Here is a 115,343-nt window from a genome sequence, read left to right on the forward strand (position 1 = left end):
ACATCATTCAAGCCTATTTTTAGAATAGGAAAACACCCGGAGGGGTTCCCGAGTGGCCAAAGGGAGCAGACTGTAAATCTGCCGGCTCCGCCTTCGATGGTTCGAATCCGTCCCCCTCCACCATATTCTCTCGCAAGAGAAACCTTGACTGATACGTTGGGAAAACATCATTCAAGCCTATTTTTAGAATAGGAAAACACCCGGAGGGGTTCCCGAGTGGCCAAAGGGAGCAGACTGTAAATCTGCCGGCTCCGCCTTCGATGGTTCGAATCCGTCCCCCTCCACCATATTTTCTCGATTGAGAACGATAAAAAGCCAGCTTTCGAGCTGGCTTTTTCGTTTCTTTACATCATAGCTCTATAAACTGACGTCACTAAGTAGTCTAGTTAACCCTCAATATACTGAAGTAGAGCGGTAACACAGCTTTGTGCATCACTGCAATTGATACTCTCTGGCAGTTCAGTCTGCAATAAAAACCCTTGTTCCAAAGAGTGGCAAGATGAACTTTCACTTAAACAAATCGGAACTCCTTGAGCAGAAAGGGCATTTAATAACAACAAAGCCGTTTGTATATTTCCCCCAGCATTGGCGGCAAAATGTAGCTCAAACTCAGCAGCGCTATTGAGTGAAGTCAGCGCATGCTCTAATTGAGTGTCCACTTCGCTTAAAGAAACCGAATCTAAATCACTAAAGCTCAGCATGCCTTGGTTCCTATCAGCATACCGCCAAGCAACGATATCAACCTGCTGCATATAGGCTCGCTGCATGCTTTGCGCGGCCGCCTGAATGATCACCTGCATTTGGTCACTGTTGCTTCTTCCACCACTGTCTTTGACTGATAATTCAAAAATATACGTGCCAGCAATCGTAGGATAAAACGCCGTTGCTTTCAGAGAATCTGCATTGATTAAGGTAAGCGATTGAGGCCCAGAAACTTGACGCCAAGACTTCGTTTTAATTTCATATATTGATAACTCAGATTTCGCCGTTCCGCTCAACGTAATACTATTTACTGGCAGTATTAACATCTGATCAGCACCAGCATTAACCGTAGGCTTAGTCAGCTTATCCGCATCTTTCAAATCATCGGCTTTACATCCCACGATAAGTGCGAGCACACTCAGGATCACGAACAACTGGTTTAACTTAAACATAATATTTTCCTGTGATTAAGCATTAGAAGAGGTAACTGGTACTGATGGAAAGAAAGGCGACTTCACTACCGTCCAAATACAATGCAGCATCTTGTTGCGAGTAATCCATCATCACATTCGATTGCGTATTGGTTTGGCTGAGCTGGTCATTTAAGCGGACCCCATCGCTGAAGGCTGAGATCCATTCCATCGGTTTAGTGGCACTGGTGGATGAGAAAAATACGCCGCTTAAAAACAGCGCTAATAATTTGGTATTCATGCTTACTCCTTGTGAGCGGTCTGATTCACCGACCCATTCAAGGTAGCATTCTCAATACAAATAAATCGTCAGCAGTTTATTGACCATTTGTATCCAGTTTGGTCACATTAGGTAAAGAAATCTGTTTCGGCCATTGCAGTTCAAAACATGCGCCCCCTAATGCTGAACCATTTACTTTTACTCTAACCTTGCCTTGATGCCAACGAGTGATCTGTTTAACAATCGCCAGCCCAAGACCATGACCTTTTTCACTATTACGCTCTTGATTATTCACTTGAGTAAAGGGCTCAAAAATACGTTCAATATCATCTGGCGCAATACCGGGGCCATCGTCTTCGACCACCAAAAAAAGTTGCCCATCAGATTCGTTCAACGATAGATGGATCTCTTGCTGCGCAAATCGCGCGGCATTACTCAGCAAGTTTTTAACGGCCCGTAATAAAGCTCGATTATCGACAAATATCGTTTGCTGTCGCAACGAATCCAACACGCTGACACGCAATGTGAGTTGCGGGTTTTCAAGCTGGAAATGCTCCGCTTCTGCAACCAAATTGTCGGCAAAGTGGCAATAAGAAAAATGGCGAATATCTGTGATACGGTTATAGCGCGACAAAACAAGTGTCTGGTTAATCAAATGATCGAGATCTTCAATACTGGAGTGAATTACTTGGCGGTATTTTTCTTTCTGGCTTAAGGCAATGTCTTCATCCTCAAGCATTTCAAATGCAAAGCGTAAACGGTAGAGCGGTGTTCGTAAATCATGCGCCACGGCGTTGGTTAAGGTTCTTTGGCTGGCAATCAGCTTTTCGATGTTATTTGCCATGTTATTAAAAGAATGACTGAGCTGAGAGACCACGGACAGCCGGGATGTCGTCGCTCTACGAGATAATACTCCTTGGCCAAATTCATTCGCCGTTTTTACCAGACGTTTCAGATCTCGCCATAAAGGATAAATCCACATAACTAAGGCCACAGAAATGGCTAAAAAAAAGAAACCGCCGATAGCCGTAGTGAGCTTTAATTGGGTTTGGTAGGAAATATTGTCCTCGACGCGTAACCACGTATTCTCATCCACCGCAGCCAATAAGATCATGCTGCCTTGTTGATTGATATAACTGGTCATCTGCTCTTCATCAGCCAACAATTTACTTCGCTCGATGGGTGACAAATCTTGCTCTTGCAATAGACTCAACTCTAAAGGTATTCGGCTATTTTGCTCAGCAATACTGGTTTGCCATTGAGTACGAGGTTGGCTACGGAGATTTTCTACCGCGAGGTATAATGTACCTCTGGACTGGTTAAGCGCAGCGAGTTCTCTCGGTTCATTGATCGCGAAATAGAGCACTTTGTCACTGTTCAGCACTCTTTGCAAAAGTGCCATAGGATCACCATCTTGGAAAATGATCTCGCCTTTTTGCAACGCTTGATAAACTTCTGGGGAGGAGTGGTAGCTGTCTAATGCCTCTAATCGAAGTGGGTAACTGAAATGCTTAGCATAGCCGTCAATAATCGTTGTCCACTCAGCTTGAGGCGCTTGACGCAATTTTTCAGATAGAAACGTAAAGTTACTCTGATAGACAGGCTTATAAAACTCTTCAGAGATACTGCGGCTAAGATATGGGATCGGATTAAATTGCGTGGGAATACTGAGTAATAAGATCGGCAGAAACACAGCTACCCAGAGTACCCAAAAAGATCGAATCATGACCACTTCCCTTCCGATACAGCGCAGAGCTGATATCCTTTACCTCGAACCGTTTTTATCAACTTAGGTTCATTAGGATCATCTCCGAGCGCACGCCGCAAGCGTGATATACGACGATCAATTGAGCGATCTAAACCATCATATTCAAAACCACGCACATGCTGAGCGATATCATCTCTCGTGACAATGGTGCCGACATGTTGGGCGAGTAGATACAAAAGCTCAAACTCGCTGGTCGTGAGTTTTATGGGCTGCTGCTCAAGTAATACCGCTCGATGCTGTAAATTCATCCACAAGTTACCTATGCACAATTCGTATTTGTCACTTTGACTTCCTCTTGCTTGCCTCCGAAGTAAAGCTCGAATACGTGACAGCAACAAACGAGGTTTAACCTGCTTAACGACATAGTCATCGGCACCCAGTTCCAGCCCCATCACCTGATCAATATCGTCGTCCAACGCCGTTTGCATTAAGATCATACCGTGGTATTGATCTCGGACAGCGCGGCAGACATCCATACCACTTTGCCCTGGTAGCATAATATCCAGAATGACTAAATCAGGTTGCTCATCCAAAATCCGATCAACGGCTTGAATCCCATCCGCAACCGTTGAGACACAAAACTCATAGTGGTTGAGAAAGTCTTTGATCAGTTCCGAGAGTTCTAAATCGTCTTCAACGAGAACCACTCGATAAGAGGGGGAGAGAGTACTGTTCATTGTGTTTCACATCCGTTTGCTAAGAACGCAAACTATAGCGGATTGTGTTTCATCTTTGTGTGACTAATTGTGACCAAGCAACAAAGTTGTGGTGTTGTTAAAACATTAAACAAACCATCAACAGCCGAACCTACTGCGTTGAATCAATAAGAGTACGAAGAAAGTACCATTGGGCCGTGACTCATAAACAGAGTAGATAAAAAAGCCCCGAAAATTCGGGGCTGAAAAATGACTGAACCTATAGGGGTAGGACTCAATCAGGATACTAAATCGAACAAAATTACGCGTGTTTCATACGGACGAAGCACTTGATGTTCCAAAACTTTGAGTGGTTTTATATCTGTATAGTTGCCTAACAGGTATTTTGCTTTCTTAATCGGTAACTCTTTTGGCAGCACGCATTCGGTGTCAACGCCATAATAGTTATTGATACAGATCAGCACCTGTTTCGCGTTGCGTCGCTGGTAGGCAAAAATCTCTTTATGATCGGGTAGTAAATCGGTGTAATCACCATCGGTAATTACACCGATTTTTTTGCGCAGCGCTATCAACTCTCGATAGAAATAGAACACCGATTGCTCATCAGCTAACGCCCGTTGCGCATTCAATTCTTGATAGTTTTCTGCGATATCTAACCAAGGCTTACCTTGGCTAAAACCAGCAAAGCGCTCTGCATTCCACTGCATTGGCGTGCGAGAATTGTCACGGGATTTTTGTGCAAGAATGGCCATCATGGCTTCATGACTTACCCCTTGCTGGTTCACCATGATGTCGTAAATGTTAGTACTTTCCACATCTCGGTACTGTTCAATAGCGGTGTAGCCGGGATTGGTCATGCCAATTTCTTCGCCTTGATAAACATAAGGCGTGCCTTGCATCATATGAATCGATGCTGCCAACATTTTTGCCGACTCAACACGATAACGTTGATCATCCCCTAAACGACTCACAATACGTGGTTGGTCGTGGTTACACCAAAAAAGCGCTCCCCACCCTTTACCATTTAAGCCCGTTTGCCAATGGTTGAAAATCTGCTTCAATTGCAAGAAGTCAAATGGCGCTTTCGTCCATTTTTCACCGTTCGGATAATCCACTTTTAAATGGTGGAAGTTAAACACCATCGACAACTCTTTGCCGTCCAAGCGTGAATATTGTTGGCAATGTTCAAGCGTTGTTGAGGACATTTCCCCCACGGTGACACTGCCGTACTGTTGGAAAACCGCTTGGCTGATCTCTTGTAAAAATTCATGCACGCGCGGGCCATCGGTATAAAAACGGCGGCCATCACCTTGGTGATCATCACTGAAATCCTGTGCTTTTGAGATTAAATTGATCACATCGAGACGAAAGCCATCCACCCCTTTTTCAGCCCAGAAACGAATCACCTGCTTCACTTCTTCACGAACTTGAGAATTTTCCCAATTTAGATCCGCCTGCTCTTTGGCAAATAGGTGCAGATAATATTGCCCTGTTGCGTCATCTAACGCCCATGCACTACCACCAAACTTTGACTGCCAATTATTTGGAGCCTGACCATTAACAGGGTCTTGCCAAATATAATAGTCACGATACGGGCTTGATTTATCACCCAACGCCGACTGAAACCAAGCGTGCTCGGTTGAGGTGTGGTTAACCACAATATCCATAATAATGCGGATACCTCTTTGATGAGCTTGAGCCAGCAGTTCATCAAAATCTTGCATGCTACCAAATTGAGGGTTTACGCCGTAATAATCTGAGATGTCATAACCGTTATCGATCATCGGAGACGAGTAAATCGGCGTCAGCCAAATGGCATCAATTCCCAAGCGGTGCAAGTAATCCAGTTTGGAGATGATCCCTTTGATATCTCCCGTTCCTTTAGCGCCGCTATCACAAAAACTTTTGGGATAAATCTGATAGATGGTGGCCGTTTTCCACCACTGACTATCGCTCTTGGTTATAACCATATTGACAACTCACTTACCAAAATAAAAATGAGTGGTGAAAACTCACCACTCGAATGAAAGGTTATGCACTTGCTGGCTCTAGTTCGCCTTTAGCTTGAGCTCGTTTGTATAAAAACAGAGTAAGCAGAATTGGGACGGCCATCGCCACCAGCATCGCGATGCCATAAATACCCCAGTATTGTGGTTGAATCGAAAGAATACCGGGTAAACCACCCACACCGATGCCATTCGCCATCACCCCGGCACTACCACAAATTGCGGCTGCAACAGCACTACCAATCATGGCGCTTAGCATTGGGAACTTATACTTTAAGTTGACACCATACATCGCTGGCTCTGTTACACCCAAGTAAGCCGAAATAGCCGCAGGAACAGAGATATCACGCTCACCCTGTTTTTTACTGATAATGATAATCCCAACAACGGCCGAAGCTTGTGCAATATTTGACAGTGCAATCAGTGGCCAAATTGGCGTACCACCCATTTCTTGCATCAACTGTAGATCCACTGCGTTGGTGGTGTGGTGAATCCCGGTAATGACCAGTGGCGCATACAATAAACCGAACACCATTGAGCCGATAACCGCAAAATCGCCAGTCATTGCAGCTTTAGCGGCAAACGCGACGCCATCACCCAATACGCGGCCAAATGGACCAATTAAAGCGTGAGCCAAAATAACGGACAATATGATAGAGATAAACGGCACAACAACGAGATAAAGATAAGAAGGGATGATGCGCTTTAAGTTTGTCTCAATAAACGCTAGAGCAACACCCGCCAACATGGCAGGAATTACCTGAGCTTGATAACCAACTTTTTCTATCACAAACAAGCCAAAATCCCAAACTTCAGGTACCTGCTTACCGATTAAATAAGCATTCATTAATTGAGGCGAAACCAAAGTCACACCCAAAGTAATACCCAGTATCGGTGTCCCACCCAACTTTTTCACCGTTGACCAACAAACGCCAACCGGTAGGAAGAAGAAAATAGCCTCACCAATTAACCATAAGAATGAATGGACGGTGGACCAAAATTGGCTAATTTCAACCAAGGTTTTGCCATCGAACATACGAATGTCGCCAATGACATTACGAAAACCGAGGATTAAACCGCCGGTGATGATCGCTGGCAGCAAAGGAACAAAGATTTCCGCAAGATGCGAAATGCCACGTTCTAAAAAGTTCATGTTTTGGCGAGCGGCTTTCTTCGCTTCATCTTTAGAAACGGCTTCTTTGCCTGAAAGCCCGATTAAGATGGCGTAAACTTCGTCCACCTCAGTACCAATCACAACTTGAAACTGCCCAGCATTGGTAAAACACCCTTTAACCATGCTCAGCTGTTCTAGTCCTTTTTTATCCGCCTTGTCGGTATCATTTAAAACAAAGCGTAAACGAGTCAAACAGTGACTCACACTGGCGATGTTCTCTTTACCACCTACCAGCTCGATAAGACGTATCACGTCTTGCTTCGCTATCTTGGCCATACTTTTGCCCACCCTATATTGGAATACTGTCTATTTTTTCTTTTTAATGGGAACATTCCCACCTACAAGTGCAATATTGACATAAATAATAAAAGGTAAAAATGGGAACAATCCCATTAATTGAATAAGATCACAGACTAATTGTAATTCACTTTAAGAAATAAGGAGTTAGCTTGTTAGCGGTTGTTGAGTGATGTGTGCAGGGTTCATTTCATTATTAAGCTGTAAAATCAATAAATTAGCTGCTTTTTCTCCCGCTTGAGCATAGCCAGGATCAATACTGTAAATATTAGGAAAAAGAAAAGAGAGCAGCTCATTACCACCTACACCAGTGACGGCGATATCATCTCGGCCCAATTCTTGGAGACGTTTAATCACGCCAAGTGCCAGAGTGTCACTGGCGCACACGATAGCTTGAGTCTGATCATTCAGCACTTCATCAACCAGTTGGTAGGCACTTTCATGATGCAAACGTCCAGTACGATAGTTAGGAATGCACCCGCTTTGCTTACACCAATCTAAGTACGAATCTAAACGTAATTTACCTGTCGTTTTATCGCTAGGATCAACTCCAATGTAGGCTATATTGGTTCGATTTTGCTCAGTTAAATGAGCAAGCGCGCCTTGAATAACACCATAATTGTCATAATTAATCGATGAGACCTTCTCGGCATCCATCGCAATCACAACCGCTCGCGATGCCCATAGGTTGAGTTGTGTGATATCGAGGTCGGTAAAACCAAACACAATCACACCATCCACATGGCGCTTATGTAAAACCTCAAGGTGCTCGTTCGTTTTAGTGCGATCAAACTGGCTTTCCATAATCACCACATCGTACCCATTTTGATACAACACCTGTAGCATTCGCCCCACGGCACGGTTTTCAGACGGTGACTCAAGGCGTGAGATAATCACGCCAATCACTTTCTCACTGCCACCACGCATTAACTGAGCGGATTTCAGCGGCACATACCCAGAATCTTGGATAACGCGTTCCACTTTTGCTCGTGTTTCAGGCTTCACTTTTGGGTCGTTCGTCAATACACGAGAAACCGTCGATTTACCAACACCCGACAGTTTTGCAATATCCAAGATAGTCAGTTTTCTGCTCATGCGAACCTATAGCGTAAATAAAAATGGAAGATAGCATGCGCTTATCTTAAATGAATTATTGAGTGGTACAGCCTTGATAAGTCGTTGATCCCACTTCGAGCAAAGCCTCATCGCCTTTCGTATGTAAAAGCACGGTTTGAGGCTGAGTTTGCTCGCTATCGTCGAGCCTATATTTTACGCCAGAGGCCGCTGGAATTTGTATTAATGGATATTCGCGACCAGCAATACGGAGCACGGCTGACTGTTGCTCAATATACGCAACATCAAAATGCTCACCAGAGCGACATTGATAATGCTGGAATTGGTTCTCACTTTCAACGCGCGAATCGTTCGCGTAATGTGGTGAGCATGCCGCTAAAAAAGCAACACTGAATCCAATAAAAAGAAATGATTTATTCATATTGCCTTCCACAAAGGGGGAATTTTTACGGTGCAAGAAAAGCAGGGACATCGCGAATACTATCAAGTACCACGGTGGCGAGTAATTCACCTTGCTCAGTAACGGGTTTACCGGTACGCACTAACACACGAGTACCAACACCTGCGGCTTGTGCAGCCATCATATCTTCAGCTTTATCGCCTATCATCACGGATTTTTCCATATCGATATCAAGAAAGTCCCGTGCGGAGATAAACATACCAGGCTTGGGTTTGCGGCAATCACACTCTTCTTTATACTTACCTTCACCGTGCTCAGCATGGTGCGGGCAGTAATAAATACCATCAAACTCGACACCGTGATCGGCAAAATTCCAGTCCATCCATTGCGTTAAAGATAAAAAGCGCTCTTCACTAAATTTCCCACGAGCGATACCTGATTGGTTGGTCACCAAAACCAGCAAATACCCCATGTCTTGAAACTTCTTAGTGGCTTCAAATACACCATCAATAAACTCAAAATCATGCTCATCATGAACATAGCCATGGTCAACGTTGATCACGCCATCGCGATCTAAAAACACTGCAGGTTTAGCCAAAATAACTCTCTCATATCACGCCAGATATGATGATTATTACACGCTTTATTTTTTTCATCACTACCTAATTCACCAAAGCGTTTAGACGTCTAGACGTAAAAATATCTATTGACTTAAATCAAGTTAAGCCATAGCATCGTCCAACAAGTGAGAGAGAGTTCAACATTTTATTCTGTTATCCCTGCACAGGTTTTCCGATGATTCAAATTAATCAAGTAAATAAAGTTTTCTATCAAGGCAATAAGGAAATTCATGCTTTGAAAGAGATTAATCTTCACATTAAGCAAGGCACTATTTTTGGTGTAATTGGCTCGTCAGGTGCAGGGAAAAGTACGCTGATTCGCTGTGTCAACATGCTAGAAGCTCCAACAACAGGTTCGGTTGTGGTTGATGGCGTTGATTTAACTCAACTGAGCAAATCAGAACTCAGCCAAGCTCGTCGCAACATTGGCATGATCTTTCAACACTTCAATTTGCTTTCATCACGTACAGTATTTGGCAACATTGCTCTGCCACTTGAACTGGCTGGTGTCGAAAAAAATAACATTGAAAAGAAAGTGTCAGAGCTGTTGCAACTGGTCGGCCTGACGGATAAGCGCGAAACGTATCCTGCCAATCTGAGTGGTGGTCAAAAGCAACGTGTTGCAATAGCGCGAGCACTCGCCTCTGATCCCAAAGTATTGCTGTGTGACGAAGCCACCAGTGCGCTTGATCCTGCGACGACTCAATCGATTTTAGAGCTATTGAAAGAGATCAACCGCACACTCAATATCACCATTTTGCTAATTACTCACGAAATGGATGTGGTAAAAAGTATTTGCCACGAAGTGGCCATTATTGGCGACGGTGAACTGGTTGAAAAAGGCACAGTTGGGGAGATTTTTGCTCACCCTAAAACCGCCTTGGCTCATCAATTTATTCGCTCAACGCTCGATTTATCAATTCCGGAAGATTACCAAGCTCGCCTGCAAGCCACTCGCGTAAAAGGTAGCTACCCGCTGGTGCGATTAGAGTTTACAGGAGCAACGGTTGATGCTCCCTTGATGACACAAATTGCCCGTAAATTTAATATTGATGTCAGTATATTAAGTTCTGACCTTGATTACGCTGGTGGCGTTAAATTCGGCATGATGGTCGCTGAACTGTTTGGTAATGAGTCGGACGATACGGCCGCTCTTGAATTTCTTCGCGAAAACAACGTAAAAGTAGAGGTACTTGGTTATGTCCTTTAACACCATCACCGCTTGGTTAAACCTGAATGGCGATCTTCTACTGATGGCAACCTGGCAAACACTCTACATGGTCGCTGTCGCGGGCATCGTCGGTTTCGTGGTTGGTATTCCACTGGGGGTTATTTTACATACCACCAAAAAAGGCGGCCTTCTCGAAAACACTCAGCTGAACCGTATTCTTGGTGCCATCGTCAACATTGGTCGCTCTGTGCCATTTTTGGTGCTTATGGTGGCCATTATTCCGGTGACAAAACTGCTTGTCGGTACGTTTATTGGTACCACTGCGGCTATTGTGCCGCTGACGATTGGCGCAATTCCATTTGTCGCTCGTTTAATTGAAAGTGCATTGCTGGAAGTGCCCACTGGTTTGGTCGAAGCTGCGCAGTCAATGGGGGCTACGCCGATCCAAATTATTCGTAAAGTGTTGCTTCCTGAAGCGCTACCAACGATTGTCAACTCAGTCACCATCACGATGGTCACTCTAGTAAGTTACTCTGCCATGGCCGGAACCGTTGGCGGCGGTGGCTTGGGCGATGTCGCTATTCGTTACGGCTTTCATCGCTACGACTTAGGCATCATGACGGTCACCGTGGTGATGTTGATTGTCTTAGTACAAATTATTCAATCGATTGGCGATAAGTTTGTCCGCCGTGTCGACCACCGTTAAATCACAATAAAGTTAAAACACAGATTCGTTTTATAACAAGGAGTTAATCATGAAATTTAGCCTTAAAGCTCTACTTACCCTCGCCGTTAGCGCTTCAGCACTCGTGCTGGCAGGCTGTGGTGAAAAAGCGGTCGACAACAATAAAATCAAAGTGGGTGTCATTGCCGGTGCTGAAGCACAAGTTGCTGAAGTTGCAGCAAAAATTGCAAAAGAAAAATACAACCTAGATGTAGAACTCGTAACGTTTACCGACTATGTTACCCCTAATGCGGCACTGGATGATGGTTCGATTGATATCAATGCATTCCAACACAAGCCATACCTTGATCAACAGATCGCTGACCGCGGTTACAAATTAGCGATTGCAGGTAACACCTTTGTTTACCCGATTGCTGGCTATTCAAAACAAGTGAAATCGGTTGATGAGATTCAAGATGGCTCTCGTATTGCGGTACCTAACGATCCAACCAACCTTGGTCGCTCTTTACTGCTGCTAGAACAGCAAGGCCTTATTACTCTACGTGACGGTGCAGGCCTACTGGCAACGGTACGTGATGTGGTCGCCAACCCAAAAAACATCACTATTGTTGAGTTAGATGCCGCGCAACTGCCTCGTTCACTTGACGACGTCACGCTCTCTATCATCAACACGACCTACGCCAGCTCAATCAATCTAACGCCTGAAAAAGATGGTGTGTTCGTTGAAGATAAAGAGTCACCTTATGTCAATATCATTGTTTCTCGTGCAGAAAATCTGAATGCTGAAAACGTGACTAACTTTGTTAAAGCCTACCAAACAGAAGAAGTGTACCAAGCCGCTTCGAAAATTTTTGACGGTGGCGCAGTAAAAGGCTGGTAATTAATAAACCTATTACCTGTGCAAAAAGCCTATAAAAATAGAAAAGCCGATACGCGATGTATCGGCTTTTTCGTATCAACAACACGCACCTGTTTACTTAATATGATCCCAAGACATATTGGACACAATACGACACTCATCGCATTTAAAATGGAAGATATCGTGCAGTGGCTCTTTCAGTAACCACTCTCCCTCACATTTCGGACATTTTCTGGCTTGCTCTTCCGCTAAACTCTGGCCGCCAACTCGATACTGGTAGTAATAAGTAGGGACGTGGGTCAAAAACTCAATTCGTCCTCGTAAATCCCATCCTCTAATAAACAGCACACTGTCCACATCGCAAATCTCGTGCAGTGCAGCGTGTTCTGCTCGGCAACCACCCGCCATCTGAAGTTCATCACACGCCTGCCACTCTGTTTGCCATTTGATCACTGCTTTATGATCGCCATTTAAGGTCGCAGAATTACGATATAAAGGGATCGGCAGCAATGTGTCACCACTGCGCAGCGGAGAACAAGTGTGTACATAAGTGGTGTAAAGTATCTGCCAGCTAGGCAAAACATCATCAGCGGCTTGCTCGGAATTAAGATCGCGCCCCAACAAACGGACTTTCGGAGCCAGCAAACTAGCCTCCGTCAAGCGACTCAGGCACACCCTAACAAAATCAGAATGATACTTAGGGTGTAAGCTTTCTTGCTCTGGGCAAACCACCCGCACAAAGAACTCGCCCTCTCCCATCACGATGGGGAATTCACGCCCAAGCACTTGACCGTTATAGCGTAAAGCATCCATTAGGCCATTAATCGCTTTATCTACCGCCGAGATAGTCGTGTTATCAAAACACTCAAACTGCAATTCAACCACGTACATCGTTACACCACAGGTTCTAAATTAGCGAAAAACTCGGCCACACTTTCGGCCAGCACGTCGCGTTTATCGGTACCTAAACGTTCTAAAATCACATGTCCAGAAAGGTTACAGATCGAAATTACATCCATCTCCGCATCGGTTGCACCAATAAACACGGTTGGTTTGAGTTTTAGTCGGCGCTGAGTCACCAAATGACCGAGGATATTTTCCTGCAAACGAACAAAATCATCCTCACTCCACACTTGCAATAGAGCGAGCTCGTTGCCTTGCCATTTAGCTGGCATGTCCGCACAAAACTGCACGCCATAAAAGGCTTTAATATCAGAATGTAGAGTCAATTCAATCGCTGCTTCCACGTTAGAAAAATCAGCTGCAACCGATCTGACGACGGGCTTCCATATCACACCGTCTTGGTCGTTCATCACTGCGCAAGGGGAATCCAACTCAGCCAACTCATCATTACGAGGAGACTCGCCATGTTTTGTTTGGTAAGCGTCAAGATAACGTTGAGTAAATGAAAGTAAGGCTTGCTCGGCAGTTTGTGCCATGAAGTGCTCCAAAATTGATGAGTCGCTGCCTTGTGTGATGACAGCAACCCTAGGATTGCGTAAAATTCTGCTTATTCTAATCGAATTGACGTGAAATTATGAGCAAATATTCCGATGCCAAAGCGCTGGCAGGGTTAACCCTTGGCAAAAAAACCGACTACGCCAAACAGTACGATCCAAGCTTACTGCAACCTGTCCCTCGTAGCTTAAACCGTGATGATCTGCATTTGGGGGATAGCTTACCGTTTAAAGGCTGTGACATTTGGACTTTGTACGAGCTCTCTTGGCTCAATGAAAAAGGGTTACCACAAGTGGCAATTGGCGAGGTTTCTATCCCTGCGACAAGTGCTAGTTTGATTGAATCTAAATCCTTTAAGCTCTACCTCAATAGCTATAACCAAAGCAAAATAGCCAGTTGGGATGAAGTAACGCAGCGCTTAACCAACGATTTATCGGCCTGTGCCGGAGCGCAAGTCAGTGTCACTCTCAACCCGGTGAGCGATTACACTGGCCAAGCAATTGTGACTATGCAAGGTGAATGCATTGATGGACAAGATATTGAGATTGAAAGTTACCAATTTGATGCCAGCTTACTGAAAAGTGCCGCGCGTGGTGAGCAAGTCAATGAAACACTGCACAGCCATTTACTGAAATCGAACTGTTTAATCACCAATCAACCCGACTGGGGCAGCGTCGAAATTCATTATCAAGGTCAACAAATTGATCGAGAAGCACTGTTACGTTATCTCGTCTCATTTCGTGAACATAATGAGTTCCACGAACAGTGTGTAGAGCGCATCTTCACCGACATTATGCAATACTGCCAACCGACAAAGTTAACGGTATACGCTCGATACACTCGCCGCGGCGGTTTGGATATCAACCCATTTCGCTCAACCGAACAAGAACGGCCAACACATAACCAACGTATGGCCCGTCAATAAGGATTAGCATTAGGATGATCAACGTGCGCTGGACACTTTTGCTCAGTTTAACTCTGGCTCTGTTTTCATTGGCTTCACAAGCCACTATCTACTCGTCGCCAATGTTAAATGAAGCCAATGGGTTGATTGATATCTCACCGAATCAAGCCAAAACCCTAGCCACTGAGTATCTGACTCAGCGCAAGTTGGCCGAAAAATCAGAAAAATCATCATCAGTGATGGCGCGCGATGAAAGCGACAGTCGGATTCGAACTCCGGGCAGCAGCGTTGATGCGTTAAAGATTTTAGCCAAAGCAGAGTTCCAGTTGCACAATATGGATGCCGCACTGGCCGCGTTAAAACTTGCTGAAGAGCTCACGCAACACTATCAATTGCCTTATTTAGCCACGGATGTACAAATACTCAAAACTCGTCTAATTTGGCTCAATAATAATGATGCAAGCGCCGCTCGGCAGGCGCTACGCGCGATCAGCATTCAATATGATGCCATCAAAAATGCGGATCAAGTGGCAAAAGGTCTCGATTATAAAATTACCCTGCTCAAAGCAGAAATTGCCTCAAAAGCCAATGATATCGAACTGGCCAATAAGCTTTTTGCTGACCTAAAGCCTTACATTGATTCGATCTCCTCACCGAAAACCGTGATTGAATATCAGATTGTTATTGGTCAACATTTTCTCACTCATGGCTTTTACAATCGCGCTTTATCTGAGTTGCTAGTTGCCTATTGGGGCGCGATTGAAAACAACTCAAGCGCCCTACTCGCTAAAACTAATACCTTACTGGCTCAGCTTTTTTTTGAAAGAAAAGTGCTCGATAAGGCTTTAGAGCATTTGTCTCAAGCCGCCGATTTTTATGACGGCTATAACAAGTCGCCAGCCTTGGCTGATGTATTGCAACGTATGGGCGATGTCTATTACCAGCAAGGTAAATACAATCTAGCGCTCGTTCACTACTTCAACGTGATCGATCACGAAACGAGCCGCAATGATCTGGAAAAAGTCATTGAAGTGCGTATTAGTTTGGCGGCGACCTACCTTAGTCTCTATAACTACCCATTAACTGACCAGTATCTCACTCGCGCTGAAGACTTGCTTGAGCTGAAAGATTATCCTCGTTTAAAGGCACAGGCTTACTTACTGCATTCAGGATTGGCCTTTCACCAAAAACAAGCCGATGTGGTCATCAGCAACGCTCAACACGCCTTAAGCGTTGCTAAAACGATGCAAGATGAAGAGATTGAAGAGCATGCCTATCGGTTACTGGCCTTGGGTTATGAGCAAAACGGTCAGTACGCACAGGCCTTAGAGAACATAAAACGCAGCAATGCACTATCGCAAATACGCCAAGAAAAACTCAACCAAATCAGTGAAGATGCTTTTCGTCAACAAAAAGAGTTTGTAGAACAAACCTTACATCTGGTCGGGCAAGAAAAAGCGCTGCTCAAAACTCAAGAAGAGTATAATAAGTTCAAAAAGATCGCCTTTATTCTGTTTATCATCTCCATTATTTTATTTTTACTGCTACTGCGTAGAGGCTACCTTATCCAGTTGCAAAATGAAGAAATCGATGAACTCAACAGCACGCTCTTTACCCATTCTCGCTCTCGCTTACGTAACCTGCGCATGCTCAATGCTAAGCTTCCTTCAGCGATGCAAAAAAGCAGCCGTCATTTTGAGCCGTGGTATATTGGTGAACTCATCCACGAGCCACTGAGTGATCGCCTCCGCTTTGTGATGATTGATATTCCCTTTCTGCGCAACATGTACTTAGAACATGGCTATTCAGCTGGCTTAGAATTGGAGCATCAATTTGGTCAGTTTTTAAAATCGAAAATCAAAGAACCGAATCGGATTTATCACTTTTCAGATTCCAATCTGCTCTATATCGAACCGAATGCCGATCGCAATACACCGCCTGAAATCGCATTCGATCAAATTCAACAATGGATAGATGAATTTCAACCTGAACGTCGCTTAAACCGTACAATACGGATGGGCATCGCCGACTACCCATTTTTGCCAAGAGCTTATATGGCGATTAATGATAAAGAGCTGCTCGATATTCTGCTGATGGCAACCAACACGGCTCGTGAGCTAAGTATGAGAGAAGGAGCAAGCCATTGGGTCTACTTAAAAGCGATTGATAACGCTCCAGCCGCTAGTTTTGCCTCCAACAATATTCGCAAATCATGCAAGCACGCCATCAATCAAGGGTTGATAAAAGTGCATTCTTCTTATAAGAATGAGGAGAGCATCAAAAAACTCCTAAAAGATGGGTAATTACTCGGCATTCAATGTGTTAAAGCAGTGACGTGGGCAATTAATTTGTTATTATCGATAAATCAATTAATAGGATCCTAACGATCCTCGCAGTTTAGTTTAGTTGTACATGGGCGCTCTCGAACAGGATATTCAAACACAGTTACAGCAGCTGAAAACTCAGTTGGAACAGGTTCGTTTGACACACAGGGACACTTCGTTCAAATTTAAACGAGAACATACTGTCCTAAAACGGATCGTCGCATCATTAAGCTTGGCGTGTCAGGGCAATGATCATCAGCTAAATATTAATTTATCAGATCTTCGTGAAGCTCTAGAGCAACAAAAAGATGTAAGCACGCTCATACCTCGCTTAGCCGTATTGGAGCGCATGTTGAAGCAACAAACTTTAGTTATGGAAAAAGAAAACTCTCATTTGGACTCTCAAATCAAACATTGTGGGGAAACATTACTTCGCGTTGCTGGCCTACCCGCCAAACTTAAGCGTGATTTGCGTGATCTGCTCAGTTTTTCAGAAGCTCAGCCTAAAGCCGAACAAGCGATTCAACTGCTTGGGATTTATGAACGTTCAATCAAAATAATAACAGCGAACCCAAACACGGCCATCAGCGAGCTGCATGTCGCGGATAGAGAGCTATTGACCAAGCTATCCGATGAACTGCAACACCTGATCACTGAATTAGATTTTGAAGGTGAATCAGGGGAACTACTGGTAGATATTCGTGCCAAGCTGTTGATTGGCGTATCGACATCAACGCTCTTAGAGTTGACGTTAGAGATTCTAAAACTGGTGATTGATGGCACCAACAGTGAGCGCAAAACATCTGAGAAGTTTTTAGAACAGGTCAACTCATCACTCACAAAACACATTAAAAGTAGCACTCACAACGCAGACCAAAGCCAGAGTTACTTTGAACATCGCCAAGAGATGAATGCTGAACTCGCCGCTTTGATTACCCAAAGCCAAACTCTAATCAAAGATTCTGTGGCGATTGACGATCTTAAGCTCTCCGTTTCACCTATATTATGCGAAATGGCGTCACTTTCTGAACGCTTAAGTCATGCAGAGCAACGCGAGCAGGCACTAATTGAACGCTTAAATTATGGCAAAAATCAAATGGAAGCTCTGTTTGAGCTCACCCAAGATTATCGCCGTCGATTGGAAGATCAGTCTCAGCGCTTGCTGCTTGATCCACTGACAAAAGTCTATAATCGCACGGCCTTTAATGACCACCTTGAGCTGGAATATCGGCGCTGGATAAGAGCTCAACACACTTTCCGAATCGTAATCTTTGATATTGATAAGTTCAAAACTATCAACGATAGCTTTGGCTATACGGCAGGTGATAAAGCCCTTAAAATTATTGCCCGCACCATATCCAAAGAAGCATCCGATACGGATACCGTGGCACGTTTCTCTGGTGAAGAATTTATTATTTTACTTCCCGATCAAGAAGATAATCACTGTTTCAAGCTAGTACAAAATATTCAACGTAATGTGTCTAAACTGCCTTTCAAGTTCAGAGACAAGAGTATTACGATTACACTTTCAGCCGCGAGTACCTGTTTTAAAGACTCCGATACGCCAGAGGAAGTACTTGAACGTTTACGCCGCTCGTTACTAGAAGCCAAGAGTTTCGGCCCTAACCAAGTGGTTTGGAAATAAACACAAGTCCAGATCGGATGTAGACAAAAGAAACCCATTCAAATCGCGGCCTTAACTGGTCGCTATTTGAACAAAACCAAACTAAAGCGTGCTTAACATCACACTCTGCTTGCATAAACATTTCCTAACAATCGAGAAAAGAACTAGATTGATACTGTAATTTCAATCAGTTATGTCGTCCTATCGCACATCCGTCACTAAACGAACCATGACCTATACTCCATACTAAGCGGGTATATATAAAAACCAACTTTAGTCGTAGCGTGGACATTTTCCTTACTTCTCAACTAAGGAGGCCAGTATGATTACTCATATCAGCCCTACAGGCAGCATGGATCTGCTTTCTCAACTTGAAGTTGAGCGTCTAAAAAAGACCGCGTCGAGCGATCTATATCAACTGTACCGCAACTGCACTTTGGCGGTACTTAACTCTGGTAGCCATACGGATAACTCAAAAGAACTTCTTGAAAAATATAAATCTTTTGATGTCACTGTCATGCGCCGTGAACGCGGTATCAAGCTAGAGCTGACGAATCCACCAGAACATGCCTTTGTTGATGGGCAGATCATTAAAGGAATTCAAGAACATCTGTTTTCGGTCCTGCGCGATATCGTTTATGTCAACATGCATCTGGCGGATAATCAGCGCCTAAATCTCACCAATGCCATTCACATCACCAACTTAGTATTTGGTATTTTGCGTAATGCCGGTGCCTTGGTTCCCGGTCTTGAACCTAACTTAGTGGTTTGTTGGGGTGGACACTCGATCAACCCTACTGAGTACCAATATACGCGGGAAGTGGGCCATGAACTGGGCTTGCGTGAACTGAACATTTGTACAGGCTGCGGACCAGGTGCTATGGAGGGGCCAATGAAAGGGGCCGCCATTGGACACGCTAAACAGCGCTATACCGCACAACGCTATCTTGGCTTAACCGAACCGTCGATCATTGCCGCCGAGCCACCAAATCCGATTGTGAACGAACTGGTGATTATGCCGGATATTGAAAAACGACTAGAAGCTTTTGTGCGAATGGCGCACGGCATCATTATTTTCCCCGGTGGAGCAGGAACAGCGGAAGAACTGCTGTACATTTTGGGTATCATGATGCACCCAGATAACGCAAGCCAACCAATGCCAATTGTACTGACTGGGCCAAAAGAGAGCGAAGCCTACTTCCGTTCAATCGACACATTCATTGCCGAAACATTAGGTGAAAAAGCACGCCAGCATTATCAAATCGTCATTGATGATCCAGAAAAAGCGGCGCGTATCATGAGCCAAGCGATGCCGCTGGTTCGTCAGCATCGTAAAGATAGTGGTGATGCTTATAGTTTCAACTGGTCCCTCAAAATCGAGCCTGAGTTCCAACTGCCTTTTGAACCGACTCACGACAGTATGTCCAACTTGGATTTACACCTAAACCAAAAACCAGAAGTACTCGCTGCTAACTTGCGTCGCGCCTTCTCTGGCATTGTCGCTGGTAATGTGAAAGCGGAAGGCATTCGAGAAATTGAACGTCACGGCCCATTCATCATTGATGGCGATGCCCAATTGATGAAAAAAATGGATCTATTACTAAAAGACTTCGTTGCACAACACCGAATGAAGCTGCCCGGCGGCAGTGCTTATGAACCTTGCTATAAAATTGCAACCATTAACCATTAACCATTAAAGGCAAAAATAACTTATGCCGGGGATGAGTGGCAATATTAAGTGAGATCATTACAATAAGGGCTTATTAAGCCCTTATTTTTTGGTCGTTATGTCTTTACACCTTGTCATCATTGATGCTTTGAATTTGATCCGTCGGGTGCACTCCGCACAACCCGATCCTAACGATATGGCAAGAACCATAGAGACAACCTCGCGCACCTTGCACCGTATCATCAATGAAGCTCAACCGACCCACATCATCGCCGTGTTTGATCATCACTTACAAGACCGGGGCTGGAGAGCACAACTTCTACCGACTTATAAGCAGAACCGGAAGCCGATGCCAGAAGCACTGCAACTTGGCTTAGACGCCATTCAGCAAGCATGGTGGGAATTAGGGATTGATTCACTGCTCTCGGAAGGTGATGAAGCCGATGATTTGGTGGCCACCTTAGCCACGAAAGTGGCAAGCCACGGTGAAAAAGTAACGATCGTTTCAACCGATAAAGGCTATTGCCAACTGCTCTCCCCCACTTTACAAATTCGTGACTACTTTCAACATCGTTGGTTAGATCAACCCTTTATTGAACAGGAATTTGGCGTAAAGCCGAGCCAATTAACCGATTTTTGGGGATTAACGGGCATCAGTTCAAGCCAAGTTCCCGGCATTGCCGGCATTGGTCCCAAAGCAGCAAAAGAGATATTAACGCAATTTTCCGACATAGAAGCGGCCTACGCCAGTGCTGATTTGGCCAAGAAATACCGTAAAAAATTTGATGAGCAGATCGATATGGCGCGAGTCTGCAAACACATTGCCACACTAAAGACCGATATAGAGCTCGGTTTTAATTTGCAAGACATTCGCTTTTCAGCGCAAGTATCCCATCCAGAATAGCAAAACGCTCCTAGAAAGGAGCGTTAAATTAACCTATTGGAGCATTAGTGCGGAGAGATGTTCGACAAGCATTGAACATGCACTGTGATCTCTTCACGATCATGATACAAATGCTTTGCCTGCATGCGGAACTTTACATCATTTTTAATCAGAAAAACTTTTAGGTTTTCAATATCTTGTAAAACTTCATCATAGCGCCCTTTCATTGGCAGCTTTAAGTTGAAGATGGCTTCTTTCGCCCAACCCTTGAGGATCCACTGCCCCATTAAATGCGCAACACGAGCTGGCTTTTCAATCATGTCACACACAATCCAAGTCACGTTCTTGCGTGGCGGCTCAAATTTAAAACCATCCTCGGCATGGTGTTTCACTTGTCCTGTGTCCATCAAACTTTCAGCCATTAGACCGTTGTCGATAGCATGAACAAACATCGAACGCTTCACCAGTTGGTAAGTCCAGCCCCCTGGGCATGCGCCCAAGTCTACCGCCCACATTCCCGGAGCCAAACGTTCATCCCACTCTTCACGAGGAATAAACACATGGAAAGCCTCTTCCAACTTCAGTGTGGAACGACTTGGCGCATCGGCTGGGAATTTCAAACGAGGAATACCCATGAAAAAAGGCGAGTTATTGTTGGTGTACGAATACCCGACGAAGCAGTGGCCGGGTTGAATAAAACAGACATGTAGCACAGGTCTCTTCGCCGACTCTTTGTTAGATAGAATCCCCTTGCCACGTAACGCTTGACGCAATGGCACGGTAAACTTACGACAAAATTTGAGCAACTCTTTCGCTTCATTGGTATCTGGCGTTTCAATGCGAATGTCACCACAACGCGGAAAACCCTCAAGTTCGGCGAGTTCAGATAAGATAGGCGAAATACGATCATCTTTAGGTAAATCGCTAAATTCCGCCGCTACCGCAAACATCTGACGAGCAAAAATAAGCGATTGGAAATCGATCTCTTTAATCAGCTTATCAGCATCACCGGCCTGATAGCACTCAAACAAAACGTAACCCGTATTGTTTTTCAAACGAGGAAAACCAAAAACCTCTAGCTTAGTCGCTTTATCTTGGATCTCTCCGGCACACTCTTTTTCAAAGCCTGCACGACAATAGAGCATTACGTGTTTCACTGGTCCACCTCTTGAATATTAAGTGCTGCATAGCCAAACACTCCCCACCCTAGCATAAAGAACACGCCACCAAATGGCGTGATCGGGCCAAACCACTTGATGCCCGTGAGTGCTAAAGCGTAAAGACTGCCGCTAAAACAAAGGACGCCGATGATAAAGCAAATTGCCGCAATGAAAAAATATTTTTGTGCTTTCGATCCCAAACGACAACGCAGCAAAATACCACACGCTAATATGGCTAAAGCGTGAATCGATTGGTACTGCACTCCCGTTTCAAACACCGAAAGCAAGTAAGGGGTTAAATACGCTTTTAGGCCGTGCGCCGCAAAAGCTCCTAGAGCGACACCAACGCCCGCCATAAAAGCCGCGATAGTGAGCAATAGCTTACTCTTCATCTAGCAATACCTCTTGTTCCCTTCTGGCTTTTTTGAGCATCCAATCACGGAAAGTGGCGATGCGCCCCATATCGGCCTGCTTCTCGTGACAGACCACATAGAAAGCATTTTTAGTCATCAGCACTTCGTCAAAAGGCGCAATCAAGCGACCCGCTTCCAGCTCTGGCTGAGCTAACACGTTATTCCCCAGTGCGATACCTTGCCCATGCGCCGCCGCTTGCAGCACCATGGTCGAATGGCTAAAGATGGGGCCGTGGTTGACATTCACCCCTTCAAGATCGTTCTCTTTGGCAAACTGTTTCCAATCTTTACGTGAAGTATCGTGTAGCAGAGTATGGCGTGTTAGATCGTCCAGTGTTTCTAAAGGTTTAGGGCCTAGCAGCAGTGAAGGAGAACAAAGCGGGATCAAAAACTCTTGATACAACTTATCCGCGCGTAAACCAGGCCAGTTACCTCGTCCATAATAAATCGCCACATCCACATCATCGGTTAACGAACCTTCATCCATATCAACCGCTTTGATACGCACATCAATATCCGGCTCTTGCTGGTTAAAATCGGCCAGACGCGGCACGAGCCACTGAATTGCAAAACTCGGCGGTAAACTAATGGTTAATGCCCCTTTCTCACTTCGCTCTAGTACCTTATCGGTGGCTTCAGAGAGTGCGGTGAAGATATCTTTAATGTCGAGAAAGTAACTTTGCCCTTCTTCTGTCAATAGCAGAGAACGATTACGACGGCGAAATAGCTTTAACCCTAAAAATTCCTCTAACGCTTTGATTTGATGACTGACTGCGGCTTGTGTCACAAATAGCTCTTCCGCAGCGCGAGTAAAACTCAGCTGGCGAGCTGCCGCTTCAAACACTTTCAGCGAGTTTAATGGTGGCAATCTTCTGGACATAGGTACACTCAAAAATTAGATTAGTTTTTTTAATCTGAAACATTATAAATTGTCCATTGCCGAGCGGCTAGAGAAATTCTATATTTCACCCCGCAACAAGGCCTGAACGGCTTGATTCAGTTATGAATCAATTGGCTTTTGTTGCGATGTTGTGTTTGCAAACTCGTATTTCGAGTGAGGTAGAATTCTACCATCCTGTTTTGTGCAGTTATCCCCTGCACCAAAACATATACTTCCTGTATTTATTGTTTGACCTGTCTGTCAAATTCTTTAGCACCGCCTTTGGGCGGTGTTTTTTTATGTCTGTGATTAAGTCGGAGCCATAAAAAAACCGCTCACGAAAACGTGAGCGGTCGATTCTGTATCGAGATAACGATTAAGGTCGATATACCTTGATGTTGTTAAAGCCTTGCTCTTTCAAATACAGAGCTTGAAGCCGGCTCATCACACCGCGCGCACAATATAAGAGATATGTTTTCGATTGATCCAAATCGCCAAACTGAGTCGATAGCTTGTAGAAAGGTAAATGTTTTACTTCCACTCCTTCAATCAGCAGTGGCTTATCATCTTCTTCATCTGGGCTACGAATATCGAGCACCACCGCATCTTTTTCGATTGCGGCAACTTGTTCAACTTCAGGCGCTTGCTCTTGGCTCTCTTTCTCAATATCACGAATATCCATTTGACGAGCGTTGTAAACTACGTGCTCCAGGATTGAGAAATCAAACTTCGCTTCTTCGGCTTCTAATTTCGCTTTCACCGCTTTAACTGTTGGGCTTTTTGAAATAACCCCACAGTATTCTGGCATCGTTTTGGCGAAATCTTCTGTTCCAATCTCGCGCGCCACTTTAATAATCTCTTCTTTGTCCCAGTTGATGAGAGGACGTAAAATTAAAGTATCTGTCACACCATCAATATGACGAAGATTAGTTAGAGTTTGGCTCGAAACTTGACCCAACGCTTCTCCGGTCACTAAAGCTTCAATATTTAACTTATGAGCTATCATGCCTGCGGCGCGCATAAACATACGTTTTAGCACCACACCCATTTGGCCATCGTCTACTTTTTCTAAGATTTCAGCCACCACAGGCTCAAAATCGACCGAGATAAAACGCACTTTGGCTGAAGAACCGTATTTATTCCACAAATAATGGGCCACTTGCTTTACACCAATTTCATGCGCAGGGCCGCCTAAATTGAAGAAGCAATAATGCACTTTTGAGCCACGTTTGATGTGTAAATAGCTTGATACACCCGAGTCAAAACCACCAGAAATCAAACTCAATAAATCTTCTTGAGTGCCAAGAGGGAAACCACCTAAACCTTTATAACGGGCAATCACTTGATTGAGCAATTCATCGGCTATTTCAATGTTGATGGTAACGTCTGGGTTTTTTAGTTGAACTTTTGCACTCTCAACTGCTTGGTTTAAACCACCACCAACATAACGCTCAACATCGATTGAGGTAAAATCATGCTTTCCTCGACGCTTAGCACGCACGACAAAAGTTTTTCCTTCGATGTTATTACGGCTGAGCGCTAACACTTGCTCGTAAATGTCATGCATATCCTTAAACTCAGATTGCTGCACTTCGAGCACTTGCTGGATGCCTGGAGTATGAGTCAGAATTTCAAGGACTTCTTGATAGTATTGGTCACTTTGCGCAGCCACTTCAATGTGATCGCGACGGTTAAATACCGCGACTGACTCTGTTCTTCGTTTGATGATATTACGAATATTGGACTCTAAAATTTTTGTGAAGCGCTTGCGTACTGAGTCACTTTTAACAAAAATTTCCGGATGGGGCTTAACAATAAATTTCATAGTTCTATTCGCAATCTGATTGGGCAACGTGGTGAATCAATGGGTCGCATTCTGCTTGCTACTGATACACCGCTAAGGGCGCAGGATTATACACGAGGTCATAACCATAAAAAAGACGAGCCTTAGCGCTCGTCTATGTGTTTTTACATAATCCAACGTAACTTACTGAACGGATGGAACTTCATCACTGTACAGCGGTTCACCTTGCATGATACTGATTTCTACTCGGCGGTTGCGTGAACGTTCACTTTCCGTATCGTTAGAGCCGACTGGGTCGGTATCGGCCATACCACGCACCCTGAGTCGTTGATGAGAAAACCCACGAACCTTTTCCATCTCTTGCGCCACAGAAACCGCTCGTTGAGCCGAAAGATCCCAGTTTGAGCGATACAATTCAGAATCGACACTTTGATTATCGGTATGGCCAGAAATACGCACAATGCCCGGCACATCTTTAACCAGATCGGCAATTTGACGAACCAATGGACGAAACTTAGGTTGTAGAAATGCAGAACCTTCGGGAAACGCACCTTTTTCACGAATACGGATCACCAATTGCTGACCTAAGTTTTCAACTTCAATAGCGCCTTGTTCGATTTCTCTTGCTAACGCCTTTTTGATGTCCTGCTCAACAATTTCCATCTCTTGCGACATAGATTCCGCTTGCTGTTGTTGCATTTCCGATTGAGTATTTTGGTTATTCTGCGTTGAAGTTTCAGGGGATTGCCCCCCCGTCAATTGACCTTCTTCACGCTGAACACCACCCGCTCGATCTGAATCCCCTTCTTGAAACTCAAGTGTCTGCTGCGTGATATCAATGGTTTGTTGCATGATGACATCAATCGGTGTCGGCTCGGGGCGGCCTGGGCGAAACTCTTGTGCAATGATGCTTGTCCCTTTAGGAATGTCTTTCACTTCCAAACGATTTTGCACACCAAAAGCAAACTTCATCGAGCCTGCTATCTGTTTAAACTTCAGTACGTCCATCTCGGAAAAAGAGAGCAGCAGTACGAAGAAACACATCAACAGCGACATTAAATCGGCAAAGGTTCCCATCCACAACGGCAAGCCGGGAGGTGGGCATTTACAACCTTCTTCATCATCCATTACAGGCTCCGTTATTCGCTATCAACATCTAAAACACGCTTGCCTTCATTGAGGTAGTTTTTCAGATAACTATCAATGACCCGTGGGTTTTGTCCATCCTGAATGGCCAGAACGCCATCCATGATTAAACGGCGGTTAAGCTTTTCTTGATCTCGGCGCAAAGCGAGTTTGTCTGCAATCGGGAAAAAAATCATGTTCGAGAGAACAGCGCCGTACAAGGTAGTTAATAAGGCAACGGCCATGGCAGGACCAATTGATTTAGGGTCATCCATGTTAGACAGCATGGCAACCAAGCCCACCAAAGTACCGATCATGCCCATCGCTGGCGCTACGTCACCAAAAGCACGAAATACGCCAGTTCCCTGTGAATGACGCTCATCAGTCAATACAATGTCTTTTTGCAACGCAGAACGCACCACGTCAGCATCATGGCCATCCACCAGCAAATCAATCCCCTTTTGCATGAAGCTATTGGTAATTTCCATCTCTTCTAATGCAAGAAAACCACCTTTCCGCGCCGCATCAGCCATTTCTACAATTTTCGCGATCAAATCTTCAGGTTCATCGGATTTGAACATAAATGCCTTACCTGCCACCTTGGCTGCACCGAAGAATTGTCCCATCGTGAACTTCATCAATACAACAAACATTGACCCACCCACTACGATCAAGATGGATGTGACGTCGAAGAACATCATTAGGCTTCCGCCTAAAATCATCGCCATGATAACGAAAGCGAGGCCTCCGATCAGGCCTATCAGCGTTGCTAAATCCACAAAGCACTCCTCATGCTGCTTACACGCGATAATGAGTTTAAACTCGTTATCGGCAATAGATTCAAATCTTTAAGTAAATTATTGGATCATACCGAAATTCTCTCTATTCAGTTTATACCTAAACTGAGCAAAGATGCACTGTTGCCAGCACACTGATATGGCCAAGATTCTGAGTCACCGTCACTATTTCAGTAAATATCGGTCTGGTTGCTAAGTATCGTATTATTATTTTTATTATTTGTGATAGTGACAGTTCCAAAAGAGGGACTTTTCAGACAAAAATCGTTGGTTAAATTTGACCATCACTACGCCCTAAGGTAACTTTCGTGCATATTTACCAAGATAAAAAGATTATGGCGAGCAAGAAACCTGAAAATATGTCCTTCGAAGCGACAATCGAAGAACTTGATAGCTTAGTGGAACAGCTAGAAAATGGCGATTTAGCCTTAGATGATGCGCTAAAAAAATTCGAGCGCGGAATATCCCTTGCTCGTGCTGGACAAAGTAAGTTAAGTGAAGCGGAACAGCGAGTCAGTATTTTGCTCAGTGCGAGCGATGACGCGCCACTCTCTGACTTTACTGAACTACCTGAGTAATAGGCACGTATTACTGATACATACTTATTACTGACTCATATTTATCGATCTCATCGCTCGCTATGTGACATGAACCTGTCAATTAAGTCACAGGGAAACGGTCGATCGTAACCTAGTAGATACCACAACTTAGTAGAAAGAGTGCCCTATGATTGAGGCTCTGAGCTCCTATCAGCAAAGAAATATTGACCAATTAAACCTTTGGTTAGGCCGTTTACCGCACCAAAAACAACCGTTGATTGACGCGATGCGCTACGGTTTGTTACTTGGCGGCAAAAGAGCTCGACCTTATTTGGTGTATATCACAGGGCAAATGCTTGGTTGTACGCCAGATGAACTCGATACCCCAGCCTGCGCAATAGAATGTATTCATGCTTACTCATTGATCCACGATGACCTTCCCGCGATGGACGACGATGAATTGCGTCGCGGTAAAGCCACTTGTCACATCGAATTTGACGAAGCCATCGCGATTTTAGCGGGCGATGCCCTGCAAACACTGGCCTTTACTATTTTGGCAGAAGGTCAACTCGCCGAACATGCGCAAGTCAACCGCATTAAGATGGTCCAAATGTTGGCTCAAGCTTCCGGTGCTCAAGGTATGTGTATAGGGCAAGCGTTGGATCTGCAAGCAGAAAATCGTCTGGTCTCAGTGCAGGAATTAGAAGAGATCCATCGCAATAAAACGGGAGCCTTGATGCGTTGTGCAATCCGTTTAGGTGCGCTTGCGGCTGGTGAAAAAGGGCTTGCGGTACTACCACAATTGGATCGCTATGCCGATGCCGTTGGTCTCGCATTCCAAGTTCAAGATGATATTTTGGATATCGTTAGCGATACCGATACATTAGGTAAACCTCAAGGCTCGGATCAACAACTCAATAAAAGTACCTACCCAGCGCTGCTAGGGTTACAAGGTGCTATTGATAAAGCACAAAGTCTGTTACAGGAAGCTCTTCAAGCCTTGGAAGCAATACCCTACAATACAGAATCACTCGAAGAGTTCGCCCGATACGTCGTCGAGCGCAAGAACTAAACTATAAGCGCGCAAAATTATGACTCTTGATATTTCAAAATACCCAACACTGGCTTTAGCAAATACACCCGATGAACTGCGCAGTCTGCCGAAAGAGGTTCTGCCAACGTTGTGTGATGAATTAAGAAACTACCTTCTTAATTCCGTCAGTCAGTCGAGTGGCCACCTTGCGTCAGGCTTAGGCACGGTTGAATTAACGGTTGCCCTACACTACGTCTATAACACCCCTTTCGATCAGCTGATTTGGGATGTAGGCCACCAAGCTTACCCGCACAAAATATTAACTGGTCGCCGCGAGAAAATGTCGACCATTCGTCAAAAAGATGGTCTTCACCCTTTTCCTTGGCGCGAAGAAAGTGAATATGACACGCTCTCTGTTGGTCACTCGTCCACCTCAATCAGTGCCGCCTTAGGGATGGCGATCAGTGCAGGTAAAGAAGGGAAAAATCGCAAAGTGGTGGGCGTGATTGGTGATGGTGCTATCACCGCAGGCATGGCCTTTGAAGCAATGAACCATGCTGGCGACGTTCATCCGGATATGTTAGTCGTGCTCAACGACAACGAAATGTCGATCTCTGAAAACGTGGGCGCACTGAATAACCATTTAGCGCAACTGCTTTCCGGTAGCCTTTATACCTCGATCCGTGAAGGGGGCAAAAAAGTGCTCTCTGGCATACCGCCTATTAAAGAGCTGGTACGCCGCACAGAAGAGCACTTGAAAGGTATGGTCGTACCCGGCACCTTGTTTGAAGAGCTTGGATTTAACTATATCGGCCCAGTCGATGGCCATGATGTGATTGAACTTATCAAGACATTACGCAACATGCGCGAGCTCAAAGGCCCGCAGTTTTTGCACATCATGACCAAAAAAGGCAAAGGTTATGAGCCCGCCGAAAAAGATCCGATTGGTTACCATGGCGTTCCTAAATTTGACCCGAGCCACACTAGCCTGCCAAAAAGCAGCAATGCTAAACCTACTTTTTCTAAAATCTTTGGCGATTTTTTATGCGACATGGCCGCGCAAGATCCAAAATTAATGGCGATTACACCCGCGATGCGTGAAGGCTCTGGCATGGTTCGCTTTTCAAAAGAGTTCCCACAACAATATTTTGATGTGGCGATTGCTGAGCAACATGCCGTCACCCTTGCGACAGGTATGGCGATTGCGGGAGATCATCCGATAGTGGCGATCTACTCAACCTTTTTACAACGGGGTTATGATCAACTGATCCACGATGTTGCCATCATGAATTTACCGGTTATGTTTGCCATTGACCGTGCAGGGTTAGTCGGAGCTGATGGCCAAACTCATCAAGGTGCGTTTGATTTAAGCTTCATGCGCTGCATTCCCAACATGGTGATCATGGCACCCGCCGATGAAAATGAGTGCCGACAAATGCTCTATACTGGCCATAAACACACAGGGCCAAGCGCAGTGCGTTATCCTCGTGGCAATGGCATGGGAGTCGAAATCCAAACCCAATTTAGTGCGTTAGAGATTGGCAAAGGACGCATTATGCGCCAATGTGACACGGCTATCGCGAATGAAAAAATCGCGATCCTCAACTTTGGCACTTTCCTACCAAACGCGCTTGAAGCAGCCGATAAGCTAAATGCAACAGTGGCTGACATGCGATTTGTTAAGCCCCTTGATGAAACACTCATTCGCCAACTGGCTGCGCAACATGATGTGCTAGTGACCTTGGAAGAGAATGCGATTGCAGGTGGTGCGGGTGCTGGTGTCATTGAATTGATGATGAAAGAGAAAATCCTAAAACCGGTACTCAATCTAGGTTTGCCTGATCAATTCATCGCTCAAGGCACACAAGAAGAGCTGCATGCAGAATTAGGTTTAGATGCCAAAGGCATCGAGCGTTCCATTCAAGAATATTTAGCAAAGTAGCGAGAGTTTTATAAGCTGTCGGTTTTATGAACTGAAGGTTTTTATGAACCACATCACTTTCAGTTACATCCCAATACTCAAAACCCTCGCATCGCGAGGGTTTTGTTTTTATATCGGCTGGCTCCACTCAAACTGAGTAAACAGCCGTTGCCATACCTCATCAAAACCAGCTTTAAGCACTAATGTTTGGCCAGTAAACGGATGAGTAAAACGTAATTCAGAGGCATGGAGCATCAGACGCTGCGCGTCATAATGATCGCGAAATAGGCGGTTGTGCTTGCCATCACCATGAGTGGTATCACCAATAATCGGGTGACTCAAATGGTGCATATGACGACGCAACTGATGTTTACGGCCCGTTTGCGGTTTCATTTCCACCAAACAGTAGCGGCTGGTTGGGAAACGCCCGGTTGAATACGGCACTTCTACTGTCGCTAATGGTTGATAAGCTGTGATCGCTTCTTGGGCTTCTTTATCTTGTTTGGCAAACTTATCGGCAATTTTATCTAGCTCGATTTTGAGTGGGTAATCAAGCACATCCCCTTGTTCAATCCAACCACGCACAATCGCATGGTACGTTTTTTCCATTTGATGGTTGGCAAACATCGGCATCATTTGCGCCGCCACTTCACTGGAGAGCGCAAACACAAGCACGCCAGAAGTTGGCCTATCTAATCGATGTAGGGGAAACACATGCTGGCCAATTTGATCGCGCAGCGTTTGCATCACAAATTGCGTTTCGTGTTTATCTAGCCATGATCGATGCACCAGCATTCCTGCGGGTTTATTCACGGCGACCAAATCATCGTCCTGATACAGAATCTCTAACATGGTTGGCTTACCTCATCAATCAAACGTAGCAGCGCAATCACCTCAACCAATTCCGCTTGATGTTGCCATGCCTCTTCAAAATAGGGAGTGAGCGAAAACCCTTGAGGAAGCTCTGCTTGTTGCTCAATTGCCAATAACATTTTGGGGATGAAAATCCACTGCAGCCACTGCTCCGGAGTGAGGGTATCGATGGAGAAAGGCTCTGTGCTCATCAATGCGCTTTCGCTTGGCGGCTGGTATTGCCAGCGCTGAGAATTGCGTAACTGAGTTTCTAGTTGCTTCAACAGGTGGGTAAGTTCTGTGCTTACTGTCATTATTCACCAAGTTAATTTGCTAAGTGACCTTGAAAATGAGCTATAGAGTACCATTTATTGTTCAAAGAGAGTTATTGATCAAAAATAGTTATTCAAGAACACAAGTTAAGGTCACTTTATCCATGGATACCATTCATACGCTTAGCCAATTGCTCACCAATAGTGGTAGCCAATATCGGATCTTTGATTTAGGAAGGCGCATCTGCCCGATTGAAAATACACACTTTTCTCAAGTAGAAAAAGGTCAGCAACCGTATCCCTATCCATTGCAGCGTCATGCTCATCTTGCCATCGCCTATTGGAACCAAACCCAGCAACCTTGGATCTGGTTTCTTAAATTCTCTTTGGATGAACGTGGCCTACTCAAACAAGCTGAGATAGGTAACTTCATCAAGTTTGTACTTGAAGCGATGGGATCACGTTTGCATCAAGACCTCAGCGATGAGCAGCAGCAAAAGCTTGCCAATAACCCTTATACCTTTAAACCGAGCGACGACAAAATGGCGGTATTCCACAGCCAAATACGCGCCCAGTTGAACCTACCATCAAGCCAATATTATGAGCATGCGCAACACTATTTTAGTGGGGATTTAGGCTGGGAAAACTGGCAGACGGTCGGCTTACAAGGCATTACTGATATTTGTGCTCGTTTAAGCAAAGAACAAAATAGCGTGTTATTAAGGAAAGCATTAAACCACCTCCCCGCTCAGCCTTTGTATGCCCTGCTGGGTGCACTCGAACATAGTGCACAGTTGAATGATAAGTTGGCGCTGCGTTTGCAAGAGATGGCGATGTTGCACATCGAAAGCCACGAACCTGATCTGTTCTTACTCTCTGCTTTAATACGAGCCTTATCAGGTGCGGATAATGCACTCACCGCGACCTTGGTTGAACGTATTCTGCAAAGCCCACGCTTGAGCCATCAAGAGATATTAATTGCTATTGCAGGGCGCTCGTGGCATGTATTGTCTAACCCATCACTTGCCGAAACGTTTTTATTACGCTTGGCGCAAACAGGCAATCAAGCCCTCTTTAACCAGCTCTTTGCTGATTTAGTGATGCTGCCAGAACTGCGAATGGTACTGCTGCCACTGCTGCATTCTAGCCCTTCGATCGAATTAGCCGATGCCTTAATTCGCTTACAGAAAGCGACCAAAACTCAATAACTGGAATGTTTATGCTAGGCGATCTATTGGCTATTTTATTACTCAGCTTGGGCTGCTTTCTTTTCTGGCAACAGCGTCGCCAAGCCGAATTGGCAAAAGCGGCGATCAGTCGAAAATGCGAACAACTCGACTTACAGCTGATCAGCGTTGCTTTTGGACGCCACAAATTCAAAACGCCAGAAGGACTCTGGCGTTGGCATACCGTTTATTGGTTTGAGTTTTCTGCACTAGGTGACGACTGCTACCAAGGTGAATTACAAATGATAGGCTTTAGGCCATCTGCTTTTCATTTGCCGCCTCATCGTATGTAAACTCAAATTCCCAATAAGGGCCAAAAACATCTTCTTTCTCACCCAACAGCTCAAAGCCGAGTTTTTTGAGTACCGCAATAGAGGCATGGTGGCCAATATTAGCAGTGGCTGTAATTTTTTGTCGTTGCAATTGGTAGGCCGCTTTAGGTAAAAAAGCCTTCAATGCCTCTGTTGCAATGCCTTTGCCCCAATACAATTTATCAAAAAGAAAACCGAGTTCTGCTCGCTCTTCGTCAAGTTCAATGAACAAATGCCCCATGTATTCGCGGTTATAATTATCTAACACCGCCATTGCGTACAAATGAGGATCATGAAGCACTCGTTGAAAAAGCTGTTTTGCTGAAGCGACCGTTTTAGGGCCATTCATCTGTGCCCGATTTTTGGCGCAACAATTAAGCATCAAAAAATCAGACTCTAACGAATCGGTGTAAGGGAGAAGAAGCGTTCTTCTTGTTACGGTTGTCACGTACAATCCTTGTTAGCCGCAAAATAATACCGAAAGACTCAACTAGGCTCAGGGCAATACGCCTTAGCCCAGATAAAATCTGGTACTCTATTTTTGCAAAGAAGCCGAAAATTAAACCAACCGAACGATGAGGTAATTGATCTAGATTGTTTTTTTGTTGTTATTATTTTGCTGCACTTATCATATGAACTTTTTTTGAAGCAACAACACGCTAAAGCCAGAATGCAAGTAATAAGAAAAGCCTCAACACGCATGTGTCGAGGCTTAAAGTCTTACTCGCAGCAGTCCAGCTACTAAATTGTGTGCTCCATGCATCATCCATAATAGTGGCCAATTCTTCGGCTCATCCTGCATCGCCATCCTAGCGGTGTCCAAACTTTCCATGGTACTAACACTCCGGTCAATACTCATCACTTGTTCCTTGAGCGGTGTCCATAACATCATCCTGATGTTGTCCTGCCTTATCCACAAGGTGTCCATCGCCAATCCATGCAGCTCGCATCCTGCCAACTGTTGTATCCTTACGCTGTCCTAGCATCCTGCGTGGTTATTCTTCGTGAACAACCTTGTCTTCTTCCTGAAGAGACCAAACCTTGGTGCTTTGTAATTCCTTGTCAGAATCCTTCCGACAGGGTTCAATTTACTCGTTTGGCTTTAAGAAACAATCACCTAAAAATATCATTTTTAAAAAAACAACCTAAAGAAATAGATATATTAATTAAAAACAAATAGTTATAAAAAAATCACCACCAAACACTGCGTTAAACACTGTGATTTCTTACAAACAATGTGCGAGATCTCTTACAACACTTCGCCACTTTTGCTCTTGGTAAATAAAAGGTAAGATCACAGCAACTCACAAAAAGGACAACCTATGCTCACAAAAGATGTCACTCAAGAACTAGAAAGCATCTTGACTCTCTTACAACAACAGGGAAAGGAACCGAGTGTGGCCTTAGTAAAGTCACGTCTTAGCACCTCAGTGCCAATGCCAGCCTTGATTGCAACCATCAAAAGTTGGAAAAATGCACACCGAGTTCCCAAAGTAGAAGTGAGCGTTAGTACGGAAAATAGCGCGAACAAGGTAGCCGAACTTGAAACGCAACTAGCCGCTTTGTCAGCCCGAGTAGCAGCCCTAGAGGCACAACTAACCGAGAAGTAATTGAATGATGAAAATTTGGGTGGACGCCGATGCATGTCCGAAAGTAATTCGTGAAACCATTGTCCGCGCAGCCGAAAGGACGGGCGTTGAATGTACTTTTGTGGCCAATCATGTCGTTCCGATTCCGCAACGATCCAACATTCGTTCACTGCAAGTCCCCAGTGGTTTTGATGTTGCCGATAACGAAATCGTCAAACGGGTAGAAGTGGGCGATTTGGTAATTACTTCCGATATTCCGCTGGCCGATGAAGTGATAACCAAAGGTGGCTTGGCGCTCAATTCTCGTGGCGAGCTGTATACCAAAGAGACCATCAAGGCACGCCTCAATATTCGAGATTTTATGGATACGATGCGATCAAGCGGTATCCAAACTGGCGGACCAAGTGCGCTTTCTCAAACAGAACGACGCGAATTTGCCAACCATTTGGATCGCATTTTGGCTAAAGCGAACAAATAACCACATTTTGACGGTTGGACAATCACTAGCCTGTCCAACCGTTCCTCTTCATTAGCGCTGAACCGCCTTAAATCTTGGATTGGTTTTACAAATTACATATAAACGACCGCGTCTTTTGACGATTTGACAATCTGGATGACGTGATTTTGCGCTTTTTAATGAACTTAATACTTTCATAGTTTACTCCTTACCAAACTGAGCAAAGCGACGATTGAAATTCGCCACTCGTCCTTCTTTTTGAACAACTCGCTGCTTACCGGTGTAATACGGATGCGATTCAGACGACACATCTAAGGTGAAATAAGGATAGGTGTTGCCATCTTCCCACTCGATTGTCCGATCAGTTTTTAGCGTTGAACCCACAATAAAATACTTATCCACACTGGTGTCGTGGAAAACCACTTTTTGGTATGGCGGATGAATTCCGTCTTTCATCAATTTCCCTTCACTTAAATTGTTATGTTATAACATGACAATTAATAATCATTACCAAGAAGAAAAGCAAGCTTAAATATGATATTTTTCTCAACCAACGTGAAAAAAGACGGATACGGATATGCACACCATTGCTCCGATTGGCACTATTGAAACGCCTTATAAAGAAAAATTTGCCGTTCCTCGCCAACCTCGCTTAGTGGCGAGCGCAAGCGCGAGAGTCAAGCTCATCGGTCACGCTAATTGCTTAGAGTCGGTGCGAGGCATCGAACAATTTAGCCATGTCTGGTTACTTTTTCTGTTTGACCAAAACCTCGATGCCGGTTGGAAACCGACGGTGCGCCCACCGCGCTTAGGCGGAAATGAGCGGATCGGCGTATTTGCTTCACGGGCCACGTTTCGACCTAACGGTATCGGTATGTCTGCCGTTGAATTGAAAGGCGTCACTCAACAAGGTGATCAGGTTTATTTGGAACTAGGCAGCGTAGATTTAGTCGATAACACACCGATCATTGACATCAAACCCTATATTCCCTATTCCGATTCGATAGCCACAGCCAGCGGTGGCTATGCCGAGAGCGAGCCCGACAAGATCGCAGTGACCTTTAGCCAAGCGGCGTTAACAGCACTGAATGCGCGTGCAGATCACGACATGGTTAAAGCCGTCATAGAGCAAGTTCTGGCTCAAGACCCTCGCCCAGCCTATAAGAAACACAAAATCGATCATAAAGAATATGCGGTAAATCTGTTCGATCTGAACGTAAAATTCACTATCGCAAACAACTTAGTCTCAGTAACCGCAATAGAACGCTTTTGACAAAGCCGATTGGCTGATATTATTAGCGGCTTAATTCTAGCCTCTCATTGGAGAGCGCTTTTAACTATCATGAAACGGATACCATAGAATGCGTACCAGTAAATATCTTCTTTCTACTTTGAAGGAGACTCCAAACGACGCAGAAGTCGTGAGCCATCAGCTCATGTTACGTGCAGGTATGATCCGTAAGCTGGCTTCAGGTCTTTATACCTGGCTGCCTACTGGTCTACGTGTGCTGCGTAAAGTCGAAAACATCGTTCGTCAAGAGATCGACAATGCCGGTGCAATCGAAACCTTGATGCCCGTTGTGCAACCGTTTGAACTGTGGGAAGAGACAGGCCGCTCTGAGAAAATGGGCCCTGAGCTACTTCGCTTTACTGACCGCCATACTCGTCCGTTTGTGCTTAGCCCAACTGCTGAAGAAGTGATCACCAGCTTGGTACGCAACGAAGTCAGCTCTTACAAGCAATTGCCGCTGAACCTGTACCAGATTCAAACCAAATTCCGTGATGAGAGACGTCCTCGTTTTGGTGTGATGCGTGCTCGTGAATTCTGCATGATGGATGCCTATAGCTTTGATATTGATAAAGCAGGCTTAGAGAAATCTTACCAAGCGATGCACGAAGCTTACTGTAAAGCCTTCGATCGCATGGGGCTTGATTACCGCCCAGTATTAGCCGACACCGGCGCTATCGGTGGTAACGGCTCTCATGAGTTCCATGTATTGGCTGAAAGTGGTGAAGACATCATCGCCTTCTCAACTGAATCGGATTACGCCGCCAACATCGAAAAAGCAGAAGCCATTGCGCCAGCCGTTGAGCGCGCCGCGCCAACTCAAGAGATGACGCAGGTTGATACGCCAAACGCCAAAACCATCGCTGAATTGGTTGAGCAGCATGGCCTACCGATTGAGAAAACAGTTAAAACACTGTTTGTAAAAGCATCTGATGAGATCGATGCCTCTATCGTGGCACTGATTATCCGTGGTGATCATGAACTCAATGAAATCAAAGCCGAGAAACTCGCTGAAGTTGCCGCTCCGCTAGAAATGGCTAGCGAAGAAGAGATTCGCGCGCTGATTGGCGCAGGCCCTGGCTCTCTTGGCCCTGTTGGTCTTGAATTGCCGTTTATCGTTGATCACAGCGTAGCCGTCATGAGCGATTTTGGCGCAGGAGCCAACATCGATGGCAAACACTACTTTGGCATCAACTGGGGCCGTGACGTTGAGCTAGCGAAAGTGGAAGACCTCCGTAACGTCGTTGAAGGCGACCCAAGCCCATGTGGCAAAGGGACACTAATGCTCAAACGCGGTATCGAAGTGGGTCATATTTTCCAATTGGGTACTAACTACTCTGAGAAAATGAACTGTGGCGTTCTTGATTCCAATGGTAAAAACACCATTTTAGAGATGGGTTGTTACGGCATTGGTGTATCACGCGTTGTAGCATCAGCCATCGAACAAAACAACGATAAATACGGCATCATCTGGCCTGACGCGATCGCACCTTTCCAAGTGGCGATTGTCCCCATGAACATGCACAAATCAGAGCGCGTCCAACAAGCTGCTGAAAAACTGTATGCGGAACTGACTGCAGCTGGTATTGAAGTGCTATTTGATGATCGTAAAGAGCGCCCGGGTGTAATGTTCTCAGATATGGAACTGATCGGTGTACCACATACCATCATTATTGGCGATCGCAGTATGGATGAGGGCAACTTCGAATATAAACATCGCCGCAGTGGTGAGAAGTCGGCCGTCGCTATGAATGAAATAGTCTCCTTTATTAATGCTCAAATCGCCTAATAAAGTATGCTCTTGAAAAGGTTGCCTAAATGGCAACCTTTTTTATTTTGTCACCAGCCACAAAAGCTTTTTCAAGTATATTAATCTTCGATTCATCTACGGTGATCTATTCTTTAATCCATTATTAATGGAGGTGACCTATGGATCTAAAAAGTTTGCTTAACCAAGCATTGAATTCAGACATCGTAAAACAAGGTTCAAGCCAACTCGGCGCTATCACACAAGATTCAAGTAAACTCAAAACCTTAGGAGCTGGTGCACTCGGTGGTGGCCTAATCGGTTTGTTGATGGGCTCGAAGAAAGCAAAAAAAATAGGCACTAAAGTGATAGGGATTGGTGGAGCAGCGGCGCTCGGCGCACTAGCCTATAAAGCGTATAATGACTGGCAAGCAAAACAAACGACCACTCAACCGCAGTCTAGCTTTGACCCTAATGATGCTAGCCACAGCACGCTGATCCTAAAAGCGATGATTGCCGCCGCAAAAGCTGATGGTCATGTGGATGAACAAGAAATGGCGAAAATTGAGCAAGCCATCTCTGAAATGGGCGCAGATAACCAATTGCAGCAGCTGGTAAAAAATGAGCTGCATAAACCGCTCGATCCCGCAGCTATTGCACAGTTAGCCACAACGCCCGCACAAGCGAGTGAGCTTTATCTGGCCTCTTTACTTATCGCCGATGAACAAAATTTCATGGAAAAAGCGTATTTGAACGAGCTCGCTAAGCAACTACAGCTAGCCGACGATCTGGTCATGGCGCTAGAGCAGCAAGTGAACGCTTAAAGTTTCATCACATGCAATCAGAGCTTGCGCAAACGCAAGTTCTGATTTTGTCTTTGCCAAACGTAATGTGTATATTGAGAGCCATTATCATTAGTTAGGATTTAATCTATGCAAGTTTACGGTTGTTGTGAATTAGTGCGCGAGCTTTATGCGCAGATAGGCAGTGGTGATCAAGCTTATATTCCTCAAGCAATCTCCTGCGCCATCAAAACCTTGAATGATGTCGCAGCAGACGAATCGCTGCCAAAAGCGGTTCGAGAGCAAGCAGCCTTTGCGGCAGCTAACTTGCTGATTTCTGATTTCGAGGATAAGTGATGAATTTAGCCAATTTTGCCTCGATGGATCCAATCATGCTGATGAGCATCATCAATATGAAGCTACGTGATGATTTTAATGGCGATCTTGATAGGCTGGCGGACGACTTTGATATCGATCGGGCGGCATTAGAGGCTCGCTTAGCCAGTGCAGGTTTTGAGTTTTTACCGCAAATCGGTCAATTTCGTTAAGGCATAAAAAACCCGCTAATTTAAAGCGGGTTTTCGTTCAAATAACAGTTCTTAAAGCACAGTACTCAGATTTTTTGTACTAAGCTTTTTTCTCTTTTCTTGCCAGAGCCTTACGCTCATTGCGTTTCGCTTGGTTCTCAATAAAGCCACTGAGCTCTTTTTCCGCCCAAGCTTGTGCTTGTGCTTCGCTTTCAAAACCCATTTCGCGCTTTGAAACAACACTTCTGCGAGAGGTCACTTGACGTACGATTTCCGCCGCCCAACCATTGCGCTTTTCAGTCACTTTGATGGTAAATTTTTTACTTTCTGACATTTTCGTTTTCCTAAGGGAATAATAAGGGATTACTCATCAACGTTTGTCGCGCGCCATTATATTAATGGCGGCGGATGTTGAACACCATCCCTTGGTAAGCGCGGCATTAGAGCACAAATCACAATTTTTTTCTGCATTTTTTACAAAAAATTCATCCTCAAAGTAAACAAAAAAGCCGCTGAGTTGCAGCGGCTGGAATAACAAGACTAAGTCGTTTCTCTCACTGGCGACAAGGTGAGTTACCCTAAGTTCTTACGTGCATTTTGGAACATACGCATCCATGGGCTGTTTTCACCCCAAGAATCAGGATGCCAAGAGTTCGCTACCGTACGGAACACGCGCTCTGGGTGCGGCATCATGATCGTCACACGGCCATCTTGAGTCGTTAAGCCTGTAATGGCATTTGGTGAACCATTTGGGTTGTTCGGATATTGCTGTGTGGCATGGCCGTTGTTATCCACAAAACGCAGCGCAACGGTGCCTGATTGTTCAATCGCCGTTAAATGTGCCGTATCACGAACTTCAACGCGCCCTTCGCCATGCGAAACCGCAATCGGCATGCGCGAGCCAGCCATCTCATTAAAAAACAGTGAATCAGATTGCTGCACTTCCACTAAGCTAAAGCGCGCTTCAAAACGCTCTGATTCATTGCGCACAAAACGCGGCCATAAATCCGCACCAGGGATTAACTCTTTCAAATTCGACAGCATTTGACAGCCGTTACACACTCCTAGCGAGAAAGTATCTTCACGTTGGAAGAAACGTTGGAACTGTTCACGAGCTTGTACATTAAACAGCACTGATTTCGCCCAGCCTTCGCCCGCGCCCAATACGTCACCATAAGAGAACCCACCACATGCGACGAGGCCTTGGTACTCTTCAAGCACTGTTTGCCCCGTTAAGATGTCGCTCATGTGTATATCGGTTGTTTCAAAGCCTGCGCGATCAAACGCTGCCGCCATTTCAACGTGTGAGTTAACCCCTTGCTCGCGCAAAATAGCCATTTTTGGCTTCACGCCTTTAGCAATATACGGTGCTGCAACATCTTGTTGCACGTCAAAGCTCAAACTGACGTTAAGGCCTTTATCACTGTTATCTTGTTTTGCTGCAAACTCTTGGTCCGCGCACTGCGGGTTATCGCGCAGCGCTTGCATCTTATGCGTGGTTTCAGCCCAAATGGTGCGAAGTTCGGTGCGGTTACGCACAACAATAGGTTGTTCACCAGCGGTAATGGCTAGCTCATCAGAAGCGTCAACACGACCGATAACGTGTGAACACGCTTGTAAACCATGCGCCGTTAGCGTCGAGATCACCGTATCTAAATCGTGGTGACGAACTTGAATGACTGCGCCCAGCTCTTCATTAAATAACGCGGCCAACGCATCATCACCTAGCGCGGCGATATCGGCTTTCACGCCACAATGACCAGCAAAGGCCATTTCAGCTAGAGTAACGAATAGACCACCGTCACCTTTATCGTGATAGGCAATAATCTGCTGATTCGCGACCAAGGTTTGGATCGCTTCATAGAAGGCTTTAAGCTGCGCCGCATTATCTACGTCTGCGGGTTTATCACCCAACTGTTTGTAGACTTGTGCTAACGCCGTTGCGCCCAAGCGATTCTTACCATTACCTAAATCAATCAAAACCAGTGAGGTTTCGCCCTTATCGGTTCTTAACTGAGGGGTGATGGTGTTACGTACATCTTCAACACGAGCAAATGCCGTGATCACCAATGATAGCGGAGAGGTCACTTCTTTTTGTTCGCCATTTTCATCCCATTTGGTCTTCATCGACATCGAATCTTTACCCACTGGGATAGTCAGGCCGAGCGCAGGACAAAGCTCTTCACCGACCGCTTTTACTGCCTCATACAAACCAGCATCTTCACCTGGGTGACCCGCTGGTGACATCCAGTTCGCCGACAACTTAATGTGTTTGATATCACCGATATGGGTAGCGGCAATATTGGTGATCGCTTCGCCCACGGCTAAACGTGCCGATGCCCCAAAATCCAGCAAGGCAACTGGCGTGCGCTCACCCATCGACATCGCTTCGCCATGGTAAGTATCATAACTTGCCGCAGTGACCGCGCAGTTTGCTACTGGCACTTGCCACGGACCAACCATTTGATCACGAGCGACCAAGCCAGTGACGGTTCGGTCACCAATGGTGATGAGGAAGGTTTTTTCTGCAACCGCAGGGAGACGCAGTATACGATCAATCGCTTCGTTCAATTCGATATCACGGCGATCAAGTGCTGGATTATTAACTTTCAGCGTCTTCACATCACGATACATTTTAGGTGTTTTGCCAAGCAATACGTCCATCGGCATATCAATTGGCGTATTGTCGAAATGTGAATCTTCCAATTTCAGTTCACGCTCTTCAGTGGCAATGCCCACAACAGCATAAGGCGCGCGCTCACGTTGGCAAATGGCGTCAAAGCGCGCCATGTTTTCTGGCGCTACAGCCAGTACGTAACGCTCTTGTGATTCATTACACCAAATTTCAAGCGGGCTCATTCCCGGCTCATCGTTAGGTACATCACGCAGTTGGAAAATACCGCCACGTTCACCATCATCAACAAGCTCAGGCAATGCGTTTGAGATACCACCAGCGCCCACATCATGGATAAAGGCGATCGGATTCGCCTCACCGAGTTGCCAGCAGCGATCAATCACCTCTTGGCAGCGGCGTTCCATCTCTGGGTTTTCACGCTGTACCGACGCAAAATCAAGATCTTCCGCAGATTGACCAGATGCCATAGAAGAAGCGGCGCCCCCACCAAGGCCAATGTTCATTGCCGGACCACCAAGCACAATTAAGCTCGCGCCAACAGGGATCTCTTTTTTCTGCACATGCTCGTCGCGGATATTCCCCATCCCACCAGCAATCATGATTGGTTTGTGATAACCACGCACTTCTTCACCTGCGTGAGAGTTAACTTTCTCTTCGTAAGTACGGAAGTAACCTAACAAGTTTGGACGACCAAATTCGTTGTTAAAAGCCGCGCCACCGAGCGGGCCTTCCAGCATAATATCGAGTGCCGTGACAATGCGCCCCGGTTTACCAAAATCCGTTTCCCAAGGCTGCACAAAATTAGGAATACGCAAGTTTGAAGTAGTAAAACCGACTAACCCGGCTTTAGGTTTTCCACCAATACCCGTTGCACCTTCGTCACGAATTTCACCACCGGAACCCGTTGAAGCGCCCGGCCAAGGAGCAATCGCCGTCGGGTGGTTGTGTGTTTCCACCTTCATTAAAATATGCGCTTTTTCATGGTGATAACCATATTGGCGTGTCTCTGGATCAGGGAAAAAACGCCCAACGTCTGAACCCACCATGACGGCGGCATTATCTTTATAGGCAGACAGCACGTGATCAGGAGTCACTTCATAAGTGTTTTTGATCATCTTAAACAGCGATTTATCTTGCTTAACGCCATCAATAGTCCAATCGGCATTGAAGATTTTATGGCGACAATGCTCAGAGTTTGCTTGAGCAAACATCATTAATTCGATATCGGTTGGATTACGCTCAAGCTTAGTGACGAAGCTTTCGAACAAATAATCAATTTCATCGTCAGCCAATGCAAGCCCAAGGGTAACGTTTGCTTTTTCAAGCGCTGAGCGGCCGCCATTCAGCAAGTCGACGTACGCTACGGGAGCAGGTTCAGCGACTTTAAACAGTGAGGTTGCTGATTCGAAATCAGTAAACACGACTTCCATCATTCGGTCGTACAGCAGGGAATAAAGTGTAACAAGTTGCGGTTGAGAAAGTTCGCGATCTAATTCGATGTAGTAAGCCGTGCCTCGCTCTAAGCGCTTCACCTCATTCAAACCACAGTTATGCGCAATATCCGTCGCTTTGGAAGACCAAGGCGAGATGGTTCCAGGGCGAGGAGTGACCAGTAAAAGAAGACCTTGTGGCTCATGTTCTTGAATCGTTGGGCCATAAGTGAGTAGTTTCTCTAATTTTTCAAGGGATTGAGCGTCTAAATCCGCAGAGAGATCAGCAAAATGCATGAACTCCGCGTAAATACCCGATACAGGCAGTTGCTGTTCACGACAAAGTTCAACGAGTTTGTTAACACGAAACTCAGAAAGTGCTGGGGAGCCACGCAAAATTCTCATGTGCTTAGGTCTCTTATACAGTGGGTTGAGGTGTAATTGGAATGAATTCAAAATCATTAAAATACAATAAGTTAATAAAATAAAACTGAATGCATACCAATTTCACCTCGTGATTTCGAACGCATTATAAAGGAATTCTTTTTGTGACGTAACACCAAAAGCAACCGTTTGCGTCATTTTTTTTGTCAAATTTGAAATACAGCCACATTAGCGTGGTCGCCGACACTTTTTCATCCGTTTTTGATCTGAAACTTTGCCAATATGGCCGCCTTTGATATAAAGGCAGTAATTGATGTAAGAGATCGCTCATAAATGCCAAAGTATTATCTGATTCAGCTTCATCGCTCATTGTCCATTTTCCTACTCACTCTTTTTGTCGTCGGTTGCCAAATCGATTCAGATCCTAAAAGCGAGCTTGACCATATTCGTGAACGTGGCGTATTGCGAGTGGGTACGTTGAACAATCAACTCTCCTACTACATTGGCCCAGATGGCCCTGCAGGGCTGGACTACGAACTAGCACGCGAATTTGCCAATCAGCTTGGGGTTAAACTAGAGATGAAACCCGCTTATCGGTTGTCTAGTCTCTTTCCTGCACTGAAAAATGGGGAAATCGACGTTGTTGCAGCAGGGTTAAGTCAATCGAATCAACGCTTGAATGAGTACAGAACAGGGCCCGCTTATTACTATGTCAGCCAACAAGTCGTCTATAAGAAAGGCAACTGGCGTCCAAGAAATTTAAAACAATTACTGGAAAAACAACCGGAACTGATTGCTGGGCATGAAGGTGACAGCGTTTTTTCTATCGTGAATGAATCCCACTTTGAAAATACGCTCAGCGACATTAAACAGATCTACCCAGAGTTTCAGTACAATGTGAATAATAACGCCGACGTTAACGACCTTTTAAAACAGGTTTCGAATGGCGAACTGCTATTTACCATGGCTGATTCGGTCGAAGTCTCGTTGTCGCAGCGAATCTACCCTGACTTAGCCGTCGCCTTTGAATTAACTGAAGATCAGCCTATCGCTTGGTATATGCGTCGTTCTGAAGATGAAAGCTTATACGCCTTGATGATTGAGTTTTTTGGCAACCTTAAACAATCTGGTCAATTAGCGGCCTTGGAAGAGAAATATATTGGTCACGTGGGCACGTTTGATTATGTCGATACGCGCGCCTTTATTAGAGCACTCGATGTCCGCTTACCAAAATGGGCCCCTCTTTTCCAACAATATTCTGACGAGTTTGATTGGCGATTGATTGCCGCCTTAGCTTATCAAGAGTCTCACTGGAATCCGTTAGCTAAATCCCCCACTGGGGTCCGCGGTATGATGATGTTGACTCTCCCTACGGCAAGAAGTGTTGGTGTCGCCAATCGACTCGATCCGGAACAATCGATTCGTGGTGGTGTCGAATACCTGCGTCGGATGGTACAGCGTATACCAGACTCCATCCCAGAACATGAGAAAATTTGGTTTGCTCTCGCTTCCTATAACGTCGGCTATGGGCATATGATGGATGCAAGACGCTTAACCAAGCAACAAGGTGCGAACCCTGATTCATGGACTGAAGTCAAAGAACGCCTCCCTCAACTGAGACAAAAGAAATACTTCAGCCAGACTCGATATGGCTACGCGCGAGGTGACGAAGCCAAGGCCTACGTTGAAAATATTCGTCGCTATTATCAAAGCATTATTGGCCATGTTGATCAACAAAAGCAGATAGACAATAGTTCAGGTACTGATGATTTGGTTGTGATCAGTATTGAGGAGGAGGAAGCCGCGTTAGAAGCTATGGAATCGGCCGATGAGGCGCAGGATAATCAGTATCTCGACCCCATAGCTCAATAAGCATAACAATAGCTAAATCTTCCACGTTGAACAAAAATTGCACACTTGATTTCCAAGTGTGCAGCCCATACATCAAAACGTGAAAAAGATCGTTCCCTAAGTTTCATATTATGGTAACAATCCTGCACTATAAAGGCAGATTAAGATTGTCATAAGGCACCCTAAACCATTAGGGATCATTGTCAAAACTCAGCAGTAGGAGGTTGTTTATGCTTAAACGTAAAAAGCTATCAAAACACCTTAATAAAACGGTGGCAGCGAACCGTCGTAAACGTATGTTATCCAATAATAAAAAGAAAATTATCTGGCGTAACCGTGCATTTATGCAATTAATCTCTGCTTAACCTTCAGCGGCAAACATCTACTCAAAGTGGATGTTTGCTAAAGCCCATCACTCTGTTGCTTATTCCGCTGTTTTTCCGCCTGTATCTCTGCGCGTCTTCGTCTAAAAAAAGATTGCAGTTGCTCCCGACACTCCTCTTCTAACAATCCTTTATCGACCGTCGCGTAATGATAGGAGGCTTGGCTTTCAAATAAATTCAGCACCGTACCGGCCGCCCCAGCTTTGAGATCTGGAGCGCCAAAGACAATCCTTTTGACTCGGCTATGCAGCAGTGCGCCTGCGCACATTGGACAGGGCTCTAAAGTGACGTATAAGGTAGTATCTAGCAAACGATAATTTTGTAACCGTTGACCTGCTTGACGCAAAGCCTGAATTTCAGCGTGCGCTGTCGCATCATGTTGACCAATAGAGGCATTCCAACCTTCAGCAATGATTTCGCCATCTTTAACAAGCACAGCGCCCACAGGCACTTCACCTGCTTGTTCTGCAAGATTGGCAAGCGCGATGGCTCGGCGCATAAACTTTTGATCTTGAACGGTAAACTGTGTATTCATATATCCTATTTTCTCTTTCACTAGCCTTTGCCGTTAGCGGACGATAGCCGTTCTGCCAGAAAATCCACCAGCAGCCTAACTTTTGAGGACAAATGGCGATTTTGTGGGTATAAGGCCCATACACCTTCACGATCATCTCGGTACTGATGCAACACTTCTTGCAACTCACCCGAGAGCAAATACGGCTCTACATAATAGTCGGGCAATTGTACGATTCCAATCCCTTGCAACGCGGCATTCAATAACGCCACACCGCTGTTGCATTTAATTTTTCCTTTAACACCGATTTCACGAGAGCGTTGCTGATCCTTAAATCGCCAATAGTTCATAGTACCTTGTAAACATTGGTGATGAACCAACTCTGACAATGAATAGGGGGTGCCATATTTCACCAAATAGTCAGGGCTAGCGCAGACAAACAGTTGTCGGTTGGATAACTTTTTGCCAATAAAACTCGAATCATCCAACTGCCCTAATCGTACGGCGACATCAATTCCTTCAGCAATCAGATCCAATTTTTGGTTAGTGAGTATCAGTTCCAACTCCAATTGAGGATGTAACTGTAAAAACTCATGCAGCAAAGGCGCGACTTTCTGCTCACCATAAGTCACCGGAGCGGTCACTTTCAGTAAACCTGACGGCGTTTGCTGCATCTGCGTGACAGCAAGATCAGCCTGCGCTAAGCCTTCAACCAATTGCCGACACTGATGATAATAGAGTTGACCCGCTTCGGTCAGGGAGACTCGCCGCGTGGTACGTTGCAACAACTTTACCGCCAAACGCTCTTCTAATAGCGCAATACGTCGGCTGACATTCGCTACTGATGTCGATAGTTTATGCGCTGCTGCGGTAAAACTTCCAGTTTCAGCCACCGCAACAAATTCATGAATGCCTTCCCAACTCGCCATCTTAATTATTACTGATAAGTAAAAGTGATTCTTATTTTAGACCGATTATTAAATTTCAAGAAGGGAATATACTGTCACTCTCCCCAACTCACTTGAAACTTCAAGTAATGTGCAAAGGAAAATCTTATGTCATCACATCAATTCATTAAATCTCGCGCGGCGATTGCGTGGGGGCCAAATCAACCACTAAAAGTCGAGGAGGTTGACGTTATGTTGCCCCAAAAAGGCGAAGTGTTGGTGCGTATTATTGCGAGCGGCGTTTGTCATACCGATGCCTTTACGCTATCTGGTGAAGACCCTGAAGGGATTTTCCCGGTTATCCTCGGCCACGAAGGCGGCGGTATCGTTGAGAGGATTGGTGAAGGGGTAACCAGCGTCGAGGTAGGAGATCATGTCATTCCCTTGTACACCGCAGAGTGTGGTGAATGCAAATTCTGTAAATCAGGTAAAACTAACCTGTGCCAAGCAGTACGTGAAACGCAAGGAAAAGGATTAATGCCTGATGGCACTACACGTTTCTATAAAGACGGCCAACCCATTTTCCACTATATGGGTTGCTCCACCTTTTCTGAGTATACCGTGTTGCCAGAAATTTCCTTGGCTAAGGTCAATAAAGCGGCGCCATTAGAAGAGGTCTGCTTGCTCGGTTGTGGTGTCACAACGGGCATGGGCGCGGTGCTCAATACAGCCAAAGTTAAACAAGGTGATACTGTGGCCATCTTTGGCCTAGGCGGCATCGGGCTTTCCGCCATTATTGGCGCAAGAATGGCCGGTGCCAGCCGTATTATTGGCATTGATATCAATGAGAGTAAGTTTGAGCTTGCTACTCAGCTTGGTGCAACGGACTGCCTGAACCCGAAAACTCTGACTAAGCCAATCCAAGAAGTGATTATTGAGATGACTGATGGCGGTGTTGATTTTTCTTTTGAGTGCATCGGTAACGTCAATGTAATGCGCCAAGCGTTAGAATGCTGCCATAAAGGCTGGGGAGAATCGGTCATTATTGGTGTGGCTGGCGCGGGCCAAGAAATATCAACTCGCCCTTTCCAATTGGTGACGGGCCGAGTATGGCGTGGTAGTGCATTTGGCGGCGTAAAAGGCCGCTCGGAACTGCCACACATTGTCGAGCGCTATCTGGCGGGCGAATTTGGTTTGCAAGAGTTTATTACCCATACCATGGGTTTAGAGGATATAAACCAAGCCTTTGATTTAATGCATAAAGGTGAAAGTATTCGTTCTGTGATTCATTTTGACCAATAAGCTTTAATAACCAGCCCTTTTTTCTTAAAGGGCTGGGTGGGGGAAACTTGCTATGCACATTGAAAACATTAGCCAAGCCAAAGTATTTGAAGGCTGGCATAAACAGTACACGCACTCATCACAAGTACTAGGGTGCAGTATGCGTTTTGCTATTTATCTTCCACCTCAAGCGGCCTATCAATCGGTTCCGGTGTTGTATTGGTTATCCGGCTTAACATGCAGCGATGAAAACTTCATGCAAAAAGCTGGCGCATTTCAAAGCGCGGCTAAGCTCGGTATCGCGATTGTTGCCGCCGATACCAGCCCAAGAGGTGAAGGTGTTCCTGACGACCCGCAAGGAGCGTATGATTTTGGCCTTGGCGCAGGATTTTACCTCAACGCAACTCAAGCGCCTTGGGATAAGCACTACCAAATGTACAGCTACATTGTGCAAGAACTTCCAGCCTTAATAGAGCAACATTTTCCCGTAAACCAACAGCGAGCGATTGCAGGACACAGTATGGGTGGCCATGGTGCGTTAACCATCGGATTGAAAAACCCTCAACGCTATCGCTCGATTTCAGCCTTTAGCCCGATAAGCAACCCAATACACTGCCCTTGGGGGCAAAAAGCATTTCGCCACTACCTTGGTAATAACCAGCAAGATTGGAAACAATACGATGCGGTTGAATTGCTCACTACTCACTCATCATCCTTACCCATTTTGGTTGACCAAGGAGAGGAAGACCCGTTTTTACACGAACAGCTTAAACCTGAACGCTTACTCGCCGCTGCACAAGCGAGCAATAGCCCACTCTCGTTAAGAATGCATAAAGGTTACGATCACAGTTATTTTTTCATTCAAAGTTTCATTGATGATCACTTAGCATTTCACGCGCAACATCTGCACAAATGAGATTGAAAAAGCCCGCGATACACTCGCGGGCTTTTAATTCAGACTCGATAAATAACGTTAACGCTACAAGCTGTATGTGTAAGGCGCTTGCACCCCTAGCGGAATACCAAAAGCCCAGTAAGCGAGCAGGAACAGCGTCCAACCAATCAGCATCGCAATGGAGAAAGGCATCATCATTGAAGCCAAGGTGCCAATGCCCGTCGATTTTACATAACGTTGGCAATACACCACGACTAATGGGAAGAAGACCATCAGTGGAGAGATAATGTTAGAAACCGAATCGCCCACGCGGTAAGCCGCTTGCGATAGCTCGGGAGAAATCCCTACCGCCATCAGCATAGGTACCAGAATTGGACCAATCAATGCCCATTTTGCCGAGGCCGAACCCACCAGCAAATTAACGCTAGCCGTGAGTAAAATCATCCCCACAATCGTTGCTTGGCCGGGTAAGTCCATCGCTTTTAAGCCTTCAGCGCCATACAATGCCAACATAGTACCAATATTAGACTGACCAAACGCTGATAGGAACTGAGCACAGAAGAACGACATCACTATGTATGCGCCCATCGTAGCCATGGTGCCAGACATCGCTTTTATCACGTCATTACTGTTTTTAAAGGTGCCAGCCACTCGGCCATACACAATTCCCGGAATAATAAACAAGATAAAAATCAAAGGAACGATCGACTTCATCACTGGCGCAGAAAAGGCCGTTAGCTCACCATCAGGCGAACGCAGTGCTGAGTTTTCTGGGATCAAAGCCGCTACTAGTAATGCAATACCTACCACCATTGCCCAGCCAGCAAAACGAAATGCTCTCGATTCCGTTGCGCTGAATGTTCCTAGATCAGGCGCTATTTCCGCATCTTCATCGACAGGCATATTCGCTAGACGAGGTTCAATAATTTTCTCAGTCACATACCAACCAATCGCGACGATGATCACCGAAGATAAACCCGTGAAGAAAATGTTCGCCAGCGGATTCACTATGTATTGAGGATCCAAAATTTGTGCGGCGGTTTGTGTAAAACCAGCGAGCAAAGGATCAATACCAGAAGGGATAAAGTTCGCTGAAAAGCCACCAGAAACACCAGCAAATGCGGCTGCAATACCGGCCAGTGGATGACGCCCTGCCGCATGGAAAATAATCCCACCCAGAGGAATAACCAATACATAACCAGCATCAGCAGCCGTATGCGACACTATCGCCACCAAAATCAGCATCGGTGTTAGTAGTTTCGCTGGCGTGAAATTTAGCATTTTCTTAAGGCCTGTAGTGATAAACCCTGAAGAATCAGCCACTCCCACACCGAGCATGGCAACCAGCACGATACCTAGCGGCGCAAAGCTGGTGAATGTGGTCACCATATTGGCTAGAAAACTCGCGAGCGCTTTACCTGTCAGTAGGTTATTAACTTGCAGTGCTTCACCCGTTCGAGGGTTGGTCAAATCAAATGTCACATTCGATAACAGTGCCGATGAAACCCAAACAATAATCAGTGCCCAGAAAAACAAAATCGCAGGGTCAGGAATTTTATTTCCTGCACGTTCAATAAAATTTAAAAAGCGATCCATACCGCTCGGCTTCGGAAATGGTGCTTGTTTTACGACTTGGTTACTCATTCGTAACTCCATATGTGATGTTGCTGCTGTAGGCCTATATCAATTTATTTAGCCGACCTATTAATCGTCGGTTATTCTATAAAAAAGCCTCAACCAAAGCACAAGCTTCTACAGTTTTTTACAAAAACGGGGACATATTTTGCAAAAATAGCATTCCACCACAACAATCCAAACACATTCTTATGCTCTTTTTTCCTACAAATCAGTAACCAATTTGCAAAATCAAATATTTCATTTTTGTATAAGCATCGAGACGCTAATCAAACTCACTGAACTGCGAAATCATGGTTTTCAGCTCAACCGACTGCTTATTTCCCTGACGATCATGCCAATAGGACTCAATATAAATGGTTTTCAGTGAGCCCGATAAAGAGACCGTTGGTACTGACCAACTGAGTGTATAAAAGGGATGTGAGTTATCTTGTCCGTTGACAATATCACTATCAAAATTCGCTGGCGTGAGAGTAGAAATCGCGGCAGAAGCGCCACGGCTACGAAACCATTCCAACTTTTGTTCGGCCAAATGTAGTGCTTCGATACTATGAACGGCAAAATCCGCCTTTTGCTCAACCAACACTTGTAATTTGACCAAACCCAGTGCCCCAACACCAATTAGAACAAACGATATCATCACTTCTATTAGGTTAAATCCTTGCTGTTTAGAGATCATTCCATGAACCTTTTTGCCATCTAGGTGGAACCGAAAAGGAAAAGCTGTTTTCAATATCACTGTTATATTGCAAACGTAGCGAGTTATAAAATAGTGCTATCTGACCTTGGGTATCAAAGGCCATTCCTCCGGTAAATTGAAAAGATCCCGACTGTAAGTAGGTAGCGTGCTTTGGCGTCAAGGTGGTAGCGCTGCCGTACAATGTTTTTATCGGTGCATCAAAATTAGCATTGAGATCCGCGATGAGTTCAGTATCAAATCCATTCCAATTTGCCGTATCAGCGGCAAATCCACTGTTAAAATGAAAGAGCACCCCTTGAATGCTGCCACTCCCTCGAATCCCTAACACGCCATTATGCACCAGCAAAAAAAGGTAAGTCCCAGGATGAGCATTTTGTATGGTTGACATTGTATCAATCGATGCTTGGTTCAGTTGACAACTGCCATCAATCCATACTTGATTCGGCTGACCAAGAACCAAAGCACCTTTAAATTTCGAAACACAATCAACATCACCACTGGTCATTGTGTAACTCAAGAACTTAAATTCAGTATCGTCGCGTGCTTTTTCCCATTCTCCCCGTTCGTAACCAAAGAGATCTTTAAATGGGTTTAGCGTTTCATCTCGGTAAATATCATTTTTGACATCGACTGCTTCATAAAGACCGCTACTATTTTTCCAAATACCGCTTTGTGAACTACTGTTCGTTTTATGCGTCGGCGCGCAATCGGCACTATTGTCAAAAACAGCACTTGGTTTTTGAATAGCACTCCCAACACCATTATTTGTCACTCCCGCCGTAGCAATAACATATTTAGCAACGGCGATAGCCGCGCATTCATATTTCCCATCACTATTTTTGGGCCCGGGATCTGGTGGAGAAATAAGTGTAGAGCCAAACACTATTAAGTCTGAAGTAGAACGAATGGCTCCTGGACTTCTCCCACGTTGAAACAGAATGTTCTTTTTCAACGTCATCATTTGATACTGGGACATAAGTGTACTGGCGTTAGTAGGGTCTGCAGAGAGGTACGTTAACTCTAAATCGACACACAAGGTATTGAGGTTATTAGGAATGGAACTATTTTTATTGTTCACAATATGGCTATAACCACACTCAAGCCCCCCTTCTGCTCGCCAATGCTGTTGCCTCGCTTGCACCTCATTTTGTGCTCGTTTGATCTGAAAAAAGAGCGAACGGTAGGAGCCTAATGCCACCACTAAAGCGAGCACCAACAAAAGCGTGGTGATCAATAACGTTACAGCGCCTTGCTGAGCTTGCTTCATTACTGCCAATTCCTTTGTTTTATTGCCACTCCAAATGATGTTGATACACGGCTATCCCCCACCAACTCTGCTGCCATAGAGATCGTCATGTAGGCTGAGCTCACACCATTCGCCGCTAATGATGCTCGCTGGGCTTGAAAATGAGTCACATTAATCTGGTTAGTGTCGAAAATAGCAGTGCAACCAGCCGTCGCTTGGGAAACGGTTTTGGCCCCTGAAATCACAGACGTCGGCCTGTCACAGACACCCAACGCGCCAGAAGTCATGACAAACCCAACATTTCTGATCTGTTTCGTTGCCCCCGTATCATCAAGGTAGGCATACGCGAGCGTTGATTGGTCGGCCGAAACAAAAACGATATCATCGCTATCCAATAACGTGAGTGAGTTACCATGACCGCCATCATAACCTGCACGTTGAATATCTTGTTTGAGGTATTGCAGCGCGCCCGTCACTTGTTGCAGTAGCAGTAGCTCCTTGCCTCTTTCGGTCGCTACCTTCTGCCCAGTGATGAATACAGAGCCGATAATGGCTATCGCAATCAAGCCAAGCATGGATGCCACCATGAACTCAATTAACGTTGCCCCCATCTGCTTGGTTTCAGCGATATGAGCTTTATAGGCATGCTTTTTTGCTCTCGGTATGTTAGCTGCACTGCTTAAAACCAAAATAGTCTCCTCCATTACCACATAGGCGCATTCGTCCTGAAGGTCTATAGGTCGTGAATTTGAGTGCACCTTGGTGTGTTGAAAAATCAAGGCTCCCATTTACAGCTCGGCCATTAATGGCTTCAAAATGGATCTGATTTGACGGGTAATTCACCCCCAATTCAATATTGCGATAAGGTTGCCCCGATAGCGATGAAATCACTTGCCCCCCGGGATAGGTTCCTGAATTAGTCAGCACGATTTGCCATTCACCTTGGCTATTAACCGAACCCGACATGACAATATGCGCCCATAGCGGCTGCTTTCTCATTACTGCTTCCGAACGGGCGCTCATCATCAAACCATTAATCTCACCCGCTAAACGTTGCATCTTTTGCGTATCACTGACTTGTTTGAAATTGGGAGCCGCTATCGTGAGTAAAATAGACAAAACGGAAACCGTGATAAGCAGCTCAAGTAAAGTAAACCCGCGAGCCATTTCCCAAATTCCTATGTAATTAAAATATGAAACAAAATTCACCTTGCGCGAATGCTATCACCTAATAAAAATAGCGGGTAAATCAACAAGGAACTCCACGTGATGATTCGAAATTCTAAATGCAACAACCACAACCGGCGGTCGTTCGGGATGACATTGATCGAATTATTGATTGCGGTTGTGATTATTGGCGTACTGTCTGCAATCGCTTATCCAAGTTATACCAAGCACGTTTTAAAAGGACACCGAACCACCGCTCTCGCCGATATGGGGAGAATTCAACTGGAACTGGAGCATCACTACGATAAGGGTTATGACTGGAGCAGGATCATTTCAGGGGGAAATTGCGTCATCTGTGAAAGCGATGCTGAACGCTATCAGTTTTCAGTCGCCAGCTCCGCAACCAGTAGCTACACCATCACCGCGACGGCGCAGAGCACCAGAGGCCAAGACCAGGATGAATGTCTAACCAGCGATAAGGTCATGACATTGAAATCAACCAACGAATCCGCACCAAGCGCATGCTGGAAATAGAACACCACAAAGGTTCAGTTTGTGAGGGGAGGAGAAAGTCATCCTGTATCAGGAACGAATAAGGCCTGCATTGCAGGCCTTATTGGATAGATAATAATTCAACAGTGAATTAGCTGGTTAAATCATCGAAGAACTTTTTCACGCCATTAAAGAAACCTTCCGATTTAGGCTTATGCTTATTTGCCGCTTCACCACCGCAAGTTTCTTCAAATTCACGTAATAGTTCTTTTTGACGCGCGCTCAGTTTCACTGGTGTTTCAACCACGAGTTTGACAACCAAATCACCGATCGCCCCACCGCGTACGCCTTTCACACCTTTACCACGCATACGGAACATGCGCCCTGTTTGCGTCTCTTCTGGCACTTTCAAGTTTACACGACCATCGAGTGTTGGAACTTCAACTTCACCGCCAAGTGCCGCCATAGCAAAACTTACAGGGACTTCACAGTATAAGTTGTTGCCATCACGTTCAAAAATGTGGTGCTCTTTGACGTGAACTTGTACGTACAAATCCCCCGCTGGAGCGCTCATTTCTCCTGCTTCACCTTCGCCAGATAAACGAATGCGATCGCCCGTATCCACACCGGCTGGAATTTTAACATTAAGCGTTTTGGTTTTTTGCTTACGCCCCTGTCCGTGACACACGTTGCATGGGTCTTTAATGATCTTACCTTTACCATGGCAAGTCGGACAGGTTTGCTGTACAGCAAAAAATCCTTGGCGCATCTGTACTTGGCCGTGACCATGACAGGTTCCACACGTTTGCGCAGACGAGCCTTTCTTCGCGCCAGTACCTTCACAAGAATCACAATGGACCAGTGTTGGCACTTCAATCTCTTTTGAACAACCACGAACGGCCTCTTCTAAAGACAGTTCCATGTTGTAACGTAAGTCAGCACCACGTTGTGCACGCGCTTGACCACCACCCCGACGACCACCACCGAAAATGTCACCAAAGACATCACCGAAGATATCGCCAAAATCAGCACTGCCGCCACCAAAGCCGCCACCGCCCATTCCGCCTTGTTCAAAAGCAGCATGACCGTACTGATCATAAGCCGCTTTCTTTTGCGAATCGGTTAAAATTTCATACGCTTCTTTTACTTCTTTAAACTTGTCCGAAGCGCTGTCATCCCCTTGGTTTCTATCAGGGTGAAACTTCATTGCTAGGCGCTTGTACGCCTTTTTAATATCGCGCTCAGAGGCATCTCGGCCTACGCCTAATACTTCGTAAAAATCACGTTTTGACATCTTCTTCGTCACCAATTTGTTACCGCAAACGACACGCTGCCGCTTGGTGTTTATATCGACCTAACTAATGGCTCTAGATTCTAGTGAATTCACACTAAAAAGACACTGTTAGTTAGATGGACACCAATGAGTTTTCATTAATTACAGACATACGGGCGTAAGAGTTACCCCAAACGCCCGCATCATACCGTTGATTTCATTCTTCTCTTAGAGAAGTTAGGGTGGGTTAAACTCGCGAGCCACCCAACCCTAGCCCTCCCCGCTTAAAAGGAGGGAACTCAATCAATTACTTTTTGTCTTCTTTGACTTCTTCAAACTCAGCGTCAACGACATCGTCTTCTGCAGACTGTTGTTGGCCTTCACCCGCTTGTTGTGCTTGAGCTTTTTGCTGAGCGATCTCCATCAGTTTTTGAGCAGCAGCCATAAGCGCTTGAACTTTAGCGTCGATCGCTTCTTTGTCTTCACCTTTCTTCGCTTCTTCAAGCTCAGTAATGGCCGCTTCAATCTTCACTTTATCGTCAGCAGGAAGAGCATCACCCGCTTCTTCAATTTGCTTACGAGTACCGTGAATCATTTGGTCCGCTTGGTTACGTGCTGTCGCTAACTCTTCGAACTTTTTGTCCGCTTCTTTGTTTGCTTCAGCTTCTTGGACCATTTTCTCGATTTCAGCATCGCTCAAACCGCCAGACGCTTGGATAGTGATCTTCTGCTCTTTGCCTGTTTGTTTATCTTTCGCAGACACGTGCAAGATACCATCCGCATCCAAGTCAAACACAACTTCAATTTGTGGCATGCCACGTGGTGCAGCTTGAATACCTTCTAGGTTAAATTGACCTAGCGATTTGTTGTACATGGCTTGCTTACGCTCACCTTGTAGAACATGGATCGTTACTGCGTTTTGGTTGTCTTCAGCGGTAGAGAATACTTGATTCGCTTTAGTTGGAATCGTTGTGTTTTTCTCAACCAACTTAGTCATCACGCCACCCATTGTCTCGATACCGAGAGACAGAGGCGTTACGTCAAGTAGCAGTACGTCTTTTACTTCACCCGCAAGCACACCACCTTGAATGGCCGCACCAACAGCAACCGCTTCATCTGGGTTAACATCTTTACGCGCTTCTTTGCCAAAGAATTCAGCCACTTTCTTCTGAACCATAGGCATACGAGTCTGACCACCCACAAGGATAACGTCAGTGATGTCGCCGACAGACAAGTCTGCATCAGCCAACGCCACTTTTAGTGGCTCAAGCGAACGCTGAACAAGGTCTTCCACTAGAGATTCTAGTTTCGCACGTGTCACTTTCACGTTCATGTGCTTAGGACCAGCAGCATCAGCGGTGATGTAAGGCAAGTTCACATCTGTTTGTTGCGCTGATGACAACTCAATTTTCGCTTTTTCTGCGGCTTCTTTTAGACGCTGCATCGCAAGTGGATCAGTTTTTAGGTTGATGCCTTGCTCTTTTTTGAACTCATCAACGAGATAGTTGATCATGCGGTTATCAAAGTCTTCACCACCAAGGTGTGTGTCACCGTTAGTTGCTAGAACTTCGAATGTTTTCTCGCCTTCAACTTCATCGATCTCGATGATTGAAATATCAAATGTACCACCACCAAGGTCGTATACCGCGATAACGCGATCGCCACCTTGTTTGTCCAAACCATAAGCAAGTGCAGCCGCTGTTGGTTCGTTGATGATACGTTTTACTTCAAGGCCTGCAATACGACCTGCATCTTTCGTTGCTTGACGTTGTGCATCGTTAAAGTATGCAGGAACCGTAATAACGGCACCAGTAACTGGCTCACCAAGAAAATCTTCAGCTGTTTTCTTCATTTTCTTCAGAACTTCAGCTGAAACTTGAGGAGCGGCCATTTTTTGGCCTCTTGCTTCAACCCAAGCATCGCCATTATCAGCCTTCACGATTTTGTAAGGCATGATTTCAATATCACGTTGAACTTCTTCGTCTTCAAAACGACGACCGATCAAACGCTTAATTGCAAATAGCGTATTGGTTGGGTTTGTTACCGCTTGACGTTTTGCAGGCTGACCTACTAGCGTCTCACCATCTGTATATGCAATTACCGATGCAGTTGTACGTTCACCTTCAGCGTTTTCAATAACGCGAGGTTTGTCGCCATCTAAAACAGCAACACAAGAGTTAGTAGTACCTAAGTCAATACCAATGATTTTACCCATCAGGCTATCTCCAAATAAATTCTATTTTTGTTTTATGCTACCCCCTATGTGGGGGAGGGAGAACAGGGTTTCAACCCTTACTCACAAACTAAACAAGGATGTTCGTTTCTCGTATGCCCAATAAATAAGGTCACTCAGCACCTTTTCAAGGGCAAAATTGAAAAAAGTTATGATATTTCGACTAAACAGCGTAAATAACGACTTTTTCAATCCCGAAATCACTTAATGAAGGTTTCTATCTCGACATTAATCGATTTCGACATAAAAAAGAGAGGCGACGTACACCTCTCTTTGGCACTGAATAAATTAACGCCAATAAAGCATTTGGCTTATTTCGCAACTCTTTACTTTGATACCATGACCATCGCAGGGCGAATCACTCGGCCATTCAACTCATAGCCCTTTTGCATCACAAACATCACAGTATTAGGTTCATGATCTGGGCTCTCTTGAATTGACATTGCTTGGTGCAATTCTGGGTTGAATGTTTCGCCTTCAGGATTAATCTCTTTCAGGCCAAACTTTTCAACTACGCCAATGAAAGTTTTGCGTGTCAGTTCCACACCTTCCACCAGCGGTTTCACCACTTCGTTCTCAGCGTCAGCAGCTTGAATCGTGCGCTCTAGGTTGTCTAACACTGGCAACAACTCTTCAGCAAAACGGCTCAACGCATATTTACGCGCTTTATCGATCTCTTGCTCTGAACGGCGGCGCATATTTTCAACTTCCGCTTTCGCTCTTAGCACCGAGTCTTTTTGCTCTTGAATTTTTGCTTCGCTCGACAGTAGCGCCGCTTCTAATTGCGCAATTTGGGACTCTTTCTCATCGACTTCAACTTGTTCGTTCCAATCGATATCCGCGTCAGTACCAACGACTTCAGCTTCTTGACCCACTACTTCTTGCTGTAGTTCTTCTTCTTTGATTTTGTTTTCTTCGTTGTTCATGATATCTCCAGAATCCAATTATTTTGCGCTTAACCTCCACAGTTCAAAAAGTTAAGCACACAAAAATTCGCACAAAGGCATAACTTGCCCTTATTATGGGGATGAACAATCCTGATTCAAGCCTAATTAGTTTGGAAAATTTATGAAAAAACCATTTGAAGTGATCGCTATCATTGGAAAACCAAGAGATCAACAAGCCATTCAAACACATAAAGAGCTTTATCAATGGCTAACTTCAATGGGATATCCGGTCTTTATTGATGATCGTCTCAGCGAAATATTGGAAGGTGTACCTGCGGAACATTTCGCTAGCCTGCTTGAAATCGGCAAAAAAGCAGACCTTGCGGTTGTGGTTGGGGGCGATGGCAATATGCTCGGTGCCGCACGCGTATTATCACGCTTCGACATTTCCGTGATTGGGGTGAATCGTGGCAATTTAGGATTTTTGACCGATCTCAACCCAGAAGATTTTCAACCAAGGCTACTTGCAGTACTCAATGGCGAATATTTAGAAGAACAACGCTTCTTACTGGAAACAGAAATTCATCGCCACGGGCAAGTCAAAAGCCATAATGCAGCGCTTAATGAAGCCGTATTACACCCCGGCAAAATTGCACATATGATTGAATTTGAAGTCTATATAGATAACAGCTTCGCTTTTTCTCAACGCTCCGATGGCCTTATCGTTTCTACCCCAACAGGCTCTACCGCTTATTCACTTTCTGGCGGCGGGCCGATTTTATCCCCCAGTTTAAACGCCATTACATTGGTCCCTATGTTCCCGCATACCCTTTCAAGCCGCCCCCTAGTTGTGGATGGCAACCGCCAGATAAAACTGCTGGTTTCGCCTGATAATCGCGGAACACAGGAAGTTAGCTGCGATGGACAAGTATCCCTACCGGTTTCCCCCGGTGATGAAGTGCATATTTACCAAAGCCCAAATATTCTAAAGCTCATTCATCCTAAAGATTACAGCTACTATCACGTGCTAAGAAAGAAACTGGGTTGGTCGAGTAAATTGTTTTAAATCAACCTCTTCACCTTCTATTGACTGTCGACCTCGATTAATAATATTGAGGTCTTTTTATCGGGAATCTTTAATATTTAATGGGTTTTTAAATTTCTATTTATTTTCCATCATAAATTTACTCATCCTATAGCTGATTATTTGTGAGCCATGATTTGTTCCATATTCAAATTAAGGACTTCGATCACAATTATTATTTCTATCAATTTACTTACTGATCAACTTGGTTAAGAATTGTTCCATCAGTCAACCAGCTATAACTCACCACGGATTTAGATATGAGTAAAAATCTAAAAATTCAAGATAAGTTATGGTCAAGCTCCCTAGCTTGGTACACGCACGACTATCAAATCTCAATTTTACCATCTTTTGCACACGCCTAACCTGCTTGGTTGTTTCTGCATTCTTTCGAATCCATTAAACAATCAGCATCAACACTAAATCTATTTATATCGCTTTTCGATACTTGCATTCATCTTTATTAATTTAAAGTTGTTGCTTGGTTATTCTCAAATAGATTTATTTCACTCGAATTTTATCGCTAATTATTTGGCGCGATATTTTGCACTCTAAATATATAAAGGGTATTGACTAATATCGCCTGACGAAATTTAAATTATTCAAAGGTATTATCATGGAAAACTTTAAACACTTACCAGAACCCTTCCGCATTCGTGTTGTTGAACCAGTAAAACGTACAACACGTGAATATCGCGAAGAGGCTATCCTTAAAGCGGGTATGAACCCATTCCTTATCGATAGTGACGATGTATTTATTGACCTTCTCACTGATAGCGGCACAGGCTCTATTACTCAAAGAATGCAAGCAGCAATGCTAATGGGTGACGAGGCTTACAGTGGCAGCCGCAGCTACTATGCGCTGGCGAATGCGGTGAAAGATATCTTCGGTTATGAGTTAACTATCCCAACTCACCAAGGCCGTGGTGCAGAGCAAATCTATATTCCTGTTCTAATTAAAAAGCGTGAGCAAGAAAAAGGCCTCGATCGTTCAAAAATGGTGGCGCTGTCTAACTACTTCTTCGACACCACTCAAGGTCACACTCAAGTTAACTGCTGTGTGGCGAAAAACGTCTATACCGAAGATGCGTTCGATACATCTGTCAATGCAGATTTCAAAGGTAACTTTGATATCGCGAAACTGGAAATGGCAATTGAAGAAGCAGGGCCTGCGAACGTACCTTACATTGTCAGCACGATTACTTGTAACTCTGCCGGTGGTCAGCCTGTCTCTATCGCTAACTTAAAAGCGGTATACGAGATTGCTCAACGCTACGATATTCCTGTCATCATGGACTCCGCGCGTTTTGCTGAGAATGCTTACTTTATTCAGCAACGCGAACCGGGTTATCAAAATTGGACTATCGAAGAAATCACTCGTGAAACCTATAAATACGCAGATGGTTTAGCCATGTCTGCTAAGAAAGATGCAATGGTTCAAATGGGTGGTCTGTTGTGTTTCAAAGATGAATCGATGATGGACACTTACACAGAGTGCCGCACGCTTTGTGTGATTCAAGAAGGTTTCCCTACTTATGGTGGTCTTGAAGGTGGTGCAATGGAGCGTCTTGCTGTCGGTCTATACGATGGCATGCGCCAAGACTGGCTAGAGTACCGTATCGGCCAGGTTCAGTACCTTGTTGATGGCCTAGAAGCCATTGGGGTTGTGTGTCAGCAGGCTGGTGGCCACGCAGCATTCGTCGATGCAGGTAAACTATTACCTCATATCCCTTCGCATCAATTCCCGGCTCATGCTTTGGCCTGTGAACTCTACAAAGTAGCCGGTATTCGCGCGGTGGAAATCGGTTCGTTACTATTAGGCCGTGATCCTGCAACGGGTAAACAACACCCTTGTCCTGCTGAGTTGTTACGCCTAACCATTCCTCGTGCTACTTACACTCAAACGCACATGGACTTCGTTATCGAAGCATTTGGGAAAGTAAAGGAGAATGCCCACAACGTGAAGGGACTCGATTTCACCTACGAGCCACAAGTGCTACGCCACTTCACTGCCCGTCTAAAGGAAGTTGAATAATCACTAACTAAAGCGCGCCTAATTGGCGCGCTATTTCCTTCTAAATCGAGCAAAACAAAATCTATAAATTTAGCGGGCTTTTTCCTCAACATGAAACTTAAACAAGAGTAACGATTATGAACAATAATCCATCTTTAGTAGGCGGAGCTTGTATCATAGCAAGCGTCTGTGTCGGAGCCGGAATGTTAGGGTTACCGAGTGCGGGAGCAGGCGCTTGGACGACTTGGTCTCTTATCACAATTACCTTCACCATGATCATGATGACACTCTCGGGTTGGATGCTATTGGAAGCATTCAAGCGTTACGATCTTAAAGTGTCTTTCAACACTGTGACCAAAGACATCCTTGGCGATAACGTCAACCGAATTAATAATTTAGCAGTTTATTTTGTCGGCGGTATCTTACTTTATGCTTACATCACATCTTCAGGTTTAATTCTGGAAGGTGTTTTAGGCATCAATAACAAAATCACATCAGTCCTGTTTGTTGCTGTTTTCTCTCTTTTCGTTTGGCACTCTACTCGAGCAGTCGACAGGATCTCTATTGTTCTTATTGCCTTTATGGTACTGAGCTTCGTATTGGGTGTTTCTGGTTTAGCCGTTAACATAGATACTAGCGTACTTTTCGACCGCATTAACGAAGAATCCAATTATGCCCCATACGCTATGGCAATGTTACCTGTGGCCTTAACTTCATTTGGTTATCATCACTCAGTGGCCAGTATGCGTTCTTACTATGGATGTGAGCATCGCGCAAAATACGCCATTTTGGGCGGTACCGTTATCGCACTATGTCTGTACTTCCTGTGGATGGTCAGTATTTACGGTAACCTACCACGTAGCAATTTCGGCCCAGTGATTGCCCAAGGTGGTAACGTTGAAGTTCTGTTAGCAGCGTTAGGCTCTGTGATTGATTCAGACAAGGTATCGCACGCAATCAACACCTTCTCAATGGCAGCCATTCTTTCTTCGTTCATTGGAGTAGGCTTAGGTGTTTTTGATTTTCTGGCAGACCTGTTTAAATTTGAAGACAACAAACAAGGTCGCACTAAAACGTGGCTAGTGACATTTATTCCACCACTCACCCTTTCTTTATTGTTCCCTTTCGGCTTTATTCTGGCGATTGGCTATGCGGGTGCTGCTGCAACAATCTGGGCTTGCTTAATTCCAGCGTTATTGGCTCGTAAATCACGCACTTTAGAAGGTGGTCAAGAAGGATTTATGGCACCGGGTGGCAACGCAATGATCGGCATGCTGATCTTATTTGGTATCGCAACCGCAGTATTCCACTTTATGTCAATGATGAACCTATTACCGACATTCAGCGGTTAAGTCAGTTTCACTACACCAATGGCAACCCACTAATGACGAGAATTACGATGGCGAGTTCTTTGAAAACCACCAAGCCTCTTTTCCAGCGCGCTCATGCGTGAAAGTTGCTCGCCTTCCTATGGATGCGAAAGTGGAAATTGAAGTGATAGCGACCAAGTAAACGCTATTCTCTAGATGATAAAAAAGACGCATCAAGCGTCTTTTTTATGTGAATTTATGCAATGTAGATTAACCCTAGCAAACCAACTACGGCGATTGTCGCGCCAAACACCATGACACTCGATAGTTTGTCAGCCAATGTCGATTGGGATTTACCTTTTTCAGAGGTGTTTTTATTTTCTAATAGCGAAAGAAGTGCTGAGTTCATGATTTACTACACCTTGTTACATTGTATACAGGTTGCGTATTCTATCTTTTTTGTGAACCTCGTCAAACTATTTAATGAACATTTAATAATCAATTCAAAACTAATTAACCCCATCGAATGAAGTAAAATTCACTAGAAAGCCAGAGCTATCAAGCAACATAAATCACTTTCTGTCGCATGCACTAAACTCAGCGCAGTTTCCAATACTCATAGTTTTCTGACAGGCATCTTTACTGTATAAAAAAACAGTTTATACTGTTCACTTATACAGTGTTATTTGATTATATAGGTACAGAAATGCTGGCTCATTTAAGTGTGAATAATTTTGCTATTGTTAAATCATTGCAGTTAGAGCTTTCCAAAGGAATGACTACCATTACTGGCGAAACCGGTGCGGGTAAATCCATTGCAATTGACGCGCTCAGTTTATGTCTTGGTGGCCGTGCGGAAGCAGGAATGGTCAGGCAGGGTGAAGAAAAAACCGAAGTCAGCGCCGCCTTTATTTTAGACAATAACCTCAACGCCACGCGCTGGTTGGAAGACAATGACTTGCTCGACCAAAAAGAGTGTATTTTACGCCGAATCATCACCAAAGATGGCCGCTCTCGAGCCTTCATCAATGGCAGCCCTGTGCCTCTTTCACAACTCAAAGCTCTAGGTCAATTACTGATCAACATTCACGGTCAACACGCCCATCATCAACTGATGAAAAGTGAGTATCAAATGAGCATGCTGGACCAATACGCAGGTCACGTGAGTCTTGTCAAAGAGACACGCTCAGCCTACCAAATGTGGCGTCAAGCAGATAACCAGCTCAATCAACTCAAAGAAAATAGTCAACAAAACCAAGCTCAAGTTCAACTGCTGGAATATCAAATCAAAGAGCTCAATGAATTGGCGATTGGTGAAGAAGAGTTCACCGAACTCGAACAAGAGCACAGACGTTTAGCCAACAGTGGTGAGCTTGCTACCACTTGCCAGCAAGCCATTGAACTTATTTATGAGGGGCAAGAAGTCAATGCGCTAAGTTTGCTGCAGTCAGCCAACCACGCCTTGCTTGAACTGGCCGAGTTAGATGAAAAACTTGCCACCTTACCCAACATGGTGGCTGAAGCCATCATCCAACTCGAAGAAGCCAACAGTGAATTGCGAAACTATCTGGACAGTATCGATGTCGATCCTGAACGTATGGCTTATGTAGAAGAACGTTACTCTAAAGTGATGTCCATATCGCGCAAACACTACATCGCTCCTGAAACGCTTTACCACCACCACCAAGATCTGCTCAAACAAATAGCGCAACTTGACTGCTCTGAAGATAAATTACAAGAACTGGGAAGTAACGTTGCCAAACAGTATCAGCAGTTTGCAACCTGTGCCGACAAACTGCATAAGTCTCGTAGCCGTTACGCGAAAGAGCTGGATAAATTAATCACCAATAGCATGCACGAACTGAGCATGGAAAAAGCCAAGTTCTGCATCGAAGTTAATCATGAAACAACGCATCCATCACCACTGGGTTTTGACACCGTAACCTTCTTAGTCTCGACCAACCCAGGTCAACCGCTGCAGCCTATCGCTAAAGTCGCGTCAGGCGGAGAACTGTCACGGATATCTCTAGCAATCCAAGTGATCACCGCTCAAAAAGTAGACACTCCTAGCCTTATTTTTGATGAGGTCGATGTCGGTATCAGTGGGCCAACTGCTGCGGTGGTCGGAAAAATGTTAAGGACATTAGGCGAATCAACTCAAGTACTGTGTGTGACTCACTTACCACAAGTGGCAGGTTGCGGGCACCAACAACTGTTTGTCAGCAAGCAAGCCAAAGCAGGAAAGACAGAAACACAAATGAAACGGTTAGACAATGAACAACGCGTCGCTGAACTTGCTCGCCTTTTAGGGGGTAGCCAAATCACCGAATCTACCCTTGCTAATGCGAAAGAACTGCTGATCGCCGCCTAAGCTGACATTTTTCTTTTTAGGTTTGCAACCAAACTCAAAATTTGCAGTCTCAACTAGCTCGTAGCTCAGTCTATTTTTTACTTCTGCTGCGAGCTTGTTTATTATCAGTCCAGTTTTACGACCTATTGGCAAAGAATTTTGAATATGCAGTTAAAAAAGTGGTTAATCGCAGTCCCTTTAGCAATGACAATGCTGACTGGATGCTCTTTATTAGAAAAACTCGTTTATCGTATTGATATTAACCAAGGCAACTACGTTGAACAGCAAGCCGTCGATCAACTCAAGTTCGGTATGAGCAAAGAACAGGTTAGGTTTGTCATGGGGTCGCCGATGCTTATTGAAAACGGTTATCCCGATACTTGGTATTACATTTATCACCACACGGAAGGCCACAAAGAATCGATACAGAAAAACCTGATTGCGACATTTAATACCGCAGGTGCTTTGATGGAAATCAGTGGCGACTACCCTCCTAGCGAACGGTTTTTTGAAGGCGTAAACTGAACGAAAACACGTTCAAACAAATGATACCCAAAGTGCACCTCACAATGAGTGACACTAACGGACAGGGCTCATAACGAGCCCTTTATCTTGCACCCAATACCGCAGCAACGTTTACTGTTGCGCTTTTGCCTGCTCGGCTCTCTTGCGACGGATCTCTTTAGGATCGGCCAATAACGGACGATAAATTTCAATGCGATCACGGTCTCTGACCGTCGAATCTAGCTTAACGTTACGACTAAAAATACCGACCTTATTTTTTGATAAATCAATCTCTGGGTAGAGCTCAAGCACACCGGACTGTTGAATTATCGTTTCGACGGTTGAGTTTTTGTCTACCACCAAATTCAGTACTCTTTGCTCGTGAGGCAATGCATAGACTACCTCAACATGGATCATCTCAGATTCAATACTCATTACTGATACACCTGTTTCGCTCGTTTGGTAAATGCGTTAACCATATTACTGGTCAATTCATTGAATATCTTGCCAAAAGCCAATTCCACCATTTTGCTCGAAAATTCAAATTCCAGTTTAAGTTCAACCTTGCAGGCTTGTTCATCAAGTGCAGTAAAATACCAACCGCCTTTTAAAACCTTAAAAGGACCATCGACCAAATTCATCAAAATAGCTTCACTGGCCACCAACACATTCGACGTTGTGAACGTCTTACTTATCCCTGCCTTTGAAACATCCACCGAAGCCACCATCGACAAATCGGAAGATTCAATAACGCGAGAACCAGAACAACCTGGCAAAAATTCAGGATAACGAGCAACGTCATTCACGAGATTAAACATTTGTTCTGCACTAAAAGACACTAAAGCAGAACGACTGACTTGCTTCATATTCTCTCCTCATCACCACCGAAAGAGTCTGGTGTGTAACAATTTTACTTTTATTCTTATCCTACGCAAATAAAAGGATTTCCTAAGCTCGAACCAAGCCGTATAATGCCGCCATTATGGTAAAGAAAAAATCAAACTCAAAAGCAGGTAGCAATACCATTGCTGTAAATAAAAAAGCTCGCCACGAATACTTTATCGAAGATGAAGTAGAAGCAGGCATGGAGCTCCAAGGCTGGGAAGTCAAATCTCTTCGTCAAGGCAAAGCTAATATCGCAGAAAGCTACGTTTTCATGCGAGACGGAGAAGCCTTTGTTTCCGGAATGACAATAACGCCACTGCAGCAAGCATCCACTCACGTGGTTGCCAACCCAACTCGCGTGCGCAAGCTGTTAATCAGCCGCCGTGAACTGGATAACCTTTATGGACGCATCAACCGTGAAGGCATGACACTTATCGCACTATCACTGTATTGGTCTCGCTCTTGGGTGAAAATCAAAATTGGTGTAGCGAAAGGTAAAAAACTGCATGACAAACGTGATGATTTAAAAGAAAAAGATTGGGCAAGAGAGAAAGCACGCGTAATGAAGAGCTCATTGCGTTAATCTTGACCACTTAGACGCAGAAAGCTAGACAGACAAAGGTTTTCTGGTAGTATGCGTCAACACACTTGGGGCTGATTCTGGATTCGACGGGAATTTTGCAGTCTGAGGTGCATGCCGTGGGGCGGTTTGCCACGTTAAAAGCCGCAAAAAAATAGTCGCAAACGACGAAAACTACGCACTAGCAGCTTAATAACCTGCCAAGAGCCTTTCTGCCCTAGCTTCCGCTCGTAAGACGGGGAACAACAGAGAGTCAAAACCAAACAAGCTCGTGCCGCGTCTCCCGCCTGAGAGACAAAGCATTAAAACTAATTCAGGATAGCCATTAGATAGCGTGTCGGTTCGCAGTTTGATGGTGAAATTAAAGATCGAATAAGCATGTAGTACCAATGATGAATGATTTTCGGACGCGGGTTCAAATCCCGCCAGCTCCACCAAATCATAGAGAAAGACGTCCTAGGACGTCTTTTTTTATACCCAAAGAAAAGTAAATCAATAACTTAGCGTCCACACTAGTCTAGTCACCTCCTAGACAGCTCATTTTTTTGCAAATACAACGCTCAATAAGCAAGGGTTTGGCTCAGACGTTATCGAGGCTGCGCTCTCTCATATTGATTCGAATGAAGTGCGTAAAGTGTACATAGAACGGCGCAGAAAGCTCATGGTTTGGTGGAGCAATCACATCTCGAAAGCATCTCAGGATGACCTTTAAGTTACAGTTACTGGTACTCGTACATTTCGCGCTGTCGGGTAAAAATCCGCCTTCTTAGAAGGCGGCTTTGGTTTACAGCCCCCCGAAAGGGGCATTAAGGACGTCATGCCATAATAATTTCAAGAGGCATTACGTCATTTTTTATCACTGTAAAACAGCAGTCGATTTCCTGGAAAGATAAAAGAATGATGATTCGGTTAAACCACAAGTGTTGAGGGATTAACCTTGCGACCAGTGACTGGAATGGCACACATTGCGCGTAGGAAAGCGCTGATAAGATTCAAAGCGCCTAAGCTCTTGACACAATTGCTCAGGAGAAAAATGTACAGGCAGTAGAGAGTAAAAGATCCAAAAAGTCAACGTTACCAGTGCCACCACCATTAACGACTTCAAAAAGTTCATTGTTTGTCACTCATAAATAAAAACGGCACCAAGCACCGGAGAGGAGGCGCTTGATGCCGAAAATTACCACGCTAGATGTGGCGTTTTGCAATAACAACAGCTGTATTTAAATCAGGCAATTGCGTAAGCTCTGGCACTCGCTGGATATGTAGAATACGATCGTCTTTACCTACGACGATAATGGCACGAGACAACAGGCCTAACTCTTCTATAAGCGATCCTGTTTGTTGGCCAAACTCGTGCTTATATGAATCCGAAAGAAACGCGACTTTCTTGCCGAGCTTTTGCTCAGAGATAAAACGCTCTTGAGCAAACGGAGTATCGGCACTAACATTAATGAACTCTAGTTGTTCCGCATAATCAGCATGTTTTTCAGCCAATGCATTAAACTCAACGGCCTGTTCTACACACACTGGTGTATCAACTGAGACCAATAAGTTGTAGATTCGTACTTTACCGCTGCCTTGAGTCTCAACCGGAACCAGTTTAGAGCTTGCCAATGTCATAGCCGGAATAAGATCACCTACTTTGACAGCATGACCACCTAACGTGAAGATTCTTGAATGTTCCAACGTGACATTCTGGTTATCCCCCAATGCTGCCGTTTGTTGTGTTACATCATAACCTGCGAAAGTAATACCGGATGTGATCATTGCTAGCAACACTAATGCGCGCTTCATGATCGCTCTCCCTTTACCGCTGCAATTGCTTGTTGGTAGTTAGGCTCATCAGCAATTTCACTTACTAATTGAGAGTGCAGCACCTGACGATGCTCATCTAATACAACAACTGCGCGCGAAGTCAAACCTCGTAAAGCACCATCCGTAATCTCAACACCGTAGCTTTGAGCAAACTCAGGTGAGCGGAAACACGATGCAATGGACACCTGATCTAATTTCTGTTGCTCGACAAAACGTGTCAATGCGAATGGAAGATCAGCTGATACACACAAAACGACGGTGTTATCTAATTTTTTTGCCGCTTCATTAAAAGATAGAATACTGTTAGCACACGTCGGTGTATCTGCACTTGGGAAAATGTTGAGTATCAATTTTTTTCCATCAAAGCACTCAATGTTGATATCAGCCAATGTTTGGTCACACAGAGTAAACTGCGGGGCTTGCTCCCCTTTCTGCGGTAGTTGACCGTTTACAGATACAGGATTTCCTAAAAATGTTACTGACATAATTACCTCTTATATAGACATAGTGATAGTACATTCATGAGCATGAGTTCACTCTTTGGTTATATGATGTTGAGCAATCTAAATGAGCAAACTCTAGAACAAGGCACATGTTGCCAAAACACTGCCTCCAACCCCAATAAACTAATCAAAACATTTATGATTCACACTTATATCATTGTTTTTAAAATATAAATAAATCACTTTCGTTTAACTCTATCGTAGATCTAAACGTATATATCCTACTTTGGTTTACGATCTGATGTCATTTTATCAGCCTATTAAAATCAGCATGCATGGAATGAAATACAAAGCATAAATGAAGGAAAGAAGAGGCATCACGGATTAGCGGAAACTAGAAGAAAGAACGTTGTAAGTGATATAGGTTAGTCGACAAACACATACTACCGTTTCCACAACCCATCACGAACGAGTTCGTTAATTTTAAGGACCATCGTTATACCGCAGTTCATGCAGGAACCAAGAATCATCAAGTCAATTGGATAAGATTATATCGCAGTCGTAGGGATATACGACCACCTTTCCGACTATCGGAAGAGTATGGCAAAATGTCGACGCCGTCGCGAAAAACAAAAAAGCAGTGTTGATTCAAGAGATAGAATTAATGTCTTATTTTCGACGCGTGATACATTTCACACCACCTTCAAGCAATTTTGTGTAACAAAGGACTTTGCGGTTATGATAAATTATCTGCAACATTTCGTTATTGAAGCGCCTCATGGCATGAGCTTCAACCTGAATCACTTTGTTCGAGTTCAGTGGTGCGTCTATTGGAAAAGAAAACTCGGTAAACTGGACTAAATTATCACTATAGAAATCGGTGAAATAACTAAAGTACAATCCCTTCTGTTCACCTTCGAGCACGTGGCTAGTATGTGATTTTTGATTAAAAAACAATCGATGATTGATAGTGTGATAATCCTCACTTAAAAAGATATCACCGTTTAGCTTCACATTAAGAGTATTACCATAGAAAAGTTGACTCGTTTTTCCATTCATAAAGTCAGGTACATCTGCGATTTTGAGCGCAACGTTAGTCAACGTTGCTATTCCAGCTAGGAAAAAAAACGCGAGCAGTAATTTATTGACAGACATCGCGTACCATCCCTCCAATTAGGTAGAAGTTCTCCTGCAAATTAAAGGTGAAGTTCTTGATTTCTTGATCGCCGGTCGATTTACATCGATAGACACAAGAAAGATAATAATTACTTACACCAGTGGAAATAAGCAGTTCGGTCACAGAGCTCTCCTTGAGGTGTGAGCTTTCATCGCGGAAATAACGATAAAGCGTTTCACTTGCTGGGTTATCGAGGAACATGAAAGTTCTGTCACCTTGTGTTTGAGTAATCCAACGATCCAAAGAAACATTCCAACCAAACATCCAACGATGTGTAGCCTGAGCAGTTTGAAACAAGAATATCATGGCGAAGAATAACGCCAGCAACGCTTTCAGTTGTTGGCGATACTGACGCTCTACCACTTCAAGAGATTTATAATCAATTTGAGCATCTTCCGGTACAGAAATGGCTTTTCCCGGTGATTCATTTTGCTCAGGTTCCGCCAATTGCACTACGTTTTCAAATAACATGTAACCACGCGAAGGAATGGTTTTTATATACTTCTGTTCTTTGCCGTTATCACCGAAGGCTAGACGTAATTGAGCAATACATTGGGTCAGACTGTTGTCGGATACAATCCGATCACCCCAAACCTGGGTAAACAACTCTTTTTTCGGTACAACCTGCCCTTGATTTGCGATTAAGACTTCCAATACTCGACATTCTGTACCTTTCAGCTTTTGGGCTCTCAAGGTTTTAACATTAACCAGTTGTTCCCGAGCAAGAGGATACAACTGCCATAAAAATTCGCAATTCATACACGTACAACTAATCAATCTACAACTTTCTTAGGTATGACACCTAAGCCTAAAATCGTCCCTGAAAGATCATCGTTCGCATACGAACACGTTACTCCATCCTAGAGTACGTCATAAAATCTATCTAAAGGTAACTGTTACTCATAGTAACACGAAGGTTGTCCCCTCTTTTATATGGATGAACTTTAGATTTATTTAAATTAGCTAATATTTGCGCATATACTACCCGCTCATTTTATGAAAAACAACAATACAAATAATTTTCCATTACATTTAGTATTAATACTCTAAATGTAAGAATGCCATTAACATTTACAGTGCAATTTAACAACAATATGTGTCTAGATATATTATTAATCTAGAATTTTACACCACCATCTAAATTAACATCGTAGACTAACCCAATTAAAAACAACCACAATTTTCACTAAGAATAACTACAACCAAAGTCATTAATAGCAAACCAGAATCCTGTACTCTTGAGCAGATTTAAGTTATCTTTGGTATAATCATGAGAAAGTTCTTCACTATATTAAACAGTTTCAAACATTATTGAACCTATTAATTCAGGGGCTAATTTGGTAGCTTACATTACATCAGTATAAAAACTGATTATACTTAAATCTGAATGGCTGATATTGATGCTAATATTAGGTAATTTTTCTTTATTTATTATCGCATATTCTATTAACTTTTTTAAAATCATCATAGTTAGTGAGTAATGTAGATGTGGATCCGTTGCTAATAAGTGTATAAATAATCCAGGCCCTCCATATTGGGTACGTTTCCATCTTAATATAATTTCCCACAGATACTCTTTAGATATATTCATATTATAATACTAGGGGTTGATAGAAAAGCTCAAACTGAGATCCACCTTTTCTTATATCGTGATGCAACGCTTAGATTACAGAACGAGTCTTAACGCTTTTTTCATAATCATGATTATTTTAAACATAAACACCATCAATAGATTGGAGTGATCTTTTTACGCTATAAGCAATCCTTCTAAATGACTGATTTTTATCTTGGGGTCAGGGCGACGACACTCCCACCAATTAAAGCTGTCATGGCTCCAATTAGAAGAAATACTGCACTTAAGCTTATTGGAACAGAACTGGTCGTAAATAAATACGCAGAGCAACTGATTAGAACCAATGCTGAAATCAATTGAATCACCGGAGGTTTAACTTGGTTAAATATTCCCATGATCGCTAACCCAACAACAAGTAAAGCGACTATGCCAACACCAACCAATGTGCTAGAAATCTGCATTACCGCAGCGAATAGCAGACCAAAAAATAGAGCAACATTAAGAAACCTGATTAATAGTAAAGCTGGTAATTCAGATAATTTTGGAAATGCAGGTTTTAACAATAGGAGTAAAAACCCAGCCAGTAGTGCTCTCCAAACTGATAAAGTAAACGGTGACCAACCAAAAAATTCCGAAGATACTATTGCGTAAGTTGTCCCCCAAAGAATAGGCGCTAACATTGCCAGAAAAATTTTCATATCATATCTCACATTGCAAATAAGCTTAGTTAAAAATACTTTATTTAAACAAATCTGATTGAAGTTATATCTTGGGCTTATATATTTTAGAGTAATTGGTACGTTGGTGAAGATCGTTATTTATGGTGTGAAATTAAGTATTGCGAAGCAACAGCACAAAAACAGTAATCAATAGAACAAGGACTGAATTTGAACATCAGCATTGAAGAAGTTATAGAGCAATGGCTTTCAGTAGATATGAAGCTGAATAGAGACACAATTGAACTGGCTATATTTTTTGTACGATTTGGCTCACTATTATCTGACATTAGAAATAGCTTCTGTAAAGGGTATGGGGTTAACGTTTCTGAATTCGATGTTCTTGCTACGCTTTTTCTCTCTGGAATTCCATTTGAGCTGACAGCAAAAGAACTGAAAGAACGTACGTTGTTACCATCATCTGGCGCTTCATCCAACAGGATTGAGCGACTAAATAATAAAGGCTTGGTGGTGAGAAGATATGATTCTATAGACAAGAGATCCGTAATTATCTCATTAACTAGCGATGATGTTGAATTAATGTCTAATGCTAGCCCCGAGTTTTTTGATGAAATTGGAAAACTATTCAAAGGATTAAATGAGGCACAAATATCCCAACTAAAATTGATATTTAGTCAGTTACTCCCTTAAGACGAACATGTTTCTCGTTATGATATACATGAAAGGTGTCGAGAAAAATTCTTACCTACTAAAACAATCGCAGCTCAATGACTATCGCTCAATAAATAGAAAGCGCGCCAATCTCAACTTAGGACGCCACCCTGATGTTTCTCTTGTACAAATGCGGAGGTCAGTTTACACACCCGCAGTTATGCATTCGTTTGTTGCTGATGGGTAGCGACTGTCGTGAGTTTATCGGCGCGGAAAAGCTTGTAAGCCATAATGCCAATAACCAACGCTTTGATGATCATCATTTGTGGGTTACCGAAATAGGCAGCCATACCAACAAACCCCGATAAGAACATGAGCAAACGGAACCTTTTCAGGTCAGTCATATACAGTGCCAACAAAATTAACGCGAGATCGCCAAACTGCAAGGCTTCGGCAAGTGTGGGGTTATTGATAAAGCTGCTTACGGCCACATAAGCAATATAAAGAATACCGCTCGCCATCAAAGCTGCAGCAGAATTGATCACCATTTTGCTGGTGTTAGTAAAATCTTTCACATATCGATATGCGTTAATGGCACCAACCGACAGGTTAAGGATGACTTTAGGCCACCAGCCCATCAAAATTGACCAAGCAATATCATTCGCAGCCGAAGCAAATGCAGCATAGCGAGTAAACTTCATCGAATTAAAGATGGTGAGTGATATATAGAATGCGACAGATGTCCATCCTAATACTTCGCGTAATATATCAAGCAAAATACGGTCTCTTTTTATATAGAATCATCATCCACAACAATGAAACTATCTGCTACTAATAAGGCCTGTAGTGGTTTATAAACCCACCACCTGACCGTTGGGCGCAGGATAATATCACGGCATTCGGTATAAATCCTAGAAAAGACTCTTATCAATACACGCTTATTCTCGAAAATATGTTTCTCAATTTTGGAAACAAAACTGCAAACTCAACAAACGCATCACCACTCTCCTTTTGACACATTCAATCATCCCTGAATAAAAATTAACTGACGTACGCTAACTCATTCAGCGAGGAGAACGAACCGCAACCACTTTCGTCTCAATCAACTGGTAGCGAATCCCAGCTTGGTCAAACGACTGGCGCAGCGCCGTTAAATTCCGGTGATAGGTCACTTGCCGACCAGATGCCGTCTTCACTTTCATTACCATATTACTCATACACTTATCCTCTACACTTAACCGATTGGTTGCATCAAACTATGCTATTTTGAATATTTATTACCAAACAACTTGGAGTTGCAGGTAGCAAGGAAATCATTATTGTGCGAACTCTTTGAGTGCCGCCATCGCCTTTTCTGCCTTATCTTTTTGTACAAAAATATGGTCATGATAATAGCCCGCAATCACATTAGCGCTGATGCCATACGAAGCTAGCTTAGTTGCAAAAGCGGCCGTTAAACCCACTGCCTCTAAACTTGAATGAACCGTCAGTGTAATTAAGCTGAATACCGATTCAAAATCGAGCTGCGCCGCAACAGCCTTTTGCTGCTCAATGACCAAGGTCAGCCCTTCACGCTCTTGAAATGTCGCCACGGGTTCTAAATGCAAATAATCGGCTAATGCCCCTTGCACAGTACAAAACACATAACTTCCGCCCACCAACTCGGGTGACATGGATTGCAGTAAAACCTCTAAATCAGTAATCGCTGTCATATTTTTATTTCTCATTCAAATTGAAGCCGAAGTGCAGAGTAAAGCCCTCTGTGGAATAAGTGAAATTAATAATATTAATGGTTAATTAGTCATTCTTATTGAATAGAACATCACTTGAGTTCTATGGCGACTTTAGGCTAGCTGTCTGCGCACGAAAAACTTAAAACAACTCAGTTGATCACACTTGTACTGCAATCAATTGAGCCTTTGGTATTAGATAGTTAGAATAGCGTTCACTTTGAGGAGCGATTATGTCTATCGAGTTCTACAACCAAAATGCCCAACTGTTTTTTGCATCAACCAAAGAAGTAGATACCCATTCGCTGATGGAACACTTTACGCCCCATATTCCAAAAGGGGGCATCATCCTTGATGCTGGTTGTGGTTCTGGCAGAGATGCAAAAAGTTTCATTGAGCAGGGTTATAAAGTGGTGGCATTTGACGCCAGTGAAGAATTAGCAAGCTTAGCATCTCAACTGCTTCAAATTCCGGTCACCGTTTCAACCTTTGCTGATTTTCAAAGTGATCAATCTTTTGATGGTATTTGGGCTTGCGCATCGTTACTGCATGTTGGTGAGTTGGATCTTCCAGATACCTTTACTCATTTAGCTTCTCAGCTAAAACCATTAGCCCCTCTATATTGTTCTTTTAAATATGGGACAGGGGAATTGGAACGTGATGGCCGTCGATTTACCAACGGTGATGAACAACGTTTAGCACAGTGGATCGCTCATGCCCCATTGAATGTGGCAAAAATCTGGATAACCAATGATTTAAGAGCGGATCGCCAAAACGAACAGTGGTTGAATGCTATTTTAATAAAAAGTGAAGAGTGATGAGCGCTCATAGAAACAAGGGTCTAGCCACTTTATATAGCGGTCCAAAATTAAGTGCGGGAGGGAAACAAGACCCGCTACTTCCTAAGTTAATCCAAGCCATTAACCACGCTAGTGAAATAGAGATCTCAGTTTCTTTCGTTCAACCTTCCGGATTGGATTTACTATTTGACCCTATTCTTGACGCTCTAAAAAGTGGAGCCTCACTCAAATTACTGACTTCGGACTATCTAGCAATAACCCACCCAGTCGCATTACGACGCCTTATGATATTGGCGGAACGTGGAGCGCAATGCCGTATTTTTACTTGTGAAAGTCAACATAGCTTTCATATGAAATCCTACATTTTTGTTAAAACAGAACAAGGGACCATCAGTGAAGGGTGTGCTTGGGTCGGTTCAAATAACATCAGTAAAACAGCATTACTACAAAGCTATGAGTGGGCTTTACGCCACGATTTTGAGCAACCAGCCACTTCACCCGCAGCGCAAGAATTTGAATATATTCGTGAGCAGTTTTCAGCTATTTTTTCTCATGAACAGAGTATGACTCTCTCCCATCACTGGATAGACGACTACTTACTGCGCTACAAAAAACTGTCAATGCAACGTTCATTAACACTGTTGGATGGAGCCGATGAAGCACCGGAGATCCCTACCCCAAACTCAATGCAAGTGTTGGCTTTATCAGCGCTCAACCAGAGCCGTGAACAAGGCTATGTACGTGGGTTGGTTGTCTTAGCGACTGGAATGGGAAAAACATGGTTAGCCGCTTTTGATGCTCAACAGATGCAAGCAAAACGTGTCTTGTTTGTTGCCCATCGAGAAGAGATTCTGACTCAAGCTGAAAGCACATTTAGTAAATTAATACCTAACGCTAAAACTGGCTTATACAACGGATCTGAAAAAACAGAAGAAGCTGATTATCTTTTTGCTTCAGTCGCCACCTTAGGTAAAAAAGCGCAGTTAGCGCGCTTCAAAGCCGATGATTTTGACTATATTATTGTCGATGAATTTCATCACGCAAGTGCGCGTAGTTACCGAGATTTACTCGCTTATTTCCAACCAGCGTTTCTTTTAGGCTTAACCGCAACACCCGAGCGCTCTGATCAAGCCGATATATTATCGCTTTGCGACAACAATTTAGTGTTTGAGCGTAACTTGGTGCATGGCATTGATGAGAAAATTTTAGTGCCATTTCATTACTACGGTATTTACGATCAATTCGTCGATTATCAAGAAATCCCTTGGCGCAATGGCAAATTTGACCCCACAGCTTTGGACAGTGCATTTGCAACCAAGCAGCGTGCCGAACATATTTATCAACATTGGTTTGACAGAAAACAACAGCGCACATTAGCTTTCTGTATTTCTAAACGTCATGCCGATTACATGGCGAAATACTTTTCCAAACAAGGCGTTCGCGCTATCGCTGTCTATAGTGACTCTCAAATACGTCGAAACGACGCCTTAAAACAGTTGAATGAAGGAAGCATCGACATTCTTTTTTCTGTCGACCTATTCAATGAAGGAACCGATCTACCAGCGATTGATACCATTTTGATGATTCGTCCCACCGAATCAAAAATACTCTTTTTACAGCAATTAGGCCGCGGTTTGCGCCAATCTCCGAGTACAGGTAAACAGCAATTACTGGTGTTAGATTTTATCGGTAATCACTCTTCATTTTTAAATAGGCCAGCAACCCTACTCAATGTGGGTTCACTGAAAGAAATAGTCAAAACGATCAACCAAACTACTTCGTTAGCGACTGGTTGCTATGTCAACTTTGATCCACAACTGCTGCAATTTTGGCAAACCTTAGCAAAACAGATACGTTCAACTGCGGCTGAAGATTACCAAGATCTTAAGCATCAACTGGCACACCGACCGAGTGCCGCCGAGTTTTTCCACCATGGTTATGATCTCACTAAAGTACGCCGCTCGATGAAAAGTTGGTTTAGGTTCGTGGCAGACCAAGAAAGTGACTTAGCACTGACTCAACGACTGGCGAAATATGACGAGTTTTTGCTCAAAGCAGTCGAAATCACAGCGATGAGCAAATGCTTTAAAGCCGTTTTACTTGAAGCACTATTAGAGCTTGATGGTTTGCGAAAACCTCCAACATTGAATGAGCTAGCGATTCAAAGTCATAAAGTGCTATCACGTAGACCTGATTTAATGCGACGAGATCTCACCGAACAAGCCAAGCAATTTAGCGCCACAGGATCAGAATGGCTAAATTACTGGAATCGAAACCCAGTCAAAGCGTTTACAAGCCCAGACTCTTCTGGCCATGCATGGTTTAAGGTGGATAATCACCGCTTTTTACCCACTTTTGCTGTAGACAATGCCGATTTGCCACAGCTTCATGATCTTATTCAAGAACTTGTCGATTTGCGTTTTGCCGAATACATACAGCGAGTCAGTAAGCAAGAAGCACACTCAAACTCGAAGCCAATCCAAACTTCGGCCAAGATCCTTCCGTTGCCAAGCCAAGCAAACGAAAAAGGTATCTATTTGCCCCTCTACCCCGATCTAAAAATTGCTTGCGGTCATTTCAAGCAAGGTACTCATGATACTCAAGAGCAATATTTAGTCGCCGCTGGTTACGGTAAGCTTGATCCAACAAGACATTTCATTGCCCCCGCTTCAGGTAACTCAATGAATGGAGGTAAAAACCCGATTCAAGATGGTGATTTACTACTACTTGAATGGGTCACACCAAAGAGCGCTGGTTCAATTTCTAATCTGGTCATGGCGATTGAAACTCAAGATGAAACGGGTGATAACCACTACTTGCTACGCGTAGTACGCAAAATAGGACCAAACCATTATCAGCTTGAGGCACAAAACGCTGACTACGCTCCTATGCTTGCAACCGACAGCATGCGCACTTTTGCTCGGCTCAAAGCCATCCTCCGTTAATATTGCGTGCTTCCTGACGCCCGATTGGGGAAATAAACATAAAACTAAAATAACCACCCGTTGTTTTGTGACGGTTAGCAAATAAATAGACGATAAATTTGCGCTTGAAATAGCGATTCAAATCACCTTTTCAGCGCATTTACTCCCATAAATCTTATTCACACATCACATAAAACCGCGCGAATGTTACTGGCCACGGTTTATTTCCATTTGGAAGTGGAAATAGGGCCTATCCACCCTTGCTCCCTTTTACGCTATTTTCTTCTCCAAGCTAAACATTTGGAGAACCCCACGGTGCAAAACTCTCAACCCATTAGCATGGATGATGCACAGATTATAGAGCTTGGTTTGTCGCTCACCGAACGAGCCATTGCCTTGCTTAATTCACACGCTATCTACCCCGATTCGCTACAGAAAAAAATGCTCGAAACACACATCAAAGCGATGGTTTGGCGCTCGTTTAGTGGCGAATCGTTGCCTGAGCTCGATATGGAGATGTTTGATGAAATCTCTCCCATTTGTTTCACCTTGGCCGAGCAAGTGTGTCGTTGGATGGAGAACCTCGCTTATGAAGAAGCGCATCTGCTTTCGGTCCATTTTGAAGTAGCTAAAGAAAACGAATTAAACCCAACAGCAGGAGAAACAACATGTCAGTAATCAAAGTCGTTATTGGTGATCGCATGGGCAAAGGTCAAAAAGTAGGAGCTGGTGCTCAAGCGGCAGGCGCTGAAGTGACCGTTATTCCCGGCATGGCCGCAGACATGAAGTTAGGTGATGTCATGCATCAGCAGCAAGCCGATTTAGGGATCTCTTTTTGCGGCAGCGGCGGCGCTGGTGCTATCACAGCGCAAACAAAATATGGCTATCAATGCCGTTATGGAATGCGCTCTGTTGAGGAAGGGATAACTGCGATCAATGAAGGCTGCGTGGTTTTGGGTTTCGGCTTTATGGATAAAGAAGAGCTGGGCGAAAAACTGGTGAAGGCGTTTGTGGCTAAGCATGGCGTCAAAGCATGAAAGAGCAGTTAACCACTAAGGTAACCGTGAGTGGCAAAGGCGAAACAAAGCAGCAGGCTTTTGCCGCGGCTTTAAGCCAAGTGCAACCCACGTTACTTAAGAATAACGCAAAAGTGCTCCTCCGGATTGAGCCGTTAGACGTCAACGTTTTACAAGCAGAAGAGAAAGTAACGCGAGAGAAATTCCTTTTCTTCTTTCTTGCAAGAGATCGACGCCAATACAGCGTCAAGCTAGAGGTTACGGTCAGCCTGACCCACATCGATGTGGAACAGGTCGATTTCAAACGTTAACAGGTCACTATAAGGATCCCTGACATGTTTCTTATCATTCTCTTTAAGTCCATCATCATTGGTGGCTTAGTCGGTATCGGCGTTGGAGTAGGCGCGGCAAGGATGTTCCATGCTCCAACTATCCAAGGTATGGGCGCATTTCGTACTCTGGGAGAGTTGAACTCGTGTGAAGGCGACCCGGCCTCTCACTTCTCTTTTGGGCTTGGATTCTTCTTTAATGCTTGGGCCTCAACGGTTGCGGCAGGGGCATTCACTCAAGATGTTGACCACCGCATCATCCCGAACTGGGGCGCAGCGGCGCTGATGATAAAAAACCGCGACCTTGCCACTACCTTGCATGATCCAAAACGAATGGGCATTGCGTGCGCCATTATCGGTGCAATTGTGGTTGCGTTTCTTAACTCAACGGCAGCGGCCGTTCCTGCGGCGCTGCAAGTCACGGCGGTAAAGGTATTAGTACCTGCGGCAAACTTACTGGTGAATACCGTCATGCCGGTTATTTTCTGGCTAGCGGCAATTGAAGCGGGTAAGAAATCGGGCTTTTGGGCCACTATCTTTGGTGGTTTAGCGCAAATGATCATGGGCAACGCCGTTCCTGGTTTGGTGCTGGGTATTTTGATTGGTAAAGGTGTTGAAGAGAGTGGTTGGAACAAAGTAACTCAGATCATGATGGCGGCGATTATTGCACTGTTTGCGTTAAGTGCTTTCTTCCGCGGGTTCGACATGAAATTTATCGAAGCTTTCCATATGCAAGTTCCTTTGTGGCTTGAAAATATCCATCTCATGATCAGTGGCAAATAAGGAGTTGACCATGGACGAAAAAATGAAAAACAACTTTTGGTATGCCGACTGGTCTTTCCCGATTTTCGTGGGCTTGCTTTCAGCCGGGGTTTTTGCCGGAACGCACATGTACTACTTATACGGTGTCGGTGCTTTTAACGAGGTGGCGTTTGTTTCCATGCTGCGAGCAGGGATGGATACAGGCGCGTACGGTGCGGTGGCCGCTTTTGGTGCAAGCTTTCTGTTTGCTCGCATCATTGAAGGTTCGCTCGTGGGCATTTTGGATATCGGTGGCGCAGTGCAAACCGGTGTGGGTTTAGGGATTCCAGCTTTACTACTGGGTGCTGGCATTGTTTATCCTCTTGAAAATTTCACCGCTTCGTTACTCACAGGCATGCTCGCTGGTTTGGCGATTGGTGGCTTAATTGTGCTGGCACGTAAATTCACCATTAACCAAAGCGATTCAACCTACGGTGCTGATGTGATGATGGGAGCAGGCAATAGCTCCGGCCGTTTTCTTGGACCATTGATCATTTTATCTGCGATGGCCGCTTCTATCCCGATTGGGATCGGCTCTCTAGGTGGCGCATTGATTTTCTATGTGTGGGGTAAACCGATTACGGGTGGTGCCATTCTCGGAGCGATGGCGTTAGGAGCTCTTTTTCCTATCGCACTGTAAAACAAGCTGGGGTTTAAATTCTACTGAGAATCGCTCTTCGCGCCGATGAGCGAAGAGCGTGAGATGCAAATTATGTATGACATCCTGATCAAAAATGCCCAACAAGCGGGTGGGTGTAGTATCGATATCGCCCTTCAGGGCAACAAAATAGCGGCGGTGGGCGATCTTGCTGGTTCATTGGCAAAACAGACCGTCGATTTAGATCATGACGTTTTTGTGAGTGCTGGTTGGATTGACGGCCACACTCACTGCTATCCGAACTCGCCTATTTATAACGACCACCCCGATAACGTTGGGGTGTCCGGTGGCGTGACAACTGTCATTGATGCGGGCAGCACAGGCGCAAACGACGTGGATGATTTTGCGCAGCTTGCAGCGCAATGCACAACCCATGTGCGCGCACTACTTAACATCTCGAAAATTGGCTTGTTGCGCCAAAATGAACTGGCCGATGCCAACGACATTGATCTGGATAGCGCAAAGCAAGCGCTGCTTCGTCATCCCGAATTTATTGTCGGCTTAAAAGCACGCATGAGCGGTAGTGTTGTCGGCCACAATGGCTTAATGCCGCTTCAGGCTGCCAAAGCATTACAGCAGCAATGCGGCTGCGTTCCATTGATGGTGCACGTCGGTAATGCGCCGCCGGATTTGGATGAAATTGTCGCTCTGCTGGGCAAAGGCGATATTCTCACTCACTGCTTTAATGGCAAACCTAACCGCATTCTTGATTGTCATGGGGAGATAAAAAGCAGCGTTCAGCAGGCCAGAGCTCGAGGCCTGAAACTTGATATCGGCCACGGCAGTGCCAGTTTCAGTTTTGAGGTGGCTGAGCAGGCCATCGCACAAGGGATTTTGCCCGATACGATCAGTTCTGACATTTACTGTAAGAACCGGCTCAATGGCCCGGTTTACGGTCTTGCACACCTGATGTCGATGTTTTTTACACTCGGATTATCCCATGAGCAGATCATTGAGCGCGTGACGAGTCAAGCAGCGCAAGCACTTCGCCTAGCGAAAAAGGGGCACTTAATTGCAGGCTATGATGCCGATTTAACGCTCTACACCATCAATAAAGCGTCGGTTAACTACACCGATACTCATCACCAGCATCGAACTGGACAACAGAGATTTACGCCTCTTGCTGCCATTATTGACGGCAAGCTTGTATTGACTGAACAAGGACAACAGCATTATGTCTTCCATTCTTGAAAAATATCACTTGAAACAAGTGATCAACGCATCTGGCCGTATGACAGCTCTTGGTGTTTCTACTCCGCAACCCGAAGTGGAGCAGACTGTCTGTTTTGGGATGAACAACTACTTTGAAATGAGCGATTTGGTGAACAAAACCGGCCAATATATTGCTCGTTTGCTGCAAGTTGAAAATGCAGTCGTGGTCTCATGTGCTTCAGCGGGAATTGCACAGAGTGTCGCGGCAGTCATTGTGCGTGGTAACCCTTATCTGCTTGAGCATCTGCATGCAAAAACGCACCCGATCGCAACGGATATTGTGATCCCCAAAGGGCATAACGTCAATTATGGTGCCCCGGTTGGCAGCATGGTAAATCTTGGCGGCGGTAACCTGATTGAGGCCGGTTGGGCTAATGAATGCAGCGCAGAACAATTAGCCGCGGCAATCACCCCCAATACCGCCGCCATTCTCTACATTAAATCGCACCATTGCGTGCAAAAAAGCATGTTAACCGTGGCACAAGCGGCCAAAGTGGCTCAAGACCACCAGCTTCCGCTGATTGTTGATGCAGCAGCAGAAGAGGATCTACAACTCTATTATCAGCAAGGGGCTGATCTGGTTATCTACAGTGGTGCGAAAGCGATTGAAGGCCCAACCAGCGGTTTAGTGATTGGGAAACATCAATATGTGGAATGGGTTAAGCAGCAATCTGCAGGGATTGGCCGTGCCATGAAAGTCGGTAAAGAAGGCATTTTAGGCCTAACGCATGCCATTGAGCTGTACTTAAGCCGCCAACAAGAAACCGGCCAACAAATGGTGGATAAAATGACGCCATTTATCGAGGGGTTAAACCGTATTGAAGGGATAAGCGCGCGCGTGGTTTGGGACAGTGCAGGCCGAGATATCGCACGTGCAGAAGTGAGTTTTGATGCCAAACAATTTGGTATCAGCGCTAATGAAGCCGTCACACGCCTCCAAAATGGTAACCCAGCGATTTACTGCCGCGCTTACAAATCCAATGAAGGTTCGGTGGAATTTGATGTCCGCAGTGTTTCATCTCATCAACTTGAACTTATTCTTAGCGCCATGAACCAACTGAATCAGGAGTCATTAGAATGTCTTTAAACCCTAATTTTTACGCTGACCGCGTATGTCTCAATGTGCTGGCGGGCTCTCATCATAATGCGATTGAAGTCTACCAAGCCGCAGAAGGCCATGTGTTGGTTGGTATGCTCTCGAAAGATTACCCAGATACCGCAAGCGCTGCGGCTGATATGAAAGCGTGCGCTAAAAAAATCGAGAATGCTTTATCGATTGGCCTTGGCGCAGGGGATCCCAAACAATCGGATATGGTGACGGCTTTAGCCGGAATACTGCAGCCTCAGCATGTCAATCAAGTCTTTACTGGTGTGGGGGCTACGCGTCAAGCGCTAGGTCAAAATCACACCATCGTGAATGGTTTGATTTCACCATCAGGCACTGTTGGCTTGGTTAAAATCTCAACTGGCCCGAAAAGTTCCGGCATGGAAGAAGCGGTTGTTCCCGTTGATACGGCGATTGCCATGTTGCAAGATATGGGCTGCAGCTCGGTCAAATTCTTCCCAATGCAGGGGCTAAAATGCAAAGCTGAGTACCAAGAAGTTGCCAACGCCTGTGCTCGTCACCACTTTTGGTTAGAGCCAACGGGTGGTATTGATTTGGACAACTTTGAAGAGATTTTACGCATCGCTCTCGATGCGGGTGTCGAAAAAGTCATTCCACACATTTATAGCTCAATCATCGATGAGAAAACCGGACAGACTCGCCCCGAGGATGTGAAAACCCTGCTGGCCATGACTCAAAAACAACTGGCACATTCATAACACCGACGCCGGAGCATGTGCTCCGGCATAACAAAGCGTTGGCTATCTATTGCCTTTTAGTGCATTTTACCTTTTAGATAGCGCTGTTCATGCTGGAATGGGAATCGATGATGTACAAGCTACCGCACCCTCGCCTAATTCATTTGTTGGATGCTGTATCCGCCTCGCCTTTGACTCAGGACGAACTTGCGCAACGGCTTAATGTTTCGACACGCACCATACGCACCGATGTCGCGCTGCTCAATAATGTGATGGTCAACCATGGCGCGCATCTTCTCCACCAGCGCGGTTCCGGTTACCAACTCAATATTTACAACCCGTCAACTTTCGAGCATTTTTTGTCGAGGGTGCAAAATGCAGAAACGATTCCAAGGACCAGTAAAGAGCGCATCATTCAGATTCAAGTGCTGCTATTGACGGCAGAACAAGGCGTAAAAATTGACGAATTGGCCGAGACATGGAATCTAAGCCGCACCGTTATTCAAAATGATATGGCCGATGTACGCAGCCAACTCGCCACGTTTGGTTTATCGATTGAAAGTAAACCTCGTTTGGGCATGCTGATCCAAGGCCCAGAAATGGCAATTCGCTCCCGTTTAACACAGCTTATCTACATCGAACAAAAAGAGACAAAACAAGCTCTGGGCTTTATTAGTACGATTTTCCCTGAAAAATCTCAGCAAATTTTTGCAGCGCGCTTTCGTGAAGTGTTGACCAACCATACACTCTATATCAATGATATTGGGCTGCGTTGGTTAACCCTTTATGCTGCCGTCACACTGCACAGGCTCGCGTGTGGCAAAGAGCTTACCGAATTTTCTAAAAACGATGTTCATGAAACGACGCTACCAATTGCCAAAGCGTTATTTTCTGCGCTACCGATGCTGCTACCCGCCAATAACCATGAAATTGCCGCCTTGGCGATTCACATTCAAGCGAGAATTGCGACGAATCAAGCACTCCTTAGCCAAGGTGTACAGCATGAAGCCGATGCTCTAGTCACTCACATCTTTGACTATATCTATCAAAATTACCCTTACGATGTGCGTGACGATGCACTATTACGCCGCGATCTTCACAACCACGTCTGCCATATGATCATTCGTGTCAAACATCATGTCGCCACAATTAACCCATTGGCCGAGCATATCAAACAGCACTACCCACTCGCTTACAGTATTACCTTATCAGCCATCGCAGACTGGATCAGAGAGACGGGTTACTGCATGACACAGCACGAAATAGGCTATCTTGTGATTCACATTGGTGTGGGGCTTGAACGTAATTACCATTTAGGTCACCGTACACCCAAAGCTCTCCTGTATTGCGACGCCGGTAATGCCGCAACACTTGGGCTAGAAGCGATCATCCGCCGCCAGTATCCGCAATTGGATATGAAAACGGTTTATTCACCTGAACAGTTGATCACCGCTGATGCCACGCAAGCGGACCTCATTATTACCACCATGCCCTTAGCCAATAGAGAGATTCAGAGCTTTGTGGTTGACCCCTTCCCTACCCAACATCAATTGGAAGAACTGGGCAAACAAGTGTTGGTTGATCGCACGCACTCTTATCTTTTGGATAAGTATTTTTCCAAGACTCAATTTCTCTACCTTGATGACGTCATTGAGCAATCACACCTCTTTGAGCAGGTTTGCTCGCATCTTGAATCAACGGAGTTGGTAGAGGAAGGATACCGAGCTTCACTGCAAGAGCGAGAGAGTTTGGTTTCAACCATGATGGGTGAATACATTGCTCTACCTCACTCGATTGAACTCTTTGCTAAACGTTCGATGATTTACACCGTCGCTGCACCGCGTGGAATTGAATGGGGTAATGGTGAAAAAGCCTATCTGATCTTTTTCCTCGCCTTAAGTAAATGTGACTATGAAGAGGCGATGGGGCTGTATGATCTTTTCCAAGTGCTGATTAATAAAAAATTAGGCAAAAGTCTGTCGCAATGCGAAACCTTCAAGCACTTCAAAACACTGGCGCATCTGGAATTACAATAAAATATATCGCTGTGTGATGCTTCCTAGATGCCCTCTATTTTTTAGATACCATCTGTTTTTAGGTTCCGTCTGTTTTTAGAAACACTCGTTTTTTGGGGACTAGTCTCTTTTATAAACAAGCCGTTTAGAGAGAAAACCGAGACACCACAAGGCCCTCGCTAAGAGGGCCTTAATATCAAGATTACTGAGTGAAGAGGGTTTACAACACGTCGAAGCGATCGGCGTTCATGACTTTGGTCCAAGCAGCGACAAAGTCTTTGACGAACTTCTCTTTGTTATCGTCCTGCGCGTAAATTTCAGCGTATGAGCGCAAAATGGAGTTTGAGCCAAACACCAGATCAACACGAGTCGCTGTCCATTTTGTTTTACCGCTCTTACGCTCAACCATATCGTAAGAGTTACGGCCTGTTGGCTTCCAAGTGTAATTCATGTCGGTGAGGTTAACGAAGAAATCGTTAGTCAACGCCCCAACACGGTCTGTCAATACACCATGTTGACTGCCGCCATAGTTTGTACCGAGCACTCGCAATCCACCAATCAATACGGTCATTTCTGGGGCGGTCAGGCGCAATAGTTGCGCTTTATCTAACAGCATCTCTTCTGGGTTAACCACGTAATGTTTCTTTTGCCAGTTACGGAAACCATCCGCCAGTGGCTCAAGCACATCAAACGATTCCACATCCGTTTGTTCAAGCGTTGCATCACCACGTCCGGTAGTAAAAGGCACAGTAATATTAACGCCTGCCGCTTTGGCCGCTTGTTCAACACCGACGTTACCCGCCAAAACAATGGTATCGGCGATGCTAATACCCGCATCAGCAGCAATTTTATCCAGAACAGCCAACACTTTGCTGAGTCTTTCTGGCTCATTACCTTGCCAATCTTTTTGAGGAGCCAAGCGAATGCGCGCGCCGTTAGCGCCACCACGTTTATCGGAACCACGGAAAGTACGAGCACTATCCCATGCGGTGCTGACCATCTCACTGATGCTTAAGCCGCTGGCCGCTATTTTTGCTTTTACTGCATCCACATCATAATCTTTACGACCTGCGGGGATGGGATCTTGCCAAATGAGATCTTCTGCCGGAACATCAGGGCCAAAGTAACGCGCTTTAGGCCCCATATCACGGTGAGTAAGCTTAAACCAAGCTCGCGCAAACACTTCAGAGAAATACGCTGGGTCTTTGTAGAAACGCTCTGAGATCTTGCGATATTCAGGATCCATCTTCAGCGCCATATCGGCATCGGTCATCATAGGGTTATAACGAATGCTTGGGTCTTCCACATCAACCGGTTTATCTTCCTCTTTGATGTTGATTGGCTCCCACTGCCACGCGCCAGAAGGGCTCTTCGTTAGTTGCCATTCGTAAGTAAATAGCAGGTGGAAGAAGCCGTTATCCCACTGGGTTGGGTGCGTAGTCCATGCACCTTCAATACCACTGGTGACGGTATTACGGCCAATACCGCGGCTGGTGTGGTTATTCCAACCCAAGCCTTGTTCGTGCAAGTCCGCCCCTTCAGGATCTGGCCCTAAGTTTGCAGCGCTACCATTACCATGCGCTTTACCCACCGTATGCCCGCCCGCTGTCAGCGCCACGGTTTCTTCATCATTCATTGCCATGCGCTCAAAAGTGACGCGCATGTCATGTGCAGTTTTAAGCGGGTCTGGATTACCGTCAACGCCTTCAGGGTTTACATAAATCAGGCCCATCATCACGGCAGCAAGCGGGTTTTCTAGATCGCGCTGACCGGAATAACGGCTATTTTCTCCGCCACTTGGCGCTAGCCACTCTTTTTCTGAGCCCCAATAAGTGTCTTTTTCTGGGTGCCAAATATCTTCACGACCAAAAGCGAAACCAAAGGTTTTAAGCCCCATGGATTCATAAGCCATATTACCCGCCAAGATCATTAGATCCGCCCAACTGATTTTGTTGCCATATTTCTGCTTGATTGGCCACAATAAGCGACGTGCTTTATCTAAGTTAGCGTTATCGGGCCACGAGTTAAGCGGAGCAAAACGCTGGTTGCCAGTGCCCGCGCCACCGCGACCATCTGCAATTCGATAAGTACCTGCAGAATGCCATGCCATGCGGATCATCAAACCGCCGTAATGCCCCCAGTCGGCAGGCCACCACTCTTGGCTATCGGTCATTAGTGCTTTGAGATCTTTTTTCAAGGCATCAATATCCAATGTTTTTAGCGCATCGCGGTAATTAAAATCCGCACCCATTGGGTTGGTTTTCACGTCGTGCTGGTGAAGAATGTCAAGATTCAGTGCTTTTGGCCACCAATCCATGTTGGATAGTTCAGCAGAAGTTACTCCGCCGTGCATGACAGGGCATTTACCGCCCGAATTCATACCTTTATTCTCCATTGCGTTCTCCTTGCTTCGCATTACTGCGGCTATTTAAGTGTGCTTGATTTATTCTAAAAACACTCAGCACGGTCGATATTGGCTGAACATTCACTGTATTAAATTCAAATGCAACAAAACTTATAACAACATCATGTATATACAATAACAACGAGAGGTGATGAGCCTGCGGTCACGACTTGTTCGAAAAACCTTTTTCTTCAAAACCTTGCCACGATTATTGTTTCTGCTGCGTTCTGTACAGACTAGACAAGATGAGCATTAAACACTAATTCACTGTGGCTATTAATTTGATAGGCATCCTCTAACGCAATACGGCTAAGTTCACCCCTAAAGTCTCTCCTAACCACAGAACTTGTCCCTCAGAATGGTCATACCTATCGTCTCCAGAAACCGGATGGATCAACACGCTAAGACCTTCCCGATGTTCATCTAGCCACTCAATAAATCCGTGGCTATTGTCAGCAAGGTGTACTTCAAACATCGGCTTTAAGTGCGGGCCAACAAGCCTTGGTACTAAGCCAAACATGGCTTGTACATCATGTCGTTGTTGGGCAATTTTTTGTTGTACGCGTTGTGCTTTCGCTTGCTCTGCGAGATCAAAATAAACATGGGCATGAAACATAAAATAACTCCTCTTGATTTTTAAGCAGTGTACTACGCCAAAAGAGCATAGAAACCACAACAAATTTGCTGATGATTTTCAGCTAATTTGAAGGTACTAACCGCTTTGAAGGTACTTACCGCAACATATTCTATTTTAAGAGCCAAAAAATAGGCATTATCACAGGATGACGTTGATTCAAACGAAGAACCAGCGTATTAAATAACCTCAAACTTTCGATGGTGGATACCCGCTTTGCAACCTATCAATCAACTGCTCCTTTCAATGCAGCCGTTATTGGAACAGTACGGCTACCTAGCACTGATCATCAGCATCTTTTTCGAAGGGATTGGCATTCCGATGCCCGGCCAATCGCTCATGATTGCCGCGTCCATTTTGTCATCCAATGGCGTAATGAATTTCTCTCTTGTTATGATTGTATCGTGGCTAAGCTGCTTTATTGGTAATAGTTGCGGCTATCTGCTCGGCTATTATTTTGAGGGTTGGTTGGATAAAAAAGGCTATATTTCAGGGGCTAAATTTCAAAAACTGCAAAGCGCTATTCAAAAATACGGCCCGATTTGCTTAATCATCAGTCGCTTTGTTGAGGGGATGAAACAATTCATGCCATTAGCCTGCGGAGTGGCGAAAATGCCCATCAGAGTATTTTTACTGGGTAACGTGCTTGCCACCACAGTTTGGGTCGCGGTCTTTGGTTTACTCACCCATTTTGCATTTGAACATCTTCACCAAATCAGCCACTTTTATTCTGCTTACCGCTATTGGATCTGGGCAATGGCCGCTATCACTTTTATCGTTATGATTTATGCAGTATTGAAACATAGACACACTCAGCGCTGATAGCGACCTGTCTCTGACTTCATTTCCCCCTTCTGTCATCACCACATAAAAAAATAAGTGCAGGGGCTAGTGATTGTGTTTCCACTCAATTTGATGTTTGATGTTGCCATTATGTGAACATTTACACCAACTCTGAATGTGCTAAAAGAACACACTAGGATGATTTAAGGAGACAACATGGACGTGATCGTCTTAGGTAGCGGCGTCATCGGGCTAACCAGCGCATGGTATTTATCACAAGCGGGCCACCGAGTAACGGTGGTGGATCGCCAATCACAAGGTGCAAAAGAGACCAGTTTTGCTAACGCAGGGCAAATATCTTACGGCTACTCTTCCCCTTGGGCTGCACCCGGCATCCCACAAAAAGCATTAAAGTGGCTGTTTGAAGAGCATGCACCGTTGAAAATAAAACCGTCTATCGACCCACAGCTGTTGGCGTGGATGGGTAAAATGTTATTGAACTGCCAACAGGATCGTTACAACATCAATAAAGCCAGAATGCTGGCGATTGCCAATTACAGCCGCGTTTGTTTGGCTGACCTGAATCAGCAACATAACCTGCAATATCAAGGCCGTCGGCTTGGAACGTTGCAAGTATTTCGCAGCGAAAAACAGCTACAAGCGATACAAAAGGACATCAAACTACTCGAGCAAAGTGGGATTCGTTATCAGCTTCTTGATGTCGATGGGTGCATTAAGCAAGAGCCGGGGCTTGCTCTTGTACGCGATAAATTGCGAGGTGGTTTGTACCTCCCCGACGATGAAACCGGGGACTGCTATCTGTTTTGCCAACAATTAACAGAGCTCGCGAAAAGCCGTGGGGTGCAATTTCTGTTTGATACACAAATCAAAACATTAACCACTGAAGGCAAAAAGATCACCGCTATCCAAACCGATAAAGGTGAGCTGAAAGCAGACAAATATGTCGTCGCACTCGGCAGTTACTCTACCGCTTTACTGGCGACATTGGGTATCTCCATTCCTGTTTATCCAGTGAAAGGGTACTCACTAACGCTGCCGATTGTCGACGCCGAATTGTCCCCACGTTCAACGGTAATGGACGAAACATATAAAGTGGCCATCACTCGTTTTGAGGATCGAATTCGTGTCGCGGGCACGGCAGAGTTAGCCGGGTTTGATCCTGCCTTGCCTGATGCGCGCAAAGCAACCATTGCAAAAGTCGTGACCGATCTCTTTCCTCAAGGCGGTGATTTAGCACAAGCTGAATTCTGGACAGGCTTTAGACCAATGACGCCTGACGGGACCCCGATTATAGGCTCCACTCCATTTGAAAACCTCTACACCAATACCGGACATGGAACCTTAGGGTGGACGATGGCTTGCGGATCTGGGCAGCTTCTTGCCGACATTGTCAGTGAGCAAACTTGTGCTTTACCAATTCATGAGTTGAATCTCTCTCGCTACCTCATCAACTAGTTACAATAGAAAATGCTTATTATTAGCTAAACCTTAGTAGAAAGTTATTATGCATAATGATTCACCCGAGAGGATTTAATTTCCAACCTTTCGGGTGACCAACCCATATGCGCTGAAATTTTAGCCAATTCTAATTAACCCACCTATTATTTAACATTTCGTTAGCATTTTGTGTTCCTCATCACGCTAACGATTATTCACAGACAAATAAATTAACATCTAAGTTACAAAAAGATTAATATGTTGCCCACAAAGCAAACACAACACTCACCAAAACTACTAAAACAGGGAAATGCATATGCAGTCATTTGTTGATTTTCTGAATGGAATAATCTGGAGCCCGGCGCTAATTTATTTATGCCTTGGTGCGGGTTTATTCTACTCAATTGTGACCCGATTCGTTCAGGTCCGTCACTTTTTTGAAATGTGGCGACTTCTTCTTTCCGGAAAAAGCTCAACCAAAGGGATATCCTCTTTCCAAGCTTTGGCCGTTTCACTTTCGGGACGCGTCGGTACGGGTAATATTGCAGGCGTAGCCGCAGCAATTGGTTTTGGTGGCCCTGGTGCTATTTTCTGGATGTGGGTAGTGGCCTTTTTTGGTGCCGCGACTGCTTATGCTGAATCAACTCTGGCACAAATTTATAAAGAAGAAGATGAAGGTGAATTCCGTGGTGGCCCCGCTTATTACATCGAAAAAGCGATGGGACAAAAATGGTATGCATGGATCTTCGCCATTTCCACCATCTTTGCTTGTGGTGTGCTTTTACCTGGCGTGCAATCCAACAGCATTGGTAATGCCGTAGAAGCGGCTTTTGGGGCTGGCCCAATCATTGAAACCACTATCGGTAGCTTCACTTTTGCTAAGATTTTTACTGGTACCGTAGTGTCAATTATTTTAGCTTTCATCATCTTTGGTGGTGTTAAGCGTATCGCTAACTTCACACAGGTCGTGGTGCCATTTATGGCTTTGGCCTATGTCATTACTGCGTTTGTTATCATCCTGCTTAACATCAGTGAAGTACCACGTATTTTTGCCATGATCATTGGTGATGCGTTCACACCAATGGCAGGTATTGGTGCTGCGATTGGTTGGGGGGTAAAACGAGGTGTTTACTCAAACGAAGCAGGCCAAGGTACTGGACCGCACGCTGCGGCTGCCGCGAGTGTTGATCACCCAGCGCAGCAAGGTTTAGTGCAAGCATTTTCTATATACATTGATACTCTGCTGGTCTGTTCCGCAACCGCGTTCATGATTCTGATCACTGGTGCTTATAACGTACACGGCGGCGCAGAAGGTGCATTTTTAGTACAGAACATCGCGGCGGATATTAGTGCCAATGGCCCAGTATTTACCCAAATGGCGATTGAGAGCGCGCTACCGGGCGTGGGTAAACCTTTTGTTGCGTTTGCTCTGTTCTTCTTCGCCTTTACCACGATTTTGGCATACTACTATATTGCTGAAACGAATATTGCTTACATTCGCCGCACCTTTAAAGTCGATGGCCTGATGTTCCTTCTTAAAGTAGTGATCATCGCAACGGTATTCTACGGCACAGTGAGAACCGCGAACCTTGCTTGGGCAATGGGTGATGTGGGCGTGGGTTTGATGGCGTGGCTAAACATAGTCGGGATTTTGATCATCTTCTTTATGGCTAAACCAGCTATTGCAGCACTCAAAGATTATGAAGAACAACAAAAACAAGGTGTCGATGAGTATCTTTTCAACCCAATAAAACTCGGCATTAAGAATGCGACATATTGGGAAGGAAAATATAAACGCAAAACGGGACAAGAACCAACCGTAGAAGAAAGCTCCGTGGGTGTTGAACAACCATCATCCTAACGGATTAGCTAAGCTCATCAGCAAAAAGCATTCAAGGTAAACGTAAAAAGGGTTAGCAAACGCTAACCCTTTTTCTTTTTCATCAACCCGTATTAGGCTGCGATTTCTTGTGTCGTCAACTTTTCGACAACAGCGTTTTGCGCTTTCTTTTCACCAATCGGTAAAATAACACGGCCATATTCATTATTCAGAACTTGAGCCATTGCAAAATAAATCGCACTTGCGCCACAGAAGATGCCTTCAAAGCCAGCAATCGTGCCGATAAGCTCGCTACCAGTGAAATCACGCGCAGCTAGTAAAACAAATAGAATGGTCAGTGAGCCGAATACCACTTGTTTAGCGCGTGGGTAGCACAATGAACCGATAAACATGAAACCAGTGAAAATGCCCCACAACGCTAAGTACCAACCCATAAAGTGAGCAGGGCTTGCTGGTAGTCCCATGTATGGCATGACAATCAGGCCAACCAATGTGAGCCAAAATAGGCCGTAAGAGGTAAACGCTGTGGTACCAAAAGTGTCACCACGTTTAAAACACATGATACCCACGATGACTTGACTTAAACCACCGTAGAAAATACCCATCGCCAAAATCATAGAGTCGATAGGGAAAAAGCCTGCGTTATGGATATTAAGCAGGATAGTCGTCATGCCAAAACCCATTAGGCCTAGCGGCGCTGGATTGGCCAATTTAGTAGACATTCGCGAGTACCTTAAAAAATGTTGATAAAAATTACGCGCGGATTTTAGTGGAGTAGCACACAAAATGGAAAGAACGTTAACGAAAACTAAGATTGTAAATTTAACCACTTGATTGTTCAAAAAGAGAGCAGAGCAACCGAATTCGATCGTGCTGCTCTCCTTTTGCTAAATGTTACTCTCTATTGACAGTTTATTTCATCCCAAAACCAGTTACTTTGCGTGGGTGATTCCCATACTCCGGGGTTATTTTTAGCCATAAAACACTTTCCATTATGCGTAATTTTATCGCCATTTTTTGCAACAGTAACCCCTGCAACCCAGCTTGAAAAATCACTGCTTGGTGGCGTAGGCTCTGGCGTGACGGGCGGTTCTGGCTCATTGACCACTGGTGGTGGCTCAACAGGGTCAGGTGTTGTGGGCGCTGTTGAGCCACCTGTAATAAGCTTCCAAGGATCACCTTGAGTGGGTTCATTACCTTGTGACCACCACTTAGCTTCATAAGTAGCGCCTTTATAGCTCACCTTATCGCCCGTGTTATATACCTTTGTCGCTTCCCAGCCGACGATGCCATCCACTGGCGGCTCTGGTGGCGTACCGGGATCAATCGCATCCACAACACGCACTTGGGGCCAGCTAGAATGTGAACCATAAAAGTTAGTCACACATTTTTCGTAATCACCAGCAACAAGGGCTGAATACGCAGTTTGGAAACCAACCAGTTCACATTCAAACGAGTAGCCACCTGGGCGATCAGAGTAATATTTCCAATTACCATCCCAGTTGGTGTACAGCACGTCCATCGCACCGTTCAAATTTAAGCTACCGTAAGGCGTTTGCTGCCAACAGGTATTCTTTTCATCTGACTCAATCGGTATTTGATAATGATCCGCTAACCCTTCCCAGTAGCGAATGCGATTAACCGGTTGACCTTTATCTTTGTTCTGCTCACCGCACTCAATGCCACCATTGATAACGTTAATTGTGGTGCCAAAACCATAGCCAATACCGGCATCGCTTTCACGTTGCGAAGGTGTCCATGTACGGTCAATTACGTGCAACATTGCCGGTTTCGGTGCTTGAGGTGTTAAGAAAAACCAAATCGCTGAAGCTAAATTCAACCAAGAATCCGCTACCAACCCGGGGTTATTGAGTAGTACTTTGGCATCACCATCAAACATCACTTCAGAAAAAGCGCCATAGTTGAAATGGTAAGAGAGCTGCTTCGCACCTCGACCAAAATAACCTTGCCCAGCGGCGCACGGCCAACGAGCATTTTGCCAATCATTTTGGCCACAACCGGTTGTGTAGCCACTTTGCCCTTCAGACCAACCCATTTCACGCACATGAACCAATGCTTGCTGCCATTCTTCAAGCCTATTCGGATTATCAGATACGTTGTCTTTCGCAATGTGACCACCCGTTTCTTGTGAGAAATGAGCAAAAGCCGTCACGATGGATTTTTTACAAATTGCGTCAGAATCTCGGCCATCCGTATATTCGCCACAAAACGCGGGGAATTTGCCAATTGCCCGTAAGAAGCGTGTGTAGGTGTATTCGGGAGCCGCCATTTGAGTTAAGAAATCCCACTCGTACTGTGGAAAAACTCGTTCAACACGCTTGACGTTTTCAGGGTTAGAACTTAAACCCGGTACTATTGCTTCAACAATCGCATTCGAACGCGTTTCTAGTGCTTTCGACCAGATGGCATACATAGGATCCGCTGTTTTGGCTTTTTCTGCCGCTTGTAGCTCTACTTTAGAGACAATATAACCCGCGGAATTTTCAGGGTCAGGTAAGATATTTAACGCGTAACTGTTTGCGGCTAAGACACTGCTAATCAGCACGGCTAAATGCTTTGTTTTCAACATATCAATCCCTTATTTTTTGCTTAGTGGGTACGGTGAAAATAGTATGGATAGCCGAGCCATTGTTGACAGTGAAACTTATTAATTAAATGTCAAAATGCGAGTGGTTTCATCATGATGTAAACCAATTATCGTACGGCGACATCGCCCTTTGAAGGCAAGTCGATAAATATGAAAAAGCCTCAAAAAAGCTTGAGGCTTTTAGAGTTCAATCTATTTTTCATCAGGTTAAGTGAACAACCAATGCCTCAAATTTCTCAAGCATCATCGCACCGGCAATGGCTTAGCGCACATGAGCGTGGCCAGTAAAAAAGTGATGAACTGGGCCGCGACCTTGGCCAACATCCAGTTCATCGGCATAGCCAATGGCTTGCGATATGTACTGCTTAGCCAAATACACGGATTTGTGCAGGTTATTTCCTTGAGCAAGATAAGAAGCGATCGCAGAAGAGAGCGTGCAACCCGTCCCATGGGTATTTTGGGTTGGAAAACGCTTCGCACTGAGTAATTCTGACGAAGATTGCATGATCAAAAGATCGTTGCTGTTTTCATCTTGTTCTAAATGCCCACCTTTTAGCAGCACCGCCTTTGCACCCAACGCTCGTAAATCAGCCACCATACCGCTCATTTCGACTCCAGATTGAGGAACCGGCTTGCCAGTAAGTACTGCTCCCTCAAATAAATTGGGGGTAATGATGTCAGCCAAAGGGATCAACATTTCTTTTAATGTACTGATTGCCGATTGCTCAAGTAATAAATCACCACTGGTCGCCACCATCACGGGGTCTATCACAAGGCTCTTGGGTTGGTATTGCTGCATTTTGTTGGCAACGATCTTGATGATACTGGCATCGGCTAGCATGCCAATTTTAACGGCCACGATCTTCAAGTCGCTAAAGACGGCATCTAACTGGCTTTCGATATGATCAAGTGGAATAGGGAAAATGGCGGAAACGCCTTGAGTATTTTGTGAAGTAATGGCGGTAATAACGGAACACGCGAAACTGCCGGTTGCCGATATCGCTTTGATGTCGGCTTGAATGCCTGCCCCTCCACCGCTATCAGACCCTGCGATAGTAAGTACAACGGGTATGTTTAATCGCGTCGTTTCTTGAGTATGTTTCTGTATTGGGTGTGCCATGGTCGCTCCTATGACAGACATACAGGAACTGACTTTGACCGTGATTTGAAAAGTTCGGTAATCGAATTTACAAAGGTTAGCCGTTGTTATTCGGCTGGTGACAAAGTGCTCATAGTTCCCTACGTCAGTATTAACTGAATCAGGTTCGACGGGTCTCGAATTTCGATCTCAGCCGATGCAGAATCTGCATCGGCTCCCCGACTATTTCGCAGCAATCATAACAGGGCACTCACCGAAGGAGTACGCTTTTTTGGAGGATTATTCCCACTCAATCGTTGCTGGTGGCTTACCTGAAATATCGTAAACCACACGAGAAATACCATTCACTTCATTGATGATACGGTTAGAAACCTTACCCAAGAACTCATAAGGCAGGTGCGCCCAATGTGCTGTCATAAAGTCAATGGTTTCCACAGCGCGTAGTGATACAACCCAATCGTATTTACGTCCATCACCCATAACGCCTACTGAACGAACAGGTAAGAAAACCGTGAAAGCTTGTGACACTTTGTTATACAGATCAGCGGCATGCAGCTCTTCAATGAAAATAGCATCGGCGCGGCGCAGCAAATCACAGTACTCTTTCTTCACTTCGCCCAACACGCGTACGCCAAGGCCAGGACCAGGGAACGGATGGCGGTAAAGCATGTTGTAAGGCAGACCAAGCTCTAGGCCAATCTTGCGTACTTCATCTTTGAAAAGCTCACGCAGTGGTTCAACCAATCCCATTTCCATATCATCAGGCAAACCGCCAACGTTATGGTGAGATTTAATCACATGCGCTTTGCCTGTTTTAGAGGCGGCCGATTCAATCACATCTGGGTAAATCGTGCCTTGCGCGAGCCACTTTGCATTTTTCAATTTCTTTGACTCTTCATCGAAGATATCAACAAACACATGGCCAATAATTTTGCGTTTCGCTTCCGGATCAGACTCACCTTGCAGTGCGTTGAGGAAACGATCTTCTGCATTAACATGAATGATGTTTAAGCCAAATTTGTTGCCAAACATATCCATTACTTGCTGAGCTTCATTCAGACGCAATAGGCCGTTATCAACGAACACACAGGTTAATTTATCGCCAATCGCTCGGTGAGCCAGCATCGCCACAACTGACGAATCTACACCACCCGATAGGCCAAGGATCACTTCATCGTCGCCGACTTGCTCTTTAATACGAGCAACCGCATCTTCGATGATAGACTCAGCCGTCCATAGACGCTCACAACCACAAACGTTGAGAACGAAATTCTCAAGCATTTTTAGACCGTTTTTGGTGTGCGTCACTTCTGGGTGAAACTGCACGCCATAATATTTTTTCTCTTCGTTCGCCATTGCCGCATAAGGACAAGTTTCCGTTTGCGCTGTTTTTACAAAATCAGCTGGAATCTGCACCACTTTATCACCGTGGCTCATCCAAACGTCTTGCGTTAGCTCAAGGTCGCTAAACAGGGCCGATTCACCCATTAGCTGTACAGCTGCATAACCAAATTCACGTTCCTCAGAACTGGCCACTTTTCCGCCCAACTGTTCAGCCATGGTTTGCATGCCATAGCAAACACCAAACACAGGTACGCCAGAATCAAACACATATTGTGGCGCACGCGGAGAGTTGGCTTCAGTCACACTTTCAGGACCACCAGAAAGAATAATGCCATCTGGGTTGAATTCACGGATGTCTGCTTCTTCAACATCCCAGCTCCACAGCTCACAATAAACACCGATTTCGCGAACACGGCGGGCAACCAGTTGTGTGTACTGAGAGCCGAAATCTAAGATCAGAATACGTTGGTCATGGATATCTTTAGTCATTTAAGGTCAATCTCAATCATTAATGTAGTGGATGGGGAGCATCGCGCTCCCCATAAGCTTCAAGCTATTCGTGGTTCGTCATTAACCCAAGCGGTAGTTTGGCGCTTCTTTGGTAATTTGAACGTCGTGCACGTGTGACTCTTTCATACCTGCACCAGAGATACGAACAAACTCGGCTTTAGTGCGCAGATCTTCGATAGTGGCCGAGCCAGTTAAGCCCATGCTTGAGCGTAAACCACCCATTTGTTGATGAACGATCTCTTTTAGACGGCCTCGATAAGCGATACGGCCTTCGATCCCTTCAGGTACAAGCTTGTCAGCTGCATTGTCAGATTGGAAATAACGATCAGAAGAGCCTTGAGACATTGCACCCAGCGAACCCATACCGCGGTAAGCTTTATATGAACGACCTTGGAACAAAATAACTTCACCCGGAGCTTCTTCAGTACCAGCAAACATGGAGCCGACCATCACGCAAGATGCACCAGCAGCAATCGCTTTACAAATATCGCCAGAAAAACGAATACCGCCATCAGCAATCACAGGAATACCGTATTGATCAGCCACTTCAGCTGCATCAGAAATCGCCGTAATTTGAGGAACACCAACACCCGTTACAATACGCGTTGTACAGATTGAACCCGGGCCAATACCGACTTTGACCGCGCTTACGCCCGCGTCAATTAGAGCTTTCGCACCGGCACCCGTTGCAACATTGCCGCCGATAATATCGAGATCAGGATAAGCGGCGCGCGTTTCACGAATACGGTTAAGTACACCTTCTGAATGGCCATGAGAAGAGTCAATCAGTAGAACATCCACTCCCGCTTCCACTAATGCTTTTACGCGCTCTTCATTGCCAGCACCGGCACCAACAGCCGCACCAACACGTAAACGCCCTTGTTCATCTTTACAAGCATTCGGTTTGCGTTCTGCTTTATGGAAATCTTTCGCGGTGATCATACCAGTCAGTTTGAATTCATCATTCACTACCAAGACTTTTTCAACACGCGCTTTGTGCATGCGCTCTTGTACATCCTGACGAGATGCGCCCTCTTTAACTGTGGCTAAGCGATCTTTTGGTGTCATGACTGCTTCAACTTTTTTTGTTAAATCAGTAACAAAGCGAATATCGCGGCCGGTGATGATACCGACAAGCTCATTGTGATCGCTCACCACAGGGAAACCGGCAAAACCATGTTTCTCTGTCAAAGCAATCACATCTTGAATGGTTGCGTCAGGGCGAACTGTTACTGGCGCTGTGACTACACCCGCTTCAAAAATTTTGACAAGACGGACTTGTTCAGCCTGCTCTTCAATGGGCATATTTTTGTGGATAAAACCAATACCACCCTCTTGGGCAAGAGCGATCGCAAGGCGAGCCTCTGTCACTGTATCCATAGAAGCTGAGATCATCGGAATGTTCAGTGCGATATTTTTGGTCAGCTGAGTATGGAGATCGGCTGTGTTTGGGAGAACGGTGGAGTGTGCTGGTACGAGAAGAACATCATCGAATGTCAGCGCTTCTTTGGCAATTCTTAGCATTTGCAATATCTCACAATTAAGAGGAGTGAATAAAAGGTAAATCCAAGTTGTCTCAAGATTTGCCCTAATACACAATGAACAGGATAAATCGATTTGGATTTGATATTGCGGTCGGATTATACGCCCGAGGTAATCGCTTGACCACTCATTTTTTCATTTTTAATTTGCATTCCAACCCTTGATATGTATTATATTGCCGCTAATTTCCATACCCTCGTCTAGGGGATTAGCCTTGCCTTCTTTGACCAACGAAAACATCTACACTGTCTCCCGTCTCAATGCTGAAGTACGCCTGTTACTTGAAAATGAAATGGGCATTGTGTGGCTCGTTGGTGAAATATCGAACTTCTCCGCTCCGGTTTCTGGCCATTGGTATCTCTCACTCAAAGATTCTCGCGCGCAGGTAAAATGTGCGATGTTCAAAGGCAATAATCGCTTTGTGACCTTCAAACCTAAAAATGGCCAGCAGGTACTTGTTAAAGCGCGTCTTTCTCTTTATGAACCTAGAGGTGACTACCAAGTCATTATCGAGAGTATGCAACCCGAAGGGGATGGTCGTCTCCAGCAAGAGTTTGAAAAGCTGAAGATGCAGTTGGCCGCGGAAGGGCTGTTTGCACAATCCAATAAGCGCCCCTTGCCGGAAAATCCTCAATGCGTCGGAGTTATTACTTCAAAAACTGGCGCAGCCCTGTTTGATATTCTTGATGTGCTCAAGCGGCGCGATCCAAGTTTGCCCGTCATCATTTATCCTACACTGGTTCAAGGCGAACAAGCGGCCATTCAAATTGCTCAAGCAATTGGTAGAGCAAATGCGAGGCAAGAGTGTGACGTATTGATTGTGGGTCGCGGTGGCGGTTCTTTAGAAGACTTATGGTGTTTTAACCACGAGATCGTAGCGCGCACAATTGCCGCTAGTCAGATCCCAATTATCAGTGCCGTCGGGCATGAAATCGATGTGACGATTGCTGATTTTGTGGCTGACGTACGTGCCCCAACCCCCTCCGCTGCTGCAGAATTAGTCAGCCGAGACAACAGTAATAAGCGACAAGCTTTCGCCTCATACCAGCACAAGCTACAAAGTGCGATGCGCTATTACACCAGTCAACAAGCGCATCATTTACGCGCTTTGGTTCACGCGCTAGAGAAACAGCACCCCACTTATCGCTTGCAGCGTCAAAGCCAGCAACTTGATGACACAGAAATGCGCCTACAGCGGGCGATACACCGCTATATTTCGACTCAGCGCGAGCACATTGGCCAGCAATACCATCAACTGCAGTTGCATTCTCCCGTACAAACCTTAGCGAAGCAGCAGCATCGACTAGCCAAAAGCGAGCAACGATTGCTGGACGTAATGGAGAAAAAGCTCCTGCGCACAGCACACCGTTTAACGCTAGCCGCAGAGAAGCTTGACGCAGTAAGCCCATTAGCGACACTAAAACGAGGCTATTCGATCACGCGAGATAGCTCAGGCAAAGTGATTCACCGCGCTTGCGATCTAAAAACTGGCGATCAATTGATTACGCGAGTGGCGGATGGCGAAGTTTTCTCTACCGTCAATTAATCACTTAATCCTGTGCTTGAAACTCAAATCGAATCTTAGATTTTGATTTGAGCTCATTGCATGAGTTACAGAAAAAGTTTGCCGCGCCACACGCCTGCAATTTCTCCAGCTCAGAATCACACTCAGGGCAAAAACCAATTTTGTTAAAGTGATGTTTGCACTGAGTACAATGGTAACGCCCATCCCACGCCAGTGGATTTTGGCAACAAGGGCAAAGATTTTCCTGCATATTGATCCCATCTCTCTTTGTGTCTTTCACATAACATCTTTCACATAGTGTGATTTTGGTAGATGTTTTATATCGTTCGTTTTAATAGATAGCTCGTTTGCGTAGATAGTTCGTGCATGTGATAGCCGACACTTCATCAAACGGCATGTATGGTCTCGGATTATCGAGAGTTCAGCTTTGATCTCTATCACAATACCTTTAGGCTCACCAACCATCTCATACACATTAGGCTATGATCGATAAAAGATCTCAGCCTGATCATTTGCTTTATCTGCTCCGTTCAGCGATCTACTCTCAAAAGAACATTTATATAACCACACGCCGAAAGCATAAGTTACATATTCTGCATATGGATTTATAACGATATAAAACTCCACTTGATAGCTAATAAATCAAAAAAACCAGAATATATTAAAATGATCTTTTGGCGAAATGTTCTACTCATTTTGTTTGATACTTATACAAAGCAGCAACGTTGCCATGCTCTGTTTTTCACTCAATCATTTTGGTACTGCACTTCATTTCCAGACCGCCACGTTAGTGAGGCTCTATCGCCAATGATAAATTTTAGGCAAAAAAATACCCAAGTCTAAACTTGGGTATTTCAGTTATGAGGAAGGCTACTTGCTACGTCCTTTCATCATCGTCATTAAGCGTTTACGTTTACGCTCTTGAGATAAGGTCAGCTTATTCACTTTTCCTTCAAATGGGTTATCACTGCTTTGGAACTGGATACGAATAGGCGTACCCATGATTTCTAAAGACTTACGGTAATAGTTCATCAAATAACGTTTGTAAGAATCTGGCAGCTCATTCACCAAGTTACCGTGTACAACGATAATCGGCGGGTTATAACCACCTGCGTGAGCATATTTAAGTTTTACGCGGCGGCTACGAACCATAGGCGGTTGGTGATCATCGGTTGCCATTTTAAGAATACGAGTCAATACCGATGTACCAACACGTGTTGTCGCCGATTTATACGCTTCTTGAACCGATTCAAATAGATGACCAACACCCGTACCATGCAATGCAGAGATAAAGTGGATACGAGCAAAATCGACAAAGCCTAAACGGCGGTCTAGCTCTTTCTTGACACGTTCTTTGACGTCGTTATCGAGCCCATCCCACTTATTGACTGCAAGCACTATCGAACGTCCGGCGTTTAATGCAAAACCTAGCAGGCTAAGATCTTGATCTGAGATATTCTCACGAGCGTCAATGACTAACAGAACAACGTTTGCATCTTCAACGGCTTTTAAGGTTTTGACGACCGAGAATTTCTCAACCGTTTCGTTAATGCGAGTACGACGACGCACGCCAGCAGTATCAATCAATACATACTCGCGCTCATCACGCATCATCGGGATGTAGATGGAGTCTCGCGTCGTTCCGGGCATGTCGTAAACCACAACACGCTCTTCACCGAGAATGCGGTTGGTGAGTGTCGATTTACCGACATTCGGACGGCCAATGATCGCCAGTTTTATCGGCTGATCTTGCAGACGTTTGTATTCAGCTTCGGCTTCTTCTTCGGTGTAATCTAACTTTTCTTCTTCAGCATCTTCAAAGTCGGTTAGATCTTCGATTTCGCCTTCAGCCTGCTCGAGCATTTCTTCAGCAAGTGGATTCAAAGCTCGGTCGATAAGGATCCCAACACCACGGCCATGAGCGGCAGCAATTTGGTACATTTGATCGACGCCCAATTGCCAAAACTCAGCACTTGCAGCATCAGCGTCAATGCCATCCACTTTATTCACGACTAGAATAGCGCGCTTTTCAATCTTACGCAGATGTTGGGCTATCACTTCATCAGCCGCCGTTAAACCAGCGCGACCATCAACCATAAATAGCACAACATCAGCTTCATCAATCGCGGCCAATGACTGTTGAGCCATTTTCGTTTCTACACCCTCTTCACTACCATCAATACCGCCAGTATCGATAACAATGAAGTCGTGCTCACCCAATTTAGCTTGGCCATATTTACGGTCACGCGTTAAACCGGGGAAATCCGCCACCAACGCATCGCGAGTGCGAGTTAATCGGTTAAACAACGTAGATTTACCGACATTGGGACGCCCAACAAGAGCAACAACAGGAACCATACTAACCTCTACAATATTTTCTCTTATGTAGTTATAGGTAAACACTTGCTAGCAAGCATTAAATTTTTACCTATAACCACATCTACTTATTCAATAAAACGGCCCCTAACTGTTACCAGCCAGGAGCCGAATGTGAATTATATCACGATTTATTTTTTAATCGTCAGTTTCTTTACATTGCCATTACGGGTCATGCTGACATAACCATCATCTACAGCGAGAGGACTCACCGCAAAACCGCTCTTATCAACCAACTGTTGGGCAACGAATTCACCACTGCTGCGATCAATCCAATGTAGATACCCTTCACTGTCACCTAGCACAAGGTAGCCATTGATAATCGCTGGTGCAGTTAGCAAACGGTGTTCAAGCTGTTTGTTGCTCCAAAGTTCGGTACCGCTTCTTGTATCCACAGCCACCACATGATCTTTGTCGGTCACCACAAATAATCGGCCACCATCGCTAGCCATGTCTGTTGCTGAAGAGTAATTCCGCTTCCAAGCTGGTTTGCCCGAACGCAGATCAATGGCGATCAACTGGCCATTAAAACCAACCGCATACAGCATGCCGCCAATCACGATAGGTGAGGCATCAACATCGACTAGACGGTCAATTTCAGTGGCACCTTTAGGCATACCAATCGGTTGTTGCCAAATCAACTGTCCACGCTCAACGATAGCGGCAGCAAGACGGCCACCTGAGGTTCCCCAAAAAACACCGCCCGATACCGCAACAGGTTTGCTGTCACCTCTCAACGTTAAATTAGGAACTTCAGTACTGATGGTCCATTTTTGCTCACCCGTCGCTTGGTCTAAACTCACCAAAGTGCCACGACTGGTATTAACAATGATCATGTTCGCATCTGCAGCCGGAGCTGCTAGCACTTCACCGTCGACTTTAACTTGCCATACAAGCTCACCCGTAGCTTCATTAAGCGCAGTGACTAAACCGTTTTCACTACCAATGTAAATTTGGCTATAGGCCGCCGCTATACCGCCGGATAAACGCATGGTGCCATCTTGTTCAAGATCGGTTTTCCACAGCTCTTTACCCGTTTTAGGGTTTAAGGCTTTCACCAAACCATCACGGCTAGCAATAAATACTTTGTCGTAAGCGTATTCTGGAGATAACTTTGAGAAGTAATGCCCTACGCCATCACCGATCGATGTGCTCCACTGAGTTGTGGGCGTAAATTCACTCGTTACCATTGGCACAGGAGCCATAATAATGGTGTCTTCTTCACTAGCACACCCTGCAAGTGCTCCAAGCACAACGGCAGAAACGAGCACTTTGTTGAACAACTTTTTCATCAACTTGTGCCCTTATTTGGCAAGATCGTCCAGTTTCATCTGTAGCGTTTGGCTTGCATCGTCAGCTTGTTGTGCTTCCGTGTATGCCGCATAAGCCGCGTCCGTGTCGCCTTTACGCAGTGAGATATCACCACGCAGTTCCGCAATGCGTCCCGCCCACCCTTTCTCTGTGATGGTCGTAAGATCAGCTAAGGCGGCATCAAACTGGCCTTGTTCCGCTTTAATACGGGCCACGCGATAGGTCGCTAACGGTAGAATAGCATCATCTTTGGTGTTTGCTTTTGCCCATTCAAGCTGCGCTAAAGCTTCATCAATTTGACCCGCTTCTACTTGAACTTTTGCAAGTTGTAGTGCGGCTAAGACGGCATATTCTGTACCTTTATTACTATCAATAAAGCTCTCAACAACCATCTCTGCTTCTGCGCCTTTTGCAGCTAACTGAGTTACCGCTTTGCTATAACTTTCAGAAGCGGCTTCTTGCGCAGCAATAACGCTATCTTGGTAGTAACGCCAACCAAACAAGCCACCAAGGCCAATTACAGCACCAAAGATCACGGCTTTACCGTTCTCTTTCCACCAATCTTTTATCGCTTCAACTTGTTGTTCTTCAGTATCGTAGAGTTCCACTTCCTGTCCTCTTTAATAGATGTCTCAAATGCGCTTGCTTACACAAGATGCGTCAGTTTGCTCGCGACTTCAGTTTGAGAAATCGTAATTTGTTCACCACCGATAAGATCTTTGAGAACTACTGTGCTTTCTGCGACTTCATCTTCGCCTAATACCAAAGCCACCGCAGCGCCCACTTTATCAGCACGTTTAAATTGTTTTTTGAAGTTACCACCACCAAAATGGTTCATAACACGCAGCCCCGGAACCTGTTCACGCAACTGCTCAGCAAGTTTCATTGCTGCCATCATAGTGCCTTCACCCGCACTGACCATGTACACATCGACACTGCGACGCACGTCGGTCAGTTCCAGTGTTTCCATCATCAGCACTAAGCGCTCTAACCCCATGGCAAAACCCACTGCCGGTGTCGCTTTGCCACCCAGTTGTTCTACCAAGCCATCATAACGTCCACCGCCACAAACCGTACCCTGAGCACCTAAGCTTTCAGTGATCCACTCAAATACGGTGCGGTTGTAGTAGTCTAGGCCGCGCACCAAGCGCTCGTTAACTTGATATTCGATACCCGCAGCAGTAAGAAGTTCACATAAGCCTGCAAAATGTTGCTTGGATTCTTCATCTAGATACTCAGACAATTTGGGTGCGTCACCTAAAATCGCTTGAATATCTGGATTTTTAGTATCGAGTACTCGCAGTGGGTTGGTGTACATGCGACGTTTGGCATCGTCATCCAACACCTCTTGATGCTGCTCTAAATAGTCAATCAAAGCGGTGCGGTAATTGGCACGCGCTTCAAGAGAACCAATTGAGTTCAGTTCCAAACGAACATGTTTGTCGATGCCCAATTCACGCCACAAACGCGCGGTCATCATAATCAGCTCGGCATCAACATCAGGGCCATCCAGGCCAAACACTTCAACCCCACATTGGTGGAATTGACGGTAGCGCCCTTTTTGCGGACGTTCATGACGGAACATCGGCCCCATGTACCATAAACGTTGCTCTTGGTTGTAGAGCAAACCATTTTCGATACCAGAACGGACACAACCTGCGGTACCCTCAGGGCGAAGCGATAAACTGTCACCATTGCGATCTTCAAAAGAATACATCTCTTTTTCAACCACATCGGTCACTTCACCGATCGCACGGCTAAATAGATGTGTCATCTCAACGATAGGCATACGTACTTCATTGTAGCCATATGCACTAATCACGTTTTTCACTGTGCCTTCCACTTTTTGCCAAAGTGGAGACTGAGTTGGGAGGCAGTCGTTCATGCCTCGAATTGCTTGAATTGTTTTTGCCACAATACTTACCGTAAGGTCGTTGAGATTAATTTTGTTCGATTTGAGTCACGTTGATTCGGTTCTTCTCATCGAGAATAGAGGCCTTCGCGCGAATTTTCGCTTCGAGTTGGCTGACCAGATCATCGTTATCAAAACGCTCTTTCTGGCGGACGCCGTCTTCGTAGAATGCACTTTTCTTGTTGCTGCCAGCCAAACCAAGATGAGAAGCTTCAGCTTCACCTGGGCCATTAACCACGCAACCGATGATCGAGACATCCATAGGTGTCAAAATATCTTCCAGACGTTGCTCTAACGCATTGACTGTGGCGATCACATCAAACTCTTGACGTGAACAGCTTGGACAAGCGATGAAGTTAATGCCTCGCGAACGAATACGCAGCGATTTAAGAATATCAAAGCCGACTTTGATCTCTTCGATCGGATCCGCAGCCAGTGAAATACGCAGCGTATCACCGATGCCTTCGGCAAGCAGCATACCTAAGCCCACTGCCGATTTAACTGCACCGGCTCTTGCGCCTCCTGCTTCCGTAATACCAAGATGCAGAGGTTGGGCAATCTGTTTAGCCAGTAAACGGTAGGAATCAACGGCGAGAAAAACATCCGATGCTTTAACGCTGACTTTGAATTGATCAAAGTTGAGTCTTTCAAGAATATCGACATGACGCATCGCTGACTCGACTAAAGCGGCCGGTGTTGGCTCACCATATTTCATTTGGATCTCTTTTTCGAGCGACCCACCATTCACGCCAATCCGAATGGGTATGTTCTTGTCACGTGCGCAATCGACCACGGCGCGAATACGTTCTTCGTTGCCAATGTTACCAGGGTTGATACGCAAGCAATCAACGCCATATTCGGCGACTTTCAACGCAATGCGGTAATCAAAATGGATGTCAGCCACCAGCGGGATGGATACTTGCTGCTTGATCAACTTGAACGCTTCTGCCGCGTCCATTGTCGGTACAGAAACTCGTACGATATCAGCCCCGACTTTTTCTAACGCTTTAATTTGAGCGACCGTTGCCGCAACATCGGTAGTGCGCGTGTTGGTCATAGATTGAACAGCAATAGGAGCACCATCACCGATGGGCACATTACCGACATAAATACGCGTCGATGAACGACGCTTAATTGGAGATTCGTGTTGCATAGTATTTTCTAAGGTAAGGTGAATCGAGCGACTTTACCGGAAGTATACCCAGAAAGGTCTACAGGTTCACTTGCAAATGTCATTGAAACGCTTTCAGGCGCGCCAAGAATGATTTGAAACGGAGCTTCACCTTGCAAGGTTACGGTTTGCCCTGATTTTTTAATCCCAGTGGAAAGGGTTTTACCTGCTGCATCTTTCACCTGAATCCAACAATCTGCGCTGAATGTGAGTGTGAGAGGAGCGTATGGATTCGTTGCATCCTGCGGTGGCGTCTTCTCCAATACAGGATCGTCGCTCGCACTCAGGTCGGCTTCGGCTGTATCATCTTCAGGTGAAGGGATAAGTTCTGCAGCCTGAGTGTTGATTTCTACAGGGGCATCCACCGCTTCTGCTTCTACTTGAGATTCGTCAACCGTAGGCACTAATTCAGGAACGGTCGTGAAATCCTCATCTCGCAAACGCTCAACCGATGTCGACGTGATTGATGGTGAACTCTCAACCACAACATTCTCTTGTTCTTGGTTTTGCCACCACCATAATGAGGAAATACCAATAATGATGGCAAAAATACCCCATGTCAGCGTCATAATACGGCTATCGTGTTTCTCTCGCTTGGTTTTCTTTGAAAAACTTTGCATCGGTTGTTCAGCGACAACCGTAGGATAGCAATCATCAAAGGAAGCTAAAATAACTGACTCTTTGATCCCGACGGCCTTCGCATAGGAACGTAAATAACCGCGAGTAAACGTCGCCACTTGGTCCGAGGCGAAGTTATTCTCTTCTAAACTCTGAATGATAGAGAGACGTAACCGCAACCTATCGGCAACTTGCTTTTGCGTTAATCCCAACGCTTCACGCTTTGCCTTTAATAAAGTACCGGGTTGCACCGTGTCTGTTTTTACATCTGCAATAATCTGTTCTTGTTCAGTAGTCATCCGTTTTGTACATCTCATTATGTTATGGCTCGAATGGCACCGTCATCACTTTTATTGTTATTAGTTCGTAGTAATAAAATGGTGCATTCCAACACGGTGAAAAATTTGCATTCATTGATGCAGGCGACAGTTCAAATTTAACATTACGTCAGTTAGCAATTCTAATGGATATTTGACGTTAAACAACATGGCTTTAGGAAAGAAATTACAGCTAGGTCAATATTTTTCATAAAATTGACGTCAAAATCGCGGAAAATTATTTCAAATGGTAAAAATGCACAAAGCCAGAGGAATCTCTGGCTTTGCTTTATCATCCGATTTAGACCGATTTGACAGGAATGACATCGCCACCCATTTGTTTCATTTTGGTCCGTTTGGTTCTATCAATCACATCACCCACTAGCTGCCCACAAGCGGCATCAATATCATCACCACGAGTTTTACGCACCGTCACTGTGTGTTCATACTGCATCAGTGTTTTTTGAAAACGGTCAATACGTGAATTACTCGGTTTTTTATAAGGTGAACCGGGATAAGGGTTAAATGGGATCAGGTTAATTTTGCACGGCGTGCCTTTCATCAACTTAGCCAATTCGTGCGCGTGGTCCATATCGTCATTGACGTGATCCAGCAACACATATTCCACCGTAACCTTGCCACGGTTTGCATTTGAAGTGGCGATATAACGACGCACTGAGGCCAAGAAATCTTGAATATCCCAGCGATCATTGATCGGCATAATTTCGCTGCGTAATTTGTCATTGGGTGCATGCAATGAAATCGCTAATGCAACATCGATTTGCCCTGTCATTTGATCAAGACCAGAAACCACGCCCGAAGTCGACACGGTGACACGACGTTTTGACAAGCCAAAACCTAAATCATCCAGCATGATCTCTAACGCTGGGATCAAGTTTTTCATGTTGAGCAAAGGCTCGCCCATCCCCATCATTACTACGTTAGTAATCGGACGACGACCCGTCTCTTTCTCAAGGCCAATTTCTCTCGCTGCGCGCCAAACTTGCCCGATAATTTCAGACACTTTGAGGTTACGGTTAAAACCTTGCTGAGCCGTTGAACAGAATTTGCATTCCAGAGCACAGCCAACTTGGGAAGAGACGCACAAAGTCGCTCGGTCTTCCTCTGGGATGTAAACCGTTTCAACATCTTGATCTCCTACACGCATCGCCCACTTAATCGTACCATCAGACGAATGTTGTGCTTGTGAAACGATCGGCGCGCGAATTTCACAGCGTTGCTGCAGTTGCTCACGCAGTTTCTTGTTGATATTGGTCATTTGTTCGAAGTCATCACAACCAAAATGGTAGATCCACTTCATGACCTGATCAGCGCGGAACGCTTTTTCACTGAGCTCTTCAGCAAAAAATTTACGCAGACCTTGGCGATCAAAATCAAGTAGATTGACTTTTTCAATAGTCATGTGGCCTCTCAACGACGGAAACAATAAATAAGGGCGCGAATTGTACAGCCTTTATGCAGTAACAACAAGGGTTGTACAACCCTTCAATTACTAAGTCATTCAATGCTTGGCGGATTGTTTTTACTCTACAGCTCCCAATCATACGAGTATAAAAAAGCCTCACAACGTGAGGCCTTAATCGAAAGGATTTGGGATAGAGAACGCCAAGATTAACGAGAGAAAATCTCTGATTCTGGGAAGAAAAAGGCGATTTCACGTGCCGCCGATTCAGGACTATCACTGCCATGAACTGAGTTATGGCGCATGCTTAATGCGTAATCAGCACGAATGGTTCCACATGCCGCTTCTTCTGGGTTAGTTTTACCCATTAATTCGCGGTAACGAGCAATAACATCTTCACCTTCAAGCACTTGAGCCATGATCGGCCCTGAGGTCATAAATTCTTTTAGTGCTGGAAAAAACGCTTTGCCTTCATGCTCAGCATAAAAGCCGCTCGCTTGCTCTTCGTTCAAATGTACCATTTTCGCGGCGATAATACGCAAACCTGATTTTTCGATACGGTGATAGATTTCACCAATCAAGTTACGTTCTACCGCATCGGGTTTAATGATAGAAAATGTTCTTTCTAGAGCCATAAGGTTATCCTTTTTCTTTTGTTTTTTTAGTTATAGTGAACCGCCCACAACAGAGAGTTGAGCGGTTTTTCATTATTGAGCTTGGTCGGTCAAAATGCGTGCTAATGTACGCACCCCCATCGCCGTTGCACCTGCGGCCCATTTATCGCTTGCTGATTTGCGGTAAGTACCGGCGCAGTCAAAGTGCAGCCACCCTTTTTTGTAATCTTCAACAAAGTAAGAGAGGAAGGCCGCTGCGGTACTTGCTCCCGGTGAATAATCACCTGAGCTGATGTTAGAGAGATCCGCAAAGCTTGAAGGTAACATAGAGCGATGAAACTCAGCCAAAGGCAGAGGCCATAAGCCTTCTTTCTCTTGGTGAGCTGCCACCAATGCCTGCTGGGATAAGCTCTCATCAAAGCTGAGTAGTGCATGGTAATCATTGCCGAGTGCATTTTTGGCGGCACCCGTTAATGTCGCGCAATCAATAATAAGCTGCGGTTTTTGCTCGTTAGCATAAATCAAGCCATCGGCCAACACTAGGCGGCCTTCTGCATCGGTGTTCATTATTTCAACTGTGGTGCCGTTTTTATAAGTGATGATATCACCTAGTTTCAAGGCGCGTCCGGAAACCATATTTTCTGCACAACACAAAATGAGTTTCACACGTTTATTAAAACCACGCATGATAGCCAAACCAAGACCACCGGTGATCGTTGCAGCGCCCCCCATATCTGCTTTCATCGCCGACATAAAGTTGGACGTTTTTAAACTGTAACCACCAGAATCAAAAGTAATGCCTTTGCCAATTAAGCAAGCAAAAACAGGAGCACTTTCTTTTCCTGTCGGATTGTAATCGAGTTGCAGCATGGCTGACGTACGCTCGGAGCCGCGACCAACCGCATAAATACCTTCCCAACCTTCGGTGAGTAGATCTTTATCTTTGACAATGCGGTAGCTGACATGCTCAGGGGCTAGCGATTTGATGAACTCAGCCGCCATGGTCGCTAACTGACGCGGCGCGACTTCTTCAGCGCTTTTATTGATGATATCACGCGTCCATTCCGTCGCTTTAATACGATATTCTAACTCGGCTTGATCTGACTCACTCAGCGGTTGCCATTCTAGTGTGTTGAGTTTTTTCGCTTCACGATAACCTTGGTAGAAAGCCCAAATATTTTCTAAGTGCCAACCGTCACCTTGTAGGCTGATAGCTCTGATAGCTTGCCCATCAAGCTTACGTGCCGCGCGCTGAACCGCGCTGAGTTCATGCTCACTCTCAATAGCATGAATTGTGGCACCATTTTCTGAAAACGAAACAATCGCCTTTTCTCCCCACTGAGGCTGGGCAGCTTGTTGGCTGATAAATACGGACATCTTTGTAGACATGGTTTCTCCTTGCCTGAATATGGCCTCACCTGTGCCATTACGATTAAATAACCAAGGGATGTTAGCATTTTGTAGGGTCAAAATGTCAACTTGATAAAAAAACGGACCATTCGGTCCGCTCTTTTTAGTTAAAATTGTTAACTCTGTGATGTTTTACTGAATAACCATCATGTTAGCAATAGTCTTAGTCGATCTCTTCCATCCAACATAGAATAATCGCTTCGAGAATTTTTTCGTTGGAACGGTTTGGCTCATCATCAAACTCTTCCAGTTCCATCACCCACTGGTGTAGATCCGTAAAACGTACATTTTTAGGATCTACGTCTGGGTATTGCTCACAAAGCTCGATCGCAATGTCACGAGAATCGGTCCATTTCATTTTGCTTTCCTTTTACAAACAGTCAACGGGCGTTAATACGCTCAATAGGATTAATGATCTTCAGAAGCCAGATTGAGTGTATACTTTGGAATTTCAACCACTAAATCTTCGTTAGCGACTCTAGCTTGGCAGCCAAGGCGAGATTCAGGTTCAAG

111 protein-coding genes, 2 tRNA genes, 1 other RNA gene, 2 pseudogenes and 1 riboswitch (1 of these 117 running past the window's edge) are annotated in these 115,343 nt (G+C 44.9%); of the genes and pseudogenes, 52 read left to right on the forward strand and 64 right to left on the reverse strand.

The genetic code is table 11. The features are described 5' to 3' along the window. Positions 1-38: 38 nt before the first annotated feature. Positions 39-123: transfer RNA gene (locus EXZ60_RS07125), tRNA-Tyr, on the forward strand. 79 nt (positions 124-202) lie between these two features. Then, positions 203-287: transfer RNA gene (locus tag EXZ60_RS07130), tRNA-Tyr, on the forward strand. Positions 288-386: 99 nt separating this feature from the next. Here EXZ60_RS07130 and EXZ60_RS07135 read toward each other — a convergent pair. The 9 genes from EXZ60_RS07135 to gmhB form a co-directional block, all read right to left on the reverse strand. Beyond that, a complete protein-coding gene (locus EXZ60_RS07135) occupies positions 387-1,154 on the reverse strand; it encodes a hypothetical protein (protein WP_094166367.1) in 768 nt (255 codons plus the stop codon). A 22-nt stretch (positions 1,155-1,176) separates the two neighbouring features. Continuing rightward, positions 1,177-1,413: a hypothetical protein gene (locus EXZ60_RS07140; RefSeq protein ID WP_094125026.1), complete on the reverse strand. Its 237-nt coding sequence runs from the start codon at positions 1,411-1,413 to the stop codon at positions 1,177-1,179. Positions 1,414-1,489: 76 nt separating this feature from the next. After that, positions 1,490-3,124, reverse strand: a complete 1,635-nt coding sequence (locus EXZ60_RS07145; protein ID WP_277435495.1) for an ATP-binding protein — start codon at positions 3,122-3,124, stop codon at positions 1,490-1,492. Continuing rightward, complete coding sequence (locus EXZ60_RS07150) at positions 3,115-3,837, reverse strand: winged helix-turn-helix domain-containing protein (RefSeq protein ID WP_013857376.1); 723 nt, start codon at positions 3,835-3,837, stop codon at positions 3,115-3,117. The genes EXZ60_RS07145 and EXZ60_RS07150 overlap by 10 nt, the downstream gene beginning before the upstream one ends. A gap of 257 nt (positions 3,838-4,094) precedes the next feature. Beyond that, entirely contained in the window at positions 4,095-5,786 is a 1,692-nt protein-coding gene (gene treC, locus EXZ60_RS07155) for an alpha,alpha-phosphotrehalase (protein WP_277435496.1), read from the reverse strand. 61 nt (positions 5,787-5,847) lie between these two features. After that, positions 5,848-7,272: a PTS trehalose transporter subunit IIBC gene (gene treB, locus EXZ60_RS07160; RefSeq protein ID WP_094500788.1), complete on the reverse strand. Its 1,425-nt coding sequence runs from the start codon at positions 7,270-7,272 to the stop codon at positions 5,848-5,850. Positions 7,273-7,440: 168 nt separating this feature from the next. Then, the gene (treR, locus tag EXZ60_RS07165; RefSeq protein WP_277435497.1) at positions 7,441-8,388 is read right to left on the reverse strand and encodes a trehalose operon repressor TreR; all 948 of its coding nucleotides are present in this window, start codon (positions 8,386-8,388) and stop codon (positions 7,441-7,443) included. 55 nt (positions 8,389-8,443) lie between these two features. Next, positions 8,444-8,788 carry an MliC family protein gene (locus EXZ60_RS07170; protein WP_194567119.1) on the reverse strand — a complete coding sequence of 115 codons (345 nt, stop codon included), beginning with the start codon at positions 8,786-8,788 and terminating at the stop codon, positions 8,444-8,446. Between the two features lie 25 nt (positions 8,789-8,813). After that, positions 8,814-9,365: a D-glycero-beta-D-manno-heptose 1,7-bisphosphate 7-phosphatase gene (gene gmhB / locus EXZ60_RS07175; RefSeq protein WP_013857382.1), complete on the reverse strand. Its 552-nt coding sequence runs from the start codon at positions 9,363-9,365 to the stop codon at positions 8,814-8,816. Positions 9,366-9,562: 197 nt separating this feature from the next. Between gmhB and metN the strand changes: the two genes are divergently transcribed. From metN to EXZ60_RS07190, 3 genes are read left to right on the forward strand one after another with little or no spacing between them, the layout of a single operon-like run. Then, entirely contained in the window at positions 9,563-10,597 is a 1,035-nt protein-coding gene (gene metN, locus EXZ60_RS07180; RefSeq protein WP_094166369.1) for a methionine ABC transporter ATP-binding protein MetN, read from the forward strand. Beyond that, on the forward strand, positions 10,587-11,264 hold the full coding sequence (locus EXZ60_RS07185; RefSeq protein ID WP_017044205.1) for a methionine ABC transporter permease: 678 nt from the start codon (positions 10,587-10,589) through the stop codon (positions 11,262-11,264). Before metN ends, EXZ60_RS07185 begins: the two co-directional genes overlap by 11 nt. 49 nt (positions 11,265-11,313) lie before the next feature. Then, on the forward strand, positions 11,314-12,123 hold the full coding sequence (locus tag EXZ60_RS07190) for a MetQ/NlpA family lipoprotein (RefSeq protein WP_013857385.1): 810 nt from the start codon (positions 11,314-11,316) through the stop codon (positions 12,121-12,123). 93 nt (positions 12,124-12,216) lie between these two features. On the opposite strand, the gene EXZ60_RS07195 is transcribed toward EXZ60_RS07190, so the two are convergent. Next, on the reverse strand, positions 12,217-12,993 hold the full coding sequence (locus EXZ60_RS07195) for a Zn-ribbon-containing protein (protein WP_277435498.1): 777 nt from the start codon (positions 12,991-12,993) through the stop codon (positions 12,217-12,219). A gap of 2 nt (positions 12,994-12,995) precedes the next feature. Beyond that, positions 12,996-13,541, reverse strand: coding sequence for a SecY-interacting protein (syd, locus tag EXZ60_RS07200; protein WP_194567115.1), 546 nt, complete (start codon positions 13,539-13,541; stop codon positions 12,996-12,998). Between the two features lie 98 nt (positions 13,542-13,639). On the opposite strand from syd, the gene queF reads away from it, so the two are divergent. From queF to xni, 5 genes are all read left to right on the forward strand, one after another. Next, positions 13,640-14,485, forward strand: coding sequence for an NADPH-dependent 7-cyano-7-deazaguanine reductase QueF (gene queF / locus EXZ60_RS07205; RefSeq protein ID WP_194567113.1), 846 nt, complete (start codon positions 13,640-13,642; stop codon positions 14,483-14,485). A gap of 14 nt (positions 14,486-14,499) precedes the next feature. After that, positions 14,500-16,767, forward strand: a complete 2,268-nt coding sequence (locus EXZ60_RS07210; protein ID WP_088732006.1) for a tetratricopeptide repeat protein — start codon at positions 14,500-14,502, stop codon at positions 16,765-16,767. A gap of 109 nt (positions 16,768-16,876) precedes the next feature. Then, the gene (locus EXZ60_RS07215) at positions 16,877-18,433 is read left to right on the forward strand and encodes a diguanylate cyclase (RefSeq protein WP_199871394.1); all 1,557 of its coding nucleotides are present in this window, start codon (positions 16,877-16,879) and stop codon (positions 18,431-18,433) included. A 301-nt stretch (positions 18,434-18,734) separates the two neighbouring features. Further along, a complete protein-coding gene (gene ppnN, locus EXZ60_RS07220) occupies positions 18,735-20,102 on the forward strand; it encodes a nucleotide 5'-monophosphate nucleosidase PpnN (RefSeq protein WP_277435499.1) in 1,368 nt (455 codons plus the stop codon). 97 nt (positions 20,103-20,199) lie between these two features. Then, complete coding sequence (gene xni / locus EXZ60_RS07225) at positions 20,200-20,985, forward strand: flap endonuclease Xni (protein WP_277435500.1); 786 nt, start codon at positions 20,200-20,202, stop codon at positions 20,983-20,985. Between the two features lie 44 nt (positions 20,986-21,029). On the opposite strand, the gene rlmM is transcribed toward xni, so the two are convergent. The 6 genes from rlmM to pomA all read right to left on the reverse strand — a co-directional run bounded on the left by rlmM (position 21,030) and on the right by pomA (position 27,125). Then, positions 21,030-22,121 carry a 23S rRNA (cytidine(2498)-2'-O)-methyltransferase RlmM gene (rlmM, locus tag EXZ60_RS07230; RefSeq protein ID WP_017045575.1) on the reverse strand — a complete coding sequence of 364 codons (1,092 nt, stop codon included), beginning with the start codon at positions 22,119-22,121 and terminating at the stop codon, positions 21,030-21,032. Beyond that, positions 22,118-22,516, reverse strand: coding sequence for a DUF423 domain-containing protein (locus tag EXZ60_RS07235; RefSeq protein WP_013857395.1), 399 nt, complete (start codon positions 22,514-22,516; stop codon positions 22,118-22,120). Before EXZ60_RS07235 ends, rlmM begins: the two co-directional genes overlap by 4 nt. After that, positions 22,506-23,417, reverse strand: coding sequence for a transcriptional regulator GcvA (locus EXZ60_RS07240; protein ID WP_026027676.1), 912 nt, complete (start codon positions 23,415-23,417; stop codon positions 22,506-22,508). The genes EXZ60_RS07235 and EXZ60_RS07240 overlap by 11 nt, the downstream gene beginning before the upstream one ends. Positions 23,418-23,793: 376 nt before the next feature. Then, complete coding sequence (thiI, locus tag EXZ60_RS07245; RefSeq protein WP_088728694.1) at positions 23,794-25,242, reverse strand: tRNA uracil 4-sulfurtransferase ThiI; 1,449 nt, start codon at positions 25,240-25,242, stop codon at positions 23,794-23,796. A 162-nt stretch (positions 25,243-25,404) separates the two neighbouring features. Further along, positions 25,405-26,349 carry a flagellar motor protein MotB gene (locus EXZ60_RS07250; RefSeq protein ID WP_017044193.1) on the reverse strand — a complete coding sequence of 315 codons (945 nt, stop codon included), beginning with the start codon at positions 26,347-26,349 and terminating at the stop codon, positions 25,405-25,407. 11 nt (positions 26,350-26,360) lie between these two features. Then, the gene (gene pomA / locus EXZ60_RS07255) at positions 26,361-27,125 is read right to left on the reverse strand and encodes a flagellar motor protein PomA (protein ID WP_013857399.1); all 765 of its coding nucleotides are present in this window, start codon (positions 27,123-27,125) and stop codon (positions 26,361-26,363) included. Between the two features lie 353 nt (positions 27,126-27,478). Here pomA and xseB point away from each other — a divergent pair, with 353 nt between their 5' ends. The 3 genes from xseB (at position 27,479) to dxs (ending at position 30,657) form a co-directional block, all read left to right on the forward strand. Then, positions 27,479-27,721 carry an exodeoxyribonuclease VII small subunit gene (gene xseB / locus EXZ60_RS07260; RefSeq protein WP_010319093.1) on the forward strand — a complete coding sequence of 81 codons (243 nt, stop codon included), beginning with the start codon at positions 27,479-27,481 and terminating at the stop codon, positions 27,719-27,721. A gap of 148 nt (positions 27,722-27,869) precedes the next feature. Next, positions 27,870-28,754 carry a (2E,6E)-farnesyl diphosphate synthase gene (gene ispA, locus EXZ60_RS07265; RefSeq protein WP_277435501.1) on the forward strand — a complete coding sequence of 295 codons (885 nt, stop codon included), beginning with the start codon at positions 27,870-27,872 and terminating at the stop codon, positions 28,752-28,754. Positions 28,755-28,773: 19 nt separating this feature from the next. After that, positions 28,774-30,657 (forward strand): 1-deoxy-D-xylulose-5-phosphate synthase, encoded by a 1,884-nt coding sequence (gene dxs, locus EXZ60_RS07270; protein ID WP_017049457.1) that lies wholly within the window; start codon positions 28,774-28,776, stop codon positions 30,655-30,657. A 108-nt stretch (positions 30,658-30,765) separates the two neighbouring features. Here dxs and truC read toward each other — a convergent pair whose 3' ends face one another. Both truC and EXZ60_RS07280 read right to left on the reverse strand, forming a co-directional pair. Then, positions 30,766-31,488: a tRNA pseudouridine(65) synthase TruC gene (gene truC / locus EXZ60_RS07275; protein ID WP_064624677.1), complete on the reverse strand. Its 723-nt coding sequence runs from the start codon at positions 31,486-31,488 to the stop codon at positions 30,766-30,768. After that, positions 31,482-31,802: a YqcC family protein gene (locus EXZ60_RS07280; protein WP_194663212.1), complete on the reverse strand. Its 321-nt coding sequence runs from the start codon at positions 31,800-31,802 to the stop codon at positions 31,482-31,484. Before EXZ60_RS07280 ends, truC begins: the two co-directional genes overlap by 7 nt. Before the next feature lie 122 nt (positions 31,803-31,924). Here EXZ60_RS07280 and EXZ60_RS07285 point away from each other — a divergent pair, with 122 nt between their 5' ends. Together EXZ60_RS07285 and EXZ60_RS07290 are read left to right on the forward strand one after the other, a co-directional pair. After that, positions 31,925-32,968 (forward strand): DUF3549 family protein, encoded by a 1,044-nt coding sequence (locus tag EXZ60_RS07285; protein ID WP_194663236.1) that lies wholly within the window; start codon positions 31,925-31,927, stop codon positions 32,966-32,968. A gap of 11 nt (positions 32,969-32,979) precedes the next feature. Next, positions 32,980-33,279 (forward strand): DUF3301 domain-containing protein, encoded by a 300-nt coding sequence (locus EXZ60_RS07290; protein ID WP_017045584.1) that lies wholly within the window; start codon positions 32,980-32,982, stop codon positions 33,277-33,279. On the opposite strand, the gene EXZ60_RS07295 is transcribed toward EXZ60_RS07290, so the two are convergent. Then, positions 33,239-33,751 carry a GNAT family N-acetyltransferase gene (locus EXZ60_RS07295; RefSeq protein WP_013857407.1) on the reverse strand — a complete coding sequence of 171 codons (513 nt, stop codon included), beginning with the start codon at positions 33,749-33,751 and terminating at the stop codon, positions 33,239-33,241. The two genes, EXZ60_RS07290 and EXZ60_RS07295, sit on opposite strands and share 41 nt — an antisense overlap. An 868-nt stretch (positions 33,752-34,619) precedes the next feature. On the opposite strand from EXZ60_RS07295, the gene EXZ60_RS07300 reads away from it, so the two are divergent. Together EXZ60_RS07300 and EXZ60_RS07305 are read left to right on the forward strand one after the other, a co-directional pair. Further along, positions 34,620-34,907, forward strand: a complete 288-nt coding sequence (locus EXZ60_RS07300; protein ID WP_013857408.1) for a hypothetical protein — start codon at positions 34,620-34,622, stop codon at positions 34,905-34,907. A gap of 7 nt (positions 34,908-34,914) precedes the next feature. Then, complete coding sequence (locus tag EXZ60_RS07305) at positions 34,915-35,364, forward strand: YaiI/YqxD family protein (RefSeq protein ID WP_026027673.1); 450 nt, start codon at positions 34,915-34,917, stop codon at positions 35,362-35,364. 51 nt (positions 35,365-35,415) lie between these two features. Here EXZ60_RS07305 and ykgO read toward each other — a convergent pair whose 3' ends face one another. Together ykgO and EXZ60_RS07315 are read right to left on the reverse strand one after the other, a co-directional pair. After that, entirely contained in the window at positions 35,416-35,541 is a 126-nt protein-coding gene (gene ykgO, locus EXZ60_RS07310; RefSeq protein ID WP_010319082.1) for a type B 50S ribosomal protein L36, read from the reverse strand. Positions 35,542-35,544: 3 nt separating this feature from the next. After that, positions 35,545-35,799 (reverse strand): type B 50S ribosomal protein L31, encoded by a 255-nt coding sequence (locus tag EXZ60_RS07315; protein ID WP_010319081.1) that lies wholly within the window; start codon positions 35,797-35,799, stop codon positions 35,545-35,547. A gap of 121 nt (positions 35,800-35,920) precedes the next feature. On the opposite strand from EXZ60_RS07315, the gene tsaA reads away from it, so the two are divergent. The 5 genes from tsaA (at position 35,921) to EXZ60_RS07340 (ending at position 39,708) form a co-directional block, all read left to right on the forward strand. Further along, positions 35,921-36,616, forward strand: coding sequence for a tRNA (N6-threonylcarbamoyladenosine(37)-N6)-methyltransferase TrmO (tsaA, locus tag EXZ60_RS07320; protein ID WP_047688902.1), 696 nt, complete (start codon positions 35,921-35,923; stop codon positions 36,614-36,616). Between the two features lie 88 nt (positions 36,617-36,704). Continuing rightward, positions 36,705-38,420, forward strand: a complete 1,716-nt coding sequence (locus EXZ60_RS07325; protein WP_017047972.1) for a proline--tRNA ligase — start codon at positions 36,705-36,707, stop codon at positions 38,418-38,420. Positions 38,421-38,560: 140 nt separating this feature from the next. After that, on the forward strand, positions 38,561-39,202 hold the full coding sequence (locus EXZ60_RS07330; RefSeq protein ID WP_013857413.1) for a tellurite resistance TerB family protein: 642 nt from the start codon (positions 38,561-38,563) through the stop codon (positions 39,200-39,202). 108 nt (positions 39,203-39,310) lie between these two features. Beyond that, on the forward strand, positions 39,311-39,517 hold the full coding sequence (locus EXZ60_RS07335; protein ID WP_010319078.1) for a YaeP family protein: 207 nt from the start codon (positions 39,311-39,313) through the stop codon (positions 39,515-39,517). Further along, positions 39,517-39,708 carry a DUF4250 domain-containing protein gene (locus tag EXZ60_RS07340; RefSeq protein WP_026028975.1) on the forward strand — a complete coding sequence of 64 codons (192 nt, stop codon included), beginning with the start codon at positions 39,517-39,519 and terminating at the stop codon, positions 39,706-39,708. Before EXZ60_RS07335 ends, EXZ60_RS07340 begins: the two co-directional genes overlap by 1 nt. 79 nt (positions 39,709-39,787) lie before the next feature. On the opposite strand, the gene EXZ60_RS07345 is transcribed toward EXZ60_RS07340, so the two are convergent. Beyond that, entirely contained in the window at positions 39,788-40,021 is a 234-nt protein-coding gene (locus EXZ60_RS07345) for a DUF3622 domain-containing protein (protein ID WP_010319076.1), read from the reverse strand. A 239-nt stretch (positions 40,022-40,260) separates the two neighbouring features. Next, on the reverse strand, positions 40,261-44,157 hold the full coding sequence (purL, locus tag EXZ60_RS07350; RefSeq protein ID WP_194663208.1) for a phosphoribosylformylglycinamidine synthase: 3,897 nt from the start codon (positions 44,155-44,157) through the stop codon (positions 40,261-40,263). A 312-nt stretch (positions 44,158-44,469) separates the two neighbouring features. Here purL and mltF point away from each other — a divergent pair, with 312 nt between their 5' ends. Together mltF and EXZ60_RS07360 are read left to right on the forward strand one after the other, a co-directional pair. After that, entirely contained in the window at positions 44,470-46,008 is a 1,539-nt protein-coding gene (gene mltF, locus EXZ60_RS07355; protein ID WP_019282955.1) for a membrane-bound lytic murein transglycosylase MltF, read from the forward strand. A gap of 209 nt (positions 46,009-46,217) precedes the next feature. After that, positions 46,218-46,352 (forward strand): hypothetical protein, encoded by a 135-nt coding sequence (locus EXZ60_RS07360; RefSeq protein WP_254917022.1) that lies wholly within the window; start codon positions 46,218-46,220, stop codon positions 46,350-46,352. A 37-nt stretch (positions 46,353-46,389) separates the two neighbouring features. Here EXZ60_RS07360 and tadA read toward each other — a convergent pair whose 3' ends face one another. Further along, positions 46,390-46,905: a tRNA adenosine(34) deaminase TadA gene (tadA, locus tag EXZ60_RS07365; RefSeq protein ID WP_170888572.1), complete on the reverse strand. Its 516-nt coding sequence runs from the start codon at positions 46,903-46,905 to the stop codon at positions 46,390-46,392. Positions 46,906-46,925: 20 nt separating this feature from the next. After that, positions 46,926-47,813, reverse strand: coding sequence for a LysR family transcriptional regulator (locus EXZ60_RS07370; protein ID WP_017045589.1), 888 nt, complete (start codon positions 47,811-47,813; stop codon positions 46,926-46,928). Positions 47,814-47,939: 126 nt separating this feature from the next. Between EXZ60_RS07370 and EXZ60_RS07375 the strand changes: the two genes are divergently transcribed. Beyond that, the gene (locus EXZ60_RS07375; RefSeq protein ID WP_017045590.1) at positions 47,940-49,073 is read left to right on the forward strand and encodes an S-(hydroxymethyl)glutathione dehydrogenase/class III alcohol dehydrogenase; all 1,134 of its coding nucleotides are present in this window, start codon (positions 47,940-47,942) and stop codon (positions 49,071-49,073) included. A gap of 52 nt (positions 49,074-49,125) precedes the next feature. After that, a complete protein-coding gene (gene fghA / locus EXZ60_RS07380) occupies positions 49,126-49,968 on the forward strand; it encodes an S-formylglutathione hydrolase (protein ID WP_013857422.1) in 843 nt (280 codons plus the stop codon). Between the two features lie 63 nt (positions 49,969-50,031). Here the strand turns inward: fghA and EXZ60_RS07385 are convergent, their stop codons facing one another. From EXZ60_RS07385 to EXZ60_RS07405, 5 genes are all read right to left on the reverse strand, one after another. Continuing rightward, a complete protein-coding gene (locus tag EXZ60_RS07385) occupies positions 50,032-51,591 on the reverse strand; it encodes an AbgT family transporter (protein WP_017045592.1) in 1,560 nt (519 codons plus the stop codon). A gap of 256 nt (positions 51,592-51,847) precedes the next feature. Continuing rightward, on the reverse strand, positions 51,848-52,261 hold the full coding sequence (locus tag EXZ60_RS07390) for a prepilin-type N-terminal cleavage/methylation domain-containing protein (protein WP_277435502.1): 414 nt from the start codon (positions 52,259-52,261) through the stop codon (positions 51,848-51,850). Beyond that, on the reverse strand, positions 52,251-53,558 hold the full coding sequence (locus EXZ60_RS07395) for a hypothetical protein (protein ID WP_088731982.1): 1,308 nt from the start codon (positions 53,556-53,558) through the stop codon (positions 52,251-52,253). The genes EXZ60_RS07390 and EXZ60_RS07395 overlap by 11 nt, the downstream gene beginning before the upstream one ends. Beyond that, positions 53,549-54,217 carry a pilus assembly protein PilW gene (locus EXZ60_RS07400; protein WP_277435503.1) on the reverse strand — a complete coding sequence of 223 codons (669 nt, stop codon included), beginning with the start codon at positions 54,215-54,217 and terminating at the stop codon, positions 53,549-53,551. The genes EXZ60_RS07395 and EXZ60_RS07400 overlap by 10 nt, the downstream gene beginning before the upstream one ends. Beyond that, positions 54,195-54,695: a GspH/FimT family pseudopilin gene (locus EXZ60_RS07405; protein ID WP_017043370.1), complete on the reverse strand. Its 501-nt coding sequence runs from the start codon at positions 54,693-54,695 to the stop codon at positions 54,195-54,197. The genes EXZ60_RS07400 and EXZ60_RS07405 overlap by 23 nt, the downstream gene beginning before the upstream one ends. Positions 54,696-54,797: 102 nt before the next feature. Between EXZ60_RS07405 and EXZ60_RS07410 the strand changes: the two genes are divergently transcribed. Next, positions 54,798-55,229, forward strand: a complete 432-nt coding sequence (locus EXZ60_RS07410; protein WP_170935162.1) for a type IV pilin protein — start codon at positions 54,798-54,800, stop codon at positions 55,227-55,229. Positions 55,230-55,338: 109 nt separating this feature from the next. Here EXZ60_RS07410 and dnaJ read toward each other — a convergent pair whose 3' ends face one another. The 3 genes from dnaJ to grpE form a co-directional block, all read right to left on the reverse strand. Then, positions 55,339-56,481, reverse strand: a complete 1,143-nt coding sequence (dnaJ, locus tag EXZ60_RS07415) for a molecular chaperone DnaJ (RefSeq protein ID WP_277435504.1) — start codon at positions 56,479-56,481, stop codon at positions 55,339-55,341. Between the two features lie 286 nt (positions 56,482-56,767). Next, positions 56,768-58,675: a molecular chaperone DnaK gene (dnaK, locus tag EXZ60_RS07420; RefSeq protein ID WP_013857431.1), complete on the reverse strand. Its 1,908-nt coding sequence runs from the start codon at positions 58,673-58,675 to the stop codon at positions 56,768-56,770. A gap of 344 nt (positions 58,676-59,019) precedes the next feature. Then, complete coding sequence (gene grpE / locus EXZ60_RS07425) at positions 59,020-59,619, reverse strand: nucleotide exchange factor GrpE (protein WP_277435505.1); 600 nt, start codon at positions 59,617-59,619, stop codon at positions 59,020-59,022. A 142-nt stretch (positions 59,620-59,761) separates the two neighbouring features. Here grpE and nadK point away from each other — a divergent pair, with 142 nt between their 5' ends. The 4 genes and pseudogenes from nadK to EXZ60_RS07445 form a co-directional block, all read left to right on the forward strand. Continuing rightward, positions 59,762-60,646, forward strand: a complete 885-nt coding sequence (nadK, locus tag EXZ60_RS07430) for an NAD(+) kinase (RefSeq protein WP_013857433.1) — start codon at positions 59,762-59,764, stop codon at positions 60,644-60,646. A gap of 634 nt (positions 60,647-61,280) precedes the next feature. Next, positions 61,281-62,699: a tryptophanase gene (gene tnaA, locus EXZ60_RS07435; RefSeq protein ID WP_017043367.1), complete on the forward strand. Its 1,419-nt coding sequence runs from the start codon at positions 61,281-61,283 to the stop codon at positions 62,697-62,699. A 116-nt stretch (positions 62,700-62,815) separates the two neighbouring features. Beyond that, on the forward strand, positions 62,816-64,030 hold the full coding sequence (locus EXZ60_RS07440; RefSeq protein ID WP_094166384.1) for an aromatic amino acid transporter: 1,215 nt from the start codon (positions 62,816-62,818) through the stop codon (positions 64,028-64,030). 31 nt (positions 64,031-64,061) lie between these two features. Beyond that, positions 64,062-64,190, forward strand: a pseudogene (locus EXZ60_RS07445) (Rid family hydrolase); the annotation flags it as partial. A gap of 54 nt (positions 64,191-64,244) precedes the next feature. Here the strand turns inward: EXZ60_RS07445 and EXZ60_RS07450 are convergent. Beyond that, a complete protein-coding gene (locus EXZ60_RS07450) occupies positions 64,245-64,397 on the reverse strand; it encodes a hypothetical protein (protein WP_161441836.1) in 153 nt (50 codons plus the stop codon). A 297-nt stretch (positions 64,398-64,694) separates the two neighbouring features. Here EXZ60_RS07450 and recN point away from each other — a divergent pair, with 297 nt between their 5' ends. After that, on the forward strand, positions 64,695-66,359 hold the full coding sequence (recN, locus tag EXZ60_RS07455) for a DNA repair protein RecN (RefSeq protein WP_064624652.1): 1,665 nt from the start codon (positions 64,695-64,697) through the stop codon (positions 66,357-66,359). Positions 66,360-66,503: 144 nt separating this feature from the next. Beyond that, positions 66,504-66,863, forward strand: coding sequence for an outer membrane protein assembly factor BamE (gene bamE / locus EXZ60_RS07460; RefSeq protein ID WP_026027472.1), 360 nt, complete (start codon positions 66,504-66,506; stop codon positions 66,861-66,863). 111 nt (positions 66,864-66,974) lie between these two features. On the opposite strand, the gene EXZ60_RS07465 is transcribed toward bamE, so the two are convergent. Both EXZ60_RS07465 and EXZ60_RS07470 read right to left on the reverse strand, forming a co-directional pair. Beyond that, complete coding sequence (locus EXZ60_RS07465; RefSeq protein ID WP_010319507.1) at positions 66,975-67,277, reverse strand: RnfH family protein; 303 nt, start codon at positions 67,275-67,277, stop codon at positions 66,975-66,977. After that, entirely contained in the window at positions 67,277-67,708 is a 432-nt protein-coding gene (locus EXZ60_RS07470) for an SRPBCC family protein (RefSeq protein ID WP_017049442.1), read from the reverse strand. The genes EXZ60_RS07465 and EXZ60_RS07470 overlap by 1 nt, the downstream gene beginning before the upstream one ends. A gap of 116 nt (positions 67,709-67,824) precedes the next feature. Between EXZ60_RS07470 and smpB the strand changes: the two genes are divergently transcribed. The 3 genes and pseudogenes from smpB to EXZ60_RS07485 all read left to right on the forward strand — a co-directional run. Further along, complete coding sequence (gene smpB, locus EXZ60_RS07475) at positions 67,825-68,310, forward strand: SsrA-binding protein SmpB (RefSeq protein ID WP_013857439.1); 486 nt, start codon at positions 67,825-67,827, stop codon at positions 68,308-68,310. Between the two features lie 67 nt (positions 68,311-68,377). Further along, positions 68,378-68,744, forward strand: a transfer-messenger RNA (tmRNA) gene (ssrA, locus tag EXZ60_RS07480). 110 nt (positions 68,745-68,854) lie between these two features. Continuing rightward, positions 68,855-69,019: pseudogene (locus EXZ60_RS07485) on the forward strand (integrase); the annotation flags it as partial. Positions 69,020-69,492: 473 nt separating this feature from the next. Here the strand turns inward: EXZ60_RS07485 and EXZ60_RS07490 are convergent. From EXZ60_RS07490 to EXZ60_RS07510, 5 genes are all read right to left on the reverse strand, one after another. Beyond that, positions 69,493-70,101, reverse strand: coding sequence for a redoxin family protein (locus EXZ60_RS07490; protein WP_064624587.1), 609 nt, complete (start codon positions 70,099-70,101; stop codon positions 69,493-69,495). After that, positions 70,098-70,607, reverse strand: coding sequence for a thiol peroxidase (gene tpx / locus EXZ60_RS07495; protein WP_064624585.1), 510 nt, complete (start codon positions 70,605-70,607; stop codon positions 70,098-70,100). The genes EXZ60_RS07490 and tpx overlap by 4 nt, the downstream gene beginning before the upstream one ends. Positions 70,608-71,234: 627 nt before the next feature. Then, positions 71,235-71,720 carry a hypothetical protein gene (locus EXZ60_RS07500; RefSeq protein WP_088720980.1) on the reverse strand — a complete coding sequence of 162 codons (486 nt, stop codon included), beginning with the start codon at positions 71,718-71,720 and terminating at the stop codon, positions 71,235-71,237. Next, on the reverse strand, positions 71,707-72,501 hold the full coding sequence (locus tag EXZ60_RS07505) for a transcriptional regulator (protein ID WP_064624581.1): 795 nt from the start codon (positions 72,499-72,501) through the stop codon (positions 71,707-71,709). The genes EXZ60_RS07500 and EXZ60_RS07505 overlap by 14 nt, the downstream gene beginning before the upstream one ends. Before the next feature lie 1,023 nt (positions 72,502-73,524). Next, a complete protein-coding gene (locus tag EXZ60_RS07510) occupies positions 73,525-74,013 on the reverse strand; it encodes an EamA family transporter (protein ID WP_277435506.1) in 489 nt (162 codons plus the stop codon). A 189-nt stretch (positions 74,014-74,202) separates the two neighbouring features. Between EXZ60_RS07510 and EXZ60_RS07515 the strand changes: the two genes are divergently transcribed. Then, a complete protein-coding gene (locus EXZ60_RS07515) occupies positions 74,203-74,682 on the forward strand; it encodes a MarR family winged helix-turn-helix transcriptional regulator (RefSeq protein ID WP_277435507.1) in 480 nt (159 codons plus the stop codon). Positions 74,683-74,861: 179 nt separating this feature from the next. Here EXZ60_RS07515 and EXZ60_RS07520 read toward each other — a convergent pair whose 3' ends face one another. From EXZ60_RS07520 to EXZ60_RS07530, 3 genes are all read right to left on the reverse strand, one after another. Then, positions 74,862-75,419 (reverse strand): hypothetical protein, encoded by a 558-nt coding sequence (locus EXZ60_RS07520; RefSeq protein ID WP_013857463.1) that lies wholly within the window; start codon positions 75,417-75,419, stop codon positions 74,862-74,864. Between the two features lie 288 nt (positions 75,420-75,707). Further along, positions 75,708-75,860, reverse strand: coding sequence for a hypothetical protein (locus EXZ60_RS07525; protein WP_013857464.1), 153 nt, complete (start codon positions 75,858-75,860; stop codon positions 75,708-75,710). Between the two features lie 99 nt (positions 75,861-75,959). After that, on the reverse strand, positions 75,960-76,355 hold the full coding sequence (locus EXZ60_RS07530) for an ACT domain-containing protein (RefSeq protein WP_094499758.1): 396 nt from the start codon (positions 76,353-76,355) through the stop codon (positions 75,960-75,962). A gap of 251 nt (positions 76,356-76,606) precedes the next feature. Here EXZ60_RS07530 and EXZ60_RS07535 point away from each other — a divergent pair, with 251 nt between their 5' ends. The 11 genes from EXZ60_RS07535 to EXZ60_RS07585 all read left to right on the forward strand — a co-directional run bounded on the left by EXZ60_RS07535 (position 76,607) and on the right by EXZ60_RS07585 (position 87,952). After that, positions 76,607-77,191, forward strand: a complete 585-nt coding sequence (locus EXZ60_RS07535; protein ID WP_277435508.1) for a class I SAM-dependent methyltransferase — start codon at positions 76,607-76,609, stop codon at positions 77,189-77,191. Next, positions 77,191-80,118 (forward strand): DEAD/DEAH box helicase family protein, encoded by a 2,928-nt coding sequence (locus EXZ60_RS07540; protein ID WP_277435509.1) that lies wholly within the window; start codon positions 77,191-77,193, stop codon positions 80,116-80,118. The genes EXZ60_RS07535 and EXZ60_RS07540 overlap by 1 nt, the downstream gene beginning before the upstream one ends. A 294-nt stretch (positions 80,119-80,412) precedes the next feature. Further along, on the forward strand, positions 80,413-80,775 hold the full coding sequence (locus EXZ60_RS07545; RefSeq protein WP_228209387.1) for a transcriptional regulator: 363 nt from the start codon (positions 80,413-80,415) through the stop codon (positions 80,773-80,775). Beyond that, positions 80,766-81,134, forward strand: a complete 369-nt coding sequence (locus tag EXZ60_RS07550) for an SFCGS family glycine-rich protein (RefSeq protein WP_017042958.1) — start codon at positions 80,766-80,768, stop codon at positions 81,132-81,134. The genes EXZ60_RS07545 and EXZ60_RS07550 overlap by 10 nt, the downstream gene beginning before the upstream one ends. Then, entirely contained in the window at positions 81,131-81,424 is a 294-nt protein-coding gene (locus tag EXZ60_RS07555; RefSeq protein WP_017047947.1) for a DUF4312 family protein, read from the forward strand. The genes EXZ60_RS07550 and EXZ60_RS07555 overlap by 4 nt, the downstream gene beginning before the upstream one ends. 24 nt (positions 81,425-81,448) lie before the next feature. Beyond that, on the forward strand, positions 81,449-82,225 hold the full coding sequence (locus EXZ60_RS07560; RefSeq protein ID WP_017045612.1) for a DUF4311 domain-containing protein: 777 nt from the start codon (positions 81,449-81,451) through the stop codon (positions 82,223-82,225). A gap of 10 nt (positions 82,226-82,235) precedes the next feature. Then, positions 82,236-82,883 carry a DUF4310 family protein gene (locus EXZ60_RS07565; RefSeq protein ID WP_194574715.1) on the forward strand — a complete coding sequence of 216 codons (648 nt, stop codon included), beginning with the start codon at positions 82,236-82,238 and terminating at the stop codon, positions 82,881-82,883. A 45-nt stretch (positions 82,884-82,928) separates the two neighbouring features. Then, complete coding sequence (locus tag EXZ60_RS07570; RefSeq protein ID WP_346780461.1) at positions 82,929-84,092, forward strand: amidohydrolase/deacetylase family metallohydrolase; 1,164 nt, start codon at positions 82,929-82,931, stop codon at positions 84,090-84,092. Next, complete coding sequence (locus EXZ60_RS07575; protein ID WP_017049433.1) at positions 84,076-85,200, forward strand: DgaE family pyridoxal phosphate-dependent ammonia lyase; 1,125 nt, start codon at positions 84,076-84,078, stop codon at positions 85,198-85,200. Before EXZ60_RS07570 ends, EXZ60_RS07575 begins: the two co-directional genes overlap by 17 nt. Next, entirely contained in the window at positions 85,191-85,937 is a 747-nt protein-coding gene (locus EXZ60_RS07580; RefSeq protein ID WP_277435511.1) for a KDGP aldolase family protein, read from the forward strand. Before EXZ60_RS07575 ends, EXZ60_RS07580 begins: the two co-directional genes overlap by 10 nt. 89 nt (positions 85,938-86,026) lie before the next feature. Further along, positions 86,027-87,952 carry an HTH domain-containing protein gene (locus EXZ60_RS07585; RefSeq protein WP_277435512.1) on the forward strand — a complete coding sequence of 642 codons (1,926 nt, stop codon included), beginning with the start codon at positions 86,027-86,029 and terminating at the stop codon, positions 87,950-87,952. A 199-nt stretch (positions 87,953-88,151) separates the two neighbouring features. On the opposite strand, the gene katG is transcribed toward EXZ60_RS07585, so the two are convergent. Both katG and EXZ60_RS07595 read right to left on the reverse strand, forming a co-directional pair. Continuing rightward, entirely contained in the window at positions 88,152-90,326 is a 2,175-nt protein-coding gene (gene katG, locus EXZ60_RS07590) for a catalase/peroxidase HPI (RefSeq protein ID WP_194574718.1), read from the reverse strand. 304 nt (positions 90,327-90,630) lie between these two features. Further along, positions 90,631-90,951 carry a DOPA 4,5-dioxygenase family protein gene (locus tag EXZ60_RS07595; RefSeq protein WP_017046265.1) on the reverse strand — a complete coding sequence of 107 codons (321 nt, stop codon included), beginning with the start codon at positions 90,949-90,951 and terminating at the stop codon, positions 90,631-90,633. Positions 90,952-91,185: 234 nt separating this feature from the next. On the opposite strand from EXZ60_RS07595, the gene EXZ60_RS07600 reads away from it, so the two are divergent. The 3 genes from EXZ60_RS07600 to EXZ60_RS07610 all read left to right on the forward strand — a co-directional run bounded on the left by EXZ60_RS07600 (position 91,186) and on the right by EXZ60_RS07610 (position 95,071). Next, positions 91,186-91,791 (forward strand): DedA family protein, encoded by a 606-nt coding sequence (locus EXZ60_RS07600; RefSeq protein ID WP_019282098.1) that lies wholly within the window; start codon positions 91,186-91,188, stop codon positions 91,789-91,791. A gap of 177 nt (positions 91,792-91,968) precedes the next feature. Beyond that, positions 91,969-93,228 (forward strand): D-amino acid dehydrogenase, encoded by a 1,260-nt coding sequence (locus EXZ60_RS07605; RefSeq protein ID WP_258428382.1) that lies wholly within the window; start codon positions 91,969-91,971, stop codon positions 93,226-93,228. Positions 93,229-93,526: 298 nt separating this feature from the next. Then, positions 93,527-95,071, forward strand: coding sequence for an alanine/glycine:cation symporter family protein (locus EXZ60_RS07610; protein ID WP_277435513.1), 1,545 nt, complete (start codon positions 93,527-93,529; stop codon positions 95,069-95,071). 92 nt (positions 95,072-95,163) lie between these two features. Here the strand turns inward: EXZ60_RS07610 and EXZ60_RS07615 are convergent, their stop codons facing one another. From EXZ60_RS07615 to guaB, 5 genes are all read right to left on the reverse strand, one after another. Continuing rightward, positions 95,164-95,772: an acetate uptake transporter gene (locus EXZ60_RS07615; RefSeq protein WP_277435514.1), complete on the reverse strand. Its 609-nt coding sequence runs from the start codon at positions 95,770-95,772 to the stop codon at positions 95,164-95,166. 179 nt (positions 95,773-95,951) lie between these two features. Beyond that, on the reverse strand, positions 95,952-97,640 hold the full coding sequence (locus EXZ60_RS07620; protein ID WP_094150322.1) for a chitinase: 1,689 nt from the start codon (positions 97,638-97,640) through the stop codon (positions 95,952-95,954). A gap of 280 nt (positions 97,641-97,920) precedes the next feature. Then, positions 97,921-98,778, reverse strand: coding sequence for a bifunctional hydroxymethylpyrimidine kinase/phosphomethylpyrimidine kinase (gene thiD, locus EXZ60_RS07625; protein ID WP_094150320.1), 858 nt, complete (start codon positions 98,776-98,778; stop codon positions 97,921-97,923). A gap of 99 nt (positions 98,779-98,877) precedes the next feature. After that, a riboswitch (TPP riboswitch) is annotated at positions 98,878-98,988 on the reverse strand. 48 nt (positions 98,989-99,036) lie between these two features. Beyond that, positions 99,037-100,590: a glutamine-hydrolyzing GMP synthase gene (gene guaA / locus EXZ60_RS07630; RefSeq protein ID WP_017044245.1), complete on the reverse strand. Its 1,554-nt coding sequence runs from the start codon at positions 100,588-100,590 to the stop codon at positions 99,037-99,039. Positions 100,591-100,671: 81 nt separating this feature from the next. Beyond that, complete coding sequence (gene guaB, locus EXZ60_RS07635) at positions 100,672-102,135, reverse strand: IMP dehydrogenase (RefSeq protein ID WP_026028100.1); 1,464 nt, start codon at positions 102,133-102,135, stop codon at positions 100,672-100,674. Between the two features lie 232 nt (positions 102,136-102,367). On the opposite strand from guaB, the gene xseA reads away from it, so the two are divergent. Beyond that, a complete protein-coding gene (xseA, locus tag EXZ60_RS07640; RefSeq protein WP_277435515.1) occupies positions 102,368-103,699 on the forward strand; it encodes an exodeoxyribonuclease VII large subunit in 1,332 nt (443 codons plus the stop codon). A 4-nt stretch (positions 103,700-103,703) separates the two neighbouring features. On the opposite strand, the gene EXZ60_RS07645 is transcribed toward xseA, so the two are convergent. The 12 genes from EXZ60_RS07645 to fdx all read right to left on the reverse strand — a co-directional run. Continuing rightward, on the reverse strand, positions 103,704-103,958 hold the full coding sequence (locus tag EXZ60_RS07645) for a zinc ribbon domain-containing protein (RefSeq protein WP_019282103.1): 255 nt from the start codon (positions 103,956-103,958) through the stop codon (positions 103,704-103,706). A gap of 590 nt (positions 103,959-104,548) precedes the next feature. After that, positions 104,549-106,036, reverse strand: a complete 1,488-nt coding sequence (gene der, locus EXZ60_RS07650; protein ID WP_026028098.1) for a ribosome biogenesis GTPase Der — start codon at positions 106,034-106,036, stop codon at positions 104,549-104,551. Positions 106,037-106,185: 149 nt separating this feature from the next. Beyond that, positions 106,186-107,346 carry an outer membrane protein assembly factor BamB gene (bamB, locus tag EXZ60_RS07655; RefSeq protein WP_026027694.1) on the reverse strand — a complete coding sequence of 387 codons (1,161 nt, stop codon included), beginning with the start codon at positions 107,344-107,346 and terminating at the stop codon, positions 106,186-106,188. A 12-nt stretch (positions 107,347-107,358) separates the two neighbouring features. After that, a complete protein-coding gene (locus tag EXZ60_RS07660) occupies positions 107,359-107,973 on the reverse strand; it encodes a YfgM family protein (protein WP_013857490.1) in 615 nt (204 codons plus the stop codon). A gap of 38 nt (positions 107,974-108,011) precedes the next feature. Then, the gene (hisS, locus tag EXZ60_RS07665) at positions 108,012-109,280 is read right to left on the reverse strand and encodes a histidine--tRNA ligase (RefSeq protein WP_019282105.1); all 1,269 of its coding nucleotides are present in this window, start codon (positions 109,278-109,280) and stop codon (positions 108,012-108,014) included. Positions 109,281-109,305: 25 nt separating this feature from the next. Then, complete coding sequence (ispG, locus tag EXZ60_RS07670; RefSeq protein WP_010320399.1) at positions 109,306-110,430, reverse strand: flavodoxin-dependent (E)-4-hydroxy-3-methylbut-2-enyl-diphosphate synthase; 1,125 nt, start codon at positions 110,428-110,430, stop codon at positions 109,306-109,308. Between the two features lie 8 nt (positions 110,431-110,438). Next, the gene (gene rodZ / locus EXZ60_RS07675) at positions 110,439-111,383 is read right to left on the reverse strand and encodes a cytoskeleton protein RodZ (protein ID WP_081245283.1); all 945 of its coding nucleotides are present in this window, start codon (positions 111,381-111,383) and stop codon (positions 110,439-110,441) included. 301 nt (positions 111,384-111,684) lie between these two features. Beyond that, positions 111,685-112,806 (reverse strand): bifunctional tRNA (adenosine(37)-C2)-methyltransferase TrmG/ribosomal RNA large subunit methyltransferase RlmN, encoded by a 1,122-nt coding sequence (locus EXZ60_RS07680; protein WP_026028096.1) that lies wholly within the window; start codon positions 112,804-112,806, stop codon positions 111,685-111,687. 209 nt (positions 112,807-113,015) lie between these two features. After that, entirely contained in the window at positions 113,016-113,441 is a 426-nt protein-coding gene (gene ndk / locus EXZ60_RS07685; RefSeq protein ID WP_277435516.1) for a nucleoside-diphosphate kinase, read from the reverse strand. 72 nt (positions 113,442-113,513) lie between these two features. After that, entirely contained in the window at positions 113,514-114,809 is a 1,296-nt protein-coding gene (gene pepB, locus EXZ60_RS07690) for an aminopeptidase PepB (protein WP_026028095.1), read from the reverse strand. 184 nt (positions 114,810-114,993) lie between these two features. Continuing rightward, positions 114,994-115,188 (reverse strand): Fe-S cluster assembly protein IscX, encoded by a 195-nt coding sequence (gene iscX, locus EXZ60_RS07695; RefSeq protein WP_010320404.1) that lies wholly within the window; start codon positions 115,186-115,188, stop codon positions 114,994-114,996. A gap of 50 nt (positions 115,189-115,238) precedes the next feature. Beyond that, on the reverse strand, positions 115,239-115,343 hold the final stretch of the coding sequence (fdx, locus tag EXZ60_RS07700; protein ID WP_010320405.1) for an ISC system 2Fe-2S type ferredoxin. The gene runs 234 nt beyond the window's last position; 105 of the gene's 339 nt are visible here — the last part of the coding sequence; its start codon lies off the right edge, out of view; the stop codon is at positions 115,239-115,241.

It is taken from the genome of Vibrio sp. 1151_11 (assembly GCF_029478525.1).
Taxonomy (GTDB): domain Bacteria; phylum Pseudomonadota; class Gammaproteobacteria; order Enterobacterales; family Vibrionaceae; genus Vibrio; species Vibrio anguillarum.

Excerpts from the sequence above, each read along its gene's own strand:
- queF (WP_194567113.1), top strand. The coding sequence starts at position 13,640 with ATGAGCAAATATTCCGATGCCAAAGCGCTGGCAGGGTTAACCCTTGGC.
- EXZ60_RS07385 (WP_017045592.1), bottom strand. The coding sequence starts at position 51,591 with ATGAGTAACCAAGTCGTAAAACAAGCACCATTTCCGAAGCCGAGCGGT.
- thiI (WP_088728694.1), bottom strand. The coding sequence starts at position 25,242 with ATGAAATTTATTGTTAAGCCCCATCCGGAAATTTTTGTTAAAAGTGAC.
- thiD (WP_094150320.1), bottom strand. The coding sequence starts at position 98,778 with ATGGCACACCCAATACAGAAACATACTCAAGAAACGACGCGATTAAAC.
- EXZ60_RS07505 (WP_064624581.1), bottom strand. The coding sequence starts at position 72,501 with ATGAATTGCGAATTTTTATGGCAGTTGTATCCTCTTGCTCGGGAACAA.
- pepB (WP_026028095.1), bottom strand. The coding sequence starts at position 114,809 with ATGTCTACAAAGATGTCCGTATTTATCAGCCAACAAGCTGCCCAGCCT.
- bamB (WP_026027694.1), bottom strand. The coding sequence starts at position 107,346 with ATGAAAAAGTTGTTCAACAAAGTGCTCGTTTCTGCCGTTGTGCTTGGA.
- EXZ60_RS07560 (WP_017045612.1), top strand. The coding sequence starts at position 81,449 with ATGTTTCTTATCATTCTCTTTAAGTCCATCATCATTGGTGGCTTAGTC.
- der (WP_026028098.1), bottom strand. The coding sequence starts at position 106,036 with ATGGTTCCTGTTGTTGCTCTTGTTGGGCGTCCCAATGTCGGTAAATCT.
- grpE (WP_277435505.1), bottom strand. The coding sequence starts at position 59,619 with ATGAACAACGAAGAAAACAAAATCAAAGAAGAAGAACTACAGCAAGAA.
- EXZ60_RS07680 (WP_026028096.1), bottom strand. The coding sequence starts at position 112,806 with ATGACTATTGAAAAAGTCAATCTACTTGATTTTGATCGCCAAGGTCTG.
- truC (WP_064624677.1), bottom strand. The coding sequence starts at position 31,488 with ATGTTAGAGATTCTGTATCAGGACGATGATTTGGTCGCCGTGAATAAA.
- EXZ60_RS07190 (WP_013857385.1), top strand. The coding sequence starts at position 11,314 with ATGAAATTTAGCCTTAAAGCTCTACTTACCCTCGCCGTTAGCGCTTCA.
- EXZ60_RS07465 (WP_010319507.1), bottom strand. The coding sequence starts at position 67,277 with ATGAGTATTGAATCTGAGATGATCCATGTTGAGGTAGTCTATGCATTG.
- EXZ60_RS07250 (WP_017044193.1), bottom strand. The coding sequence starts at position 26,349 with ATGGATGATGAAGAAGGTTGTAAATGCCCACCTCCCGGCTTGCCGTTG.
- dnaJ (WP_277435504.1), bottom strand. The coding sequence starts at position 56,481 with ATGTCAAAACGTGATTTTTACGAAGTATTAGGCGTAGGCCGAGATGCC.
- nadK (WP_013857433.1), top strand. The coding sequence starts at position 59,762 with ATGAAAAAACCATTTGAAGTGATCGCTATCATTGGAAAACCAAGAGAT.
- EXZ60_RS07580 (WP_277435511.1), top strand. The coding sequence starts at position 85,191 with ATGTCTTTAAACCCTAATTTTTACGCTGACCGCGTATGTCTCAATGTG.
- EXZ60_RS07370 (WP_017045589.1), bottom strand. The coding sequence starts at position 47,813 with ATGGCGAGTTGGGAAGGCATTCATGAATTTGTTGCGGTGGCTGAAACT.
- treC (WP_277435496.1), bottom strand. The coding sequence starts at position 5,786 with ATGGTTATAACCAAGAGCGATAGTCAGTGGTGGAAAACGGCCACCATC.
- EXZ60_RS07280 (WP_194663212.1), bottom strand. The coding sequence starts at position 31,802 with ATGACAGTAAGCACAGAACTTACCCACCTGTTGAAGCAACTAGAAACT.
- EXZ60_RS07565 (WP_194574715.1), top strand. The coding sequence starts at position 82,236 with ATGGACGAAAAAATGAAAAACAACTTTTGGTATGCCGACTGGTCTTTC.
- ispA (WP_277435501.1), top strand. The coding sequence starts at position 27,870 with ATGATTGAGGCTCTGAGCTCCTATCAGCAAAGAAATATTGACCAATTA.
- EXZ60_RS07215 (WP_199871394.1), top strand. The coding sequence starts at position 16,877 with ATGGGCGCTCTCGAACAGGATATTCAAACACAGTTACAGCAGCTGAAA.
- EXZ60_RS07240 (WP_026027676.1), bottom strand. The coding sequence starts at position 23,417 with ATGTCCAGAAGATTGCCACCATTAAACTCGCTGAAAGTGTTTGAAGCG.
- EXZ60_RS07405 (WP_017043370.1), bottom strand. The coding sequence starts at position 54,695 with ATGGCTCGCGGGTTTACTTTACTTGAGCTGCTTATCACGGTTTCCGTT.
- guaA (WP_017044245.1), bottom strand. The coding sequence starts at position 100,590 with ATGACTAAAGATATCCATGACCAACGTATTCTGATCTTAGATTTCGGC.
- EXZ60_RS07185 (WP_017044205.1), top strand. The coding sequence starts at position 10,587 with ATGTCCTTTAACACCATCACCGCTTGGTTAAACCTGAATGGCGATCTT.
- tadA (WP_170888572.1), bottom strand. The coding sequence starts at position 46,905 with ATGAATACACAGTTTACCGTTCAAGATCAAAAGTTTATGCGCCGAGCC.
- EXZ60_RS07170 (WP_194567119.1), bottom strand. The coding sequence starts at position 8,788 with ATGAATAAATCATTTCTTTTTATTGGATTCAGTGTTGCTTTTTTAGCG.
- fghA (WP_013857422.1), top strand. The coding sequence starts at position 49,126 with ATGCACATTGAAAACATTAGCCAAGCCAAAGTATTTGAAGGCTGGCAT.
- EXZ60_RS07595 (WP_017046265.1), bottom strand. The coding sequence starts at position 90,951 with ATGTTTCATGCCCATGTTTATTTTGATCTCGCAGAGCAAGCGAAAGCA.
- metN (WP_094166369.1), top strand. The coding sequence starts at position 9,563 with ATGATTCAAATTAATCAAGTAAATAAAGTTTTCTATCAAGGCAATAAG.
- EXZ60_RS07360 (WP_254917022.1), top strand. The coding sequence starts at position 46,218 with ATGCTTAAACGTAAAAAGCTATCAAAACACCTTAATAAAACGGTGGCA.
- EXZ60_RS07525 (WP_013857464.1), bottom strand. The coding sequence starts at position 75,860 with ATGAGTAATATGGTAATGAAAGTGAAGACGGCATCTGGTCGGCAAGTG.
- EXZ60_RS07500 (WP_088720980.1), bottom strand. The coding sequence starts at position 71,720 with ATGTCTGTCAATAAATTACTGCTCGCGTTTTTTTTCCTAGCTGGAATA.
- recN (WP_064624652.1), top strand. The coding sequence starts at position 64,695 with ATGCTGGCTCATTTAAGTGTGAATAATTTTGCTATTGTTAAATCATTG.
- EXZ60_RS07325 (WP_017047972.1), top strand. The coding sequence starts at position 36,705 with ATGCGTACCAGTAAATATCTTCTTTCTACTTTGAAGGAGACTCCAAAC.
- EXZ60_RS07620 (WP_094150322.1), bottom strand. The coding sequence starts at position 97,640 with ATGTTGAAAACAAAGCATTTAGCCGTGCTGATTAGCAGTGTCTTAGCC.
- EXZ60_RS07535 (WP_277435508.1), top strand. The coding sequence starts at position 76,607 with ATGTCTATCGAGTTCTACAACCAAAATGCCCAACTGTTTTTTGCATCA.
- treR (WP_277435497.1), bottom strand. The coding sequence starts at position 8,388 with ATGAGCAGAAAACTGACTATCTTGGATATTGCAAAACTGTCGGGTGTT.
- tpx (WP_064624585.1), bottom strand. The coding sequence starts at position 70,607 with ATGTCAGTAACATTTTTAGGAAATCCTGTATCTGTAAACGGTCAACTA.
- EXZ60_RS07550 (WP_017042958.1), top strand. The coding sequence starts at position 80,766 with ATGTCAGTAATCAAAGTCGTTATTGGTGATCGCATGGGCAAAGGTCAA.
- ykgO (WP_010319082.1), bottom strand. The coding sequence starts at position 35,541 with ATGAAAGTATTAAGTTCATTAAAAAGCGCAAAATCACGTCATCCAGAT.
- EXZ60_RS07135 (WP_094166367.1), bottom strand. The coding sequence starts at position 1,154 with ATGTTTAAGTTAAACCAGTTGTTCGTGATCCTGAGTGTGCTCGCACTT.
- EXZ60_RS07540 (WP_277435509.1), top strand. The coding sequence starts at position 77,191 with ATGAGCGCTCATAGAAACAAGGGTCTAGCCACTTTATATAGCGGTCCA.
- EXZ60_RS07375 (WP_017045590.1), top strand. The coding sequence starts at position 47,940 with ATGTCATCACATCAATTCATTAAATCTCGCGCGGCGATTGCGTGGGGG.
- bamE (WP_026027472.1), top strand. The coding sequence starts at position 66,504 with ATGCAGTTAAAAAAGTGGTTAATCGCAGTCCCTTTAGCAATGACAATG.
- EXZ60_RS07530 (WP_094499758.1), bottom strand. The coding sequence starts at position 76,355 with ATGACAGCGATTACTGATTTAGAGGTTTTACTGCAATCCATGTCACCC.
- mltF (WP_019282955.1), top strand. The coding sequence starts at position 44,470 with ATGCCAAAGTATTATCTGATTCAGCTTCATCGCTCATTGTCCATTTTC.
- ppnN (WP_277435499.1), top strand. The coding sequence starts at position 18,735 with ATGATTACTCATATCAGCCCTACAGGCAGCATGGATCTGCTTTCTCAA.
- EXZ60_RS07210 (WP_088732006.1), top strand. The coding sequence starts at position 14,500 with ATGATCAACGTGCGCTGGACACTTTTGCTCAGTTTAACTCTGGCTCTG.
- EXZ60_RS07440 (WP_094166384.1), top strand. The coding sequence starts at position 62,816 with ATGAACAATAATCCATCTTTAGTAGGCGGAGCTTGTATCATAGCAAGC.
- tsaA (WP_047688902.1), top strand. The coding sequence starts at position 35,921 with ATGCACACCATTGCTCCGATTGGCACTATTGAAACGCCTTATAAAGAA.
- EXZ60_RS07390 (WP_277435502.1), bottom strand. The coding sequence starts at position 52,261 with ATGATCTCTAAACAGCAAGGATTTAACCTAATAGAAGTGATGATATCG.
- iscX (WP_010320404.1), bottom strand. The coding sequence starts at position 115,188 with ATGAAATGGACCGATTCTCGTGACATTGCGATCGAGCTTTGTGAGCAA.
- EXZ60_RS07330 (WP_013857413.1), top strand. The coding sequence starts at position 38,561 with ATGGATCTAAAAAGTTTGCTTAACCAAGCATTGAATTCAGACATCGTA.
- smpB (WP_013857439.1), top strand. The coding sequence starts at position 67,825 with ATGGTAAAGAAAAAATCAAACTCAAAAGCAGGTAGCAATACCATTGCT.
- EXZ60_RS07575 (WP_017049433.1), top strand. The coding sequence starts at position 84,076 with ATGTCTTCCATTCTTGAAAAATATCACTTGAAACAAGTGATCAACGCA.
- EXZ60_RS07570 (WP_346780461.1), top strand. The coding sequence starts at position 82,929 with ATGAGCGAAGAGCGTGAGATGCAAATTATGTATGACATCCTGATCAAA.
- EXZ60_RS07610 (WP_277435513.1), top strand. The coding sequence starts at position 93,527 with ATGCAGTCATTTGTTGATTTTCTGAATGGAATAATCTGGAGCCCGGCG.
- EXZ60_RS07285 (WP_194663236.1), top strand. The coding sequence starts at position 31,925 with ATGGATACCATTCATACGCTTAGCCAATTGCTCACCAATAGTGGTAGC.
- EXZ60_RS07555 (WP_017047947.1), top strand. The coding sequence starts at position 81,131 with ATGAAAGAGCAGTTAACCACTAAGGTAACCGTGAGTGGCAAAGGCGAA.
- EXZ60_RS07140 (WP_094125026.1), bottom strand. The coding sequence starts at position 1,413 with ATGAATACCAAATTATTAGCGCTGTTTTTAAGCGGCGTATTTTTCTCA.
- EXZ60_RS07340 (WP_026028975.1), top strand. The coding sequence starts at position 39,517 with ATGAATTTAGCCAATTTTGCCTCGATGGATCCAATCATGCTGATGAGC.
- EXZ60_RS07605 (WP_258428382.1), top strand. The coding sequence starts at position 91,969 with ATGGACGTGATCGTCTTAGGTAGCGGCGTCATCGGGCTAACCAGCGCA.
- EXZ60_RS07300 (WP_013857408.1), top strand. The coding sequence starts at position 34,620 with ATGCTCACAAAAGATGTCACTCAAGAACTAGAAAGCATCTTGACTCTC.
- EXZ60_RS07195 (WP_277435498.1), bottom strand. The coding sequence starts at position 12,993 with ATGTACGTGGTTGAATTGCAGTTTGAGTGTTTTGATAACACGACTATC.
- ndk (WP_277435516.1), bottom strand. The coding sequence starts at position 113,441 with ATGGCTCTAGAAAGAACATTTTCTATCATTAAACCCGATGCGGTAGAA.
- EXZ60_RS07150 (WP_013857376.1), bottom strand. The coding sequence starts at position 3,837 with ATGAACAGTACTCTCTCCCCCTCTTATCGAGTGGTTCTCGTTGAAGAC.
- xni (WP_277435500.1), top strand. The coding sequence starts at position 20,200 with ATGTCTTTACACCTTGTCATCATTGATGCTTTGAATTTGATCCGTCGG.
- dxs (WP_017049457.1), top strand. The coding sequence starts at position 28,774 with ATGACTCTTGATATTTCAAAATACCCAACACTGGCTTTAGCAAATACA.
- syd (WP_194567115.1), bottom strand. The coding sequence starts at position 13,541 with ATGGCACAAACTGCCGAGCAAGCCTTACTTTCATTTACTCAACGTTAT.
- EXZ60_RS07410 (WP_170935162.1), top strand. The coding sequence starts at position 54,798 with ATGATTCGAAATTCTAAATGCAACAACCACAACCGGCGGTCGTTCGGG.
- EXZ60_RS07470 (WP_017049442.1), bottom strand. The coding sequence starts at position 67,708 with ATGAAGCAAGTCAGTCGTTCTGCTTTAGTGTCTTTTAGTGCAGAACAA.
- tnaA (WP_017043367.1), top strand. The coding sequence starts at position 61,281 with ATGGAAAACTTTAAACACTTACCAGAACCCTTCCGCATTCGTGTTGTT.
- EXZ60_RS07585 (WP_277435512.1), top strand. The coding sequence starts at position 86,027 with ATGCTGGAATGGGAATCGATGATGTACAAGCTACCGCACCCTCGCCTA.
- EXZ60_RS07450 (WP_161441836.1), bottom strand. The coding sequence starts at position 64,397 with ATGAACTCAGCACTTCTTTCGCTATTAGAAAATAAAAACACCTCTGAA.
- EXZ60_RS07305 (WP_026027673.1), top strand. The coding sequence starts at position 34,915 with ATGAAAATTTGGGTGGACGCCGATGCATGTCCGAAAGTAATTCGTGAA.
- EXZ60_RS07345 (WP_010319076.1), bottom strand. The coding sequence starts at position 40,021 with ATGTCAGAAAGTAAAAAATTTACCATCAAAGTGACTGAAAAGCGCAAT.
- EXZ60_RS07290 (WP_017045584.1), top strand. The coding sequence starts at position 32,980 with ATGCTAGGCGATCTATTGGCTATTTTATTACTCAGCTTGGGCTGCTTT.
- EXZ60_RS07490 (WP_064624587.1), bottom strand. The coding sequence starts at position 70,101 with ATGAAGCGCGCATTAGTGTTGCTAGCAATGATCACATCCGGTATTACT.
- EXZ60_RS07615 (WP_277435514.1), bottom strand. The coding sequence starts at position 95,772 with ATGTCTACTAAATTGGCCAATCCAGCGCCGCTAGGCCTAATGGGTTTT.
- purL (WP_194663208.1), bottom strand. The coding sequence starts at position 44,157 with ATGAGAATTTTGCGTGGCTCCCCAGCACTTTCTGAGTTTCGTGTTAAC.
- rodZ (WP_081245283.1), bottom strand. The coding sequence starts at position 111,383 with ATGAGATGTACAAAACGGATGACTACTGAACAAGAACAGATTATTGCA.
- guaB (WP_026028100.1), bottom strand. The coding sequence starts at position 102,135 with ATGCTAAGAATTGCCAAAGAAGCGCTGACATTCGATGATGTTCTTCTC.
- xseB (WP_010319093.1), top strand. The coding sequence starts at position 27,479 with ATGGCGAGCAAGAAACCTGAAAATATGTCCTTCGAAGCGACAATCGAA.
- EXZ60_RS07315 (WP_010319081.1), bottom strand. The coding sequence starts at position 35,799 with ATGAAAGACGGAATTCATCCGCCATACCAAAAAGTGGTTTTCCACGAC.
- EXZ60_RS07510 (WP_277435506.1), bottom strand. The coding sequence starts at position 74,013 with ATGAAAATTTTTCTGGCAATGTTAGCGCCTATTCTTTGGGGGACAACT.
- katG (WP_194574718.1), bottom strand. The coding sequence starts at position 90,326 with ATGGAGAATAAAGGTATGAATTCGGGCGGTAAATGCCCTGTCATGCAC.
- treB (WP_094500788.1), bottom strand. The coding sequence starts at position 7,272 with ATGGCCAAGATAGCGAAGCAAGACGTGATACGTCTTATCGAGCTGGTA.
- dnaK (WP_013857431.1), bottom strand. The coding sequence starts at position 58,675 with ATGGGTAAAATCATTGGTATTGACTTAGGTACTACTAACTCTTGTGTT.
- EXZ60_RS07335 (WP_010319078.1), top strand. The coding sequence starts at position 39,311 with ATGCAAGTTTACGGTTGTTGTGAATTAGTGCGCGAGCTTTATGCGCAG.
- ispG (WP_010320399.1), bottom strand. The coding sequence starts at position 110,430 with ATGCAACACGAATCTCCAATTAAGCGTCGTTCATCGACGCGTATTTAT.
- EXZ60_RS07235 (WP_013857395.1), bottom strand. The coding sequence starts at position 22,516 with ATGAAGAGTAAGCTATTGCTCACTATCGCGGCTTTTATGGCGGGCGTT.